Genomic DNA, 113,584 nt, shown 5'->3' with positions numbered 1-113,584 from the left:
GGTGCAGCTGGTTGAAGTCTGCAATCGCTAGCTTTGTCGCGGCAATCGTGTTGATGCCCGAGAAGACCGAGTAGGGCCCCGTCATGTCGCCCAGCACGCCTATGCGGATGGGTTTGGCGGCGGCCTGCGCGACGCGGGCGATGAGTGGAGCCGCCAGAACGGTGCTTGCAGAGACCAGAAGTCTGCGGCGTGTCAGAGCGCGCATAGAAAGCCTCCCTGATGTCTCGATTGCATCGCAATCGCCGGCGCTTGGAGCGCCTGATGACATAAGGTAACCTATGTTATGGTCATGTGGCAATCGGGAACAGCCCGCTTTTCGCAAGGGCCGCGATTGATCTCTTCTGGGGCCATGACGAGCATTTGCTGCACGCGCGAAGTGCTTGCAGCGAGAATCCAGAATCTTGCCAGCAGCGGAAAGCGAACCAAGTGAGAGCTTGCCAAAGCCTGTACCATAACTTAAGTTATGGTCGGAGCTGGACCCTGAAGAGAGCTCACACATGGATCGGCTGATGGATCATCGTCCCTTGGTTGTTGGGCTGGGCGGCACCACGCGTCCCGGCTCGAGCAGCGAACGCGCGCTCCGAGGTTGCCTCGCCATCGCTGCGCGGCTCGGGGTGCAGACCGTCCTGTTCGGCGCGGATGCACTCGACCTTGCCCACTACGGCGGCGCAAATTGCATGAGCAATCCCAAGGCCGAGCAGCTTATCGCGGCTCTACGAAGGGCCGACGCGGTCGTGTTGTCTTCGCCGGCCTACCATGGAGCACTGTCCGGTCTGCTGAAAAACGCCCTCGATTACGCAGAAGAGCTGCGCAATGACGAGCGCCCCTATCTCGATGGGAGAGCGGTGGGTTGCATCGCCTGCGCATATGGGCCACAGGCCATTGGCACGACCCTGACCTCGATGCGCGCGATCGTGCATGCCCTGCGCGGCTGGCCAACTCCGCTCGGGGTCGGAATCAATGCATCTCAAGTGACATTTGACGAAAGTGGTGCCAGTTCGATCCCCGACGTCAATGATCAACTCGACGCCTTGGCTCGCCAGATCGTCGGCTTTGTCAGAATGCAACCGGTCCGAACGCTCCGTCCGTTGTGTGCGGCGGAGTGAAAACGAGACGCTGAAGAAATCGGAGCCCTTGCAGGGGCCGACGGGAGGAGGCGTGGTCGCGATGTTCGGGGAAGATTTGCCGCTCTTTCCAGCAGCCTCTCTGCTGAGTCTCGAGCATATGCTGCTTCGCGCGCGACAGCTGCGCGGGGACGGCATTGCCATCATCGACGATGAGCGTCGAGTGAGCTGGAACGAATTGATCGACCGGGTCGACCGATTGGCGGGTGGTATTGCTTCATTGGGTATGAAGCCCGGCGATCGTGTCGCCATCCTCGCCGAGAACAGCGCGCGATATATTGAAGTGTACCTGGCCGTGCCGTGGGGAGGCGGAATCGTAACGCCGCTGAACTATCGGTTGGCCGCCGGCGAGCTTGTTGCAATCATAGAGGATTGCGGTGCAGATATTCTCGTCGTGGATGCCGTCCACGCCGAACTCGGCGTGGAGCTTGCCGCGCGAACAGATTGCAAGTGTGTTGTCTACGCGTCGCCGGAGCCACCGGCACGATCCGAGTGGGTCGCCTACGAGGATCTCGTGAGGGGAGCGCAGCCTGCGCGCTGCACCGGAAGAAGCGGCGATGACGTAGCTGCCATTGTCTACACCAGCGGCAGCACGGGCCAGCCCAAGGGCGTGATGCACAGTCACGCCAACATCGTGGCGGCAGGTTTCGCGGTTGCGGCCGGTTACCAGCTGGATGAGGACTCGGTATCGCTGATCTCGGGTCCGCTGTTTCACGTTGGGGCGACCGGGCTCGCCATCCCGACGCTGATGGCTGCCGGTACACTTTCCATTCTGCCGCGCTTCGATGCCCGGCGCGCGCTGCAGCGTGTCGAGCAACATCGCGTGACCGTACTCAACGGCGTGCCGACCATGCTCCGCATGATGCTCGAACACCCGGAGTGTCGCGACCACGATCTTTCGAGCCTGCTCCGCGTTCCATTTGGCGGCGCGCCGATGCCGCCGTCGCTGCTGAAGGAACTGCTGACGGTCATGCCGCGGGCACGCTTTCTTCACAGTTTCGGTATGACCGAGACGGTCTCGAGTTGCACGATGCTTCCGGACGCCTGGCTTCGCGAGGACCGCCGCGCAGCAAACAAGTTCAACTCGATCGGGCGAGCCATGCTCGGAAGCGAGGTATCGATCAGGGACCCCGCGGACAAGGATGTCCCACCCGGGACAATCGGGGAAATCGTGGTCCGGGGGCCTTGTGTCATGCGCGGCTATTGGAACAAGCCCGACATTACCGCTCAGACACTTCGCGGAGGCTGGTTGCACACCGGAGATCTCGGCTATCTCGACGAGGGCGGCTTTCTGTTCATCGTCGATCGCTTGAAGGATATGATCATTACTGGGGGGGAGAACGTCTACTCGACCGAGGTCGAGGAGGTCGTCTACGCCTATCCTGGCGTATCCCAGTGCGCTGTCATTGGAATTCCTGACGAGCGATGGGGCGAGGCCGTGCACGCGATCGTCGTGCCCCGCGCCGGCGTGGAGCTGTCGGAAGCCGCGCTGATCGCGCACTGTCGCGAGAAGATTGCCCGCTACAAATGTCCACGGAGCATCGAGATACGGGCAGGGTCGCTGCCGCTCAGCGCGGCCAACAAGATCAACAAGCCGGCGCTCCGCGCGCCTTACTGGAAGGACCGGCACAATGTGCTGGTCTGACGGATCACGACAATATCGAAGGAGCTACCAATGCCGTTGAAGACGCCGCAACAATACATCGAGAGCCTTCGTGATGGCCGTGTGACCTACTGGGACGGCGAGCGCATCGACGACATCACGGTTCATCCGCGCTTTCAGGTACCGATCGCAATGACGGCGAAGGATTACGACTATGATGATCCGGACTATCGGAACATTCGCCGTTACCAGACCGAGGATGGCGGATCGGCGCATCGCATCTATCAGATCCCTCACAGCGAGAAGGACCTCGCCGACCGTGTCGAGATGATGGGCAACAGCGCTATCTCGACGTTGACGACCGGCGTGTTCATGGCGCTGATGAGCGTCAAGGACCAGGTGGGTGAAGTAAACCCGCAATATGCCGCGAATATCGAGCGCATGTACAAATATGCTCGCGACAACGATCTGCGGGCGGCGGAAGTCATCACCGATCCGAAGGGGGACCGCAAGCGCCGCGCGCATGAGCAGGACGATCCCGACCTCTATGTCCGAATTGTCGATCGCAACAAGGATGGGATCATCGTGCGTGGCGCCAAGCTGCACATCACCGCGGCGTCACTTATCCATGAACTCGTTGTCATGCCCACCAAGGGCATGCGGCAGGACGAGAAAGACTACGCCGTTTCGTTCTCGATTCCGGTCAATGCGAAGGGCGTCAAGATCATCAACCGCAGCTTCGCGCCGGCTGAGCTCAATCCATTCGACTATCCGGCAAGCGCCCATCATTCGATGCCGGAAGGCTTTGTGGTGTTTGACGACGTGTTCGTGCCATGGGACCGGGTCTTCCTCGCCGGTGAAGTGCCGCTTGCCTCCAAGCTCGCGCAGTCCCTTGGTCTCTGGGAGCGAACGGGTGGGGTGGTGGAGGCTGCACGCCTCAGTGAGTTGTTCGTCGGACTGGCTCAGCTCGTCACCGAAATGCAAGGCAAGGAAGGCGATCCGATGGCTCAGGCCTCGATCGCGGAGCTCATTACCTACGCCGAAATGATCCGGATGGGACTGGACTACGCATGCCGCCATTTCGAGACGACGGCTTCGGGAATGATCTTCCCGAACACGCTCGCGATCAATGCGGCAAAATACTATTACGCCGCCAATTATCATCAGACCGTGCGGTACTTGCACGATCTTGGTGGTGGCCTCGTGTTGACGCTCCCGCTTGAATCGGACCTTCGCAATGAAGAGTCCGGTCAGTATATCCGCAAGTATCTGTATACGAAGCGGACCGTGGACGTGGAGCAGCGGATGCGCGTCTACAATCTAATCCGGGATCTGACGGCAGATGCCTATGGCGGTTGGCAGTTCGTGGTCGCGCTGCAGGCCGGCGGCGGTCTTGTCGCTCAGCGCACGATGATGAATCGGACCTACGACATGAACCGGGCCAAGGCGCGGGCGCTGAAGGCGGCGGGCGCGCTTCCGAAAGCCAAGGCGATGGCCGCCGAATAGTTCCGCGGGCGGTGGTGGTCAGCCACGTGTTTCTCGAAGGTCGGATTTCGCGTCATGAGCACTGTCGTTGTTGATGGCCTCTCGGCATTTCGGCAGGAGGTGCGTGCCTTCCTGCGCGACCATCTGCCACCGGAGATGGCGCAGCGAAATCTGACGAAAGTACACCCGAGTCGACAGGATATCCTGAGTTGGACGGCCGTTCTGGCAAGCAAGGGATGGTCCGTCCCAAAATGGCCGGTCGCCCATGGCGGCACGGGCTGGTCGGCGCGGAAGCTCGCGGTCTATGAGGAGGAACTCGACCTCGCCGGCGCGCCCGGCACGAATATACAGGGTGTATCGCTGGTCGGACCCGTCATTTGCAGCTTCGGCAGCGACGCGCAGAGAGCGCGGTACTTGCCTCCGATCCGCAACGGCACGGAATATTGGAGCCAGGGGTTCTCAGAACCGAATTCCGGGTCCGATCTTGCCTCCCTGCGCACACGCGCGGTGCGAGATAACGATGGCTATGTCATCAGTGGGCAAAAGATCTGGACGTCGCAGTCGATGGATGCGGACATGTGTTTCGTGCTCGCGCGCACCGATCCGACCGTCAAACCGCAACGCGGGATCTCCTTCTTCCTGGTTTCGCTGCGGTCCCCCGGCGTGACAGTGCGGCCGATCCGATCGATCGATGAGGGCGAAAGCCTGTGTGAGGTATTCTTCGACAATGTTCGTGTGCCCGCTGACAGCATCGTGGGCGAGGAAGGCAAGGGATGGGACTATGCCAAGTTCCTTCTCGCCAACGAACGGACCACGACAGCGGAGGTACCTCGCAACAAGCGTCTGTTGGCGCGACTGAAACGCATTGCCACTGCCGAGCAACGGAATGGACAGACGTTGATCGATTGTCCCGTGTTTCGCTACTCGATTGCCGAACTTGAGATTGAATTGGCGTCCCTGGAAGCGGGAGTCTCCCGGGTTATCGACGGCAACGCTCACCCGTTGTTACCTTCCATCCTGAAGGTGCAAGGCTGCGAGTTGATGCAGGCGCTGCAGAAGGCGCAGATCGACGCGCTCGGTCCTCGCGGGATCGTCTACTTTCCGCAAGGACATGATGGGCCGGGTGGGGCGCAGCAGCCCCCAGTGCCAGATCACGCACGCGATGTCGTCGCGGACTTCCTGTTTCGTCGCGCGGCGACGATCTACGGCGGCTCGAATGAGATCCAGAAGAATATTGTTGCCAAAATGTTGCTCGGCGAGACCCCGCCAACCAATGGCGCTCCTCGCGACGAAGTCCATGCGATGCTCGAGGCAAGCGTCGCGCGCTTCGTCGAAAAGTCCTATTCTTTCGAGCAGCGCAAATCGATGCGGTTGGAAGGAGCCGCCGCTCTCCTGCGCAACTGGAAGGCATTTGCCGAGCTAGGCTGGCTGGGCGTAGCCTTACCGGAGGATTGCGGCGGTCTTGGCGGCGGTGCCCCGATGGCGGCTCTCGTTGCTGAGCAACTGGGCCGCGCCCTTGCGCTTGAGCCCTTTCTCTTCAGCGCATTTGCCATTTCATTGCTCTTCTCGGACGTCGCCGAGCAGGAGCGGCGAGATCAGCTGATATCGAGTGTGCTGGCCGGAGATACGCTATTCGCCCTCGCGCACTGGGAATCGATAGATACTGACGACCGCACAGAGCTCGTCTCATGTGCGCAGCGCCAGGACGATGGCTATTTGCTCAGCGGCAGAAAGGCGATGGTCTTTGGAGGGCAAGTCGCCAGTGCCTTCGTCCTTACTGCGCATCTGGACGGTGCCGTCGCGCTGTTCCTTGTCCCGCGAGATACGTCCGGGATGAATATCGCGTCTTATCGGCTCGTCGACGGCCAGCTTGTAGTCGATCTCGAATTTGACAACCTATCCCTTCCCGCTGATGCGCGCATTCCCATGGCGAGCGACCTGCAGTCCATGATCGATCTGGCTATCGATCAGCTAACCATTTGCGCCTGTGCAGATGCCCTTGGGGCTATGGAATCCGCATTCCGCCTGACGCGGGAATATCTTCTGATCCGGAAGCAGTTCGGTGCCACCCTGGCCTCCTTTCAGGCACTTCAGCATCGCCTTGCCGAAATGTTCGCTCAACTCGAGCAGGCCCGGGCAATCACGATGTCCGCATTATCCGCGCTGGACAGCGCCGAACCTGCGGCGCGACGCTTGCTCGTGCATACCACCAAGGCCGCAGTTAGCAAACGAGCCTTTTTTGTTGGCTCGCAGGCGATCCAGCTTCATGGCGGCGTCGGTATGACGGAGGAGTACGCTGTCGGACACTATTTCAAGCGACTACTGGTGTTTCAGTCGTTGTTTGGCGATGCGCGCTATCACACATCGCAATATTCGGCCGTCATGGCGAATTGCACAGGCTAGTACCTCTCAGTGGACGACATATAGCGCGATCATCCCGCTGTATGTCGTTGTCCTCAGGAGGCTGAATAACCGACCGCACTCCACCGTTCAACGAGTTGCAGTGTTTGGTTGTTGGCGAATAGAGTTGGGGAGCCTCCGACAGCATTGGGGAAGTATGACATTCATGCGGCCGTTCCGCAGCCCGAAGCGACGGCCCCTAACGTGCAAGAGCGACCCATGGCTTAGAACCCGAATGTGCAACGACGATAGAGTTGATCTCATTGAGCCTTAGGCCAGCGTCGAAATCGTACACGGTGGCACTGCCGAGCGGCCTGTACAAAGGATGTATTGGCGCGCGCCAAGCATGGAAGCACGGATCTAGGCGGAGCGGAAGCCGAAGGCCAACTGACACCGGACGTCAATCATCAAGTCTCGCACCGATCGACGAGTGGATGGTGAGCCGATAGGCCACAAGATGGGTGCCATCAAAGACTTCGAGCAAATTCAACTGTAAGCTAGTGCATGCTTGCGGTTGGATGAACGGAGCCGGGCCTTTCGTCCATGATCCGCTTGATAGCGTGAACGCAGCGACCGCATTGGGCGCTGCATCCGAGGCAGGCATACACCTCGCTCATGCGGGGCATCCGCTTCTCTTTTACGACCACTGACCGCACCTGATGGTCGCTGAACACATTGCAAGAACAGACGATCATCGCCTTCTCCTCACCAACACCATAGAGCGAATCCTGGCGGGGTCGTTCATGCAGCCTCCTGTTTAGCTTCGGTCTGCAGGTCGGCTTCGGTGAAGCCGTAGCCGCCCCGGCGCAACGCCGAATGCTCGCGCTTGGAGTGGATCAGCGGGTAGAACATCTGCGTCGTCCAGCGCTCCGGGCCAAACAGGATGTCGTCCTGCAGGCCGACCTTGGCCGGATATTTGCGTGTGATACGGGCGGTGCCGAACAGCACGTCCCAGAAGAACAGCAGGTTGCCGAAGTTGCCTTTGTAGTGGCCGATGCCATCTTCGTTGGTGAGCGCGTGGTGCGCCTGGTGCGTGGCCGGCGTGGAGATGGTGCGCTCCAGCACCCACATCAGGGGACGCAGCGCGCGGATGCGGTACAGCGGCGCGTCCCACGCCCATGCGCAGTGCGCACCCAAAATGACCGCCAGCTTGATCACCAGGTACGCCGCGTAGACCGAGCCGAAACCAAGTACACTGCCACGCCGCCGATCCACAGGCCCGGCATCATCAGGTAGTAGAAGAAGTTGTTGCGGTAGGTAATGCGCACGCTCATGTAGGCCGCGCTGTGGTGCGCGCGGTGCAGCGGCCACAGCAGCGGCGTGTGCGAGGCGCGGTGCCAGAGGTACTGCGTGAGGTCGTCGCCGATCAGCAGCAGGCCGGCCATGGCCCACCACGGCAGGTTCGCCCAGGCGTTGTGCTGTGCGGGCATGAGCCAGTTGCACAGCGCGTTGCTGCCCAGCAGTGCGATCGGCTGGGTGATGGCGATCAGGCTGACGAACATCAGCACCTCCAGCCAGGTGTCGTTGGCTGTCGCGCTGCCGTGCACGGTTGCCTGGTACCGCCGGGTGATGAACTCCATGACGCCCCACATGAGCTCGCAACTGCAATACCTCCTGATCGGCGCCTGCATTCTGGGCTTTACCCGTCTCCTACTGCTCTCATGTTTGGTGCCAGAGTAATGCGTCCAATGCATAATATTCATCGTCTTGATGCATAAAGAGCAATGCCATGAACCTGCGCCGCCTGAACCACGTCGTCGCCCTTGCCGACACGTTGCACTTCGCTCGCGCCGCGGAAGCTGCTCATCTGAGCCAGCCGGCCTTTAGCCGCAGCATCCAGGCCATCGAAAGCGACCTGGGTATCCGCCTGTTCGACCGTGACGTTGGTGATGTCCGCCCGACCCGCGCCGGGGAGTTCGTCATCGAGCGGGCGCGCAAGCTGCTGTTCGAGGCACGTTGCCTACAGCGCGACGTGGATCTTTACCGCGACAGCCAGCTCGGCGACGCGGCCTTCGGTGTTGGGCCGCTGTTGACGGCCACGCTGATGCCACGCGCACTTGTGGCGCTGCGCCGCGAGCACCCGCAAGTGGCGCTGCGTATGGAGGTCGGCAGCTGGGTGCAGTTGCTTGAGAGTCTGCGTAGCGAGAACATCGAGTTCTTCGCCGCCGATGTGAGCGACATGCCTAGGGATGGCGCGCTGGACATCCAGCTGATCGGGGGGCAGCCGGCCAACCTGTATGTGCGGGCGGGCCATTCGCTGGCCGGGCGCGAGCACACTCTGCAAGATGTCTGGGCGTACGGTCTTGCGGTACCTACGCTGCTCAGCCGATCAACGGTTGAACTGGCCGCCCTGCTGGGCCTGCCTGAGGGGCAAGAGGCCACCATTGCGTTGGAGTGCGACAACTACGCCATGCTCAAGACAGTCGCGCTCACCACGGATACAGTTCTGGGTGCGACGGACGCGGCGGTACGGGAGGAGCTGAAATCCGGCGCGCTCGTCCGGCTTGTCGTGCAGGGCTGGCTGTCGCCACCGTCGAGCACGGGCATCGTGCGTTTGCGAGGGAGAACCTTGTCACCGGCAGCCAACGCAGCCATCGCGGCGATTGTGCGGGCCGCGGGCGAGATCAACGTGTAGGTCTTCCAGCTCTCAAGGCGAGCGACCGGCGGCCGTGCGGCATTATCGGGGTCGCCTCAGGACATCCGAATGCGTCAAGCTGTGGGAGGAGATGACGCCAATGCGGCGTTTTGCCGATCCTTCCAAGGTCGCCTACAGGATGCTTTTTCTGGGCCAACGGCGCGGCAAATTATGTGACGTGATGCATTTTCCTCGTCAACGGTGGACACACCTGCTGCTAGCGGAGCTATCAGACCATCCAGACTGCCGAGCCATTTTCCCGATGGCGGCGCCTGCGCGTCCCACTGCATAGTTTTTCTGCAGGTCGATACGATTCGCGGCATCTTTCGCTGCAATAACGCACTTGACTTCGTAACTGATCTCAACGACCGTATTGTCAAGCGTTGGGCAGTTCGGCCTGTTGACGCAGCGAGTTTCAACCATTTCCAACATCACGCTTATGAGCGTGTTCGGTTGGCGGCGAAGGCGCCCTCGGCTTCACGGCCGGCGGGCGCTTTTTTGTTTTGGATCGAGCAATGAAGCGGAAGCATTATCGGATCGGTGTGATGTTCTCGACGACGGGCTCTTACAGCGTCGTCGCGCGTTCGATCCTCAACGGTGCATTGCTGGCGCTCCAGGAGGTCAATCAGAGCCGCGACGACGTCGTGCTGGAACCGGTCGTGGTCAATCCATGCGGCGACCTCGCGCGCTATCGTTCGCTGAGCCTCGAACTTCTTGGTTCCGGAATCCGCCACGTGGTTGGCTGCTACACCTCGTCGAGCCGCAAGGAAGTGATCCCGTGCTTCGAGAAGTTCGACGGGCTGTTGTGGTATCCCTCTCACTACGAGGGATTCGAGAGTTCCGATAACGTCATCTACACGGGCGCCGCACCCAATCAGCATGTGCTGCCGCTCGTTGACTATCTGGCGTCTCGGGTCGGCTCGCGCGCCTTCTGCATCGGTTCGAACTACATCTGGGCCTGGGAGAATAACCGCATCTTTCGCGAGGCGTTGATCGCGCGGGGCGGTTGCGTGCTTGCCGAGCGCTATCTTTCGGTCGGCGACACCGAAGTCGACCAGGTAATCAATGCGATCATCGATCAGCGCCCCGACTTCGTCTTCAACAATCTCATCGGGACCAGCGCGTATGCGTTCTTCCGCGCGTTTCGTGTCGCCTGCCGAGCGCGAGGCATCGATCAGGCCGCTGAAATTCCAATTGCTAGCTGCACGCTGTCGGAGCCGGAGTTGTCGGAGATCGGACCGGACGCCGTCGACGGACATCTGTCGTCGAGCGTCTACTTCTCGTCACTGAATTCGCCGGAGAACGCCGCCTTTATCGCCGCCTATGCGCGATCCTTTCCGGGCGGGCCGGTCTCGTCGGCCGACGCCGAAGCGTCATACATCGCGGTCAAGCTGCTCGCAGCCGCATTGTCGCAGGCAGGTACCGACGATGCCCGGACCGTGCGCGCCGCAGTGGCCGATCAGCGATTGCGTGCTCCGCAAGGCGAAGTCCGGATTGACCGGCAGACTCTCCACGCCTGGCTGACGCCGCGGATCGGCCGATCCGCCGCCAACGGACAGTTCGAGGTGCTGCTGGAATCCCGCGAGCCGATCGCGCCCGATCCCTATCTGGTCCAATCGTCGCCGCGCTTTGCCAGCGCAATGCGCTCTCCGCTGTTGAAAGTGGTGCAATCATGAGCTCTCGACTGCTACAAAACTTCAAGGGCGGCCGTGCCATTGTCATCACGCGGCGAGGCGGCTGGGAAAGTACACTCGAAACGACGCTCGCCAAGCTCGGTGTCTCCACCGAATATCCCGAGATCGTCGACGGCCGCGCACAGATCGACGTTGCGAGCCTGCAGGCCGACCGCGACATCCTTTTCGTCGATGGCGATCTCGAAGGTGCGATCGCGATCGAGGTGAATCCTGCCTCACGCCTACCGCCGGTGCCCGTTATCGGGCTGGTCGGTGTCGAGGCGCCAAGCAGGCTGAAGGCTCTCGTCAACCTCGGAGCGACCTCGTTCCTGCGCAAGCCGGTTCATGGCGGCGCGGTCTACACATCCCTGTTCATGGGCATCAACCAGTTTCTGTTGCGCGCCGACATGAGCGAGCGCCTGCAGGACCTCGAGGAGCGCCGCCGCGGCCGCCGCGCGGTGATCCGGGCCGTGATTCTGCTGATGCAGCAGGACGGTCTCGACGAGGAGGGGGCCTATTCCCGGCTCCGTCGCGAAAGCATGCGCGCGCGGCAGAACATGGAACTTTACTGCGAGGAGTTTCTGAACCAGCGGGCGAAGCCGCCCGATACGACCGGCCGCACGACCGGCATCTCGCTGCAAGGCGGCAACAAGCAGGCCATCTAGGAGAAGCAAAATGAGCAAGTCTGTATTGCGGGGGCTGCGCGCCGCAGCCCTCACGGGGACGCTTGTCTTCGGATCAAACCTTGGATCAAATTTGGCGCTTGCGGCAGAAAACCCAATCAAGCTCGGCGTACTGGAGGATCAGTCCGGCGACTTCGCCGCGGCGACGATCGGCAAGGTCCACGCCATCCAGCTCGCTACCGACGAGATCAATAAGGCCGGCGGCATCATGGGGCGACCGCTCGAACTCGTCACCTACGACACCCAGTCCGACAATACCCGCTACCAGGAATTCATGCGGCGCGTGCTCCAGCGGGACAAGGTTGACGTGGTGTTCGCGGGCTTCTCGTCGGCCTCGCGCGAGGCCTATCGCCCGATCGTCGACCAGTTCAACGGCTTCGCCTTCTACAACAACCAGTATGAAGGCGGTGTTTGCGATGGCCACATGATTGTCACCGGCGCGGTGCCCGAACAGCAGTTCTCGACGCTCATTCCCTACATGATGCAGACCTACGGCAAGAAGGTCTACACGCTGGCCGCAGACTACAATTTCGGCCAGATCTCGGCGGAGTGGGTGCGCAAGATCGTCAAGGAGAATGGCGGCGAGATGGCCGGCGAGGAGTTCATTCCGCTCGGCGTATCGCAGTTCTCGCAGAGTATCCAGAACATCCAGAAGGCCAAGCCGGACTTCGTGGTCACATTGCTCGTCGGCACCGCGCAGGCCTCCTATTACGAGCAGGCGGCTTCTGCCAACGTCAACCTGCCGATGGCCTCCTCGGTCAACGTCGGCCAAGGCTACGAGCACAAGCGCTTCAAGCCGCCGAGCCTGAAGGACATGTACGTCACCACTAACTACATCGAAGAGATCGACTCGCCCAAAAGCAAGGAGTTCTACGCCAAGTTCAAGGCCAAGTTCCCCAGCGAGCCATATGTGAACCAGGAGGCGGAAAACTCCTATCTCGCCGTATATCTCTACAAGCAGATGGTCGAGCGCGCGAAATCGACCAAGCGCGACGACATCCGCAAGATCATCGCGATGGGCGATGTCTGCATGGATGCGCCGGAAGGAAAGGTCTGCATCGACCCGAAGAGCCAGCACATGTCGCACACGATCTATCTCGCCAAGGTCGGAGCCGATCACTCGATTTCCTTCCCGAAAGTCTGGGAAGACATCAAGCCGTACTGGCTGGGTGATGCCGGTTGCGACCTCACCAAGAAAGATCCGATGGTCCAGTACACACCATCCAATCCCCCGCCGAAACCCTGACCGGCGGCTGATCGTCCCGGCGTCTTTGGCGCGCCGGGACGATCACGGACATCTGCGGCGGTAACGTCGCGCTTTTCTCCATCTCGGTTGATTCATGGACATCGCGACCCACCTGTTTTCGGCGCTCTATCAGTTCGGTGACGCCTTCGCGTTCCTCGTGCTTTCGGCCTGCGGGCTCGCGGTCATCTTCGGTATGATGGGCGTGATCAACCTTGCGCATGGCGAATTCATCATGTGCGGCGCCTATGTCACCGCGGCGACGGTGCATGCCGGCCTGCCGTTGCCGCTCGGGATACTGGCGGGCACCGTCGTGTCGGCTCTTGTCGGTGTGGTGGTAGAGCTTGTGGTGATCCGCCATCTCTACGACCGGCCGCTCGATACCATCGTCGCCACCTGGGGTCTCAGTCTGATCGCCACGCAGGGCACGCTGATCTTGGTCGGCTCGACCATGGCGGGGGTTGGGACGCCGTTCGGCAGTGTCCAGGTTGGTGCCTATTCGTATTCGATCTACCGCATCGTGCTGTTTTGTGCCGCTCTTGGCGTGCTTGCCGCGCTCTATGCGCTGTTCAACTGGACCCGGTTCGGCGTTCTTGCGCGCGCCACCATCCAGGTGCCGCATATGGCGGCCGCGCTCGGCGTCGATACGCGCTTGATCTACAGCCTCACCTTCGCCTGCGGGGCGGGGCTCGCAGGCCTTGCCGGCGGTCTCTACGCGCCGACCATGACACTGGTGCCGACCATGGGCGCGACCTTCATCATGGAGGCCTTTGTCACCGTAGTGATCGGCGGGGCCGATGTCTTCCTCGGCACGGCACCGGCCGGCGGTGTGCTCGCGGTGGTGAAATCGGTGATGACGTCGTGGCAGGGGCAGTTGTTCGGCCAGATCGGCCTGCTGGTCGCTGTCATCATCGTCGTCCGGGTCTTGCCGAAGGGCATTTCCGGATTCGTGCTACGTGAGCGGACCTGACGGAGGGATGGCGTCGTGACCGGTCTCCTCTCGTTGTTTCGCCGCCTCGAAGGCCCACAGACCGTCGGTCGCGGTCCGGCCTTCTGGGGTATGTTCGCTGTCGTGCTCATGGGCGCGCTCGCCTATCCACTGTTCAGCGACGGCTATACGGTCGGCAACACCGTCTACTTCTTCGTCTGGGTGTTCATCGCGCTAAGCCTTTGCCTGATCTGGGGCTATGGCGGCTCGCTGTCTTTTGGTCAGACCGCATTCTTCGGGATCGCGGGCTATAGCTACGGCATCCTCACCATCAATTTCGGCTCGGCATACGGTTTCACGCTGGTCGCGCTGGTGATTGCAGTGGCGATCTCTGCGCTGTTTGCGGTCCTGCTCGGCTACTTCATGTTCTTCGGCCGCATCGCTGGCGTGTTCCTCGGCATCGTGACGCTCGCCGTCACCCTGATGCTGGAACGCTTCATGGCACAGACCGCGGGACCGGAGTGGCACATCGGCAGCGCCCGGCTCAACGGCTTCAACGGCATGAGCGCGATGCCGCCGCTGACCATTCCCTGGCCGGGCGAACCGATCGTGCTGTTCGCCGATGTCGGGCTATACTACTTCGTGCTCGGCGTCCTCGTGTTGGTCTATCTTGGCTTACGCATCCTGATGAACTCATCGTTCGGCAACGTCATCGTGGCGATCCGCGAGAACCCGGAGCGCGCGGAGATGTTGGGCTACGACGTCCGCAAATACCAGCTCATCACTTTCGTCATTGGTGCCGCGCTCGCGGGGCTGTCCGGCGTGCTCTATACGGTGTGGGGACAGTATATCACGCCGTCGAGCATGGGGATGACGGCGGCCGCGCTCCCCTTGATCTGGGTTGCCGTCGGCGGCCGCAGCGATCTGACCTCGACGCTGATCGGCACGCTGATGGTGTTGGCCGTGTTCCAGGCGCTGACGATCTATGGCAGCCAGTATGCGCTCGTCTTCATGGGCGTGCTGCTGGTCCTCACGGTCCTGATCGCCCCTAACGGACTTGTGCTCGGGGCGATGAATTGGCTCGGGCGCGTGACCGGCCGTGTTACGCAGAGGGCCGGATGATGTCGCTGCTCGAGCTGCGCCAGCTGAACAAGCATTTTGGCGGCCTGCACGTCACCAACAGTGTCGATCTCACGCTCGAGCCCGGCGAGATCCATTGCCTGATCGGCCCGAACGGCGCTGGGAAGAGCACGCTGTTCCGCTTGATTTTGGGCGAGCATCATCCTGGTAGCGGCGAAATTCTTTTCGCGGGGGAGAACATCACAGCGCTAAAATCCTTTGCGCGGATACACCGCGGCCTCTCGGTGAAGTTCCAGGTGCCGGGCGTGTTCAAGGGTCTGTCCGTCCGCCAGAACCTCGAGATTGCGCTCCAGAGCCGGCATCGCGGCGCCGAGCTCGGGGACGAGATCGACCGTCTACTCGGCTTTCTCGGGCTGGAATCCGAACAGCAGCAGACCGCCGGAAATCTCAGCCATGGCCAGAAGCAGTGGTTGGAGATCGGCATGGCGATCAGCCTGAAGCCGCGCCTTCTGCTGCTGGACGAGCCGACGGCAGGCATGTCGCCGGAAGAGACCCACATGACGGGTGAGATGGTGCAGCGGCTCAATGCCGACGGGATGACCGTGCTGGCGATCGAGCACGACATGGCATTCGTGCGCCAGGTCGCTCAGCGTGTCACCGTCCTGCATCTCGGCCAGGTCTTTGCGCAGGGCTCGATCGACGAGATCGTGGCCGACGAGCGCGTGGCGGCGATCTACCTGGGGCAGGCCCATGCTTGATGTGCCGCGCAAGGAGGTGATCCTGTCGACGTTGGCCTTGCGCGCCGGCTATGGAGGAAAGCCGGTGCTCCAGGGGCTCGAAATCGATGTGCGGGAAGGCGAGATCGTCGCGGTGATCGGCCGCAACGGCGTCGGCAAGTCGACGCTGATGAAGAGCCTGATCGGGCTCGTTCCGGCGATGGGCGGCTCGATCGTCTATCGTGGCGAGGCGATTGAATCTCTGCCGGCGCACAAGCGGGCCCGCCTCGGCATGGGCTATGTGCCTCAGGGGCGCGACGTGTTTCCGCGTCTGACCGTCGGCGAGAACGTCGCCGTAGGCGCCGCGATTAAGGGCGGTGGAATTCCCGAAGCAGGCCGACGCAGGATTGTAGAGGCCTTTCCGATCCTCGCCGAGCGCTGGGATCAGCGCGCAGGCACCATGTCCGGAGGCCAGCAGCAGCAGCTAGCGATCGGACGGGTCCTGATTGCCGACCCCAACCTCATTCTGCTCGACGAGCCGTCGGAGGGCATCCAGCCCAACATTGTCCAGGACATCGCACGCAACATGGTCGAGCTCAATCACAGGACCGGCGTGACCATTATCCTGGTCGAACAGAATCTCGATATGATCCGCGCCATGGCGCAACGCTGCTATGTCATGGACAAAGGGCGGATCGTCGCAAGTCTCGATCGTTCCGCGCTCGACGACGAGGCGGAGATGCGCCGCCATCTTGCGGTCTGAACAGCTGCGCCCCAACCAAGGAGAATCACAATGACCTGGCAAGACAATTCGATTATGACACGCAAGGGCATCGCCAAGGGCAAGCGTGGGACGCAGTACACCATCACGGAGAGCGAGCAGGGCAAATACCACTATGTTTACGGCCCCTACGTGAAGCCTGTGTTGACCGTCGATCCCGGCGCGGTTGTTTCCGCCGAGACGCATGACGCATTCGAAGGTGCCATCAAGCACGAGACCGACAGCCCGTCGAAGATCCTCAACTTCCCGTTCCTCAATCCACAGAACGGACCCATTCACGTCAACGGCGCGGAGAAGGGCGACACGCTCGCGGTTTACATCGAGAACATCGTGCCGCGTGGACCTCAGCCTCGCGGCACCACCGTGATCATGCCTGATTTCGGCGGCCTGGTCTCGACCGGCCAGACCGCGCTGCTCAATCCGGCGCTGCCCGAACGGGTCAAGAAGCTCGAGATCGACGCCAAGACCGGGACAAAATGGAACGACAAGATCTCGCTGCCCTATGAGCCGTTCATCGGCACGATCGGTACCTCGCCAGAGATCGAGGCGATCTCCTCGCTGGTCCCGGACTATTATGGCGGCAACATGGACCTTCCTGACGTCGGCGTCGGCGCCATTATCTACCTGCCGGTCAACACTAAGGGCGCGCTGCTTTATCTCGGCGACTGCCATGCCGCGCAGGGTGACGGCGAGCTCTGCGGCGTCGCCATCGAACACCCGACCGTCACCACGCTGCAGATCGATCTGATCAAGGGCTGGACCATCGCCTGGCCGCGGCTCGAGACCAGCGACTTCATCATGACTATCGGTTCGGCGCGGCCGATGGAAGATGCGGCCCGCATCGCCTATCGCGAGCTTTGCCGCTGGATGGCGGCCGATTATGGGTTTGACGAGATCGACGCCTACATGCTGCTGACCCAGGCGGGACGTGTCCGCCTCGGTAACATGGTCGATCCTAAATACACGCTCGGCGCCTCCATCAAGAAGTCCTATCTCGGCTGAGGTCGGCCAGATCATGCCCACCGTTCACAAGGTCGCCGCCGTTCAGTTCGAGCCGATCATGTTCGAGAAGGAGCGCAACGTCGCGCACCTGCTCGAACTCTGCGAGCAGGCGGCGGTGGCCGGCGCAAGGCTCATCGTCACGCCGGAAATGGGCACGACAGGCTATTGCTGGTTCGACCGTGCCGAGGTTGCACCCTTTGTCGAGACTGTTCCGGGACCGACCACGAGCCGGTTTGCAGAACTTGCGAGTAGGCATGGTTGCTTTATCGTGGTTGGCATGCCGGAAGTCGACGAGGACGGCATCTATTTCAACACAGCGGTCCTGATCGGGCCCGACGGCATCGTGGGGCGCCACCGCAAGACCCATCCCTATATTTCCGAGCCAAAATGGGCGGCGTCGGGCGACCTGCATAACCAGGTGTTCGAGACGCCGATCGGTCGTATTGCACTCCTGATCTGCATGGACATCCACTTCGTGGAGACCGCGCGGCTGATGGCGCTCGGCGGTGCAGATGTCATCTGTCACATCTCGAACTGGCTCGCCGAGCGTACGCCGGCGCCTTACTGGATCAGCCGTGCGTTTGAGAACGGCTGCTATGTCATCGAAAGCAATCGATGGGGGCTCGAACGCACGGTGCAGTTCAGCGGCGGAAGCTGCGTGATAGCGCCGGACGGACAGCTGATTGCCGCGCTCGACAAGGGCGACGGAGTCCTGTTGTCCGAGATCGATCTCGATGCGGCGCGTGCACGCCGTGTATTCGGGGAGGCTGTGTTCCTGCAGCGCCGGCCGGAGCTTTATCCCGAGCTTGTCACCGATACGTTCAGCTGGAATCCCCGCGATTTCTTCGGCCTTTACGGCCACGAGCCGTTGCCGACCGGCAAGATCTCCCGCGTCAGTGTCGCGCAATTTGCGCCCGTCGATGATGCGGACCTGAACCTGAAAACGATCGAAAGCTATTCACGCAAGGCCAAAGACGAGGGCGTCGAGCTCATCGTGTTCCCGGAGTTGGCGGTCACGGGCCTGGCCGATCCGGCGATGTCGGCCCAACCGATACCGGGACCGGCGACGGAGGTGCTGTGCAAGATCGCAGGCGAGCTTGGCCTGTATCTCGTCTGCGGTCTGGCTGAACGTGCCGGCGATCTGCTTTACAACAGCGCGTGCCTGATCGCACCCGACGGAAAGATATCCGTCTATCACAAGACCCATCTTGCAACCGAGGATAAGAGCTGGGCGACCGCCGGCGAGGGCTGGACTGTGGCCGATACGCCGATCGGCCGTATCGGGCTGATGATCGGCCACGACGCGGCGTTTCCTGAGGCCGGCCGCGTGCTGGCGCTGCGTGGTTGCGATCTGATCACCTGTCCCGCAGCGATCAAGGGCCGCTTCAGTTCGTCGCATGCAGGCACGGACGTGACGCAACCGGATCCTATTCCCACAGGGGCCGATCCGCATCACTGGCATCATTTCCGCGTGCGCGCGGGCGAAAACAACGTATTCCTGGCCTTTGCCAACGTCGTGGATGCCAAACGAGGCTATCCCGGCCTGAGTGGTGTATTCGGTCCAAACACATTCGAATTTCCACGCCGCGAGGCGATTGTCGCCGAAGGCGCGGGTCTTGCGACGGCGCTTGTCGACACCAACAATCTCGACAGCGTCTATCCGACCAACGTGGTGCGGCGAAAGGACCTGGTGTCGATGCGCATGCCGCACAGCTATCGAGGATTGATCAAGGCCACCGCGAGCAACTACAGACCCGCTCCGAATGCCGTTACTCGGAGCTGAACCAAGAAGGGAGACTGACCATGGATCTCGGATTGAAGGGCGCCAAAGTTCTCATCACCGGCAGCACCAAGGGCATCGGCCGGGCAATTGCCGAGACCTTCGCCGTGGAAGGGGCTGATGTCGGCATCTGCGCCCGCAATCTGACCGAGGTCGAGAGCACGATTGTCGCGCTGAAGGCCAAGGGCGTCGCCGCCTATGGCAGCGCTGTCGATGTGTCGGACGGCGCTGCGCTCAAGGCGTGGGTCGGCAGCATGGCCGAGAAGCTTGGCGGGATCGACGTCATCGTCGCCAATGTCAGCGCACTCGCCATCGGGCAGGACGACGAAAGCTGGGAGAAGGAGTTTTCGACCGATATGATGGGCACCGTGCGGCTGGTGAATGCAGCCATGCCCTATCTGGAAAAGAGCGGCGGCGGAGCGATCGTCACCATATCGAGCGTCTCCGGGCGCGAGGTTGATTTTGCGGCCGGTCCCTACGGCACCTTCAAGGCCGCAATCATCCACTACACTCAGGGGCTCGCCAATCAGCTGGCGGCGAAAGGCATCCGCGCCAATTCGGTCTCGCCGGGCAATACCTATTTCGAGGGCGGGGTTTGGAATATGATCAAGGACAACAATCCCGAGCTCTACAACACCGCGCTCGCGCTCAATCCAACCGGGCGTATGGGAACACCGCAAGAGATGGCCAACGCCGTCGTATTTCTCGCCAGCCGCGCGGCAAGCTTCATCACCGGCACGAACCTTGTCGTCGACGGCGCCCTGACACGCGGCGTTCAGTTCTAGGTCATTGAGGGGGGAACCGCTCGGAGGTTGACGGACGATTGCAGTGCCTTCGAATTCGACCGGTTTGAAGTGCACACTGAGGGCACCCACTCGCTGTTCGTGTCGCCAGGTGCCCTTGATGAGGGCAGGCGACCGGCATTTCCGTTTCCGTCAGGTCAGGCGCCTCATTGCCGTGGTCCCGGAGATAAAAAGGGGCGGCTAGGCTCAAACGCTTCCCCCGGGGCATCTCCATCTCTTGTGCACACAGAGAGAGCGAAGTCGGCCAACCGACAGGGGTGGCTTCGCCACGCGAACACCACGTAGACCACTCTCCGGCATTTATAGCGCTATCCGGTTCAAAGACCGTTTCAGGGAAAGGCAGGGGTGAGCGTACGAGGTTGCCTGGAGTAGTATTGCTCCGCACTCGTATAATCACGAACTAGAGGAGCAGCGCAATCACGGGTGCAATAACTCGGTGTCTCTCCGGCGCTGAGCTATTGGTTTTTGGGCGTCCGTCACGGGTGCTCTGGAGGGCTGATTCATCAATCCCCGTTTTATGTTTTCGGCCTGCTCTTTTGTTGGTTTCTCAGCCCATTTTTCGTTCTTCAGCCTCGCTGGTCCCTCCACGATGGCCTCCAATTAGCAGGCCAAGAAATAGCCCCAGCGCTCCGGGCGCCTGGGAAGGCCAGCGCTGGGGCCCCGCTTTATCCGCGCTGGGCGAATAGGCGACTCTTTGGCGCATGGTGAGCCACCAAAGAGGCGACGACCGGTGCCAGATTGTTCGTCGGTGAAGGGTCAGAATCAGATGTGCGGCTCGTGATCGCTCCCCCGGCCACCACCACACCGACGGTGGGTTCATCGCCGAAATCTTGTTGGTCCGCAGCGCCACCAGATAGCTCTCGCCGCGCTGTGCATCAGGCCTGACGACCCCTCCGGATCTATGATTGGAAGTCGAGACTTCGCAAGATAATGCTTGGAGGAGTGCCTTCGAACTCCAATGCGACGTATTTGCGAGCCGCACGGTCCTCGATCAGATCGCGAAGTCTCATGAATTGGGCCTCACGCTCGTTCGGCTTCGACCGCGCCAGGCCTTCCAGATCATCCATGGCGGAGGTCGAGATGGCGCAAGGGATCTCCCTTTGGCCGTCGACCATCGAAAACAGCATGACCATTCTGTCAAATTCGTAGCCGATAAGGCGACCGCGTGTGAGCGTCATTCGACCGAACTCCCTTGGTGAGGCTCGCTTTCCAGAGGCCATCAGCGACGCATCCGTTCGTTCACGCCTCGCGGAAAAGCCGTGCAAATCCTCGAACATGGCCGTAACGAGATCACAATGCCGCGTATCTTTCGGCGCTAGTCTTGCGAAGTATAGATGCAAGACGTAGCGCCGCCTTAGCCACTGCCTCTGGCTACGAGCGCACCGCCGCGGGACCCTCCTTACTTCAAGGCTTTGGTGATCTTGTGCTCCAAGTGGCCGGTCTCATGATCACGGCGAAGCTGGCTCAATGATGTCTCATTCAGCTTAAGTAGAACCTCGCGGAGCTCCTCGGTGTCAGGATAGCCAGCCGCGAAGCTCTGACCGTACACTTTGCGCAACGTGCGAATGAGAGTGTTTCCGTGTTTGGCGCTTATTTCTCCGTCCATGTTGCGGCGGCGATTGTCGAGAGTTGCCTTACTCATGCTGGCCTCCGTGGTGCCGGCCGGCAGCATCCACCCGTCGAGACCAAATCGCAACAACGCGTGCTCGGGAAATGCAGTTTGAACTGTAAAGGCTTCAGGCGGCAACGGCCGATTGGCTCAAGGAGGGCCTGTTTAACTCGTCCCGCCTCTATCCGATGCGACCACGGACATTCGAAACGTTAGGTCAATGCAGTTGACGCACTGCTGAGCTCGTATCGCCAGTCGCACCGCCGCAGCGCGCGCTTTTTGGTTTCGCAAGCCTAGGGCGGGGGGCACCAGGACGCACGCATTGCGTCACGGCATGGGCCACGCTAGAGCAACCGTAACTTTTAGAGGTAGACACATGCCATATGCCTATAGGTTGAATCAAGACGTTCGCCACCAGCCCCAAGGTCCACAAGGACGTGCCGCAACTGATCCGCCAATGATTTACACCATCGTTCAGCTCATGCCCATCGAGGCAGATGGACGTCTTAGATACCGCATTAGGAGCAAGTCGGAGAATATCGAGCGAGTCGTTACGGAAGATCAGCTTTCGTATCATCAGTGATTTAACGCGCTTGATAATGGTAGGAGTCTAACGGTGCTAAATGATCGAGAAAATATCCTGAGCGCGCTCCGCGAGAAGTCGCTCAAATTGCGCGAGGTCATGAAGCGCGCCAACGTCGTGAATGAAGAAGTGTGCCAAACCCTTTTGTTGAAAATGCGGGACGAAGGTTTGGTGAAGTTCGATATCCACTCAGGGCGATGGCTCATCGGATGATTCATGGAAATGCGGCGGCCATCCAGCGCTGATCAGGACTCGCTGCGACTGTTAGGAACACCTCTCCGGGCTTGACTGATTGAGTGCCCGGTCCTGAGATCGTGTTTGTCGTGCATAGGTCGCTCTGCGCGCAACGCTGGCCCGTCCGGCGAGGTGTCGGACGGTGGCGCCGAACAGGTGCTCGCGTGATTCGGTGCCCATGCGGGGGATAAAGCGCGGTGCTAGCCAAATCGTCGAGCCTTCGCGCAAACAGAAACATGCTGCATTCGCGGTTGTTGCCGCGTTTCGGGTGGGCGGATCGAAATAACGCACCAGCAGGCTCGCTTGGTCCTCGTACCGTCACCCCAACTGGACTGCAGGTATGGATACGTGATGAGGCCAGCGATCGCAGCCGGTGCGATAGGCAGCGGATTGCTGACTAACACCCGAGGCAGGAGCCTGTTCGCGACCGCGAGGCGATTGAGCAGGTGCGAGCCAAGAGTATCTGCGCAAGCGATGCTGGTGACCGCGGGCTAGAAGATCTCCTCAGTGCTCTGTCTAGGCCACCTTTCCACACGCTTTGTTCGCCGCGGACCATCGCCGCTCGATTTCCTTCACGGCAAGCGTCATAGCCGGAGGATACTTTCGTGCCGCGGCCTCTGGTGTCATCGACCACGAGAAGAAGATCAGATGCCGAGAACCGGACCACCGCCAGATATCGTCAAGGCGATGGCGCTGATGCCGGCTTCGGATCCGCCTACGGATGACGCGTATCCATCCTTCTTCGTCTGGAAAAGGATAGCGTTGAGTCGCCTAATGCCAAGACATCATTCTTCAATAGGGATCTGCGTGTCCGTTTTCACGCGATCGATCACGACGAGGGTTCGGTAATTGTTGACCGAGTCGTTTTCCTCGAACACCTTGCGCGTGAACGACTCATAGCTTCGCATGTCCCGGGTCACGACGATGAGGACGAAGCTCGTTCCGCCCGTAACGTAGTAGCATTGCTGGACCTCGGGGGTCTTCCGGAAAGCCGCCTTGGCTGCATCGACCGTCGCCGATCGCTCGTCGCGCAGATAGACCTCCACTATCGCGGTGATGGACATCGCGACCGCATCCGGATCGACCACCGCCACGTTGCGCGAAATCACCCCCGTGGCCTCGAGTGCGGCCACACGTCTTTGCACCGCAGCCGTCGAAAGATTGACACTCTCGGCGATCGAGCGCTGCGGCGTCTTGTTATCCGTCTGAAGGATTCGAAGGATGGCTCGATCGAACTGGTCGAGCGGTGCGCGAGCGGACGGCTTTTTGGCCATGGGCGAGTAATTGTCTCGTTTGAAGGTGCATTTTAGGGCCCTTTTATCACTGAAGTGAGGATATTGCTCGCCCGCAATCAATTTTGGCGGGTCATCCTTGAAACACGGTTCGACACAGGCAGCGGGAATTGCGTATGGCGCCGCCGCAGGCGCGTTTTGGGGGGTCGCCTTCCTCGGCCCCGCGATGGTGGCTGATTTTGTCTCCCTTCAGCTGGCCGTGAGCCGCTACCTGATCTTCGGGGCAGTTTCCGCCGCTCTTATCCTGCCGCGCTGGAGTGGCATTGCCGGCAGGCTTGGACGGTCCGACTGCATCACGCTCGCTTGGCTGGGGCTGGTGGGCAACACGCTTTACTACGTGCTGATGGGAAGTGCCGTGCAGCTCGGTGGCATTGCCACGACGTCGCTGGTGATCGGCTTCCTGCCTGTCGCGGTCACGATCGCCGGAAGCAGCGCCAAGGGTGCCGTCCCCATATCGCGCCTTGCGCCGTCGCTGCTGCTGTGCTCGGCCGGCGCGCTGTGCATCGGATTGCAGGCTCTAGTATTGCCATCGCCGCGATCGTTCATGCAGCAAGGAGCCGGATTGTTCTGCGCTATCGGCGCGCTGATCTCCTGGACCAGCTACGCCATTGGCAACAGCCGCGCACTTGCACGCTTGAAGCACGTGTCCGCCCATGAATGGAATCTGCTCACGGGTGTTGCGACCGGTCTCCAAGGGCTCGCGCTGATCCCGTTTGTCGCGTTCATCAATACAGGGCACGACGCGATGGCTTGGACGCGGTTTGCCGCCGTATCGGTCGGAGTCGCAATGCTCGCTTCGATCGTCGGAAACGCGCTCTGGAATCGCATGAGCAGGCTACTCCCGCTGACGCTCGCGGGGCAGATGATCCTTTTCGAGACGCTATCTGCGCTGATCTACGGCCTTGTATGGGAGAAGCGTCTCCCCACGACGCTCGAGGCAACAGCGTTCTGCTTCGTCGTGCTGAGTGTGGCGACGTGCGTTCATGCGCACCGTATGCCGTCGGCAGCTACGACGCGAGCGTAGCTGATTTCGGCAAGAGATCAAATCTAAACGTCACTAATCTCTTTTTCGCTTCGTGTGCGTCCCTGATAAAGCGGAGGCGTTAGCACAAAGATGTTGCTGACGGTGGAGCAGGCGGAGTGCGGAGCGTCTCGACGCTGACCTGTCCAAGTTGTGGGCATCAATCGACTGAACGCGAGCCAATCGAACCGTCTACCTTGAGCCCCGCGCTTGTCGGATCGCGTACTATCCCGGTCGAAAGACGCGAGTAGGCGCTTCAAAAGCGTGAGGCCATCTCGTAGGCCCTCCTGGAGTCAAGCTATGATGATCTTGGTGCCGATGCTTTCGATCGCCTTTGCGTCGGAATCCGCGATTCCATCGTCGGTAATGAAGGCGTGAATCAAATCGGGCCCGCCGAGCCGCTTGAAGGAGTTTCGAGTCGCCTTTGTGGAATGCGCGACGAGGTAAACTTCCTTCGAAGCCTTGATCATTGCCTGCTTGATGGCGAGGTCCTTCGGCGCCTTGTTCGGGGGACTTTGAGCACGACAGCATTGCAGGTGCTGTTGTGTTGCCCAAAATGCAAAAGCGTCGTTCGCCTGGTCGGTGAGAGGGATCGATTGAAAAAGTGCTGCCGTCCTAGATTCTCGATAGCGCCGCAACGCCACTCACCTTGATCTGCGTCAATATTGCCGGAGCACGCAGGATCAGCGTCCCGCCATGTCAGCGCGGTACGACTGGGTTGCTATTGCCGGATACGCCTCCATAGCGGTCGCGGCGGCAGCTCTCATTGCTTTCTTTGTCCTCTAGTCTTGGACGCTTGGCAGTACCCTGATACCGAACTTTCACGGGCTATGGCACAAACTGCACTGCCCAAGGGGAAGTTCCGGGCTTAACCTATGATAATGTTTGCCCTGTCGGGGTGTGCCATGGACGAGATCGTTTTTCGCGCGGGCATCATTGTCTTGGGGCTGTGCCCCGTCGCACTCACCGCCATTGCCTTGTTCATTTGAGATCTGAAAGGCTTTCGGCCTGTTAGTGTACGGTCGCGGATACCGCGATCAGCTCTATTTCCATCTCTCGCTGATCGAGGTGGCGTTCACCGCCGCTCTCGTAACCTTGGCGATCTATGCGTTGTGTGCGCTGATGATGGTATTATAAGGCCGCCTTTTCCCAGCCATGACGGCGCTCGCTGGTCCAGCGATACCCATCATCGACTGCCTCCACCACTCAGTCCTCGGAAACTTGGGTATTGAGACTCTCGGGAGAAAGGTCGCATTTCGGCCTGTCATCTCTGTCTCTGGAGGCCGTTGCCGGTCTCCTGGACGATTTTTGGGCCGTCGTCTCCGAAAGATGAAGCCCGTTCCTCGGACCATTGGAACGCGCTCTAATGGATCTGCGGAGTCTAGCCTGTGGCTCCTTGCGGGCGGCCGCCAGCGCGCGTCACGTATTCCGATGTTGTAGCAGCAGGGTCACGCGAGGCAGCTCTTTACCGAGATGGTAGGAGCGCGCGCGAATGACGGCTTCGCTGTCTGCCAGGTTGAGGCGCTCGATCCCTCGCTGGAGTTCATGCCAGTCGCGGATGAGAAATGTCTCCACCCAGTGGGTGGGGTCGCTGACATCACGCGATAAGGCCCAGGCTACTGCGCCGTCGCGATATCGAGAAAGCCGAACGTCCGCCATCGCAAGGCGAAACGCCGCGGCGTCAGACGGATCAACCTCGTAACTAACCGCGGCCCGCAATCGATGTTGGGCGCTGTGCAGAAGTGGTGCCATCTCTTCGGCGATCGACAGTGCAGGCGGAGCCGTTGTGGCCGAGGCCGATGGATCATCGATCTCAGCCGGGAGCTGTATGGCCCGCGTGACAAGCGCAATCGCGCAGCCCACAAGGCCCGCGGCGAGGATTGTTCCTGTCAGACCGGCGTAATCGCCGAGCCAACCCCAAAGGATCGCTCCAAGGCCCATGGCTCCATTGAAGATCGCCTGGTACAGCGCCAGCGCGCGAGCGCGCACCCAAGGCGCGGCCGCCAATTGCACCGTTGCCTGCAGGTTCGAGGCGCCGACGATCCAGCCGATGCCGAACACGAACAGAGCTGCATAGGCGATCGTCGCACTGGGAACAACGGCAAGCGGCACCATTGCAAGGCCGCACGATGCGCCGGCCAGAAAGATCAGGTTGTTGCGTGGAAACAATTTGCTCAGCGCGGGCATGATCAAGCCGCCCAGCACTGCACCGGTACCGATGACGCCCATCATCAGGCCGAAAGATGCGGATGAAAGCCCCAGGACTTGACGGACGTACAACGGCAGCAGGGCCCAGATCGCACTCGCGCAGCCGAAGAATGCCGCTGAGCGAACGAGCGTGCTCCGCACCACCGGCTCAGCCAGTGCATAAACGAGGCCGATGCGCATCGCCGACTGAAACGGCTCGGGCGGGACGTTGTTCGTCGCCTGTTTCCGCGGGAATGTCAAAAAGATGCCGACGACGAGAGCAACGAAGGCGAAGGAAGCCGCGTTCGCTGCGAAGGCAGCGGTCGCGCCGGAAGCCGCCAGGATCAACCCGCCAATTGCAGGACCGATGGCTCGGGCGATATTGAACCCGACGGAGTTGAGAACCAGCGCTTGTGCAAGCCACAGGCGTGGCACCGTAAGGGGAACCGAAGCGGCCCATGCCGGGCCGTTCAGCGCGGCGCCCACCGCCAGCAGGATGGTCAACAACAATAGCATCGCGGGATCAACGTTTCCCACTGCCGCAACGATCGCGAGGATCGCGGACGCGGCTAACATCAGCATGTTGGTCAGGATCAGCAGGCGCCTGCGGTCCATCAAGTCGGCAATGGCTCCAGCCGGGAGGGCGAGAAGGAGCACCGGCAGCTGCGCCGCCGCCTGGACCAGGCTGACCATTATCGGGCTCGGCGCCAGATCCGTCATGATCCACGCGCTCGCGGCGTTCTGGATCCAGGTGCCCAGGGCAGAGACGGCGTTGGCTAGCCACAGCCATACAAATGCGCGACTTGCGAACGGCGCCCAAGCGGAACTTTCCGACGCGCGGTCGGGAGCATCTGTGGCTGCTTCATGCTGGGAAGACATCGAGAGTCCCGACAAGCCAATAATTACGCCTAAGGCCGGCGACATCGGCCGCCAAGATGGCCGACAATCGCAGTTCGATCCGCTCGCCAGCCCACCCGAGCCTTCGCCTGCCAGCCGGTGCAGCTATCAAATCATAGGGGCGTGATCCCTGCCAGACTCGACTGCGATGAAGATCGGCGTTGAGGCCAATCGATTCGTAGACGGCCCATCGGACAAAAATCGCTTCCAGATCGATCCACCGGGAAGACCAGACAACTCTATCCAATTGCCGAGATCGATATTGCCCCGATGCATAATCCTACCAGCCCGGACAAAAACGCGGTGATGAGCCATTTCATCAGCCCGTGAGCTGCCGCATTGGCAGTTGAGCTGATGGCTTGGCTAACGAAGTGCACCCCATACGCTTCGAGACCGTGCAAAATGATACCGCCCCCAACCCAAACCAGCGCGGCGGTTCCGGTTGCGGGCGCGCGACGCTACGCTCGATATCACGATCGTCGTCGGATGGACCATCGAAAGTCCGTTGTGACCGACCGGCGGGATAGCTTAGCTTCGTTACCTTGGCGCCGTGGAGCGGATGGCGGGCTTTCTTGGATGCGTTGGCTAAGGTGCCCCACTGATCGACCAACCATCACCGCGATTGCCACCGCCGTCAGCAGGGTTGCTACGACGAATGCTTCTGCACATTGACTCTCGGGCGGCGTTGACCGGAACTCCTCGTCGCTAGTCGCGATCCGAGTGGGGCGTTCAGTTGGTCTTCGTCCCTGCTCACGGCTCGTGCCTATTTCACGCGCCTCAACTTCGCCCAGCTGACTGCATCCTCTAGCCGGTCGTCACCCCAGAACAGTTCACCGTCGACTACAAAGTTCGGGGAACCAAAGATGCCTAATGCCCTGGCACGGTCGGTCTCATTCGATAAGGCTTGCCCGACATCATCACTGCGGGCCCGTTCCATAATGGGGGCTCGGTCTTGTCCAATTGCATGCAAGCTCGCGCTGACGTTTGGCTCGCTCCCGGTTTCAAGCCCCAACTGAAACCACTGACGATAGGCTTCACGGATAAACGCCTGGCCCCAGCCTTCCTGCATGCCGAGCAACGCGACCTGATTTGCAAACACCGACTGTTTCGCAGGATAGGGCGCTGGCAGCTTCACTGGAATACCGTGCATCGCCGCCCGCCGCCCGACATCCCGCCACATGTAGCTCATCTTCGCCGGCTTGTCTGCGAATGGCACATGCTTCATCTCGTTGAGGATGGTCAGTAGGTGAAAGGGTCGCCATCGAAAGACGAGCCCGCTGGCGCGCTCGACCTCCGGCAGCCGCATCACCGTGAGATATGAATAGGTACTTCCCATAGTGAAGAAAAAATCGATCGAGGGCGCAGGCATGGCATACTCCCCGATGTGAAGCGCTCATCCTAGCGAGGTTCGCATGAGAAGTCGCCTACCGACGATCGTCGCGGCGCTAGGGGGCGACCGGTTCGATCGGAGCATCGCACGCGCTGTATCGCGGCCGTTCTCCTACGGTCGCTGTATTGCAAGCTCGGTAGGCACGCGCGCTCATGCCGGCATAAGCAAGCGAACTCCCTGGTACGATCCCAACACCGAAGAGTCTCGCCACCTTGTCGCTTGATTTAGATCAAGGTGCGCTCTTGGGGCGGATAGTTCCGTTCCAAAGGGATAGCCGGCTCGGCACCCGCCCGCCGTTCGGCAGACGGCACCGCGCATCAATGTTTTAAGAACACGCTGATCAAGGGGAAGGCTGCGGCCGGCTCAAATGGGGTGTTAGATGATTACAATTCCAAGATTAGTAGCGGACGCTTTGGCATCATTCCTGACGTCAGAAACTAAGGATCGCTTTGGCCATTCACACGCTCGCCTGGCTGAGGCCATTCCCTTCGCGGCCAAACTCACAATGGAGTGCATTGGTAACAGCGATGCCCCGTATCACAACGTTGAGCATTCAATGCTTGTTACCCTTGCCGGGCATGACATCCTGATGGGCCGACAGATCTTCCGGGCAACCACTGCAAGCGATTATGCCAATTTCATTGTGGCATGTCTTGCACACGATATCGGATACGTTCGTGGAATTGTGCATGGAGATGACAACGAATCCTATGTCACAGATCTCAGTGGGCACACGATTCGCCTGCCAAGGGGCTCGTCCGATGCCGCCCTCACACCTTATCATGTGGATCGTTCCAAACTATTTGTCACCGAGCGCCTCGACGGAGCCGAAGAAGTTGACGCCGCGCGAATTGCCCGAGCAATTGAATACACTCGGCTTCCTTATGCGGTATCCTCGGAGGATGACTTGATCGAAGAAGAGGGATTGTTGCTGCGGGCTGCTGATCTTATCGGGCAACTCGGCGATCCGAACTATCTGAGAAAGGCAAACAGACTCTTTTACGAATTTGAAGAGATCGGCCTGAACAAACAGCTCGGCTACGATACGCCGGCAGACGTCGTCTATAAATATCCACAATTCTATTGGAACACCGTCGCTCCGCAAATTCAGACGGCGATACGCTACCTCAATCTCACCTCGCGCGGGCGCCAATGGATAGCAAACCTTTACGGGAATGTTTTCCGAGCGGAGCGTGAACTGCACCTCTCGGGTCCACAACCGTGATTATGCTGCATCCCGGATTCTGCCGAACATCCCCTTTTATGCCCTTGTAGTAGTCGACGAAGCTAATCGCCAAAGCTTGTAAGCAAGTCTCCTGATCGCTGCCCTTGCACCCCGCGGCCGCAAGGCTACGTCGCCTTTGGGGCATGGGCGTCTGTTTGAGCCCCACCGGATGACTTCCGGTCTTAACTCAACTTGGGACTTTTTCCCGCGCCGCGCGGTGTCGTAATTCTCCTGACCGGGACCGACGATTAGTCCGTCAGCACCGGATGCCTTCATTTCTTCGACGATCGGCGCGTATGTTTCTTCACTGGGACCCGCTGGCAAGAGGGCTGGCGTAAGTGAGAGGTCCAGCTGTTCGGCTGCTCGTCTCACCGCCTGACCTATTGGACTGCCCCATATGAACTTGAAGCCCTGCGTCAAACGACAGAAGAACGACTTGCGCGCCGGCGGAGTAGTGTCAGCAGCGTAATGCGCCTCGGCGTGGCAGCCTGTTGCAGCGAATTCGACCCTTTTTCTTTCTAGGTCTCGTAAGTGTTGCGAGCCGATTCAGAGATTCGATGCTCATTCAGCCTTTCTAGTTAATAGTTCCGTTGAAAATCGCCTGCCGACGCCGCGTTATCGGCGGCGAGCAGGCCGGTGGGCGCCAGTCCGCGCTTTCGTTTGTTACGATCCACGTTATCCAGCACGCTGCTGCAGTTCTGAGCATTCCTCAACGCGCGCCGAAGGTGAGGCCGGCGCGCTTCTGCAGACGCTCGCGCAAGGCCAGACCCATCAGCGCGCCCGGCGTCCAGATGCCGCCCTCGCCCTGCATGTCGCGCACCAGGCAGAGCGCGCATTCGGCGATCATCTTGCTGGTCGAGCCGTAGCCCGGATCGCGGTCGCCCGTGACGACCGCCTCGACCCCTCGGCCGTCCGGCAACTCGCCCAGGAAGAGGATGTCGTAGGAGCCCTTCTCGCGCTCTTCCCGAGCCGGGCCTGCGCCCGGTCTGAGCCCGCCGGTCCCGAACAAGGAAACCATCGTGGCGAACGTCTCCGTGGCCACGCGACCAATGTCTCTAAATCCCGGCGCGACCATCATCTCGTCGTAAACGAAGTCCGAGCCGTAGGGATGTCCCAAAAGGAAATTCGTGCGGTGCACGTTCTTGGTGTTAACCGGCGCCATGGGGAACGGCACGAGCAACACCTTCATACTCGGGTCGTATTCGGGGATAAGGCCCGACGGCTGTGACGGCCCGGTGAACCCCGGCGTCAACGCGAAGGGGTCGGTCAGCAGCCGGATCAGGGCCGGGTCGCGCGCGGCGGCCGCAAGGGTCGCCTGGGCGCTCGCTGCGGTGCCGCCAGACATGCTGCCTTTCACCTTGCGCAGGCGGGCTTTAACGCGCGGCGCGGGGTGACCAAATTTCTCGCGAGCCTTCTCCTGCAACGTGAGTACGCCGAGATCGAACGGGATGGAATCGAAGCCGCAGGAGAAGACGATGCGCGCTCCGGTCCGTTTCGCGTCATCGTGATGGGCGTCAATCATGCGCCGCATCCACGCCGGCTCGCCGCACAGATCTACATAGCCAGTGCCCGTGGCTGCGCAGGCCGCCACAAGCTCGGAGCCGTAGAGCTGATAAGGCCCGACCGTCGTGATAATCACGGTCGCACGCTCGCACATTGAACGCAGGCTGGCTGGCTCGCCGGCATTCGCCTTCAGCAAAGGCAAATCGTCTGGTGCGCCGATGTCGGCACGCACTTTCTGAAGCTTGTCGGTCGAGCGTCCGGCAATCGCCCAGGACGGAGCATCGTCGCCTCGATAGGACGCCGCCAGATATTCGGCGATGAGACCGCCGGTGTAACCCGTCGCGCCGTAGACGATGAGGTCGAAGTCACGCTTCACGATGCTGGTCCTCCTCAAGACCCGGGAGAGCGCCAACCCTTGCTCGGACCGGTCTTCCGTGGGCTGAATAGCACCAGCTTGCCTGGCGCACCCATTCGATCACCTCGTCGGCGCGGGCCGAGTAGCGCCTAAGAGGTCGGGATGCCAGGCCATTTTGTCCTGTCCCGGAGCCCGGCATGGACACAAGGACGCGCAGCAAGAGCCATTCGAGGGGTGGCCGCTTTCATTCCCATCGCGTTGACGGAGGATACCATAGTTCCTGTACTGGGGAGCGCAACGTCCGGTTGCGTCAAGGCGTACCGCCGCCAAGCGGGGCGAGCGGCCTGCCCGTGCGGCTGGGGTATATGCGGGTCGCAACTGCGCCCCAACCCGAACTAGGGATAATGTTTTATAATGGCCTACAACAATAGTATCTATTACCTCAGAAGCTAACAAAATGAAGGTAAATGAAAACGATATTCTCCATCTACGAGGCTGCCGATCTGCTGGAACGTGACCGGACAACCTTGGTCCGCGCCTTGCGGCATACGACGCCCGACGGCCACACTGCCGCCAACACCGCCATCCCGGTCGGGCCCGTCGAGAGATGAGGGTGCGGGGTCTAGGCGGCGCCATGCGTTCCCGCACGAGACACGGCTCTCCACGGAGTATCTCGTGCACCTCAAGCACGGTGCGGATTGGGAGCGGCCTGCCGTAGGTCTCCCCATACTCTCGCCACAAGCCAGTCAATTGCTGCGGCAATGACAGGTGCAGGGATGGGGTCGACTTTCCTATGCTTTACCCGACGAAACGTGCACCCGCGTCCAGGACAGGGCCTCCGCATATACCGCCGCACCCTCCTCGGATCTGATACCGAGGCCGTCGAGCAGCTTGCCGGCAAGCATCTTGCGTTCACGGTAGGTCGGCAGCGTCTTGATGGCGTGGTCGACGGGCTTGTGAGCGGAGACGATCTCGGCCATCGGCGGCATGGCCTCCCAACGGCTCAGGGAAGGGCGTACCTGCGATTTGGCCAATCACCCGGTCTCGGAAAGCGGGACCACATGCCGGTCGCAGTACCTGCAGAGCGCTGCAGGTACGAGCCAGTGGAATTCCGGCCAACGTCGGGGACCAATCAGCCTCAAACGGTCAGGCTTCAGCGATGTGTGGCCGTGCGCGGACGCAGGCCACGACCCGATGACAGATTTTGGCGAGCGCGGCTTAGCCGTCTTCCGCAGTATGCTCGTAGATCGCGCGCGACAATGCTTATCGCCGCCGATGCGGTTTATGTACTGGAGGGTCTGCTCCGGTAATTGCCCGATACCACGCGGCATCTGACTGCACGCGGGCCTTAGCAGCGGCAAGATCCGATTGTGCCCGATAGAACTGACTAAGGCCGAGGTAGCAATCGGTGCGCGCCGGTCCGTGAGGCATCGTGTCGCAGTTCATCTGCGCGCTCGCAACGCCAGGAAAACTCGCCAGCAAGAGTGCGACGACACTTGTGCTCAAATGTGTCATGCCACCTTCCGGGGCTCTTGAGGGTTGCCGATTTTCCAACCAAGCTGATGAAATTATTGGGTCTCAAATCCGACGGAAAGGCAGACGTCCCGGCGAACAGTGAATGTCAACCATGGGTTGGCCGATGTGAGCCGATTTCGTCAAGTGACGAGGGTCACTTTCGTAGCGGCGCACGCTAGCAAATGAAGATATTGTCTTGCCAAAGTGCTGACTATGTAGCGGCGAACGCCACGCCAAAGGGGACGCCGTGATGGCTCGTGATCCGCGCATCACTCAGCGCCGAGGGCGGCGGCGCCGCCAGATCCCGTCTGCCGCGACCTCAGCAGCGGCAATCGAGGCCGACCCTCGCATGGCGATGGCCGGCGTCGGGCAGGCCGGCGCAATGATCGCTCGCCCTGAAGGGTTTCGTAAAGGACTTCAAACTGCCGGACTGTGTGTTGCCAGCGACGGCGCAAGATGAGCGTCGAATACCGAAGCGACGTGCCGGGCGAGGAACTCCGCACCGTCACTTACTGAGAGCCGGTCGGCGACCATAGTCACGACGCCATCTGCGATGAGACTATCGATTCGAGAACGATCGACGACGGCCGATTCCGGATTTCTGCCGTGAAGACGGGATACCTTGGGTAGGTCGACGGCCATGTTGCACATTATCCGCTCGATGATGTCGGCGCGGAAGAGGTCGTCTGCCGTGAAGGCATACCCCTTCACGGTTGCAAGCCGATCCTCGGCGATGCGCGCAAGATAGTCGCGGGTCGCCGCAACGTTCTGCACAAATCCTCGAGGCATCCGGCTGATGGCGCTCGCGCCCAGGCCGATGAGGGTATCGGCGGAATCGTCAGTGTAGCCCTGGAAGTTCCGACGCAACCGACCCTCCCGCTTCGCCTCGGTGAGACTGTCGCCGGGAAGGGCGAAGTGATCGAAACCGATGCGCTCATAGCCGGCGTCGACAAGCGCGTCCGCGATGGTCTCGGACTGCAGATGCCGCTCGATGCTGTCAGGGAGTGACGCTTCCGCGATCTTGCGCTGATGCTTCTTGAACGATGGTATGTGTGCATATCCGAACACGGAGAAGCGGTCCGGGCGGAGTTCGATACACTTCGCGACGGTGTCTACGCACGACTGCACGGTCTGCGCCGGCAAGCCGTAGAGCAGATCAAAATTGATCCGCGCGATGCCCGCCCGGCGCAGTCGCTCCACAGATCTCGCGGTCTGTTCGAAGCTTTGCAAGCGGTTGATGGCGCGCTGGACGGCGGGATCGAAGCTTTGCACGCCCAGACTTGCTCGGTTGACGCCACTGTAGCCCATCGCTTCCGTCATCGGTTCGGTCAGAGTGCGTGGGTCGATCTCGACGGCGACCTCGGCGGTCGGCAGTACAAAATAGGAATAGCGAAGCACTCCAACGAGATCGGCAAAGGTCTCGGGCGTCATGACGGTGGGCGTGCCGCCGCCGAAGTGGATGTGTGAGATCGGGAGGCGCTGGCCGATGGTTTCGGCGATCAGGTGCGCCTCGGTGCGTAGACCCGATGCGTAGATCGCGATGGGGTCGTCGGGCTTCGTGATGGAAGTGTGGCAGCCGCAATACCAGCACATGGAGCGACAGAACGGCACGTGTAGATAGATCGAAGCGGGCGTCCGGACCGGGATCGATCGGAGCCATCGCCGATAGTCGGTGTCGCCGATCGTAGGGGCGAAGTGCGGAGCAGTGGGATAGCTGGTATAGCGAGGGAGCCGATCCTGCCCGTATTGTCTTGCGAGGTCTAAGCGCATGTCTGTCTTCCGTTTGCGGCGACATTGCTGGGAATCGTGGGCGCCAACGTTGCGCTGGATCAACTTGGGAGCGTTAGAACGGATTGACGATGGCAGGGATCACTACGGCGACCAGGATGACGGTCGGTATCCCGGCGGCGACGCGACCCCATTTGCATCATGTCTGCGCTTCCCCTTGGTTCGGGCCGGTCTATGTCCGGCGCAGCAGTTTTGTGACGTTGCGGGCTAAGCCCGACACCACCGACGGGGAAGGTTCGACAACGAGCCGAAAGCCGAGATTGGTTGGCGGAATGCCAGTGGCGCAGCCACCAGACTTTGGATCACGGATGAAGTCGGTCATGTAGGTGCGATGGGCGCCTTCAACGACGCGAACGCCGCAATTGGTGTTGGTGATGCGCTCGCGGCCGTCGTCGAGCGATGCTCGGATGAAGCAACTGTTCGTCCACTCCCAGACGTTGCCACCGATGTCCAGGAGTCCATTGCTGTTGGTTCCGAAGGTGCCGATCGGCCGGGGTGCGGCCTCGTTCGGCCGGGAACGCGCGGACTCGGCTTCGTAACGGGCAATCCATGCCTGGGCGGGATCGGCAGGATCGACGAGAGGCAACACTTCATCACGTGCTTTTTCCGCCGCCGCCAGCGTCCATTCCTCGTCGGTCGGCAGGCGATACATGACGCCTGTCCTTTGCGAGATCCAGGCTGCATAAGCCGATGCGTCGTGCCAGCTGACGCCGACGATGGGTACATCTAGTGCATCGGGGAGGGGAACGCGTGGGCAGGCGCCATCGTCCGCGCAGGCAGCGTATTCGCCGGCCGTGACGAGGCTCTCCATGATGACGAGGTCCGCGGCGAGACGGACGTCACGAAGCGGCCCGGCGACCGGTTTGCCGTTACGCGAGAAGTCTCCGGCGGCCCGGTAGCTGAAGGTAACGGAGGAGAGACGAAGTGTAAGGTCCGGATCATGCGCAGGAGCTGACGTCAGAACGGAAGTGAGGACCGGTGCGGCGAGCGCGCCGGCGACCAACGCCAACTTCACTTTCATCAGCATCAGCATGATGGTGCTCCTTGAAGGAGCGGCCCGCGGCCGGAGCCGCAGGCCGCCCGGCTCTGCTTAGCGAGTGACGGCCATCGGTTCGGCGGCGCCGACCTTGTCCGGCGGGATCGGGCCGGGAGGCGAGACCTGCTTCATCAGATCATCGTTCCACTTGCCGTCGACTTTGATATGCGCCGTGGCGCCGAGCTCGACCGCCTCGATTAGGTTGTGGTTGACGTAGGCGTAAACGCCGGGTTCGCGGAACGTGTAGAGCGCGGCCCCCGCAGAGCCACCACGCACCAGCCAGGTCTCGAGGTCCTTCTGGGGCGGGTTGTTGAACTTGCCGGTCTCCCAGACGTAGTCGCCATGCCCACCGATCAGGTGCGGACGAGTGTCTCGGTTGGCCTCGGAGTGCACGATCAGCACGGTTTCCCCGACCTTCGCCGTCAACGCATTTTTGCCGGTCAGCGCTCCGACCCGTCCCTCGAAGACTTCGTGCGTCGGGATCAGCTTCCGCATGACTTCCGTCGTATCGGCGTAGGACTCGCCGAGCGTTTCGTAGGTCTTGTACTTGCCGTTATCGTCCTTTGGCACGTAGAGGTCGTTTTCCCCGATGTAGAAGACCTTGTCGTAGTGCAACTTATTGCCCTCGCCGTCCTTCAGGCCGTCGCGCGGCAGCACCATGACCGTTCCGTGCATCCCGGAGACGACATGCCACGGGATCATGCCTTCCGGCGCGCAGTGGTAGATGAAGACGCCCGGCCGGGTTGCTTTCCAACGCAGGACGGCCTGTTCGCCGGGATTGACCTTCGTCAATGCCCCGCCACCAAGTCCCCCCGTCGCCGCGTGCAAATCGATGTTGTGCGGCATTGAGTTGGTCTCGGGATTGACGAGGGTGAGCTCCATGTAGTCACCCTCGTGCAGAACCATCATCGGACCTGGCATCGAGCCATTATAGGTCATCGACCAGAACTTGGTGCCGGCGTCGTCGATGACGACCTGCTTTTCCTGAATGGTCAGCTTGAACTCGAGGATCTTCGGTCCAGCCGTGGTCGCCTGTTCGTGCGAATGCACGAAGGGCGGGGCGACAAGGTCGACGCGCTCGCGCGGCAGTTTGAGGTCGTCCGGCGGCCCTGCAAATGCCGGCGCTGTCATTATCAGCGCCGCGATCGCGACGCCCATCAAAGCGGTCCTTCTCGTGAGCATGACGCTCTCCATCGATTGCAAGCTCTCGTTCGATGGTTGGATCATGCGCGATCCACGCGCCAATCTCTTTGTCCCGGAACAATGAGCGCGACAGATTCACCGATGAGTGCGTTCAGCGGAAGCAAAGAGAGCTTGTGCTCGAACGACTACCGTGGACGCGTGGCAAGAAACGCAGGGCCGACCGCCGAGATACGGCCGACGCAGTGATGCGTCGCTGGCATCCCCGCCTTTCTGGACTTCCGGATACGATGGTCGGATATCCGGCCACAACCCTTTGATTCGGTCGATGAGGCGTGCGAGGGAACAAGATGTTGGGCTGACCTGTTCCTGCCGTGGAGGCCGGAAGTAGCGAGGGGCGCAGCTTAGAGCCCGTGCTTGCGGGCCTGAATGGATTCGCCGCCTTCGGCGAGGTCGTGAAGCCGGTGAGCGTCGCGCAGCACGATCCGCTTTCTGCCACCCTCGACGATGCCCTCGCTCTCCCAGGCGCTAAGAATGCGACTCACGGTATGGAGTGTCGTGCCGGTCATCTCCGCGATATCCTGGCGGCTGATAGGAAAGTCGATCTCGACGCCGGTATCGACTTTCCGCCCCGCCTGTTTGGCCAGCCGCAGCAAAGTATGCGCGACGCGCTGCTCCACCTGCTCGTTCGACAATTCCATCACGCGGGCCTGGGTGTCCTGCAGGCGGCTGCCAACGGTTTGCAGCGCGCTGGCGGCGAGGCTCGGATATTTGGCGATCAGGCGGTGCCACGAAGAAGAGGGCCAGGCCAGCGCGATGCTGTCGACAGCGGCGACCGCAGTTGCCGGATATTGCGTCAGGTTCATGGCCTGGGCCACCCCGAAGAGCTCGCCTCCGGACACATAGCGGACCACCGATTGTTGACCCTGTGGTGTGGTCTTTTCCACCCGCAGGTGCCCGTGCAGCAGGAGATAGAAGCGGTTCGCCTCCGCACCCTGGTCAAAGACTGCCGTACCCTTGGGGTATCGGATCGACCGGGCTTCGTGCAGCAGTTCATCCTGGTCGGCGGGCGAAAGCCCGGCGAACATCGGCAGGTTAGCGACCAGCGACCGGTCGACAGCGGCCATCGATACCCTCGCTACAGAACGCCACGGAGATTACCCCGAGCCACACTAAGCCTCAACGGGACGCATCCTCATATCCCGAGGAACCCGCCGCGAGGTTGCGCTGGCGCAATGTCCGGAGCCCCGACCAGGGCTATTTGAACGGCGGAGCCCGGTCCCTCCCGAGCGCGAGCCCTCCAGGTCAGCGCTTCGATCCCACTCGAGTGCAGACAGCCGAACTCGAGGTCGCAATATCCTGAGCAAGTGCAAGCCACCCATCGCGTGGACCAGCGCGATTCATGCGGGCATGAGAGCTATCTGCGTCGCAGTTTGCGCTCCGACAAAGAGACGCCGACCGCCTCGACCTACGGTGTCTCCAGTCGATCGGGAAGGACGTCCATGGCGACAATGCAGAAGCTCAGGACCTATCAGGGACCGGCACTCTTTTCATACGGGTTTCGGCCTTTTTTTCTCTTTGGCGCGGCTTACGCCGGCGTCATAATTCCGCTGTGGCTTGTGGTGTTCACAGGCCACATCACGCTCCCGACCGCGTTCGCACCCCGCGACTGGCATGTCCATGAAATGCTGTTCGGCTACGTCGGCGCGGTCATCGCCGGCTTTCTGCTGACGGCGGTGCCGAACTGGACGGGGCGCCTTCCTATACAGGGTGTTCGCCTTGTTGTCCTGTTTGCCGTCTGGGTAGTCGGAAGGGGCGCGACGACGTTCTCGGACGTTCTTGGATGGCAGGTCGCGTTAGCGCTCGATGCGATCTTTCTGCTGCTACTCGCGGTCGCGGTCGCTCGCGAGATCGTCGTCGGCCGCAAATGGAACAATCTGAAAGTCGTCACCATCATTACACTGCTGGCCGCCGTCAACATAGCCTTCCACGTCGAAGCACATCTCTGCGGATTTGCCGAGTATTCGACGCGCGCCAGCGTGGCCTTGGTCGTCATGCTCGTCTGCGTGATCGGAGGCCGGATCGTACCAAGCTTCACGCGCAATTGGCTGGCTCGCCGCGAACCGGGACCGTTACCTGTCCCGTTCAATCGCTTCGACGCCGTCACATTGGTCTTTGGTGCCTGCGTCATGGTCGCCTGGGTGCTCGCGCCGTCCGGCAGGCTGGTCGCGACCGCCCTGGCTTTCGCCGGGGTCCTCCAGTTCATTCGGCTTGTCCGCTGGGCCGGTTATCGGACTTCGTCGGACCCGCTCGTTCTTATCCTCCACATCGCCTACGCTTTCGTGCCGGCCGGCTTCTTGCTCTCTGCGCTGTCTGCTTTGGACGTCGTCGCGCCTGGAGCCGGGATGCATGCCTGGACGGGCGGCGCGATCGGCGCGATGACACTCGCCGTCATGACGCGCGCCTCACTCGGCCATACGGGGCAGGCATTGTCGGCTTCCGTTCTCACACAGGTCATCTACGCTGCCGTCGTCGTCGCCGCGATGGCACGAGTCTGCGCGTCGGTCGATTCGAGGCATTCGGTGGTGCTGCTGACTGTCGCGGGTGTCGCCTGGGTGGGAGCATTCATCGGATTCGCATTCGCGTACGGTCCGCTGCTTTGCCACGCTCGAAAGCTCTGAGGCAGCGATGATTGGCACCAGCATATCCCGATGGTCCATGACCTACTTTGCGATGGCGCTTGCCTGGCTGCTCGCGGCGCTTGTCATGATGGTGGCCGGTATCGGCTATCCTGCCGCCGATCTCGCTACACCCGATACGCTCGTTCTGGTCCATATGGTGTGCATCGGCTGGCTGAGCCTTGCGATGTGCGGCGCGCTGTTCCAGTTCGTGCCCGTTCTCGTCGCCAAACCCCTGTTTTCCGAAAAGTGGGAGCTGCCCGCGCTCGCGTTGCTTTCCGCGGGTCTTGTCTTGTTGCTCGCGGGTTTCTTGTCCCTGGGCGGCCGCCTGCCGCCCGCGCTTTGGCTGTTGCCGCTCGGGGCTGTAATGCTGGTCGGAGGCTTCGGTCTCGTCGTTGTTGACCTCGGCCTGACCGCGTGGCTGCGGCCTGCGGGACCTGCGCGCTTCGTGCTTGTCGGGCTGGCTTCGCTCTGCGCGACCGCGGCATTCGGTGCTGTCTTCGCCTTCGCATTGGCGGGCTGTGCCGGATCCGCGGGTGAGGTGATCCTCGCAGAGGGAATTCCACTGCACGCCGTTGCCGGCCTCGGCGGCTGGCTGACGTTGACCGCGATGGGCGTCAGCTACCGTCTTCTCGCCATGTTCATGTTGTCGCCGGACGTCGACGATCAGCAAAGCCGCTGGACACTGGCGGCCGGCGCGTTCGCTGTTGCCGTGACGGTGGCGGGCGGGGCACTGGCCGTCGGCTTTGCGTCCGGACTGAACGTAGTGTTGTCGATTTCTGCCATCCTTGGTCTGGCGTCGGCCGTGTTGTACGGACGAGACATCGCAGGGTTGTTCCGCCTGCGGAAGCGGCGGCATCTCGAGCTCAATATGCGGATGGCTACGCTGTCCTTCGCGAGCCTGGCGGGCACCGGGTTGCTCGGGATCGCGCTCGTTTCGATCGATGCCTTTCCCGAGCAGATCGGCGCGTTCGCCTTCCTCGCGATCTTCGGCTGGCTGTCGGGTCTGGTGCTAGCCAAGCTCTATAAGATCGTCGCCTTCCTGACTTGGCTCGAGACCTACGGCCCGGTCATGGGCAGGGCGCCAACCCCCCGCGTTCAGGATCTCGTTGCGGAGGGGCGGGCGACCAAGTGGTTTGTCATCTACTACGCGGCGGTCTGGATCGGGACCGTGACGTTGCTGATCGCCGAGCCAAATAGCTTCCGGATCGCCGCCGTCGCGATGATCGTCGGCGTCGTCGGTATCGCTCGCGAAATCGTCCGGATTCGACGGCTTGCCGATGTCGCAGGTCCGCAACGCCTGCCAATCGGCACAGTGATGCCTCATCTGCTGTACGCGAATCCGTGAAAAGGAAACGAAAGGGAGTAACATGACCGAATACATCGATGTCGACGTCCGTCCGATCCTGCGCGCAGGCGGTGAGCCGTTCTCGGTCATCATGGCCGCGCTCGACAACCTCGAGTCGGGCCAGGGGATGCGCCTCTACGTGACGTTCAAGCCTGTGCCGCTGTTCGCGGTCATGCTCAACAAGGGATTTGCGCATTCGGAGCGGCCGCTCGAGGGCGGCGAATGGGAGGTGCTGTTTACGCCGGCCGGCGCGCCCCAGGAGCGGACGCCGGCCATGACCAATTCCAGCTTCGACAATTGGCCGGAGCCTGCGATCCAACTCGACAACCGCGACCTCGATCCCCCCGAGCCCATGGTCCGAATCCTTGCCGCCGCCGACAACCTCGGTCCAGGCGAGACGCTCTCGGCGCTGCTGCGGCGGGAGCCGGTATTCCTGTTTCCTCAACTCGAGAAACGCGGATTTCGCTGGCTTGGGGGGTTCGCGCCGGACGGGGCGACCTACCAACTCACGGTGAGGGCGCCCTTATGACGAGCGGCCTCGAAGGGCGGATCCGCGATGCGCTGCGGGTCGTGATCGATCCGGAACTGGGCGAGAACGTCGTCGATCTCGGCTTCGTCTACGACATTTCCGTGGTCGACGGCGCCGTCCGGATCACGATGACGGCGACCACGCCCGGATGTCCCGCGACGGGCTTCCTGAGGGCCGGCGTGGAGAATGCCGCTGCGCGCGTTCCTGGCGTCGGCACGGTCAACGTGGAGATGACGTTCGAGCCGCAGTGGTCTGCGGACCGCATCGATCCGGCCCTCCGGAATTCGCTTGGAGTCGCCGGGGACAGTTGAAGGATGGACAATGGCGATCACCATCGAAATTGATCACGCGAAGACGCGCGCGAAGGCTGCCGCGGCGGCCGGCCAGCCGGTCGTGCCCCAGGCCGTGAAGGGGCCGATCCGGCGCATCAAGTGGGGCATTCTGCTACTGACATTGTCGATCTACTACGTGACGCCCTTCATCCGTTGGGACCGCGGCCCCAATGAGCCTGACCAGGCGGTCCTGCTCGACTTCGCGAATGGTCGGCTCTACGCCTTCTTCGTCGAGATATGGCCACAGGACCTGTACCTCGTCACGGGCCTTCTGGTGCTCGCCTCGACCATCCTGATCCTGGCCAACGCGCTGGCGGGCCGCCTTTGGTGCGGCTTCGCCTGTCCGCAGACGGTCTGGACCGACTTGTTCCTGCTCGTCGAGCGACTGATCGAGGGCGACCGGCGTCAGCGGCTCAAGAACATCGGTGCGCCCCTCGGCCCCAAGCGGGCCGCACGGATGGTCGCCAAGCACGCGGCTTGGCTGCTGATCTCCCTGGCGACTGGTGGCACCCTGATCTTCTACTTCACCGACGCACCCGGCCTGGTGCGAGCCCTTGCAACCGGAGACGTCTCAGCCAGCGCGCTGACCTGGATCGTTGTCTTCGCGGGGACGACCTATGGCCTCGCCGGCTTCGCGCGCGAGCAGGTCTGCACCTTCATGTGTCCATGGCCGCGATTGCAAGGAGCGATCTGGGATCCGGAGGCTTATACGGTGAACTATCGCGACTATCGCGGAGAGCAGCGGACGTCGGCGAAGAAGGCAGCCGAATTGCGGCTTCAGGGCAAACCGGCAGGAGACTGCGTGGACTGTGGTCAGTGTGTCGCGGTCTGTCCGATCGGCATCGATATCAGGGAGGGGCCGAACTACGCTTGCATCAACTGTGGGCTCTGCGTCGACGCCTGCGACGGCGTGATGTTGAAGCTTGGCCGCCAGCGCGGACTGATCGACTACGAAAGCTGGAAAAACATCGAGCGCGGTCGCCGAAAGGAAGCTCCCGTCAATCGGCCCGTGCGTCCCAAGACGGTCGGTCTCGCCGCAGCCTGTTTCGCTCTGGCCGGCGCGATTGTTGTTGCCTTCGCGGCCAGGACAAACGCGACTCTTTCCGTCCAGCACGATCGGGACCCGGTTGCCGTCCGCCTCTCCGACGGATCGGTGCGCAACGCATACACGGTCAAGCTACTGAACAAGTCGTCAAGCACACACCTCTACACGCTTTCTGTTAGCGGTCTCGATGCCAGGATGGCCATCATCGGCAACGAAAGCTTGGCTCCAATTGAGGTAGCTCCGGAGGGATCCGAGGCGGTCCGGGTCACGTTGACCACAACGGCCTCGCGGAATGCCGACGTGACGTTCACCGCGCACGACGAAAGCGGCACCACGGTTCTCTCTGCAACGGACAGGTTTGTCGAGCGCTGAGCCGTCGCGCGCGCAGAAAGTGGTTTCAGTAATACCCTCGTGCTTTTTGATCAGCGCGCGTAGTTCGTCATGCATCCTGGACGCGCAACAAACAAAGAGGCCGCTCAATCTCGAGGATTGGGCGGCCATGAGTTGGGGAGTAGATCGGTTCCCGCGATCCCAAATGTGACGGGAGCACGGCCTAAGAGTCTTGATAGGCGAGATCGCACCGCTTACGACGCACCGAGGCGATTCAGCATGGCACGATTGCGCAGCTCAACCCGGCGTGAGGTCCGCAGAGCGATCACGCCGGTCTGCTCGAGTTGGGTAAAGGTTCGCGACACCGTCTCGATCGTCAGGCCAAGATAGTCGGCGATGTCTTGTCGCGACATGGGGAGTTCGATTGTGGCATTCTTCGTCGCGCGACGAGCCATGTCGATCAGGAACCCAACGACCCGCTCTTCAGCGCTGCTGATAAGAAGCGCCAGATGTTCCTGGAAGCGGCGCAGTTCCAGAGCCGTCGCGACCCACAGCTGTCGCGCGAGGTCGCGTTCGTGGCTGGCGCGCACCATGAGCGCGTTACGCTTGACCATCATGACCTGGCTTTCGCAGATGGCCTCAGCTGAGGAATTGTGGGCGTCACCCGCTTCGAATCCGAAAATATCTCCGGGCAGGTAGAAGGAGCCGATCTGACGACGCCCGTCGTCGAGGATCTTGTAGGTTCGCACGGCGCCAAAGACGAGTTGATAGAGGTATTCCGCCGGCTCGGCCTCGCCGTAGATCTCGGTGTTGCGGGCGTACCGCATTGGGGTTCCGATCATGCCGAATGGCCCCTCGGCGCGAGGTTGCCCACGGAAGACGCTGGCGGGGTGATGGCTGAGAGAAAGGGTGGCCTGGGTCTGCATGGCTGGCTCCATCGCGGGAACTTCGATGGACACAGACTGACCGCTTCCGGCAAGCTCGGAAATTTGGATATTTCCCCTAAGTAGAAACCACCTAAGTAATTGTACGTAGGTCTTCGTACGAAGGGACCATGCCAAACGTCCTAAGCACCGTCGTTTTGGGTTCTGGATACCCCGTGCGGACAACTGCGACGGCACCAGTGTGGCCGAATGTCTTCCAAAAGTGCTTGGCGTGCTCGATCGCTGCGGAAGGGGTGGCGCACTTGAGCTGTTGACCCGCGACGAGTCGTTGGTCGCTCAGGTCGTACGGTACCGCAACGAAATGGGTGATTTCATCCATGGACGCTTCTCCCCAGCGCACCGTTCCCGGAGCGCGTTTTCCGACCTGACAGAGTGGCCTCACATGTCACTAACTCACAGCCTGGACGTCTTCGGGCGACTCCACATAGTAGCCGGAGTAGCCGTCAACGAAACACAGATGATCGTGAACTTCCTTCACGCCGGGAACATTCTCGACCAGTACGATCGTAGCCTGGCGCGTGCGATCATCGAAAATCAGGCCGTGTAGATGTACGATCCCGTTGCGGACCCAGACCTGGAATCCGGCGGGGCGCCAGGCCGTCATGTTTATCTGTCGCTTGATGCGCTCGCGGATGTGATTGTCGTCCGCAGTGGGGTCCGGAATCTCGCGCGCCATTGATGCGACCGCTCGCAGGATGTCGGCACGCGAGACGATTCCGACCATGGCACGGCCGCTCATGACCGGCAAACGCTTTACGGCATGCACCTCCATCAGGTGAACGACTTCGTCGAGCGGCGCCTGCTCGTCGACCGTAATCGGGTTCGTTGCCATCACGTCTTCGACCTTGCGACCACGTTCATGGACGAAATCGTCGGCCGCGCGGCCGATGCCGGTGAGAAGCTCGAGCCAGGCCGATCGCTTTCGTCCTGTGCCGATTTCCACACGCCGGAGAAGATCACCTTCGGACACCATCCCTCTGAGCACGCCGTTTTCATCAAGCACCGGTAGACCGCTGACATGGCAGCGCAACATAATGTTGGCCGCATCCTGGACGGTTGTATGGGGGGTGACACCGATGACGTGTTTTGTCATGATCTGGTGAGCACGCATGTCGAACCTCCCGTTTGAGGACGAATGATAGCCATCGGTTTGCGCGGCACATTGACCTGGCTCAACGGTCGACCCTGCCATCCTCCAGCGACTTCAGGAACAGGATGAAATCGTTGACTTGATCCGCCTCGAAGCTGAACTCGGGCATGGACGGGTGACCGGTGACGATACCCTCCGCGAGCGCCTCCTGGAGCGTCTCAACCGGATAACGCTCGTGCAGTGTTCGGAATGGGGGGGCGAGTTTCAGCGGGCTTCGGCTGATCTTGTCAATCGAATGACAGCGGGCGCAATAGAGGCGAGCGAGCCGTCGACCTTGCTCCTGATCGGCGTTTGCGTCGGTCGTCAACGCCGCACCCAGCACGAGCGCACCCGTCAGGCAACGGCCGGCTCCGAGAATAAATGAGCTTGCACGCCCCATTGGCAGCCACTTCCTCAGTGCGACATCAGGACTGGAACTGTCATTGCCTGAAGCATGTCGCGCGTGACGCCGCCGAGCAGCGTTTCTTGCAGCCGGGAGTGGCCATATCCGCCCATTACCAGCAGATCCAGGCTTTCGTCTGCCGCGATCGACAGAATCGCAGGTTGGATCTCCGACCGGGCCGAGGGGAACGAGGCGACCCGTGCGGGCAGACCGGACTGAGCCAGGTACCGCAACAGGTAGTCGGTCGAGCTTTCGGGCAAGGTCCACTCCGAACTGGTGATCGAGATCACGGTGAGGGCATCGGCATTTTGCAGCAACGGCATCGCATCGTGCAGGGCGCGCGCTGCCAACCGGCTACCATCCCAACAAATGCCGATCCGCTTCGCCGAGAATGCGCCGCGGAACGTGTAGGGGAAAAACAGCACGGGGCCGCCGGCCTGAAACAGGACCTCCCGCGGCATGACGTTGTCATAGCTGTCGTGGTCGGCGTCCGGCTGGGTCATGACCGTCAGATCATGCAGTCGCGCCCCGGCGCAGAGAATCGCCCGCGCCTCGGCGGGGATGGCGGTCGCGGCGCGCGTCGTATAGGAGATGTCCGCATTGCGAGCCTCTGTCTCAAACACTCGAATCGCCGCTTCGGCTCGCTCTTGAGCCCGTTCGCGCTCGACCTCGAAGATCGCCGCGACCGCCGCACCGCCCTCGGCGACGAACGGCACATTCGTTGACTCGTAGCCGATTGCCGTGGCGTCGAGATGCGCACCCGTGCTCATCGCGAGCGTGATTGAGCCGTCCACTGCCGGACGCGCCAATCGCTCGGTGGGGATATGGACCAGTATGTTCTTGAACATCGGAGCTCTCCTTCGCAGGTGACCACTCCATAAAAGCAGGAAGGCACGAGGTCAGTTTTGATCCATCTCATGTGCGATCGCGAATTTCGCTTGACGCAGATCAATCCGCCGCCTGCGTGTTTCTGATGATGCTGATGGTCAATGGCGGACAGCACATGTGCGGAACCGGGAGACGATCATGCTCGCCACTGATGTGATGCGGACCTCGTTTGCGACCATCAGGACAAACGCCAGTGTACTCGACGCGGTCCACTTGCTGCTGGAAACAGATCAGCGCGGCTTGCCCGTCATCGGTGGCGACGGCGAGCTTGTCGGTGTGGTTTCGGAGGGCGATTTCCTCCACCGCGATGAACTCGGCGTCAGTCCGCCATCGGGAAACTGGCTGGAATCGCTGCTCGGTTCTGACGAGAACAGTCCCGAACGCGCCCGCATGCACACGTTGCAGGTCGGGTCCCTCATGAGTCCCGTTTTGATCACGGTTGGCGTCGATGCCTCGGTCAATGAAGTCGTCGCCCAGATGGACATCTACAAGATTGCCCAGGTTTTCGTGGTCAGCGCGGGCGGGATTGTCGGAATTGTTAGCCGCAGAGAGCTGCTGGCAGCATTGGCGGCCCGCCTCCGCGCGCAGGCCGATAGCGAGAAAATCGGAGCTTAATTCATGAGCGACACTGCTGGTCCGGTCCACGCGCATGCCGTCGTCTGGATCGACCATCTCGGGGCCAAGATTTTTTCGGTCGGCGTGACAGGTGTCCACGCCAGGTCGGTGCGGGCACGATTGTCGGCACGGCACCTCAGGCACAAGCCCAATGAGATCGGCGCCAGTCCGGTACAGCAGGACGCCGCATTCTTAGCCAACGTCAGCGAGTGCCTCGAAGGTTGCATGGACCTGCTCATTCTGGGGCCGGGCACCGAGAAGATCGAACTGATGCACTATCTGAAAGCGGTGAAACCCGAGCTCTCTCTGGAATTGGAGCCGATTGATCATTCCACGGATAGAGAAATCGTGGCGCTGGCTCGCAAGCGCTTTCATCTCGATTGAACGGCGTGGCTATCAACCGGATCGGTTTGCACCTTGGTCGACCAAGCGCCAAGCTTAGGGGCCGGTGAAGTCGTCAAACCTCGATCGAAAAACGGCGTCGAGGGTCATTGGGTGGCGCGGAACGAACCAACGCAATCTAGCCGAAAGCACCGAGCAGAACGCTCGCCAATATCCGCCAAAGGTCCAAACCTTTGGCGGTATCAGCGTCGGAATGCTTGTGAGATCTGGATCAAGGGTTGTCCCCGCCAGATCCACTCTTGAGTACCAGTCTAACGCCCCTCAAATTTGGGGGAGCGGCGCGTAACGGTCAGCAGCAGCAATGCCAACCCCGCTGCCGCCGACACAAATGCCACCGTCCAGGTGATCGTGGAGACGACGAAGGCGGCGTCAAGTCGCCAGAACCAGCGCGTATCGGTGGAGGCAAAGGGCAGAACGTCTGGGAGATAGCAACTATAGAATAGAGCGAGTGGGATCGCCAGAATCGCGCTGCCCACGAAGAGAAGGGCAAGTCGCGGTCTCATGGCGGTCCTCCTGTCGGCAGAAGCAGGCTGCCAGAGTTGACCGCGCCGACCAATTCCGGAGTTCTCCTAAAGCAATCTCCCGCTCGCCTTCACGGTGGGGTGACAGCGGACTCGGTTTGATTTTGGTCAACGCCTGCCCGCCGTTCCCGGCTAGTCTTGCTTTTGCAAGCAGCAAGCGGATCAACATCAAGCGGGCTGCATGACGACTAGGGGCGTGTCATGAACGCGACGTCGCCCGTCGAGCAAACTTCCATCCGAGGGATCACCAATGTACGAATTTCTCCAGGAAACGGTGGCGGACAACATGACGAGGTCAGCACGGAGCGTTGCTCCCGAAATGACCGTTGGGGATCTGTATCGGCTGTTCGCCAGCGACGATTATGACGCCTATCCGGTGCTCCGTGACGATGTCGTGGTTGGTTTTGTCACCAAATTGGACGCCTTGAAGGTGTTCGCCTTCACGCCCGATCAAATGTTACCGCACTATGACGACCGCATGGGAACAACGGTCGATGAGATCATGTCATGCGACGTGATCGCAGTCGAGCCGGACACGAACTTGCAGCGGGTTCTCCACTTGATGGTGTCTCATCGCCTGAAGAGCCTGCCGGTGATTGACAAGTATCACCAGCTGGTCGGTATTATTGCTCGCGAGGACATCATGCGAGCTTTGGCGCGCTGCACGAAGCGGCAGGCGCCACCGCTTGTTCCCTGCGAGACTGTGCGATGTCTACGTTTGGCCTAGAGCGGGTGTTTTCATCTCGTACGGGCGCGCTCCGGCCAGGTGCTGACCGAGAACATCATGATGCTGAATGTCGCGCGAACTTGGAGCCGCCGCGACGATCGATCCGACCGATCACGGCGTCGTCGGTGTGGTGCTCGACCTTCGTCTTCCGGCAACTGATGCCGTCGAGATACTGCTTCGATCCGGCCCGAATCAAAGCGGCGTGACGGCAACGACGCGGTAGGGATGCGTGCCGTCTGCTCTGCCGATCCCCTATAGCCCCGCGGCGATCGCAAGCCGCATCAACTCCGACATGCTGCGGACGTCGGTTTTGACCATCAGGTTTGCACGATAGACCTCAACCGTGCGCGGGCTGATGCCCAGGTCATGTGCGATCACCTTGTTGATTTTTCCTGCGACCAACCCCCGCAGGACGTCACGCTCGCGCGGCGACAATTCGGCCAGACGAGCTTCGGCCTCGCGCTTGGCCGTATCGTCGGCTGGCTTTGCCGATCGCCCCTGCAGGGCCTCCCGGATCGCGCGTAGCAGCGCCTCGTCGTCGAACGGCTTTTCGATGAAGTCGACCGCGCCGGCCTTCATGGCTTCAACCGCGAGAGCGACGTCGCCATGACCGGTCATCAGGATGACGGGGGTCTTCACCGCGTCGGCCTTGAGCCTGCGGACCAGTTCGAGGCCGCTCATGCCGGGCATGCGGATATCTGACACGATGCAATCGATCGCGCCATCATCGAGATGATGCAGGAACTCGGTTGCAGTTTCATGGGTTGTCACGGCAAAGCCGTTGACGTCGAGCAGGAAAGCGAGCGAATCCCGCATCGCCGGGTCATCGTCGATCACCAGGATCGTGTGCCGCGCAGTCATGCCTCTTCTCCGGCCTCCGCAAAGGGAAGGGTAAACTGAAAGATTGTGCCGCCGCCGGCGTTAGCCAGCGCATCGATACGACCGCCATGTGATTCGATGATCGTCCGGCAGATCGACAGCCCGACGCCCATGCCATGCTCCTTGGTTGTGACAAATGGCTGGAACAATCGATCCGCGATGTCGGGACTGATGCCGGGGCCCGTATCGGCGACGGTGAATGTCACAACACCAACGGCCTTGGTGACGCCGACGGTCAATTCGCGGCGGGGGCCGGGGGTCATCGCCTCGATCGCATTCCTGACCAGGTTCAGGATCACCTGCTGGATTTGGATCTTGTCGACGATAATCGCGGGAATATCCCGATCGCTTCGGATTGCCACCCGGACGCCCTGCTCCTTGGCGCCAAGAAGCGCGAGCGCTACGGCCTCTTCGAGCAACGTAACGGGACTCTCCAGAGTGTGCTGTGTCTCGCCCTTGGCAACAAATTCGCGCAGTCGCTTGATGATGTCGCCGGCCCGCAGAGCCTGCTGCGCGGAACGCTCGAGCGCATCATCTATTCGTCCGGCATCGGGCTTCTCTGACGCGAGCAGCGCCTTTGCGCCACGCATGTAGTTGGTGATCGCCGAAAGCGGCTGGTTGATCTCGTGGGCGATGGAGGATGCCATCTCGCCCATGGCGGTCAATCGCGACACGTGGACCAGCTCGGACTGCAGTTCCTGAAGCCGCCGCTCTTGCGCGCGACGCTCGGTAAGATCGCGGACAAACCCGGTGAAAAAGCGCTCGCCGCGCACTTTTGCCTCGCCGACAGCGAGCTCCATCGGGAAGGTCGAACCGTCACTCCGCTCGCCGACCACGATGCGACCAATGCCAATGATGCGCCGCTCGCCGGTACCCAGATAGCGTTCGAGGTATCGGTCATGCTCGCCGCGGTAGGGTTGCGGCATCAGGTTGGATACGTTCTTTCCGACCACCTGGTCCGTTGACCAGCCGAACAAGCGCTCTGCGGTCGCACTGAACGAGCGAATGATGCCGTGATCGTCAATCACGATCATGGCGTCAGGCACTGTATCCAGGATCGATTGCAGATGAGCCTGGCGATCCCGCGCCTGCGTGGTTTCCCTCAATAGTCGATCGCCCATGAAGCCAAGGATCGGACCGAGTATCGCAAAACACGCGATGTCGATCATGTTTGCGGGATCCGTGGTGAGGCTTGGGCCGAGGAACCTGGCGCTCATGCCGAGGCAAAGCAGCGTAGCGAGGATCGCCGGACCGCGGCCTCCGGCAAACGCGGCAAAAAGCACGACCGGAACGTAGATAATCGTGAATGTCCGGTCTTCGAAATAGTGATCGAGTGCCGCACGCAGCACGAATACAAGCGCGGCCGCTGCTGCGGCAGTGGCATAGCGGTACCAGATGCGGTCGGACATATTGCCCCGGAAGGTGCTCACTTTCGATCGACACTATATCGTTTGAAAGCATGAAGCCACGGGCTGGTAAGCGCGTATCGGCGACGGCCAAACCATGATCGAAGGCGCCGGATCTAGTTGACCCAGGCGCGCCAGTGGGTGGGTTGCACACTAATTCGGTCGGTGAGCCCCGCCTTCACCCAGCCGCCGAGGACACGGCGGCAAGGGAAGATGAGCTTGTGAATAGCATTACCCTCGATCACGGCCAACTCAAGGTCGCGATCAAAGGGGGCGGTCTCGATCCGCTCCCAAGTGCCGTCGGCCTCCAGGCGCGGTCGGACGTCGCGGGCTGGCAAATCAGGCAGCCTTCTGCGTGGTGTCGGTGACGTCGCCGGGCCGCCGCACAAACAGGTTGAGTTCGATGGTACCCAGCGATCGCGCCGTCTCGATCGCGTAAGTCGCCTCCTCGGCGCTGCGCGCTGTGAAGCCCTTCATCCAGTCCTGCAGGGTCGTGATCTTTTCGGCAACCGAGGACGTTGAGTTGAACTTTCGGAAAAGATCCCAACCCTCGTTCGACTCGATCTGGATTTTCTCCAGCCAGTGCCGATTGGCCTCGATCAGCTTTTCGGAGAAGTCCGATTGGACTGAGATTGCCCGCTTCGCGTAGCTCTGAATAGCTTCGGCGACGGCGCCGGGATGGGTTTCGTTGTGGTCTGTCATGCTGAAGGTCCTCCGTTGGAAGTCCCTTTGTCCCACGGTGGCAGTCCGAGGTTTTGATTTGGGTCAACCGGCCCGCGGACTATTCGCGCTGACCGGAGCGAGGGGCGCGATCCGGCTGCGACGGTGAACCTAACTGCCCTTGGATCCGATGATTGCGCCCGTTCTTGGATTGAAGAAATGGATGCCTTCGCACGCCGCACACGAGATCGGGTGCAAGTCGTCGGACTCCAGCTCGGTCGCATCTGCGGGCAGGAGCCCTTGAACCCGGTCGCCGGTATTCGGACAGGAGAAGAGGATAGGGCGCCAGCTCATTCTGTCTGCCATGTTCGGGCCCTCGACGAAAAAAGAACCCCTTATCGGCGGAGCGCCGCATCGGCATTGATGCGGGTCAAGTTTCTCGCAAACTAAAACGGTCGACGGCGACGCGCCGGTGACGAAAGACCCGGGCGCGCGCGTTGCGGTGCCACCGGGTGACTTGCCGGGAAAATCAGCCGCGCAAACGTCACGACGATGATCGCGACCACTCCAACCGTGGCGATTAGGCACCATCACTTCCATCTCCCCAGGCATTGATCAAGCAGATGCCTTTGCGCGTTGAGTTCGTCTCAATCTCATCGCGTTCTGCGCACCTGTCTCAGCATCGCCGCAATCCGTTTCTGCACCTTGATCCGTATCAAATCCGCATGCGCCCTCTGATTGAGGGAGATCAAGGTGTGTGACGCGATCCGATGCGACATTGAATGGGACTTAAAGGAGAGCGGAAAGTGCGCGCGCATCAGATCATGTCGAGAAATGTCATCACCGTCAAAGCGGACACTTCTATTCTCGAGGCCGCGACGATGATGGTTGATCATCATATCAGTGGTCTGCCGGTGGTCGACGCTTGCGGTAAGCTTGTCGGTATCGTCTCGGAGAGCGATTTTCTGCGGCGGAGCGAAATCGGCACGCAGCGCCATCGACCCCGCTGGCTGCAATTCCTGGTCGGTCCAGGTCGGGCGGCTGATGAGTTCGTGCATGAGAGGGGGCGGAGGGTCGGTGCCGTCATGTCGATCGATCCCGTCACTGTGACGGAAGATACGCCGCTGCAGGACCTGGTCGGGCTGATGGAGAAAAAGCAGATCAAGCGCGTGCCGGTGATGCGCAACGGTCAGCTCGTCGGCATCGTCACGCGTACCGACCTGCTACGCGCGGTTGCCGCAATCGCTCACGAAATCCCGGACCCTACGGCAGACGACCAGCATATCCACGACCGCATTTTGCGCGCGCTTGAGGCTGCAGACTGGTGTCCGCTCCGCCTGCAGGTCTCGGTCCGGCATGGGGTGGTACACCTGCAAGGAATCCTCACCGACGAACGGGCAAGGCAGGCCGCAATCGTTGCGGCCAAGAATGTCTCGGGCGTCAAAGAAGTCCACGATCATCTGTGCTTCGTGGACACCTACTCCGGCTTTTACCTCGAATCCGCCGAGGACGAGGCGGCGATGGCTGCCAAGCAGACTGCCGAGTGACGATTTGCTTCATCTGACGCCGCTGCTGCTGGTTCGACTGAGCGCAAGGGGATGCTTTGGGCTGACAGGCATCATTCCGCGGACGCCGACATGAGCAGCGAGACGCTGAGTTTTTGTCGAACCGTTTTGAGACAAATCAAATGAGAGCGGGCGGCAGGTGGCAACATACGCGGTCAAAGAAAGCGCTAAAGGAAGAGGGTGCCATGCCATCATTTGACGTTCGGTTCATCAAGACCGTTTGCGACGATACGGGTCACGAGCATCGCGCTTGTCAGGCAGCGTTCAAGGTAAGTGCCACCTCGCTCACCGCTGCTGCGCAGCAGGCGGAGGCTGACTTCTGTCGACAAAAAGGCGTCCGCGACTGGACTATCTTTGCCGACGCGATGGAACTCCGTACGCCTGCGGCGCTGCCGCCCGGATGGGGCGGTTAGGTCGGAGGCATATCGTGCAGCAGCAAGCTTTGACGAGCCCGCGCACTTCGGCGCCGGCCATGGATCAAGCTCGCATCCGAACAACCAACCAAGACTGAACCAGGGGTGAAGAATGCCAGCTCGATTACACAGCAACAGTCCTCCGCGGTTTGAAAACCTGCTCGGTCGCCTGCGCGGATTTCTGTCCCGCCAACAGGAGTTTTCCTTGATGACGGCCCAGGAGGTCGACGAGATTGCTCGAGAGCTCAGCCTTTCCGCGGCGGATCTTCGTAGCCTCGCAAGCGAGCCGGGATTTCCCGAACTGCTACAAAAGCGACTGGAGCATGCCGGCTTGTCGGAGGAGGCCTTGGCGGTATCGCACCCTGATGTGCTGCGCGATCTGCAGCGGGTGTGCGGCCTGTGCCGGGACAAGCCACGTTGCGCGGCGGATCTTGCACGGGAGAGGCGGGCGAGTCCGGCAAGATACTGCCCGAACGAGTTCACGTTGACGGCGCTTGGCCGCGAAGCCGGAGCGAACCGAGGCGCTTCGGCGGTTGACGCCGATCAATCGTATAACGCCGCATCGGTGGTTTCCCTTACGTCATCGCAGCCAAAGAAAGCCACGACATGACAAGTCCGCCCTCTGTTTCCAAGTCAATGACAATGGGCGAAGCAGGCCTGGCGTCGGGACTCGGGGTATTTGCCTACGTATGCCTGTTTGCGGCCGCGATGGGGCACGATACGGCCTTCACGTTTCATGCGTCGCTCGCTACCGCAGCGAGCCTGATTGCCGTGGCGGCGATCCTTAACCGTTACTTTGCCCGTCCGACGGGACTGCCGCCGCAGGAGATCGGCGGTCGGCCGAACTACAATCTTGGCCCGGTAAAGTTCGCTTCCGCGATGGGGATGTTCTGGGGCATCGCCGGGTTCACGGTGGGCCTGATCATCGCGCTCCAACTGGCATGGCCGGTGCTCAATTTCGACTTGCCGTGGACGACATTCGGGCGGCTGCGACCGCTGCACACCTCGGCGGTGGTCTTCGCATTCGGCGGCAACGTCTTGATCGCGACCTCGTTCTATGTCGTGCAGAAGACCTGTCGTACCCGCCTCGCAGGCGACCTCGCGCCCTGGTTCGTGGTTGTTGGCTACAATTTCTTCATCCTGATCGCCGGCACCGGATACTTGCTTGGCGTTACCCAGTCGAAGGAATACGCGGAGCCGGAATGGTATGCCGATCTGTGGCTGACGATCGTTTGGGTGACCTATCTGCTGGTGTTCCTGCTGACGCTCGTGAAGCGCAAGGAGCCACATATTTTCGTCGCCAACTGGTTCTATCTCGCGTTCATCATTACGATCGCGGTGTTGCATCTCGGCAATAATCCCGCGCTTCCGGTCTCCTTCCTCGGGTCGAAGTCCTATATCGCCTGGGGCGGCGTGCAGGATGCCATGTTCCAATGGTGGTACGGCCACAACGCCGTCGGGTTCTTCCTGACCGCGGGGTTCCTGGCTATCATGTACTACTTCATTCCGAAGCGCGCCGAGCGCCCGGTCTATTCTTATCGCCTCTCCATCATCCACTTCTGGGCGCTGATCTTCCTCTACATCTGGGCCGGTCCACATCACCTCCACTACACGGCGCTGCCTGACTGGGCCCAGACGCTCGGTATGACATTCTCCATCATGCTGTGGATGCCGTCATGGGGCGGAATGATCAACGGTCTGATGACGCTGTCGGGTGCCTGGGACAAGCTACGCACCGACCCGGTGCTGCGCATGCTGGTCGTCTCGGTCGCCTTCTACGGAATGGCGACGTTCGAAGGCCCGATGATGTCGATCAAGGTCGTCAACTCGCTCAGTCATTACACCGACTGGACCATCGGCCATGTTCATTCGGGTGCGCTGGGCTGGGTCGGCTTCGTCTCGTTCGGCGCGCTGTACTGCCTCGTCCCCTGGCTCTGGAGCCGTCAGCTCTACAGTCTGAAACTGGTCAACTGGCACTTCTGGATCTCGACGATCGGCATCGTGCTCTACATCTCCGCGATGTGGGTATCGGGAATCCTGCAGGGCCTGATGTGGCGCGCCTACACTGCGCTCGGCTTCCTCGAATACTCCTTCATCGAGTCCGTCGAAGCGATGCACCCGTTCTACATCATCCGCGCAGCCGGCGGTGCGCTGTTCCTGATCGGCGCCCTGATCATGGCATTCAATCTCTGGATGACCGTCAATGCCGGTGAGGCCAGGGAAGCCGAAGGCGCCGGTGTCCTCCAGCCTGCCGAATAGGTCACGCAATGTCCCTCTGGAATCGACACAAGATCTTCGAGAAGAACTCCATCGTCCTGATCGTGGGCATTCTCCTCGTCATCGCGATCGGTGGTCTCGTCGAGATCACACCGCTGTTCTACCTCAAGAGTACAATCGAGGTGGTCGACGGCGTCAGGCCCTACACGCCGCTCGAGCTTGCCGGCCGCAACATCTATGTTCGCGAGGGCTGCTATCTCTGCCATTCGCAGATGATCCGTCCGCTACGCGATGAGGTCGAGCGCTACGGCCACTACTCGCTGGCGGCGGAGAGCATGTACGACCATCCGTTCCAGTGGGGCTCCAAGCGCACCGGCCCGGATCTTGCCCGCGTCGGCGGCAAATATTCCGATGATTGGCACGTCACCCATTTGATCGATCCGCGCGCGATCGTGCCGCAGTCGGTCATGCCGGGATATCCGGCGCTCGCGAGGACCGAGCTCGATACGTCGGACATTGCGGCTCATCTGCGGACGAACCGCGCGGTCGGCGTCCCATACTCCGACGCGCAGATCGCCAACGCGGCCGCTGACCTGAAGGCACAGGTCGATCCGGATAATTCCGGGGTCGAAGCGTTCCAGAAGCGCTATCCCAAGGCCCTGGTCCGCAACTTCGACGGCAGGGGCGGCAATCCGACCGAACTCGACGCGTTGATCGCCTACCTGCAGATGCTCGGCACGCTTGTCGACTTCAAGCTCTACAACGAAAAAGCCAACCTGCGCTGACGAGGTACCGGGATGAAAGCGATCGTATCAATCGAAAACCTGGCGTCGCAGCTGGTGACCACGTTTTGGACGCCGGTGTTCGTCGGGATCTTCATCGCCATTGTTGCTTACGCGCTTTGGCCCCGCAACAGGACTGGCTTCGACGCTGCGGCCCGCATGCCGTTGCGGGAGGATTGACGGATCATGAGCGAGCACAGCGAAATTGACCAACCCTCCGGCCGGAGCACCACCGGTCACGAATGGGATGGCATCAAGGAGTTGAACACGCCGTTGCCGCGGTGGTGGGTCCTGTCGTTCTACGCCACGATTCTCTGGGCGATCGGCTACTGGGTGGTCTATCCGGCCTGGCCGCTCGTCTCGGGCTACACGACCGGGCTGTTCCACTATTCGACGCGCGCGAGCGTCGCCGGAGACCTTGCCGACCTGGAGAGGCTGCGCGGTGAGAAGATGGCAGTGCTGGGCACTGCCTCACTGGGCGATATCGAAAAGGATCCGGCCCTGCTGGCGCTGGCGCGGGCACGTGGCAAGACTGTGTTCGCCGACAATTGCGCGCCCTGCCATGGCAGCGGAGGTGCAGGCGCCAGGGGATTCCCCAACCTCAATGACGATGACTGGTTGTGGGGTGGGTCGCTTGACCAGATCATGCAAACCATTCAGTTCGGAGCCCGGTCGGGGCACGCGAAGGCGCACGAGGGGCAGATGCTGGCCTTTGGACGCGATGGCATGCTCAAAAGGGACGAGATCGTCACCGTGGCCAACTATGTCCGTTCGCTGTCCGGACTTTCCACCGCGCCGAATTTCGATGCGACCGCAGGCAAAAAGATCTTCGCCGAGAACTGTGCAACCTGCCACGGCGAGAACGCCAAGGGCAATCAGGAGGTCGGCGCTCCGAACCTGACCGACCAGATCTGGCTGTATGGCTCCGACGAGGCAACCATGATCGAGACCCTCACCAACGGCCGTGCCGGCGTGATGCCGGCCTGGGTCGGCCGTCTCGATCCGGTCACCATCAAGGCGCTGACGGTCTACGTGCACTCGCTGGGCGGCGGAAAATAACCGCCGGCCGGGTTTCGTCGACCGGATTGACGGAGCTCAATCCGGTCCGGGAGCGTGGATGTAGGTTCACCCAAGAACGCGTTTTCCGGGCCGACCGATGAACATGACCATATCTCCTGACGAACTCGTCACTGAACCAGACGGACCGCTCTACGCACCTCGCAAGAAGGTGTTTCCGCAGAGTGTGTCTGGCCGCTTCCGTTCCATCAAATGGCGCCTGATGGCGGTTTGCCTGGGTATCTACTATCTGCTGCCCTTCGTGCGTTGGCATCGCGGCCTTGGCGCGCCCGACCAGGCGGTGCTGATCGATTTCCCCAATCGGCGCTTCTATTTCTTCTTCATCGAGCTGTGGCCGCAAGAGGTCTACTATTTCACCGGCCTGCTGGTGCTGGCCGCCTTCACGTTGTTCCTGATGAACGCGCTCGGTGGCCGCATCTGGTGCGGCTATCTCTGCCCGCAGACGGTCTGGACCGATCTGTTCTATGCCGTCGAGCGTCTCGTGGAAGGCGATCGCCGCGAGCAGATGAAGGCTGATGCCGGGTCGATGACTATCGGGCGAGCCGGCCGGCGTGTGCTCAAGCATGCGATCTGGCTCATGATTGCCTGGTGGACCGGCGGCGCCTGGGTGCTCTACTTCGCCGATGCCCCGACCCTGGTGCGCGATCTCGCGACCTTTCAGGCGCCCGCGATCGCCTATATCTGGATTGCAGGGCTGACAGCGTCGACGTATCTGCTGGCCGGGTACATGCGAGAGCAGGTCTGCGTCTATATGTGTCCGTGGCCACGCATTCAGGCGGCGCTGACCGATGAATGGGCACTCAACGTCACCTACAAATATGATCGCGGCGAACCGCGCTGCTCGGTCAAAAAGGCATTCGACATCCGTGCGCTCGGCGAAAAGGCCGGCGACTGCGTCGATTGCAACCAGTGCGTCGCGGTCTGTCCGACCGGGATCGACATCCGCGACGGCGCGCAACTTGGCTGTATCCAGTGTGGCCTGTGCATCGATGCCTGCGACGCAGTGATGACCAAGATCGGTCGCAAGACCAGCCTTATCGGCTACGACAACGATATCAACGTCCAGCGCCGGATTGCCGGAAAAACTGAGATATTCAAACCTGTCCGCGCCCGCACTGTCGTCTACGTCGGCCTGATCGCTGTCGTTTGCGCAGTGATGCTCTATGCGCTGATGTCGCGGACCCTGCTCGACGTCAACGTGCTGCATGACCGCAATCCGGTGGCCGTTCGCCTCAGCGACGGTTCGATCCGTAACGGCTACACGCTTCGCTTCCTCAACAAGCGCGGCTTCGACCGGGTCGTCGCAATCGATGTCGATGGTCCTTCTGATGCGAAGCTCCATGTCATCGGTGTGGATTCGGTGACGTCCGATCGTCCGACGATCGTCCTGGGGCGCGACCAGACCACCGAGTTTCGTGTGCTGGTGACGTCACCGTTTGACGAGAAGGCCGAGAAGTCGGTGCAGATCAGGTTCCGCGTCACCGATATCGGCCTCGGAGAAGTCGCCTCAGCAACCGACCACTTTCTTCTCCCATAGCGACCGCCGACAGGACGCCACCATGACCCCAGCAACGCCAGCCGCGCGGCCCATCACCGGACGCTTTGTCCTGATTACGACGATCGCCTTCTTCGCGGTCGTGATCGGCGTCAACGCGGTCATGATGCGTCTTGCGATCACGACTCTGCCGGGAACGGAGGTCGACAGCGCCTATAGTGCGAGCCTCGCCTATCAGCGCGAGATCGTCGCGGCGCGGCAGCAGAACGAACGCGACTTGCAGGTTGCGGCGCATATCGAGCGACAGCCGAACGGCGTAGCGTCGCTTGCGATCGAGGCCCGCAATCACGCTGGCGAGCCGCTCGCCCGGATGAATTTCGCCGCCCGGCTTGAACGACCGATCGACCGCCGCGCCGACCGTGCGATCGATGTTGCCGAGGCTGGGAGGGGAACCTATCGCGGCAGCGCCGAGAACGTCGCGGCCGGACAATGGGACCTCGTGATCGAGGGTGATGCCGAGGGGCGTCGAATGTTCCTGTCGAAGAGCCGCATCGTCCTGAACTGAAGGCGCACGCACATGCAAGCGGACATCGACTTCTCCCATTATCTGAGGGACTGCGGCGCAGGTCTAGTCCATCTCGACCTTGCGGTCGAAGGTATCAACTGCGCCGGGTGCATGGCCAAGATCGAACGCAACCTGTCGAGCATTCCGGACGTGACGTCAGCGCGAGTGAACCTTACCGACAGCCGGCTGGCGCTGGAATGGAAGGCGGGGACACTTGACCCGGCGCTGTTCGTGACGCGTCTGGCCGAGCTGGGCTACAAGGCCCACCCGTTCCAGCGCGACGCGGCGGAGATGCGCGAGGCGCAGCGGTCACAGGGATTGCTGCGCCGGCTCGGCGTCGCAGCCTTTGCGGCGATGAACGTGATGATGCTGTCGATTCCGGTGTGGTCCGGGATCGGATCCGACATGCTGCCGGAACAGCGCGACTTCTTCCACTGGTTGTCCGCGCTGATCGTGCTGCCGGCCGCCGCCTATTCGGCACAGCCGTTCTTCGCCTCCGCCTGGACGGCGTTGCGGTCACGCGGCGTCAACATGGACGTCCCGATCAGTATCGGTATCTTCCTCGCGCTTGCGATCTCGGTGGTCGAGACCGTTAATCACGCCGAGCATGCGTATTTCGACGCCGCGATCATGCTGATTGCCTTCTTGCTTGCCGGTCGTTATCTCGACCAGAACATGCGGCGGCGAACCCGTGCATTTGCCGGCAATCTCGCGGCGTTGAAGGCGGAGACCGCCACGAAGTTCGTTAGCCCGACCGAGATCAGGACCGTCCCGGCCGCGGCGATCAAGCCCAACGACATGGTGCTGCTGAGGCCCGGCGAGCGCTGCGCCGTCGACGGCAACGTGATCGAGGGGCGTTCCGAGGTCGATCAGAGCCTCATCACCGGCGAGACCCTGCCGGTGACTGCGACGCCGGGCAGCGCCGTATTTGCCGGTACTCTGGTTCGATCGGGCACGCTCCGTGTCCGCGTGGCGGCGGCTTCCGGGGACACGCTGCTCGCCGAGCTTACCCGCCTGCTCGATCAGGCTCTGCAGGCTCGCTCGCGCTACCTTCGCCTCGCCGAGCGAGCGTCGCGGCTCTATGCGCCGGTCGTGCATGCGACGGCGTTCCTCACGATGCTGGGTTGGCTTGCGTATGGCGCGACCTTCCACGATTCGATCGTGACCGCGATCGCGGTCCTGATTATCACCTGTCCCTGCGCGCTTGGCCTCGCCATACCCGCGGTGCAGACGGTGGCTTCCGGTGCGTTGTTTGGCTCCGGTGTACTGCTCAATGCCGGCGACGCAATCGAACGCATCGCCGAGGTCGATCGGGTTATCTTCGACAAGACCGGAACGTTGACGCTGCCGGAGCTCGATGTCGCCAATCTCGCGAGCATTCCCACCGAAACCGTCAAGCTCGCAGGCCGGCTGGCGCTGTCTAGTCGCCACCCGGTCGCCGCTGCGGTGGCGCGCGCAGCCGGCGCAAGCGCTCCGCTGCCCGATATTGCGGAGGAGCCGGGGCAGGGTGTCCACGGAACCTGGCAGGGGCAATCGATCCGACTCGGCCGGCCGGCATTCTGCAATGCAGACGATCTGGCCAACGAGATTCTGTGCCAGGATCCCGAAGCCTCAGTGGTCGCCTTCAGCCATGGCGAAACCAGGTTCGTATTCGCGGTGCGTCAGCAGATGCGTCCGGACGCAGCGGAGGTGATCGCTGCCCTTGAACGCCGCGGCATTGCGGTCGAGATCGCGTCCGGCGATCGCGAGCCCGCCGTGCGGCTTGCCGCCGGAACGCTGGGTATCCATGAATGGCGCGCCGAGGTCTCTCCGGTCGACAAGATCGCCAGGATTGAGGAACTGGCGCGTCAAGGGTGCAAGGTGCTGATGGTCGGTGACGGGCTCAACGATGCGCCGGCGCTGGCTGCGGCGCACGCTTCGATGTCGCCGGTCACAGCCACGCACGTGAGCCAGGCGGTCGCGGACGCGGTGTTCCTGGGCGAGCGCCTCGCTCCGGTGCTGACGGCAGTCAGAGTCTCGCGCAAGGCGCTGCGCCTGATGCGGCAAAACCTCTGGCTTGCCGTGATCTACAACGTGGTCGCTGTACCGGTCGCGATCCTCGGCGTGGTCACACCGCTGATTGCCGCAGCGGCGATGTCCGGCTCTTCGGTGCTCGTGATGCTCAACGCGTTGCGGGCGAGAGCGAAGGAGGCGGTCTGATGGAGGTGCTGGTCTATCTGGTTCCGCTGGCGCTCGCGCTCGGCTTTGTCGGCCTGCTGGCCTTTCTCTGGTCGCTGAGGAGCGGCCAGTACGACGACCTCGACGGTGCTGCTTGGCGCGCGATTGCCGACGACGAGCCGGCGAACGATCACAGTTGATTCAAAAGGTGGTAGTGAACGAGTGCCACCGCGGAAGCGATGGTCAGCGCCGTGCAAGCCAGCGCCAGCACCAACGTCCAGTCGGTCCCTTGATGCGATTTGGGCCGCCGAGATCGCAGCAGCAGGACGGTAAGCAGCCGGCTGATGGAGGCGGGCCGCGCCATCGTCAGCAGCAGCTCATCGGAAGTACTTCGGGCTGCCAGTAGCGCCAGTGTGTCGGCGATACGGCAAGTGGCCGCATGGTCGTGGCATCGAACCAGCTGTCGCCATGGCGGAGGCACGGGAAGCCCAGCCTGTGCTGTGTGGCGTTGATCACGGCGAGCTCGATCGTGCAGTCGAACGGCGCTGAGGAGATATCACGCCAGCCCAGCAGCGTGAGCTGGCGAAGCAATGAGATGAATGCTCGACGCATGCGGCGGATCGCCTCTGATGGGTGAAGCCGAGCATCGCACGGTCGATCACCAGAACGATTGACCTGGCTCAATCTGCTCGATTCGCGCCAATCGTTTCAGCCCAGTGATCTTCAACTCCTCAGCCTCAACGCGTCGATGGTATCCGCGTTTTCGCAGTACTCTACATAGTTCGCCGCCGTAGTATGGGCCGCTAGCTCCTGATCGCACCGGCGCTTGTGCGCACAGAACGAACAGACACGTTCCATGTCGCGCAATAAGGCCGGCTCCACGCGCCGCAAGGCCGCTTCGTCGATGTCCAGTGCCGCGAGCATGGACGGCAACTCGTTTGCGCCCTGCGGACCTTGCCGCACCAGGCTATCAAGATCGGCAGGCGCCACGTTGAGCTCGCGGGCAACAGGCTCCAACGTCCCGAATTCCTCGTCGTACTCCATCAGCTCGTGCAACTCCCGGCGCTGTTTGAGCCAGTCGCCAAACAAATTGATGGCTTTCGTGACAAAGGGAAAAGGGTCGCGCCGGGTTATCGTCATAGCACCCTCCGTTCTCGGTGAATTGTGGCCGGCAGCTCAGGCGCGGCGGCCTCCTCAAGAAACAAGTGCGCAGTCGGCTCTGTGCGAGACTAAGCCGGCGTCGTCGCCGCGACCATTTCGTCTCCGTCAGAATGCAGAACTAGCAGTGTGCCAATCGGTCCGCATCCGCTTCCTGCTCGAGCTGCAAGATGTGTCGCCGTACGACCTCGAACTTCTCTTCGACAACCTCGCTGAAAACCGGATCTCGCTGATCAGACAATCTTGCTACAATCTCCGCCCAGTCCTGAGGGCGTAGCGCCTTGAGCGCGGCCGGAAAGAAATCATGCTCTTCCTTGGCCATATGACACCGTTCCTGCTCGATGAAGTCCCGAATGATGTCATTGACGGTTTGCCGAAGGAGTTCCTGATCGGCCAGCACACCTTCGATTGCAAGCGCGACCCGGCGCAAACGGTTGGCGCCTCTCCGATGATCGGCCGCGAGATCGCCGATCCTTGCGGCCGCGACGGAATCGCGCACCTTCAGCTTTTCTAATACGACGTCCTCGAGCGGATGGTGGCAGGCATCGGGATAGACCTTGAAATAAGCGATCACCGCATGGACGACCTCGTAGTCGGGACGCTCTCCGCGAGCGAAGACGCCTAGCTCCCGCTCAAGGACCCGGAGCAACATTTCGATGTTGCGATGCTCTTGACGCAAGATATCAATGACCATTGCGCTCTCCCTGACGACAGATTGATCGCAGAGATCGCGTCGCGGGACATTGCGATAGGTCAACCAGATGGCTCTTAAATCGGCGCCAAGTGTGCCCTCAGCCGGGCCCGGCCTCGATCCGATAACGCACGAGACCGCGTTCGGCCGCTCCGGCGTCGAGCCTTCGACCTATTGGGGGGAGTGCGCGGTGCCCGCAATCGGTCCGCTCGCAGGCGCGACAGCCGGGACCGATCGGATCGGCGGCCTCGACATCGTCCAGGTCGACGCCCTTCGCGTACACGGTCCGGCTCGCATAGGCGACCTCGCATCCCAAGCCGACAGCGACCGCACGCGGCCGGTTGAAGTCGGCAAGCCCGGCGCGTCCCCTTTTGAGCTAATTGCGACATCGAAACGGCATCAAAAGTCGCGGTTAAAAGGCGGTCGATGCGGCGACGCAGAGAGAGGCAATGGTGGCGCTGGCCGACACGAGCTTGCTAGGCGAAAATATCCGCATAGCAGGGCTGTTCTTTCCCGAACCGCTGCCCGCGCACCGTCGAGCGGATACTAGTCCTAAACACAACTCGCCGAACGCTCTTCTCTACTTTGGTTCGGTTGTGATCTCGCCAGCCGATTCGACCGGCACCCCGTAGTAGTCCGTTCCGGCCGACCTGAACTTCATCGCAAGCTCGCCCGCCTTGCCGAAAGCCTTCACTGTGTCCTGGGCTGAGAGAGCAACGGTCGTGGTTATATCTGACAGGCTTCCGCCAGCTGCTGCGGCAAGTACTATGGAGACCAGAGTACGTTCGTCAGGCGCTTCGGCTATTATCAGCCAATCGTATCGTCCTAACGTAAGATACCAACCGATTAGACGACCGCCGACAGCTGCGAGCAACTCGGCAATCGCTTCGGAACGATCTTCTGGCTTTGTGGTCATTGCGCGAACCGCTGTTGCAGTGTAACGCCCTTGCGAAATGTAGATCGTCATGGTGCTCTCCTGTTCAGCTGCGCCTGCCTCTCGCTCATGGTGAGAGAACGAGCGTAGTCGTAGCAGTTCGGGTCCCTCCGCGATAGCGAGCGATCGGTGGAGTTGCAGAGGAACGTAACCGATCGCCGGTAAATCGGCTTAGAACCTCAGCCGCCGGGCGAAGCGGACTTGACATGCTCAACCGGACCTCTTCCAGGCGTGACCCAGAGTCGACAAAGTTGCTGCAATCAGGGCAGCGATCATGCCGATGCTGCGGCAGCGGTTTCGCGTGATCGCACCAGCATTCTGACGGCGACAGTGACTACGACGTCCAGCAGCTCGAGAGCTGGTGGCTTAGCGATGAGGGCCAGGTTCTCGACAGATGGAGATGGGAAATTCAGTTTCCGGAGCAGCAGGCCGACTGCATATCCCGTTCCTCACGACGGCCCTGTCCGAGTTATGTTGGCTGCGGCCGCGCAATCGGCGGTTCGAGCTTACACCGTAGTTGTGAAGTCGAGCCGAGGTCCGGCCGGGACGATTCCGGTCGGGTTGATCGAGCGATGGCTCTCGTAGTAATGTCGCTTGATATGCTCGAAATTCACCGTCGCGGCGATTCCGGGCCATTGATAGATGTCGCGCGTGTACGACGACAGACTGGGATAGTCGACGATCCGGCGGATATTGCATTTGAAATGTCCGGCATAAACCGCGTCGAAGCGGATCAGCGTCGTGAACAGGCGGATGTCGGCTTCCGTGAGATGGTCGCCGAACAAAAACCTGCGGTCGGCGATTCGGTTCTCCAGCCAGTCGAGCGTATCGAACAGCGGAGCGACGGCTTCCTCATACGCGGCCTGCGTGGTCGCGAAGCCGGCCTTGTAGACGCCGTTGTTCAGCGTGTCGTAGATGCGCGCGTTGACCGTGTCGATGTCGCCGCGCAAGACTTCCGGGTAGTAGTCTCCGGGCTTCGCGCCGATCGCGTCGAAGGCCGAGTTCAGCATGCGAATGATCTCGGATGATTCGTTGCTGACGATCGCGCGAGTGCGCTTGTCCCAAAGCACGGGAACCGTGACGCGGCCGGTGTAGCGCGGATCGGCCTCCTGATAGATCTGATACAGGAAGTCAGCGCGGTTCACGGTATCGGGGACTACGCCCGGGCCGTCGGCAAAGGTCCAGCCTTTCTCGAGCATCAACCAATGCACCACCGAGACGGTGATCATGTTCTCAAGGCCCTTCAGCGCGCGCATAATCAGCGTGCGGTGTGCCCACGGACAGGCGAGGCTGACGTAGAGATGGTAGCGACCGGCTTCGGCCTTGAAGCCGCCCGTGCCGCGGCCGTCGGCAGTGATCCAGTTGCGGAAGGCCGATTCCTTGCGCACGAAGCGGCCTCGCGTCGATCCGGTGTCGTACCAGACGTCGTGCCACCCACCATCGATCAGTAATCCCATCTCGGCCTCCTCAATGCGTGTCCGGCTGTCGCCTGTTCAGGTGCGGGTGATCGAGAGGCCACCATCAATCAGTGACGCGGTCCCGGTGACGAAGGCGGAATCGTCGGACGCCAGATAGAGGACCGATCGCGCGACCTCCTCCGGACGCCCCAAGCGTTTCAGCGCATGAAGGTTGGTGATGAATGCGGCTTTGTCAGGAGTATCGTTCATCTCCCGGTACATGTCGGTTTCAATTGCACCGGGCAGGATCGCGTTCACTCTGATATTCTGCGGACCGAACTCGGCGGCCAGGGTTTGCGTCAGCCCGATCAGGCCCGACTTGCTCGCGGCATAGGCGGCGACGCCGGGAAACGACGAGCTGTGGCCGACAAAGGTCGAGGTGAAGATGACGGACCCGCCGCCATGCTTGACCATCTCGGCAATCTGATGCTTTGCGCCGAGAAACGAGCCGGTGAGATTGATGGCGATTGCATCGTTCCAGCCAGCCTCGGAAACGCCGGTTGAGGGGCCACCTTCGCCCAGGGTGCCGGCATTGTTGAAGGCAACGTCGAGCTTGCCGAAGGTGTTGACGGCAAGCGCGACGAGGTCGCGGGCATAGGCCTCAGAGCGAACGTCGCCGCCGAGGGCCACCGCCGTACCGCCACTGGCCTTGATCTCGGCGACGAGGCTCGCAAGCTCGGCTTCGCGCCGTGCGCCGACAATAACCTTGGCGCCTTCGGCGGCGAACAGCTTTGCGGTGGCGCGGCCGATGCCCGAGCTCGCGCCGGTAACGATTGCTACTTTGTTGTGAAGACGCCCTGTTTGCTGCTGTGTCATGTCCGTTCTCCTTGGTGGGCTGCGCCAATCGCGGCCTTGATGAGCTGGTAAGTAGACCCGCCAAGGAATTGAAAGAAGGCACGAAAACTGGTTATATCATTCAGCTTTTATGAATGATCACCGGGTAGAGCATGGACCGCTTGCGGGCTTTTGAGGTTTTCGCAACCGTCGTCGGCCAGGGCAGCTTTACTCGCGCCGCGGACAAGCTCGATACCTCGCCGGCCAATGTCACCCGTTATGTCAACGAACTCGAGCAATCGCTCGGCGCCCGACTTCTCAACCGCACCTCGCGGCGGCTGTCGATGACCGAGACCGGAAAGATGCTGTATGATCGGGCGCTTTCCATTCTCGACGACGTGGCCGAGGCCGAGGCGCTTGCATCCACGGCCGCGATCCAACCGCGCGGACGGCTGCGGGTCAATGCGCCGTTGAGCTTCGGCATTCTGCATTTGGCCCCACTGTGGCCGCGCTTCTGCGCGCGCTACCCGGATATCGAGCTGGATGTCAGCCTGGTGGATCGAGTCGTCGACCTTGTCGAAGAGGGCTACGATCTGGCCGTCCGCATCTCACGTGGCGGATCGTCCGCCCTTGTCAGCCGCAAGCTCGCGACCACGCGCCATCTGATTTGTGCTTCTCCCGACTATGTCGCACGTCACGGCACACCGGCGCGTCCGGAGGATCTCAAGGAGCATGCCTGCATCGCGTATACTTATTCGGATTCGGTGGATGATTGGCAAATGCTCGACAATGCAGGCAAGGAGCATATCGTTGCGGTGCACCACATTATGCGAACCAACAATGGCGATACCGCCCGCGCAGCGGCATTGGCCGGACTCGGCATTATCCGGCAGCCGGCCTTCCTTGTGGGCGAGGATTTGCGACGGAGACGGCTGGTGCCGCTGTTGACCGACTATCGCATGCCTGAAATCGATGTGCTGGCGGTCTATCCCAGCCGCCGCCACCTCAGCGCCAAGGCGCGCGTCATGGTCGATTTTTTGGCACAAGCATTCCGCGGCACGCCGCCGTGGCATACTGGATGAGATCGGCGATGTTTCTCATGGCGTACTCTCCGCAGCCAACTGTGGCGGTAGACACCAATTGCTGGAGCGGCACCACGCGGCTCGATCAGGAGAAAGGCTGGCGGGCGCTACGCCGCCGACCTGACCGGTTTGGCAGCGTACTTTCGCAACGCACTATCACTGATCAACTTGGTGGCAAGATCGTGACTGGTAGCCGGACGGCCTCAAGCTAAGGGTGACGGTTCCTTTGGATCGCCTTGGGGATTAGTCTTGGATCCGTCGGTCCAGCTTCCGACCAAGTGCGAACTGTCAATCAAACTCAAGACAGCCATATCGCTCGGACTTGACGTTCCGGCAACGCTGCTGGACCGCACTGCAAGAGATCGAATGGTCCGTTCGCTGCAGAACATGTCGGTTGTTGGCGCCAAACCGACATCATCTTCGCTCATGGACCGCCGCTGGTGACCCAAAGCCGTCTTTGGCCATGGGCTTCGCTCGTAGTGCAGCATTCTGCTATTGTGGCGTTTTTCATTGTCGAATATCGGCCGATGGAGCGCGCGATGCCGAACAGCAACGAGATCGAGACGAATTCGCACAATCCGATGCCGCAGGGTTATGTGCTTGTTGCCAGAGAGGGTCAACACCTGATCCATTTTCGTGATGGCGGAAATATCTTCATCAAGGTCGACCCCGTAAGGGGATCCAATAATCTTGGCCTGGGCACACAGCAGCTACCCAAGGGCTCGGGCATTCCGGTGCACCGACACCTCGACAGGGACGAAGCTTTCTACGTTCTAGAAGGCAGTGGCACGGTCACACTAAATGATGTGCCTCACTCTTGCGAAAGAGGAGGAACGATTTTCATACCCAAGAACACTTGGCATGGTTTCAGTAGTCCAGATCAGGAATTGGTTCTGCTGTGGGTCATGGCGCCCCCGGGCCTCGATGGTTTCTTCCGCGAAACCTGCAGTCGACCGGGCGAACCGCGAAAGGAACTGACGCGGGAGCAGATCAACGCAGTCGCTCTCAAATATGGGGCAGAATACAGGTAGGCGGGCTCAACCATTGCCCACAAAAGCTAAAATGCTGAGTCAGAAAATGGCCCATGCCGACGAAATCCTTCGTTCGTTTATACGTCGGCTAGTGGGGGATGACCGGACATGGCCAGGAAGAGGCCGGAGCGACGCTCATCGAACATCCGCTCGGCAGGCAAGGCTTTCTTTTGCGCCACGTCACTGGCGCAAGATCATCCGTGATCTGCCGCTCTGAAGCGCCAGCTTCAGCCGCATCAATTTGGCCTAATCGACGTCCTCTAGGGTCGTACCTTGTAACCAAACGACCCGCGCAGAATGGACGTGTGATCTGAATCACTGATCGTCGCTAGTAGGTGCAGTATCCCGCAACTCCGAGGGAAGTGTCCCTTCGTAAAACAGGAGATTGCAGTGAAGACGAACGCTGCTGAGCGAGAAATCGATGCGCTTTGCGATAGCGAATTGGATTCAGTTTCCGGCGGGGAGCCAAATCATACTCTGGAAATCTGGCTACCTAACATCGGGATGACAATTTCGTGCACCCCGGACGGAAGCAAGAGCTGGGTCCGTTGGCCTAATGTCTTACACTGATCGCGCCACAGCGGCCCAGGGCCGTGGTAGGTCCGGGCCAGCCTCGAGGCGGGCCGCTCTGCTGATCCTCCCGGCGTCTGCGTCGGCAGTCCACCAAAGCCGTCACGGCGCACCAACGAGGTGATCGAGTGATGTCCGGGTTTGGCCCTTTCCGACCGACCCCGACACCCGCCTGCATGTCGGCTACCAAGGGGTAAACCGGACATAGTCGACGCGCGGCGATATCGACGCAAATTAAAGTGCTGGCCGGCCAGCCCACCGGGAGAGCCTCAGTTGCTGAGGTGCGGCGAGCCGTCGAAATCCTGATGAACAGCGGCAAAGATTGGACCGATCGCATGAAGCGGTTGGCCGGACATGCGCCTGACCTCAACATTTTCTCGGCCAAGCTCGTGCTTCGCGATGTTGAAGGTTGGTCGATCACAGAAGAAGGCCGGCAATTCCTCTCTGCGCTCGAAACGGCCGTCGCCGTTCGAAGAGAGCTGCCTCGACCACTCGCCGATCTGCCCTCCCACAAACCCCGACGCAGGAGGGATCGGAAGCTTCAAGATCGCTTGATCCGCCTCGAACGCGTCGTCAAAGGTCGCGCCGCCGCGGCGGGAAAGTTTGATCCAAACGGCGTACCGCGTGAGAGCGACGCCAGTTTTGAGCTGGGATTAAGTTGCTTGCTACCGGTCTTTGGCGTCAGGAACATCGCACCGGGTCAAATTGCTGGAATCCTCGCGGAACGGTCTCTCGATTGGGTCGCCACGCTGCATCCTTCCGATCCCGGTATCGTGGTGCTAAGTTTGATGATAGCAGGGAGAGAGTCCTGTTTCCTACTGGACGCCAAGGGAAACGTGGAGGCCTATCGCACCAGACTAAACGTCTCGTTCAAGTTTGAAGGCTCTTGAACATCATCGGCCTGGCCCCGATCGCAGGGCGAGAGCCGTTGTGTCCTGGAAGGCGCGTTTCGATGCACCTCAAAGGCGTCATCATCCTAGTAGACTTCATAGATGAGTATTCTTGATTCGCCCTCGCGAGGGATCGCTACTTCGAATCGCAGGTTGCCGGGCTCATCGTTCAGGGAGCGAGCCCGGTCGGACAGCGGCAGGACCTGATCGCACCTCTCCTCTCGGCCAAGCACTCAAGATGCATTCGCGAATGAGGGTTCGCAGCACGCTCGACCCAAAGGTCGGCAATTCGAAGCAAGTATATCGCCTAAGAGGCTTGCGCGGTAATTGGTGAAGAAAAGCTGCCCGTCGGATCTAGTGATATGACCTTCTCGATATCTGCCTGGGCATGGCGCACACAATAAGCCGTGCCTTCTCTGAAGCTCCTCACAACTCGATAGGCTGGCGTGCCCTGGACCGGAGATCGTTCGCCACCGTCGAAAGACCAGCATCCGACCAACACCGGTACATTAGGAGCGAGTCTGCCAAGCTGACGGACCGCAAATCGAATCTGAGCGTCCTTGCCGTCGCCCAAATAGCTCAGAAAGATCACGGCGGAGTCTCTTGTCGCGCCGACACCGGGACCGCGAATTGCTCGCCCAAGCCGTTCCGTTCCCGCATTCAAGCCATGTGCATCGAGAAGCTGCGCCAACAGCGCCGCCGCCGCGTCATCCAAGGGCGAGGCGCCACCCAGACAGAGTATCGCCCTGTCCGCGCTCCAGGGAGCCGGCAACGATTGTCTGTCGAGTATCGCGCATTCCTGCATCGAAGTTTGCGACATGGCGTCCAAGGCTGCCACCGCTTCGACATCGTTGGTCGAGGATCCTGCATCGGGAATCCTGTCCTCCAGGTTCGCGAAGTCTTCGCATAACGCTTCCACGGTCGTATTTATTCGCTCCATCCGCTCGTTATTCAACTTACCGCGGTCGCAATCGCTCTTCGCGAGTAGCAGGCCCCGAAGCGCCACTTCCTCCATGTAGGCCGAGAGAGAACGCTCCTTGAGGAATTCTTCCGCCATTTCAGCCGCTTCGGTCGGATCGCCCGCGAGCATGCGTTGGTAAAAGATCTCCGGCGGAGACAACGCCGGGCGGTCGCCGAACATCACATCGAGAAAGGCCAGTCGTTCGACATGCCGACCCAAGACGACCAGGCAAACAGTGAGAGGCGTTGCCAAGACGAGCCCGACAGGTCCCCAAAGTGCGGTCCAGAACGTCGCCGATAGGACGACGGCGACGGGAGACAAACCGGTGGATCGACCATACACCATCGGTTCGACTACGTGTCCGACTACGGGCTCGACGATCAGGAACAGCGCCAGCGTCCCGATCAACATCGACCAGCCCGGATCTACAGCAAGAGCCAAAGCGAGCGGAAATAATGCTGCGATGAGCGACCCGATGTAAGGTACGAACCGAAGCACCGCCGCCAGGATTCCCCACAGGATTGCGCGCGGAATACCGATGGTTGTCAAGCCGATCCCGATCGCTAACCCAAAGCTGGAGTTTATGAGAAGTTGATTGAGGAACAGCTTGCTCAACCTTGACGCGGCGTCGTCGAGCGCTGCCGTGGTCCGTTGCAAATCGTTCGATCCGAAGAGGCGGATCAGGCGATTGCGCAAATCCTCTCGCTGAATGAGTATAAAGACGACGAAGATTATGATGATCCCGGTTGTCGCCAAAGGCGATATCAGCGGGGCGATAAGAACCCTTATGTTCTCCAACGCACCTGGATCGGGTTGAAGAACCTCGACTTTAAGAGGTTTCGCGACAACCGGATTGTCACCGTTCGAATGAGAGGCCGCCGGTGCATTCGCTGCCGGATGCTGAATCTCCTCGCCTAACTGCTTTAGCATCGCCGCCGCGCGTTCCAAAGTCGTGCTGCCACCCGCGATTCCTCGGACGGAGTCGATTTTCGACACGATCGTCGCCTGGTATTGCGGGAGGTCTCCGGCAAGCTGGTTCAGTTGCTTGGCAATAATGCTTCCCACGACGAACAGCAGCATGAAAGCGATGCCGACCGATCCAAGGACCGCCAACGCGCGGGGAATGTGGATGCGCTGGAGGAGCCTTACCGCCGGTGCCAGCACGAAGCTGAGCAGTACCGCCAACGAGATAGGTACGAAAACTTCACGGCCGAGGTAAAGCGCAGCGATGATCAGGGCAAATATAACGGAAAACGAGGCGACACGGATGGGTGCCTCATCCCCTGCGCTAACGGATTTGACCGGATCAATCTGCATTTTGCCGAGCGATGCTCTTGCGCCTACTCCGGTAACCGGACCAACCAAATAAGCTAACCAAGCGATTAAAGTTCCCCGACGTTCCAAGGCGCGTGAAATGCGGGTGCTCGATCCGGCATTCAACATCGATCGCGTTGTGCGACGGTTTGATATCGAGGCGTTGTTGGCCTGGCCTGGCGGGCTGCGCGAAACATATGAGAAGCAGCGACCTCAACCGAGTCTTTGCCTACGGCGCAATCGGAAGAGGGATAGTATTGCGGAGGCGTCCGGTCACCAGCCCACCGTTTGAGCTTCCAGGCCAAACGTTCGAAGTCGTTGCCCGAAACCGCCCAGACTTCGATGGCAGCTTCTTTTTCGGCTGGTACCGGCTCATCAACATCTGCTCGGCGATCTCCCTGGCGCAAACAAAAGCTTTCATAGCATCCTCTTTGAACGGTTTGACGAGTGCTATGTCGCGGTGGCCAGAGATGGCCAGAAAAACTCGCCGCACTTACGATTGAACGCCGGCATCTGAAAGCTCGCTAGGAGTGCTGCAGCGCACAATAAGCCCTAATTTCGGACCAGCGAAATCTATCGCGAACAGGCCGGATCCCGCAGCCGATCCGACCCTGTTGACCTGGGCGTAATGTTTACATAACGTCAATAAAGCTTGACACTCGTCTGGTTTGATCGGAGCTGGCGTGTCGAAACGGAGCCTTCGCATTGGGACGCGTAAGAGCGCCATGGCGCTGGCGCAAACCGAAGAGGTCGCCCGCCTGCTGCGGGCGACCGCTCCGAAGGTTGACGTCCAGATCGTCACATTCGAAACGAGGGGCGATCAAGACCACATCAGCAGGCTTTTGCGTCATGGTGGCAAGGGTGGCGCTTTTGTCGCAGAAATTCGCCAGGCAATGCTCGACGGTGAACTGCATGCGGCGATGCATTCGCTGAAGGATCTGCCGGGCAACGAGGAAACGCCGGGGTTGGTAATCGCCGCGGCCCTGCCGCGAGATGCCTCCAACGACTCGCTGGTGCTACGTCGAGGTCTTACGATCGACAAATTTCGCGCATCGCACGGTAAGGGCTTCAAGATTGGCACCAATGCTGTGCGCCGGGCGGCCTATCTAGCGCGGTTGTTTCCCGAGGCAACCGTTATTCACTTTCGCGGTGCGGCGGATACGCGAATACGGAAACTAGACCGCGGCGAAGTACAGCAGCTCGCAGATGGCGGCATCGTGGGGCCGGCCGATGCGCTGGTGATGGCGCGTTCAGGGCTGCAGCGTGTCGGGCTGGCATCGCGTATCGCTTATGACTTCTCGGTGGATGAGATGCTCCCCGCAGTCGGGCAGGGCATCGTTGCGGTCGAATGTGCGGAGCGTGACTGGTCAACCCGCGCGTGCCTCGCAATGATCGAGGGCGAGGGGGCGCGGTTATGTGCCGAAGCGGAGCGCGAGCTGCTTTGGGTGCTCAACGGACATTGCAATTCTCCGATTGCGGGACACGCGATGTTGTCGGGCGGAGAGATGGAACTAATGGCGGCCGTTCTGGAGCAGGACGGGAGCAATTTCATCGAGGCGAGGCGGATCGGTACCGTCGACAGACCGCGTGAACTCGGGCGGATGGTTGCCTTCGACCTGCTCGAGAAGGGAGCGGCTAACGTCATTGCCCGCACTCGTCCCGAGGAGCCTTAGATCATGCCCGCGGTTTTCCCGTTTTCGGCGATCGTTGGTCAGGACGAAATGAAGCTCGCTCTGATGATCGCCGCGGTCGACCCCAAGGTCGGTGGTGTGTTGGCGTTCGGCGATCGGGGGTCTGGAAAATCCACTGCGGTGCGCGCGCTCGCCGCACTGTTGCCGTCGATGCGGGCAGTCGTCGGTTGCAAATATCAATGCGATCCCGATGACTCGGCAACGTTGTGCGGGGAATGTCGCGCGTGCCCAGCTGCGAAGCTGAAGTCGCATCAAGTTGCCGTACCGGTTATTGATCTCCCGCTTGGTGCGACCGAGGATCGTGTGGTCGGCGCTCTCGATCTTGAGCGCGCTTTGGCGCGAGGCGAGAAGTCGTTCGAGCCGGGATTGCTGGCGCGCGCCAATAGGGGTTTTCTGTATATCGACGAAGTCAACTTGCTCGAAGATCACCTGGTCGATCTCCTGCTTGACGTCGCCGCGTCGGGCGAGAACGTCGTCGAACGCGATGGTCTGAGCGTGCGGCACCCCGCGCGAGTCGTGCTGGTTGGCACCGGCAATCCGGAAGAGGGTGAATTGCGACCGCAGCTCCTGGATCGATTTGGCTTGTCGGTCGACGTCAGGACGCCGGCCGACCTGCCGACCCGGATTGAAGTGGTCAAGCGGCGCGACGCATTCGAAACCGATCCGATCGGGTTTGGCGCGCAATGGGCCAAGCAAGATTTGAAATCGCGCAAACGCATTCTGGCCGCGCGGGATCGACTGGGGCAGGTGACGGTATCCGACAAATCGCTTGCCAAGGCCGCGCAGCTTTGCGTGTCGCTTGGCACTGACGGGCTGCGAGGTGAGCTGACGCTGATGCGTGCAGCGCGTGCGGTCGCGGCGCTCGAGGGTGACAAGTCGGTCGATGACTCGCATCTGCGACGCGTGGCGCCAGCTGCCCTGCGACACCGGTTGCGGCGCAACCCGCTCGACGATTCCGGCTCGGGCGTTCGGGTCGAACGTGCCGTTGCCGAGTGTCTGCCCGCATGAGGGCGACCGCAACAGGCTGGTCGGACGCGCTGACCGCTGCTGCGTTGCTTGCGATCGATCCCGTTGGGCTCGGTGGAATATGTATTCGCAGTGGCGCGGGGCCACTTCGTGACCATTGGCTGGAGACGCTACGAGGTTTGCTCCCTGAGCAGACGCCGCTGCGAAAATGCCCGCCTGCAATTTCCGACGGCCGCCTGTTGGGCGGTATCGACCTGGCGGCGACGCTCAGTGTGGGCCGGCCGGTGATCGAACGCGGGCTGCTGGCGGAAGTGAACGGAGGTATCCTTGTCGCCGTCATGGCCGAACGGCTCGCGGCGTCCACCGTGGCGCACCTAAACTCAGCGCTCGACATGCGCGAAATCGTGATCGAGCGCGACGGCCTGTCGCAGCGCATTCCGTCGCTTTTCGCTGTGGTTGCTCTTGATGAAGGTATCGGGGATGAGCGCGCCGCGCCGTCGATATGTGACCGCATCGCATTGCGCGTCGATCTTACGGATCTATCCCGGCAAGATATGATTGGTTCAACATTTTGCGCCGATCAAATTGCTGCCGCACGGGGACGGGTTGGGAAGGCGAAACTGCCGGCTCACGCGCTGAAGGCACTCTGTTCAACGGCCGCGTCGCTCGGAGTGGCGTCGCTTCGGGCGCCGTTGTTTGCGATACGTGTCGCGCGTGCTGCAGCTGCGCTCGATGACGATGACAGGGTGCGAGATGCCCATCTTGAGCTGGCCGCTCGACTTGTGCTGGCGCCACGGGCAACAGCCATTCCGGAGGCGTCAAGTGCTGAGGCCGAGCCGGCCAAGAACCGCGAACCTGAAGGCGCGGAGCAGCACGTGCCTGAGGATGCTCAGCTCGATGACCTGGTGCTGGCGGCCGCACTGGCCGCGATCCCGCCCGATCTGCTCAAGCGTCTACGAGTGGGAGATCAAGATAAATTGCGCAGCGCCAGCGTCGGCAAGCAGGGCATGTCCAGGGTTAGCAAGCAGCGCGGCCGTCCCATCGGCGTCCGCCGTGGCGAGCTACGGTCCGGGGCTCGGCTGAACGTTCTCGAAACCTTGCGCTCGGCGGCGCCTTGGCAGTCGCTGCGGCGTCGAACACAAAGCCAACTTGTGGGGGCCGATCGAGCGCCACGTCTTGTCATCCACAGGGATGACTTTCGTGTCACGCGGTTCAGGGAGAGGAGTGCGACGTCGACGATCTTCGTGGTTGATGCTTCCGGATCCTCCGCCCTGCGGCGGCTGGCCGAGGTGAAGGGCGCTGTCGAGCTTTTGCTCGCCGATTGCTATGTGCGCCGCGACGAGGTCGCGTTGATCGCATTCCGCGGAAAGGCCGCCGAGTTGATCCTGCCGCCGACCCGGTCCCTCACGCGTGCAAAGCGCAGCCTTGCTGCGTTACCCGGCGGCGGCGGTACGCCATTGTCGGCAGCGATCGTCTCGGCGACATCGCTGGCATTGGCGGTGCGTAGCAAAGGACATTGTCCAACGATCGTTCTGATGACGGATGGGCGCGCCAATGTGTGCAGGGACGGCCATTCCGGCCGGACGGAAGCAGAGAGCGAGGCGCGAGACGCGGCGCGTCAGTTGCGGGTCTCGACTATTCCAGCTGTCGTCGTCGACACGTCGCCGCGACCGCAACAACAGGCCGCTGGTATCGCCGCGGAGATGAATGCGCGGTATGTCGTGCTGCCTTACGCCGATGCAGCGAAATTATCACGTGCAATCCGGGCGCATATGCAGGCGTGACGTCTATCCTGCATAACCACGAACACGCCGCAGCATTTGTTCATCTGGGGGCTGGCTCGCACCTCCCGATATTCCGGCAAATAGGGGCGGTCTGCCGCATCATCCGGACGGGAGTAGACTGGCGGACGACGGCGAGGACTTCGATGGCGGGTTTTGAGGAACGAACCGGAGTCAACTTGCGTTTTCACACGTTGGTGTCAAGCTACCCTGTCGTTGCTTGTCGGCTTGGACACGGCGCCTTTAACGCGATTGACCGAAATGACTGGAGAGGTGGTCCCCCATGCAGCAGGCGAGATCTATGGAAAGTGCCGGGGCCGCCTCCTTGGCGCTCGAGACGCTGCCGCCGCCGGTGGCAGGTTCGCGTCGGGTCATTGCAGATATCCGATCGGGTCCTATCGCGTTTTACGGGGGCGGGGAGCCGGTGTCCGGGACTCAGCCGCCGCTGCTGCTTGTGCACAGTGTCAACGCAGCTGCCACTGCGTATGAGATGAGGCCGCTGTTCGACCACTATCTCGGCAAGCGCCCGGTCTACGCCCTCGATCTTCCCGGCTTCGGACTGTCGGACCGTAGCGATCGAAAGTATACGCCCCGGCTGATGACGGACGCTGTGCTCGCCGCCATCGGTGACATTCAAAGCCGGCACGACAATGCCGCGGTCGATGTCGTAGCGCTCTCGCTGGGCTGCGAATTCGCGGCGCGCGCAGCGACGGAAGCGCCGAACGCCATCAGAACGGTCGCATTGATCAGCCCGACGGGTTTTGACCGGAGAGCCGAACGTGCAGCACAAGTCTCAAGCCCCGGCAGAACACTTGCAATGCCTTGGCTGCATGTGTTCTTGAGCTTTCCTCTATGGAAACGAGGATTTTTCTCGGCGCTCACCTCGCGCGCAAGCATTCGTTTCTTCCTGCAGAAGACTTGGGGCGCCAAAGACATCGACGAGGGCTTGCTGGAATATGACTACCTGACCACACACCAGCCAGGTGCCGAAAATGCGCCCTACTATTTCGTGTCGGGCTATTTGTTCAGCACCGATGCGATGACGCTCTACCGGAACCTATCTATGCCCGTATGGATGAGCCATGGCGTGCGTGGCGATTTCGTTGACTATGAGCAGAAGCGAACAGTTCAGCGTCTGCCGAACTGGAGCTTTGATGTGTTCCAGACCGGTGCCATGCCGCATTTTGAGAAACCTGCGGAATTCGTATCGCAATACGAGGTCTTCCTGAGCTGTGTGACGTCAACCTGACGCCTTATGTACGTCCTGAGCGGATGATGGCGCGATGGGTCAAAGATTGTCATGGACTGTCGACGGCGCGGATTGGCCGAACCGCTCAGCGAGCCGTTTTGTGGAGTCTGCCGGCTACCGCTGGCACGTCCAGGTCATGGGGGAAGGACCTGTCGCGCTGTTGGCGCATGGGACCGGAGCGGCGACGCATTCCTGGCGCGCGCTCGCTCCTTTGCTCGCGAGATATTTTACCATTGTCGCGCCGGATCTGCCCGGGCATGGATTTACGCAATCGCCACAGGCTCATCATTTGTCATTGCCGGGAATGGCGCGAGATCTCGCCTCATTGTGCAAGACGCTGGCCGTCAAACCCGAGATTGCTATCGGTCATTCCGCCGGTGCTGCTATTCTGGCGCGGATGTCGCTTGATGGCACGATCGAGCCGAAGCTCATCGTCAGCCTCAACGGCGCCTTTCTGCCTTTTGGCGGGGTGGCCGCGCAATTCCTTTCGCCGCTCGCCAAGGCGCTCACGTTCAATCCATTCGTGCCAAGGATGGTCGCCTGGCGCGGGCGTGACCCGGCTGCGGTGCATCGCTTGATCGTCGGCACCGGCTCGTCGATTGATCCCGAAGGCGAGCGGTTCTACGGCAAACTGGTGGCCAGTCCTGCCCATGTTGCTGCGGCCTTGCAGATGATGGCAAATTGGGATCTGCGCCCGCTGATGCGCGATCTACCGAAGCTTGCGATGGACTTGTTGCTGATCGCAGCCGGCAACGATCGAGCGATTCCGCCTGACCTGGCTCGGCAAGTGCAGCAGCTTGTCCCGCGGGCGAAGCTGGAGACGCTCAGCGGCACAGGTCACCTCGCGCATGAGGAGTTGCCAGAAACGACGGCGGCCATCATCGTGAATGCTGCGGCGGCAAGCGGCCTGATTGCGGTGCAGCACGAAATGTCAGTCTAGGTTGACGTTTTTGCTGGCTCGATTGTTAGTTTTGATTTACACTTCGAGTATGCTCGATCCCGCGTCACGCATGGTTGCCACGCCATCGCGGACCGATCGTCGCCCGCATGCCGTAGTAGTTGGCAGCGGCTTCGGCGGTTTGGCCGCCGCCGTCCGGTTGGGCGCCAAGGGATACCGTGTTTCCGTTTTCGAGCAACTCGATGCGCCAGGTGGCCGTGCTTACGTGCATCGTCAGGACGGCTTCACTTTCGACGCCGGGCCGACCATCATCACTGCTCCGTTCTTATTCGAGGAGCTGTGGCGGCTGTGCGGACGCCGGCTTGCCGATGACGTCGTGCTGCGACCGGTCTCGCCGTTTTATCGCATTCGCTTCGACGATGGCGCAGTGTTTGACTGCTCGGATGATGCGGATGCGATGCGCGAGCAGATTAGACGGTTCTCGCCGTGCGACGTCGAAGGCTATGAGCGTTTCCTAAGAGCCAGCGAAGCCATCTTTAAGGTCGGCTTCGAGGAGCTTGGCGATGTCCCGTTCGAGTCATGGTCTGACATGGCGCGCATCGTGCCGGTGATGCTCAAGCTGAAAAGCTATCGAACCGTCTATGATTTCGTTTCGCGCTTCATTGGCGACGAGCGGCTCCGCGTCGTCTTCAGCTTCCATCCGCTACTGATCGGGGGTAACCCGTTCTCGACAACATCGATCTATTGCCTGATCGCATTCCTGGAACGGCGCTGGGGCGTTCATTTTGCGATGGGCGGCACCGGCAAGCTCGTGCACGGATTGGTTGATTTGATCAAAGGCCAGGGTGGGGCCATTCGATGCGGCGCCGAGGTAGCCGAGATACTGACGCGCAAACGCTGCGCCACCGGTGTGCGACTGGCGAGCGGCGAAACCGTCGATGCCGATGTCGTGGTGTCCAACGCCGACTCGGCCTGGACGTATCGGCATCTGTTACCCGGCATCGAGCGAAGGCGCTGGACCGACCGGCGGATCGACCGGGCCCGGTATTCGATGAGCCTGTTCGTCTGGTACTTCGGCACACGCCGCCGCTATGAAGATGTCGCGCATCACACGATCCTTCTGGGACCACGCTACCGCGGACTGCTCGACGATATTTTCGAGCGCAAGCTGCTCGCCGACGATTTCAGTCTTTATCTGCATCGACCGACGGCCACAGATCAATCGCTTGCGCCTGACGGTTGCGATGCCTTTTACGTCCTGTCGCCGGTGCCGCATCTGCAGAGCGGTACCGATTGGTCTCGCCAGGCCGAGCCCTATCGACGACGCATCGAGCAGGCACTCAGCGACGGAATTCTACCGGGATTGCGCGATCAGGTCGTCACATCGCGCATCCTGACGCCGCAGGAGTTCCAGGACTGCCTATCTTCATACCGCGGCGCGGCTTTCGGGCTGGAACCGATTCTGACTCAGAGCGCATGGTTTCGTCCACACAATCGCAGCGAGGAAGTCGACCGGCTCTATCTGGTCGGAGCAGGCACACATCCTGGGGCGGGTCTGCCTGGCGTGTTGTCGTCCGCCCGCGTGCTCGACGAGCTCGTCCCTGATCCGCAAACACTTAGGGCCTCGCAGTGACGGTCAAATCGGATATCGCGGCATGCCGCGAATTGCTTCGTGGAGGATCGCGAACGTTCTTTGCGGCCTCGGTAGTCCTGCCCCGTTCCGTCAGCGACCCAGCAACCGCGCTTTATGCATTCTGCCGTCTGGCCGACGATGCGGTCGACCTTGGCGACCGTCGGCCTGACGCCGTCGATCGGCTCAAGGACCGCATCCAGCGCGCTTATTCCGGGCAACCATTGCCCGTGCCGGCGGATCGCGCATTCGCCGACGTCGTGGCGCGCTTTACCATTCCGCGCGAACTTCCAGAGGCCCTTCTCGAAGGCCTTTGCTGGGACGCAGAGGGGCGCCGATACGAGACATTAAACGAACTTATTCTCTACGCGGTTCGGGTCGCGGGAACGGTCGGTGCCATGATGTCCCTCCTGATGCGGCGCCGTGACCCGAACGTCGTTGCGCGTGCCTGCGACCTCGGCATTGCCATGCAGTTGACGAACATTGCGCGCGATGTTGGCGAGGATGCCCGCGCGGGCCGCCTTTATCTGCCGCTGCAATGGTTGCGTGAGATGGGCATCGATCCCGAAGCTTGGTTGACCAAACCGGCATTTGATGCGCGGATCGGGATCGTCGTCGGCAGGTTGATCGAAGCTGCGGATGTCTTCTACGCGCGCGCGATCTGTGGAATTAGAGCTTTGCCATTCTCTTGCCGGCCCAGTATTCATGGTGCGCGGTTGATCTATGCGGAGATCGGGCGCGAGGTCGAACGTAACCTTCTTGATTCGGTTTCTCGTCGCGCGGTCGTCGATTGGTCGCGAAAGCTCTATCTCCTCGGCCGGGCGGCAATCGTCTCGCTAGCCGCCGGACCCGAGATCGATCATCCCATCGAGCCCGCGGCTCGTTTTCTGGTTGACGCTGTCACAGCATCACATTCACGCGTCGCAACGAGGGCAAAGCACAAGAGCGCTGTCGAGCGTGCGGTTTGGGTGCTTGATCTATTCGAGCGGCTGGAGCGGCGCGACCAGATGGTGCGCAGTGGTCCAGCACCATGAACGAAATGGGCGGAATTATCGAGTTCGGCCTGGTCGCAATGTTCGCTCTCGGCTGGGCACTGCTGGAATGGCAGGGACGGCGGCTGGACCGAAAACGCGCCGAGGAAAAGGCACCGGGCGACAGCAGGGAATAGCCTATCAAACGCCTACCAGCGCGGCATGCGGAACGGCAGCATCGCTTGCACGACTGGCAGCCGGAATCGATCAAGCGACAGGCTTTCATGCATGACGTCAGAGGACTCGCCGAACAGCCGCGCAGACAAGAGCGAGCGCGCATAGAATGGCGCGTCCTCCAATGTGCGCTTCACTGTGATCGGCTGCGCGGGGTCGCCGCGTGCCGCCCGGCCGATCCGCCATGCCGTGGAAGGCAAGTCTGTGCGCGACAACGGTTCCAACTCTTCGACAGCTCCGGTCGGATCAAAACGCAGCGAAAGATCCATATTGGGTCCCGAGCGCGCCAGGGTCTCGTAGCTCACCAGCGTTCCCCTTCGCGTACGCGAACGCGACCATTGCCAGCCGGAAAAGTCATTCTCGAGCGGGGCGTCACCGTGATTGATGTCGAAATAGCCATCGCCGAGCCAACGGAGCTTCGGCTGCGCAAAGTCGACCTGAACGCGCGAGCAAGGCGCGATCGGCCACCACCGGTGCTGGCCTGCGCCATCGAGTGTCAACGTCCGTGCGGTCAGCGCTGATGGGTGGACCCGGACGGTTCCACGCAGGCGCGATGGAAACGGATTGGTGATCTCGTCGATCCTGATGTTTAGCGCTTGGCCATCCCACGACACGGAACTTGGGCCGATCGTGAAATCGCAGTCGCTGCGTTTGATCGCGGCGCGCCGCCGCTCGGTCATGGCCCAGCATTTTCCTGAACTGCCGTAAAGCGCGACGTTGAGCGCACAATGATCGAGCGGGTCGGCCTTTCCTAACCGTCGCGCAAATGCATAATAGGGTGAGAACACGCTCCCGACAAAAGCGATCAGGGTGATGCCATGGTGCCCGTCGTCGCTCAGCGCGTCGACATACCACCACGCATATCCGTTGTCCGGAACCTCGCTGTCGAACCGAAGTCCGCGATCGCGCTTGCTGCCGCCATCCGTCCCGACAGCGCCGCCATCGGCACTCCCGGGCCCGGATGGGTGCTGCCACCTGCCAGGTAAAGGCCGGGCAACTTGCTGCGCGCTCCCGGTCGTTGGAATGAGGCCATCCATCCATGCGAACTGCGGCCGTAGAGCGCGCCGCCGGTGCCAGGAAACATGCGGTTGAAGTCGGTCGGCGTCGTGACTTTGGTGAATTCCGGCATCGTCGTGACGGCAAGGCCGCATCGCATGAGCATCGCAAATGTTCGCTGCGTGCATTGGCTGATCTCCGCAGGTTCGAATTGGTGCCGATCGCCGATCGCCGGTGCATTGATAAGTATAAACAGCCGTTCGGGCGAGGAGGGAGCGGCCGCAGTATCGTCGCGATCCTGGGCGCAGACATAAACCGTCGGCTCGATCGGCATCTGACCGCGTCGGAAGATACTGTCGAATTCGGCGCGATAGTCACGCGAGAAAAACACGGAATGATGAAGCAGGGGAAAGTCGCTGGTCGTCCCGACACAGCTCCAGGTGATCGCCGACAGGGACCTCGCCGTCTCGGGAATCCCTGGTACCGCGTTGGTGGCGTCGCCACCAAATAGTCCCTGCGCGATTGCTGCCACGTCAGCGGTTGCGACCACGATGTCCGCCTCGATGCGCTCGCCATTTGCGAGACGGACACCTGCAGCGCGGCCAGCCGTGACCATGATGCTGGAAACGTCGCAGCCGTAGCGCAAGCGGGCACCGCGCCTGACTGCGACGTCTGCCAGCGTTCGTGCCAATTGATACATGCCGCCGTCGATCAGCCAAACGCCGGCTCTCTCGACATGCGCCACCAGCATCAGCGTCGCGGGCGCATCGAACGGCGACGAACCGCAATATGTCGCGTAACGGCCGAACAATTGGCGCAGGCGTGGATCGCTGAAGTAGCTACCGAGCGCTTTCCAAAGAGCCTGAAACGGCTTGATTGCCGTCAGATCGCGGAAGCCTGAGCTCCGCAACAGCATCATCATGCTGGGCTCGGCTGCGCAGATGAAAGGCGACTTCAGCACCTCGAAGATCTTTCGCGCGTCAGCGATGAAAGCGCGAAAGCCTTCTGCATCGGTGCGACCTGCGAAGCCGCCAATGGCGTCTACCGATTGCTCCTCATCGGTGAAGAGATCGAGGCGGCTGCCATCGGTCCAGGCGTGACGCGCCAGGGTATCGAGGGGACGAAGTGTTAAGTGGTCTTCGAGCCGCTCGCCAAGCGCTTCGAAAAGGTCGTCGAACACCCAGCGCATCGTGAAAACAGTGGGGCCGGAGTCGATCGGACGGGATCCGACAATAATCTCGCGCATCTTGCCGCCGGGCCCTTCCGCCCGTTCGACCACCGTTACGTCGAGCCCGTTGCTTGCAAGCGTGCTTGCTGCGGTCAGCCCCGCGGTTCCAGCCCCGATCACCACAGCCCGGTGCGTGCCCATGACCGCCTCAGAACAATCCACTTGCAGTTCGTCAATATCTGTCTATTTTAGTTGACGTGTCAATCGTCAATAAAAGATGACATAACCGAGCGCTTTATCTGGGAGGTTGCCATGGACGTCGCGACCCGTATCGAAAAGGCCCTCAATCATGCGATCGGGTTGGCCGATCAGCCGGGATGCCCACCGCGCCTGGCGGCGGCCATGCGAGCTGCCGTATTTCCAAAGGGGGCTCGGGTTCGACCAAGACTGTGTCATGCCGTTGCGAGCGCATGCGGCGACGACGAGCCTGGCGCCACTGACGCGGCGGGGGCCGCTATCGAGCTCCTGCATTGTGCTTCTCTCGTGCACGATGACCTTCCATGCTTCGATGACGCAGCGCTGCGGCGCGGCCGTCCGTCGATCCATGCTGCTTTCGGCGAACCGTTGGCTGTGCTGGCCGGCGATGCGCTCATCGTGCTTTCGTTTCACACCATGGCGCGCGCGTCATGCTCTCCGGCCCGCTTGACCGCTCTGATCGGGACGGTTGGTGGCGCGGTTGGCGTGCCTCACGGCATCGTCGCCGGCCAGGCTTGGGAGTGCGAGCCGAAAATCGACCTGTCGCGTTATCACCGCTCCAAAACCGGTGCGCTGTTCGCCGCCGCCACGGTCTGCGGCGCCGCTGCGGCCGGCGCGGAGGATGCCGAAGCCTGGCGGTTACTTGGCGAGAAAATCGGCGAGGCTTATCAGGTCGCCGACGACATCAGTGATGCGGCCGGCGATGAGTACGAAGGCGGCAAGCCGGTCGGCAAGGACGCAGCGCTTGGGCGGCCGAGCGCGGTCATGCAATACGGCTTGAACGGCGCGATCTCCTACCTGCACGATCTCGTCGCCGACGGCATTCGCGCCATGCCGGCCTGTGCGAACGCGCATGAACTGCGCGCCTTGATCGCTCAGGAAGCCAAGCGATTGGTGCCGAAGCGTTTGGCGCAATCCGCGGCATAATGATCAGGAGGCCGGCAATGGCCTTCGGTCATGACATGGCGCAAACGTCCCTCGGCGACCACCTGCGCCGAATTCGCGATGGGCTGCTTTCGAGCCGCCGTTTTCAGCGACTTGCGGCAGCCTTTCTACTGACACGGCCGATCGCGCGGCGCCGTGCGGCTGACCTGTTCGATCTCTGCGCCGGCTTTGTTTATTCGCAGGTCCTGGTTGTGTGCGTGCGACTGCGCTTGTTCCAGCAATTGCGACCAGGGCCGCTGACGGCCGCGGCCCTTGCGGCGCGAGCATCGATCCCGCCGGATGCGATGGGCGTGCTGCTGGAGGCGGCCGCTGCGCTGCGGTTGCTCGAGCGGCGCGAAGAGCGATACGGACTTGGTCCGCTCGGCGCTGCGATCCTCGGCAATCCGGGAATCGCGGCGATGGTTGAGCATCATGCCGCGCTCTATGCTGATTTGTCCGACCCGGTCGCCTTTTTGCGGGAGGATGCATGCGGATGTCGCCTCTCAAGCTATTGGCCATATGCGACGGGAGACGCCGTCGGTCTGACCCGTGAGGCTGTGTCACCTTATACGGCGCTGATGTCGGCATCCCAGCCAATGGTCGCCGAAATGGTGCTTGGTGCTTATTCCTTTCGAAAGCATCGGTGTTTGCTGGATATCGGGGGTGGGGATGGCAGCTTCCTGGTCTCGGTCAGCCAAGTCGCGCCGAAGCTCGAGCTGAAGCTTCTGGACCTCCCTGAGGTCGCAGCGATCGCGCGCGACAAGCTCTGTACCGCGGGACTTGCGTCACGCGCAACGGTGATTGGCGGTGACTTTCTCAAAACGCCATTGCCGCAAGGCGCCGATGTCATTTCGCTGATCCGCGTCGTGCACGATCATGACGACGAGGTTGTGCTCGATCTTTTCACGCGCATTCGCAACGCACTGCCCCCCGACGGCGCGCTTGTGATCGGCGAGCCGATGTCGGCATCGCGCGGCGGTGCCGATGCGCTGAGTGCGTATTTTGCACTCTATCTCCTCGCCATGGGGAGCGGCCGCCCGCGAAGCTTTGTTGCGCTGCAAAGGTTGCTGTCGCGATCGGGTTTCTCCGATGTGCGGGACCGTCCGACCCGAATTCCGCTGATCGCCAGCGTGATTGTCGCGCGTCGTTGACGCAAAAGATGTTAATTTCAGTTGACACAAAAGACAGTCAGGATAACCTGACACTCCTTAGGGCAGCCTCGCCGGGGATTTGGCCGATGGACGCGTTAGCCGTAGTGCTGGAACAGCCAGGGCAGCTCGCGTTAAAGCGACTTCAGCTGGCCGATCCGGCTGACGATCAGGTCGTCGTCGATACTGAGTTTACGGCGATCAGCACCGGCACCGAACGTTTGCTGTTCGAAGGGCGGATGCCGTCTTTCCCTGGCATGGGCTATCCGCTCGTACCTGGTTACGAAGCCGTCGGCCGCGTGCATCGGCCGGCCGCAAATACCGGCTTCCGCGATGGCGAGCGCGTGTTCGTGGCCGGAGCGTCCGGCTGCTTCAATGGAGTGCGCAGCTTGTTCGGTGCCGCGGCATCGCGGCTCGTCGCGCCGGCGAAGCGCATCGTTGCGATCGACGAGGGACTTGGTCGACAGGGGGTCCTATTGGCGTTGGCGGCCACCGCTTATCATGCCCTTCGCCTGATGGGCGACGCCAAGCCCGAATGCATCGTCGGCCACGGCACGCTCGGTCGCTTGCTTGCGCGGCTGACGGTCGCGCTCGGCGCGGAGCCGCCGGTCGTCTGGGAACGTAATGCAGGCCGAGCCCAGGGCGCGCTCGGATACTACGTCATCGATCCCGCAAGCGAGACGCGGCGCGACTATCGGACGATCTGCGACGTCAGCGGCGATGCGAAAATTCTCAACACGCTGATCTCGCATCTGGCGCCCGGCGGCGAAGTCGTTCTTGCCGGCTTCTACAGCGCGCCATTGAGCTTCGTGTTTCCGCCGGCATTCATGCGGGAAGCACGGATTCGCATCGCGGCCGAGTGGCGCCAGGAGGATCTGGTTGCCGTGCGCGATCTGATCGCCGCCGAAAAGCTGTCGCTCGACGGGCTAATCAGCCATTGCGAGAGCGCGGAGAATGCCGTCGCAGCCTACGCAACGGCGTTCGGCGATGCGATCTGCCTGAAAATGACTCTTGATTGGAGAGCGTGCGTATGAATGCCCACACCAAGCTCGATGCCATGAGGGACAACCTTCGGGCTGAAGCTGCGATCGAACCGAATGCGCCGGTGACGGCGGCGCCGACCAAGACCACGCAGATCATCGCGATCTACGGCAAGGGCGGCATCGGCAAGAGCTTCACGCTCGCCAACCTGTCGTACATGATGGCGCAGCAGGGCAAGAAGGTCCTGCTGATCGGCTGCGACCCCAAGAGCGACACAACCTCGCTCCTGTTCGGTGGTCGGGCCTGCCCGACCATTCTGGAGACGTCGTCGAAGAAGAAGCTCGCCGGAGAGGACGTCAGGATCGGCGACGTCTGCTTCAAGCGCGATGGTGTGTTCGCCATGGAGCTCGGCGGTCCCGAGGTGGGTCGCGGTTGCGGCGGCCGCGGAATCATCCATGGCTTCGAGCTGATCGAGAAGCTCGGCTTCCACGATTGGGGATTCGATTACGTGTTGCTCGACTTCCTGGGCGACGTGGTCTGCGGCGGTTTCGGGCTTCCGATCGCACGTGACATGTGCCAGAAGGTGATCATCGTCGGATCGAACGATCTGCAGTCGCTGTACGTCGCCAACAATGTCTGCTCGGCGGTCGAATATTTCCGCAAGCTTGGCGGTAATGTCGGTGTTGCCGGTATCGTCATCAACAAGGACGACGGCACCGGTGAAGCGAAAGCGTTCGCGGACTCCGTCGGCATTCCCGTACTGGCGTCGATTCCAGCCGACGACGACATTCGCCGCAAGAGCGCCAGCTACCAGATCATCGGCAGGCCGGGTACGCCCTGGGCGCCCTTGTTCGAAGACCTCGCCAGGAACGTCGCAGAATCTCCTCCGCAGCAGCCGCGCACGCTGACGCATGACGGGTTGCTCGGGCTGTTCAAGGGCTCGGATGTCGGCCGCGACGTCGTGCTCGAGCAGGCGACGCTGGAAGACATGTGCGGCGCGCAGGCGACAGCCAGGCCGTCGCTTGAAGTGATCTACGACAATGTTTGAGCGGATTTGATGCGATGACCGACACGTCCCTTCGCGACGACATGCATCCGGGATCGTCGCCCCCGTCCGGCGACGGTATCGGCTGTCACGGCGGCAAGGAGGAATTGAGGAAGGCGGCCGAAGCCGCTGGCAAGAGCGAAACTATCGCGCGTTACGCGGCAGACTATCCGGTGGGGCCACACGATCAGCCGCAGAGTATGTGCCCCGCCTTCGGCTCGCTGCGCGTCGGCTTGCGGATGCGGCGGACAGCGACCGTGCTGTCGGGATCGGCCTGCTGCGTCTACGGCCTGACCTTCACGTCGCATTTTTATGGCGCGCGACGCAGCGTCGGCTATGTGCCGTTTAATTCGGAGACACTGGTTACCGGAAAGTTGTTCGAGGACATTCGCGATGCCGTGTTTAAGCTGGCCGACCCGGAGAAGTATGACGCAGTGGTCGTGATCAACCTCTGCGTTCCCACCGCGTCCGGCGTGCCGCTGCAGATCCTGCCGAAGGAGATCGCCGGCGTGCGGGTCATCGGCATCGATGTGCCCGGGTTCGGTGTGCCGACACATGCCGAAGCCAAGGACGTGCTGGCAGCCGCGATGCTGAACTACGCACGGCGTGAAGCGGAGCAGGGGCCCGTGCAGGCCCCGTCGACGCCGCGCGGCGACCGACCGACCATCACGTTGCTGGGCGAAATGTTCCCGGCTGATCCCGTCGGGATCGGTATGTTGCTGGCGCCGATGGGCCTGGCCGCGGGGCCCGCGGTGCCGACACGCGAATGGCGCGAGCTGTACGGGGCCTTCGACTGCGCAGCGGTCGCGGCGATTCATCCGTTCTACAAAGCGTCAATCCGGGAGTTTGAAGCTGCGGGCCGCGCCATCGTCGGCTCGGCGCCGGTTGGCCGGGATGGAACGGAGACCTGGCTGGAAGCGATCGGCGGTGCCTGCGGGATCTCGCGCGCTATGATCGACGCGGCGAAGAATGCGGCGCTGCCCGAGATCAGCGCAGCACTCGCAGCCGCGCCGATCAACGGCCGGATCACGCTGTCGGGCTATGAAGGCTCGGAACTGCTGGTCGGACGCCTCCTGGTCGAAAGCGGCGCCGATCTGCGTTACGTCGGCACCGCCTGTCCGCGGACGCCGTGGTCGGATGCGGATCGCGCCTGGCTCGAAGCCAAGGGCGTCCGTGTTCAGTATCGCGCGTCGCTCGAGCACGATATCGGGGCTATGGAGGAATTCAGTCCGGACCTTGCGATCGGTACCACGCCGGTCGTGCAGAAGGCCAAAGCAAAGGGGATCCCCGCGCTTTACTTCACCAATTTGATCTCGGCGCGGCCGCTGTTCGGCGGCGCCGGCGCCGGGTCCCTGGCGCAGGTCGTCAATGCCGCGATCGCCGGCAAAGCGCGCTTCGACGCCATGCGCGAGTTTTTCGATGACGTCGGCGAGGGCGACAAAGCCGGCATCTGGCAGCACACGCCGGTCCCGCGACCCGAGTTTCGCGACAAGTTCCGCAAGGCCACGGCTGCGCAGACCAAGAAGCGCAAGTCCGAGGAGATGGTGTGATGCTGATCCTCGATCACGATCGCGCCGGTGGATATTGGGGGGCGGTCTACGCCTTCACGGCGATCAAGGGCCTGCAGGTCATTATCGATGGGCCGGTCGGCTGCGAGAACCTGCCGGTGACGTCGGTGTTGCACTACACCGACGCGCTGCCGCCGCACGAACTGCCGATCGTGGTCACCGGGCTCGCCGAGGAAGAATTAGGCCAGAAGGGTACCGAGCAGGCGATGAAGCGCGCGCGGGCTGTGCTCGATCCGGATCTTCCGGCCGTCGTCGTGACGGGATCAATCGCCGAAATGATCGGCGGCGGCGTGACGCCTGAAGGCAGTAACATCAAGCGTTTCCTGCCGCGGACGATCGATGAGGACCAATGGCAAAGCGCCAATCGCGCGCTGTCATGGCTCTGGAGTGAATACGGTGCGCGGAAAATTCCGGAGCGGAAGCCACGGGCGGATGGCCAGAAGCCACGTGTCAACATCATCGGCCCGAGCTACGGCATCTTCAATCTGCCGTCGGACCTGGCCGAGATTTGCCGGCTGATCGAGGGGATCGGCGCCGAGATCAATATGGTGTTTCCGCTCGGCAGCCACTTGGCCGATGTACCCAAGCTGGTCAATGCCGATGCCAATGTCTGCATGTACCGTGAATTTGGACGCCTGCTCTGCGAAACGCTGGAGCGGCCCTACCTGCAGGCGCCAATTGGGCTGCATTCGACGACCAAATTCCTGCGGACGCTCGGGCAAATTCTTGGGCTAGATCCCGAACCGTTCATCGAGCGCGAGAAGCACACAACGATCAAGCCGCTGTGGGACCTCTGGCGGTCAGTGACTCAGGACTTCTTCGGTACCGCAAGTTTCGCCGTCGTCGCCAATGAGACCTATACCCGCGGCCTGCGGAATTTTCTCGAAACTGAGATGGGGCTTCCCTGCATGTTTGCGGTCGCGCGGACCGCCGGCGGCAAGACCGACAACGAAGCCATCCGCGAGGTGGTCCAAAAGCGAACTCCGCTTGTGCTGTTTGGCAGCTACAACGAGCGCATGTATGCAGCGGAGGCCGGCTGCCGCGCGATGTACATCGCAGCGTCGTTTCCAGGCGCCATCATCCGACGCCATACCGGAACGCCATTCATGGGCTATGCCGGCGCGACCTATCTGGTGCAGGAGGTCTGCAACGCCTTGTTCGATGCGCTTTTCAACATCCTGCCGCTTGCGACAAATCTCGACAAAGTCGAGGCGACCCCAGCGCGGGTGCATCGTGAACTGGCGTGGGATGACGAAGCCAAACGCGTATTCGATCGTATGGTCGACAGCCAGCCCGTGCTGATCAGGATCTCGGCAGCGAAGCGCCTGCGCGATGCTGCCGAGCGCGACGCTCGTGGTGCGGGGCAAGACCGCGTGACGGCTGACATTCTTGCTCTGGCGAGCCTTTCGCTCGCAGGGCGGGCCGCATGACGAAACAAATAGGACGAGAAGGAGACGTCGATGTCATTGTATGAAAGCATTCATCGCAATGCCGCTCCGGGCACGAAGGCAAGCTTCGAGTATCTGCTCGTCTACCTCGCCTGCTTCGCTCTCTACTTTCTTCCGGTGGTGACCCGCCGTCTGAATCGGCGAGCGCGCAAGAGCGCAGGTTGCTCAACATCGATCATGTCCGAGACCGGGGCGCTCGCAGCGAACTGCGCCGCTTCGTCCTTTTCGGGGTTGTGACTGCGAATTCGTGCGGCTCGCCGCATGAATTGCCATGCCGGAAACGACGTGGCATCTCGACGCCGCTCAAAGTGCGGGCGGCATCCGGCCGAAAGGCCAACACCTGGAGGTACCACACATGGTGGACGTACCAAGCAAGGGAGGCTCTCTGTCGGGGCTGACCGAATCGGAGGCAAGGGAATTCCATAGCATCTTCATGACGAGCTTTGCGATCTTCACCGCAATCGCGGTTGTCGCACATATTCTCGCCTGGATGTGGCGTCCCTGGCTGCCGGGCCCCGGTGGATACAAAGCGGCGATGGAGGGAGCATCCCACTACGCCAGCATCGTCATTTCCTATTTGACATAGCAAGGAGAAGACTATGTGGCGCTTGTGGCTCCTGTTCGATCCCCGCAGAACGCTGGTTGCTCTGTTCACGTTCCTGTTCGCGCTGGCTTTGGTGATTCATTTCATCTTGCTCAGCACGAGCCGGTTCAACTGGCTGGAAGGACCGCGTCCGGCAAAGACGTCGTCCATCTCCGAACCAGCAACACCGCTCAAGCTCGGCTAGACGAGCTCGACGACAACAACGGGAGGCGGACGAAAACGGACGACAGATCCGGTTCGCCCGCTCCCCAATTCATAACAAAGAGGCGGCGGCTTCGGTAGCATCGGAGGAATGAGCGATGGCCATGCTCAGCTTTGAACGCAAATATCGCGTCCGCGGCGGCACGCTGATCGGCGGGGATCTCTTCGATTTCTGGGTTGGACCGTTTTACGTCGGCTTCTTCGGTGTAACGACGATCTTCTTTACATTCGTCGGGGTGGCCCTGATCCTTTACGCCGCCTCGCTCGGGCCGACCTGGAATCTTTGGCAGATCAGCATCAATCCACCCGATGCGAAGTATGGCTTGTCGCTGGCGCCGCTCGCGGAGGGCGGCTTCTGGCAGCTGATCACCGTGTGCGCATTGGGCGCCTTCATCTCGTGGGCGCTGCGCGAGGTCGAGATCTGCAGGAAGCTTGCGATTGGCTATCACGTCCCATTCGCCTTCAGTTTCGCGATTTTCGCCTACTTCACGCTCGAGGTGATTCGTCCCGTGCTGATGGGCTCATGGAGCTATGGGTTTCCCTACGGGATCATCTCCCACCTCGATTGGGTCTCCAACACCGGCTACCAGTTCGGCAACTTCCACTACAACCCCGCGCACATGATCGCGATAACGTTCTTCTTTACGACATGCCTTGCGCTTGCACTGCACGGCTCGCTGATCCTGTCGTCGACAAATCCGGGACGAGGCGAGGTGGTCAAATCACCAGAGCACGAGAACACCATGTTCCGTGACCTGCTTGGTTATTCGATCGGCACGCTCGGAATCCACCGTCTTGGCCTTTTCCTCGCTCTGTCGGCGGTATCTTTCAGTGCCGTTTGCATCGTGATCAGCGGGCCCGCGTGGCTGCGACCCGAGGGCGCGGCGTGGTCGGATTGGTGGGAATGGTGGCGCAGCGTTCCGATCTGGTCGCCGCATTGAGTCCGGGAGGGCAATATGGCTGAATATCAGAATATCTTCACTCAAGTCCAGGTTCGCAGCCCGATCTATCCGGGTATCCCCTTGCAGCCGGGAACGTGGGTGCGCATCGGCAAGGGTGGTTTCAACTATTGGTTCGGCAAGCTCGGCGACGCCCAGATCGGTCCGATCTATCTTGGATTCCTCGGCTTGGCCTCGCTAATGTTTGGCTTTGTTGCGATCGAGATCATCGGTCTCAACATGCTGGCCTCGGTGAACTGGAGCCCTCTTGAGTTCATCAGGCAATTCCCATGGCTTGCATTGCAGCCGCCCGCGCCTGAATACGGGCTGCAGATCTTCCCGCCACTTCAGGAAGGCGGGTGGTGGCTGATGGCCGGATTTTTCCTCACCACGTCGATCCTGCTGTGGTGGACGCGGACCTACCGGAGGGCGCGCGCACTCGGTCTCGGTACCCATGTCTCATGGGCCTTTGCGGCGGCAATCTGGCTCTATCTTGTTCTCGGATTCATTCGGCCGTTGTTGATGGGAAGTTGGAGCGAGGCCGTGCCGTTCGGCATTTTCCCGCATCTCGACTGGACTAATAATTTCTCGATCTCGCACGGCAACCTGTTCTACAATCCATTCCATATGCTCTCGATCGCATTTCTGTATGGCTCGGCGCTGCTGTTTGCGATGCATGGCGCGACGGTGCTCGCCATCAGCCGCTACGGTGGCGAACGCGAGATCGAGCAGATCGTCGACCGCGGGACGGCATTCGAGCGTGGCGCACTGTTCTGGCGCTGGACGATGGGCTTCAACGCAACCGCTGAATCGATCCATCGCTGGGCGTGGTGGTTTGCTGTGCTTTGCCCCTTGACCGGCGGCATCGGTATCCTACTCTCGGGCACGGTCGTCGATAACTGGTTCGACTGGGGCGTCAAGCACGGCCTGGCGATGCCGCGGTAGGCCGGAATTCTCGCGGGGGGCGCATGCTCGAACGAGTCGATAGGGCCGGAGGTTCGCTGCGTCCGGCCGATCTGCTGGACGCGCTGAGAGAGCGGACGAAAGAGCTCCACGCGCAGGCCGAGCGATCCGGCACGGTCGCAGACATCCTGCACGGCCGCGCGACGCGAGCAGACTACGTCCTGATGTTGCGTAACCTGTTACCGGTCTATCGCGAATTGGAACAGAAGTTGTCAGATCGTTCCGGTTCGTCAGCTCTGGGTGGCGTTGTGCGCATTGAGCTCGAACGCGCAACTGCCATCGTGCATGACCTCGATCATCTTTTTGCTGATTGGCCGAACTTGGCGGTTCTGCCTGCCGCGCAAGAGTATGTGGCTGCGATCCAAGCTGCATCGGATGGTGATGGAACGCGGTTGATCGCCCATGCTTATGCACGCTACCTCGGCGACCTCAGCGGCGGACAAATCCTCAAGCGTTTGCTGGAGCGCTCGCTCGGTCTTTCTCCCGCAGCGCTCTCGTTCTTTGACTTTCCGACGATCGTCGATATCCCGGCGTTCAAGGCGGAGTATCGCGCTGCGATCAGTCGGGCCGGTGATGAGGTCAACGATCTTGCCGCCGTGGTGGAAGAGGGGGCGCGGGCTTTCGAGTTGAATATCACCTTATCGATGGCGCTGCAGGCGGCGAAGGCAACTGGCTAGGTCTCAGAACGCGACGTGTGCCACACGAGATGCTCCAGGATGTCGAGTGTCCTACTCGTCGAGCTACGAATGCTGTCGAGCATTTCGGGCATCCGGCTGATTTCGGCACCATGTGTGACTTCTAGCGCGGCGAGCTGCGCATTCTCGACGGCCGACGCGGCGAGCTCCTGAAACAGGATGTTGGCGGTTGAATCGAGCCGAAGGCTGGGTCGCCTGGCGCTTGTAATATCATCCTGGAAGCGCGTGCGCGCCGTTTCGGCGGCCTTGCGATCGCTGAGGTCAGAGAAGATCAAGACGAAGCCAAGTACCCGGTCGTGCTGGCCGATCACGGGATCGGCTCGCACCATCAACGAGCGAGGCTGCGCACCTTTGTTTTCGATTTGCAATTCGCCGCGCCAGCTTCGCTTATTGCGCAGCAAGTCGTCGAGACTTGCGCGGTATGCGGCGGGCGACGCAAAGTAACTGCTGAGGTCGCGGAGGTGAGGTAGGTGAGGATGCGAGGCACGCAGTTGCTGCTCAAAAGCCTCGTTCAACAGAAGGATTCGCCCCTCGACATCGGCGATGATGACGGGTTGTTCGGAGCGGATCACCTGACGGCTGATCGTCTCGAGCTGGTCTTGCGCGATCACCATACGAACAGAGCGAAGCTGCAGGGCGACGTCGGCCACAGTCTCGCCGATCATACGCGCGGAAGAGATCTCCGCAAGCGACCAGGCGTCGGACTTACCCTCAACGAGCTGGTGCCATTGCGCGAAGGAGCGTCGTGGCGACAAGTCGGACGGATCGTCGCCGATGATGACGGCCTTCAGCGGATCTCCGCCCCAAGTCACCGTCGTTATTCGCTCCGGCCTGAACCAGATCAAATATTCGCCCGCGCTAGCCGACAGCGGCGCGGCGACTAAGCCGCTGGCAACGGCACGGATATCCATGAAGCCGGGCTCGTCGAGCGTAAGCGACGCCGTCACAATGTTTTCAAGCGCAGGGCCGGATCGTTCCTTGCGCTTGCCGTCGAGCCATGTGCCGATCTCGCGGATCCTTTGCGTTCCCGGTACGTCACCGATTGTCGTAACCTGTCCCTCGAACAGCAGGGCCGCGCCTGATGCGGCCAGCGGTTGAAGGAGCGACTGCGCGCCATCGAACAACGAAGTCTGCCAATTGCCGTCACGAGAGACAGCCTCGATCAAACGTTGCTCGAGCCGGCGAACGACCAACTCCGACTGGCTTTGGGCAAAGCTTTCGAGAGCCGCGATCCGGATAGCGCAAGCTTCCGCAAGCGCCTCGCAAACCGCACGGATGTCGAATGAAACGAAGCGCGGCTCGTAGTGATGGCAGGCCACCAGTCCCCATAGCCGATTGCACACCATCAGGGAGCAAACCAGCGTAGCACCGACGCCCATGTTCTGCAGATACTTCTGGTGGATCGGCGACATGCTGCGCAAGCAGCTCAGGGACATGTCGAGATCGCGTCCGTTGAGCGGCGACAGCCGCGGTTGCAGGGGTACCGGGGTGTAATTGACGTCCACGAGAAGACGAACGCGGTTTCGCTCATAGAGCCGGCGCGCGATCTGCGGGATATCGGAGGCCGGGTAGCGATTGCCCAAGAATGCTTCGAGATCAGGCCGTCGTCGCTCAGAGAAGACCTCGCCATGGCCTTCGTCGTCGAAGCGATAGACCATCACGCGGTCGTAACCGGTGATCTCCTTGAAGATGGCCGCGGTCTCGTCACAGAGCCCGCGCAATGAGGATGAGGACGTGATGCGGTGGAAAGCGCCGTCCAGCGCCGGCGTTGGGTTTCCCGGCTGTCCCGCGGGTTCGAGCTCGATGATCAAGCCGCCATTAACGGGGCGGTGTATAATGCAATCGAATTTCTGTTGCGGGCTGCCGAGGCTGCAGCGCACCGTCATTGGCATTGAATGCAGCGGACCTCCCAAATGCGGAAGGATCTGCAGCAGCAGGTTGCCGTCGAGTTCGGACAGCGCACGGCCGACGATCGGATTGATCTTGAGGAATTCGGCCGCGTTGGCGCTGGCCTGGATTATGATATTCTCCGGCTCCTGCACAACGAGCAGCACGCCGTGCGGTTGAATCGACCCGGCGAGGTGAATCTGTTCGCGCTCGCAATTCGCGAGCGTAGCCTGCCCAAAGGCGGGCGATGCAAGAGGGACCGAGGTCAACTACCCCCCCTTATTGTTCCTCGCCATTCGGTTCTTTGTCGTTGAGATTATAGCGGTCAAGTTTGGCGTAAAGGCTTTGACGGCTCAAGCCGAGGATTTCCGACGCGGTCGTCCGGTTCCCATTGGCCAGTTGCAGTGCAGCGCGCACGTAATGCTGCTCGACCACCCCAACAGTGCTTTTGACGAGCTTGCGCAACGGCGTCTTGCCGACCGTTTCGTTCATGGACGCCAGCGCGGTCCGCAAGGTGTCGCTTTCCGGACTCGGCGACAGGCGTCGTGCGACGTTCCGCAGTACCAAAGCGAGACGCTTGTCGGCGCCCTGCTCGTAGCCCGACGCGGACACCTCGATCTCCGTTTCCGTGCCGAGTTCACCCTGCACGGTAGTCGACAGCAGACGCACAACCCCGTGCCGCTGTACGTTCGAGATGAGCACGCTCGCGTCGGCCCCGGGCCGTGACATCCAGCGGTTCAGGTTCTCATCGACGACTGCGTCCTTTGATCCAATCTCGACGAGCTCGGTAAAGGCGCGGTTGGCGCGTTTGATAGCTCCGTTGTCGTCGATGATTGCAACCGCATCGGGCAGTTGATCGAGTAGGCCATCGAGACCTTCATGCTCGGCTGGGACGGCGCCCACGGACTTTCCAGTCGGGGTCATCCGCAGCAGGAAGACCGGCGCGGTCTCGTTCGTCATCAGCGAGCCCCGTATCATCCATGGCGCCGCCTCTTTGCCGAGATGGATCACGATGCCGGGCGCCTTTCCCTGGTCGCGGACCCGACGCAGCATCATCTCGATTGGCTCGCGGTCCTTGGCAGCAATCTCTTCGCGGAAGTCGCGTCCGATTAGACCCTCCCTCCGGCGGGTTGACCCTGCAAGCGCGGCTGTAGCCGTTCGGTTGGCCTCCACGATCTTCAAATCGGCGACCTTCGCCAGCAACACAGCTTCGTTAGAATCTTCGATGACGACGCGATATCGCGTCTCAATCTCTCGCAACTTCCAGTAGTCGCGCTCGATGGTCTGCTGGGCAGAAATCAGCCGCGCCTGCAATTCGGCCACGGCCTGCAAGTTCTTGCCGATCGCGAGCATGCCGGCGCGACCGCCAAGCAGGACGGTTGTAAACTCCATCGGAAGTTCGAGGCCACTCGGAAATTTCTGCGTGATTTGTCGGAATGCCGAGATGCCGGTTCGCTGCGTGTCCTGCATCATGCGCTGGATCTTCTCGCCGGCGGCGCCGACGACCTCGGTCCACGGCCGGCCAAGCCAGTCGTCAATGTTCTCCCTGGACATCGATGGAGATAACGTCGCCTCTCGAATGACGCCGTCCATGTCCAGAAGCAACGTCACATCGGGTTGAGGACTGCCGGACTCCGACATCGCCGTCTTTGCATCCACTTGGTTAGGGTCGTTGGACCGCGCTGGAAAATCCGCGCTGTTAACCAATACTCACACGATAACGCGTTGAGACTCCAGCTGGACTAACAACGGTTAGTTCACGTCGCCAGGCATCTGTCAAGTCTTATTTACGGCTTGAATGAACCGCGCGCCAAAGCCGGCAGGTTTCGGGCCAAATTTGGCGGAAAATGAACCAATTCCGCCCTCATGCGTAGTACTAAATGACAGGAATAGTTTACAATTATATTTGTTAAGGCAACAGAACGATTGTCGGCAACATAGCGGGAGCGAAACGTGGCTATCAGAAAGGCAGCAATCATCGTAGCAGCGGTTGTGTTTGCGTCGTCCGGTACGGCTTTCGCGGCGGGCGAAGCCGCCGGCGGAGACCCTGCGAAGGGCGAGCAGATTTTCAAGCAATGCATGACATGTCACCGGATCGGCCCCGGCGCCAAGAACATGGTGGGCCCGGTTCTGACGGGCGTGATTGGCAGGCAATCCGGCACGGCACCGGGCTTTGCCTATTCGGACTTGAACAAGCACGCGGGCGAAAACGGGCTGGTCTGGAGCGAGGACCTGATTTTTCAGTATCTCCCTGACCCGAATGCATTCCTCAAGAAATTCCTCACCGACAAGGGCAAGGCTGATCTGGCGACAGGAACGACCAAGATGACGTTCAAACTCGCCAACGAACAGCAGCGGAAGGACGTCATCGCCTATATCAAGACGTTTTCGGACAAGAAATAGTTCAGAGCTCGAGGCAAAAACTGATCAGCGCCAGCGTTGTCTGAGGTCGGCGACGTTGGCGATGCCCGCGGCGGCGAGGCAGGCCGTGTACCAAGGCCATCCGTAGTCACTCAGCGCGAACCTCAGGGCGAGCAAGAGCAGCGCTCCCGCAAGCAGGTTCGGTACCAGCATTGCCGGTGCGATTCCACGGCGTGTCATGTGCCAATGGAGCGTCAAGGCGAAACTCTCAACCGCGACGATGACAAGAATCAGGTCGACCACGTGGGCGCCGGCAAGGAATGCGATCATCGGTCAGTCATCCCTGTCACGCCGCCCGGACAAGTCCGGTCAAATGCGCAACGTTCTTGAAGAAGATTCGGACGTGGGAAAGCGGTTTGGCGCGCACCAAGGCCTTGTTCATGTAGGCATCCCATGTAAGTTGCTGGACATCCCGGTCCCTGCAGATTGCGACGAAGCGCTCGCGCCTGTTGTCGTTGCTGTACCAGAACGCCTGCATGAGGCTGAGCATCCAAAACACGCCGCCATGAGCGCGCATGAACTCCTTGCGTGCGCGGCCAAGTTCGCGGGCATCTCCGGTGAGCAGGAAGCGATGAACGGCGTTCGCCGCCATGCGTCCGCTTGCCATGGCGTAATAGATTCCTTCGCCGGATGCCGGGGCAACAACACCTGCCGCGTCCCCCGCGACCACAACATCGCGGCCGTTGTCCCAGCGTCTCAGCGGCTCGAGCGGTATCGGCGCGCCCTCGCGGCGCAACGTCTCGACCCGGTCGAGGCCATGCGCCTGCCGCAATTCGCCGACCGAGCCGCGCAAAGAGAATCCCTTGCGCGCGCTGCCGGTGCCGATACTCGTGGTCGCGCCGTGCGGGAAGATCCAGCTGTAGAAATCGGGAGACAGTTTGCCCCGATAAATCACGTCACACCGCGCGCCGTCAAACGAGGTATGGCCCCTCTCGGGCGAGCGCACGATCTCGTGATAGGCAAAGACGTAGCGGACCTTGTCGGCACCGGGAATGCTCTGACGAGCGATAGTTGACAGTGCGCCGTCGGCGCCGATCACGGCGCGGGCTCGAACTGAGTGAACCCTTGCCGTGCCATGTTCATCGCGCGTTTCGTAGCGCAGGACGGCAACGCCATCGGGATCGCGTCCCAATTCCTGAAATGTGCCGTTGCAGCGTGCGGCACCGGACTGTGCAGCTCGTGTCCGCAGCCATTCATCGAACGCGTCGCGATCGACCATACCGACGAAGCCGCCGCCGATCGGCATATCGACTTGCCTGTCGGTCGGTGACACCATCCGGGCCGACGATATCCGGGCGACCAGCAGCTCATCGGCAATCCGAAATTCGGTGATTAGCCGAGGCGGGATCGCTCCGCCGCAAGGTTTGATGCGGCCTGCGCGATCGAGCAGCAGCACTTTGTATCCTCGGCGGGCAAGATCGTCTGCCGCCGTGGCGCCCGCTGGACCGCCTCCGATCACCGCGATGTCGAATGTCTGGCTGTCAATCATGATCACGCGCTCCGCTTGGCGACGTTCACCGGAAGGTCCAGCGTCCGACGCGCGCTCGCGGGCTTGCTGACCCAGATAGCGAGATACGCGGCGACGACGAAGAGGGCAGCTTCCGTCGCGAAGACGATGGAATAGGCAAGCGAGGTCGATGACAGAACGCTTCGTGCGCAATCGCTGGCCAGCGCGCCGAGTAATCCGCCGATGCCGTACGAGATCGCCTGCGATGCGCCCCATAGCCCCATCCTGGTCCCCTCGCAGTCGCGGTGGCCCGCATCGACCAGGTTCATCATCGCGCCAATAGCTGCAATCGCGTAGACACCGTTGGTAACGCCGAGCGCGAAAACCGATGCGCGCAGCGGCCAGGCTGGTCCAACCAGCGCCGCGAGCGCAAGGTTGAACAGGGCCAACGCTGAGGCCACGCAGCCGCCCACAATCCACGACGTCGTCCGCCCCCGCCCAGGTGGCAGCACTGCGTTGAGGATCGGCACCAGCAGCATGCCGATCATGGCGCCGCCATGCTGGAGGCCAGACAGCCGAGTGGTTTCGCCTGGCGTCATCGCGAACACCGCGCCCGCGAACGGTTCGAGAATGAGATCCTGAGCGCTATAGGCTAGCATCGAGACAAAGATGAAGATCGCAAATCGGCGCACCTGTGGCTCGGACCAGATTGCCATCAAGCCATCTTTGAAAGACGACTGAGGTGACGCTGCCTGCGGCGGTCCCGATGACCGCGGTCCTTCGATACGCCATACGCTTAGCAACGTCAGCAACATGGCCGCGACCGATACCGTCGACGACACCGCAACCAGCCTGAGGCCGGAGTAAGGATCGAGGGCGTAACCGGCCATTCCCGTCGTCAGGATGAAGCCGGCGATCATCAAGATCCAGGCGATCGAGGCAGCGGTGCTGCGCCGTGACGGATGGGTGTGCTTGGCGAGCAGTACAAGAATAGACGTGCCCGCCGCGCCGACACCCAACCCAATCAGAACGAAAGCCAGCCCGGCGAGCGCGATGCCCGCGAAAAGTTGCGTCGCCATCAAGGCCGTTGCGATCGCCGCGAGCACGCCGCCCCCCGCGAGCGTAGCCATGCCCCCGACGATCCATGAAGTCCGCCGGCCGCCGGCATCCGACCCATAGCCGAGACGTGGACGGAACACCTGCATTGCGTAGTGCAGGGCGACGAGGACACCGGGCAGGGCAGCCGGCAGGGCAAGCTCCACAACCATGACCCTGTTCAGAGTCGATGTCGTCAAGACGATGATGGCCCCGAGCGCGGTCTGGACCAGAGCAAGCCGCACGATGCCGAACCAGGAAAGGTATGATGGCTCGTTTTGCATTACAGCTCCAACCCTGCGAGCGCAAATGCAGCAACCAGCATGCCAATCACATAGAGGCTGACGCCGGTTCCGTTGTACCACGGCGCCAGCTCGCGCGGACGTTCCATGAGCCGCCGCATCAGGGCGGCTTGAGCGACAAGCGAGATGGCGATGGCTGTGGCGTGCAATGGCCGCTGCCACTCCAGCAGCAGCGCAACCACGGCAGCTTGCGCCGCGGCCATCGTGATGCAAGCCAGGAGTGCAGCCCGCTTGGCACCCAACTGCACCGGAAGTGATGCGATGCCGCTGCTGCGGTCACCCTCGATGGATTTGAAGTCGTTCAGCGTCATGATGCCATGGGCGCCGAAACTGTAGAGCAGGGCGACCAGCACCACCGGCCAAGCTGGCGCAGATCCACTGACGATCGCGGCCCCGGTGAACCACGGCAGACCTTCGTAACAGAGGCCTACGGCGCTGTTGCCCCACCAACCGTTTTGCTTGAGCCGGACCGGCGGCGCGCTATAGGCCCACGCCAGCGCAAGCCCGAATACCGCTGCTCCAAACCCCCAGACGCCGAGCGTGGAAGCAACTTCGAGCGACAGCGCTGTCCAGGTTATTGCGATGTAGAGACCCCAGCGGCCCGGAATGCGCCCGGACGGAATCGGGCGTTTCGGCTCATTGATGGCGTCAACCTCCCGGTCGAACCAATCATTGACGGCCTGACTCGTCGCGCAGACAAGGGGCCCGGCAAGGATGATACCGGCGACGATCGTCGGCCACCGCAACTGAAGGCCGTGGCCGGCCGAGACCACGCCGCAGGCGAATGCCCACATCGGAGGAAACCAGGTGATCGGCTTCAGCAGTTCCAGCACGACGAGCGGCGAGGGACGTGCAAGAGAGGTCGCGGGGACGGTCTGTGTCATGGTGTGCTATTCAACCTTGTTCTCGTCGTACTCGCTGGCGTCGGCCAACCCGAACCGGCGCAACTTGACATAGAGACTCTGCCGGCTGAGCCCGAGCATCTCGGCTGCGGTTGCGCGGTTGTCTCCAGTCAGCTTGAGCGCAGCCTCGATGCACATGCGCTCGATGACGTCGGTCGTCTCGCGCACCAGCTCCTTGAGCGGCACCCGCCCGATCAGGTCGGTAAGCTGCTCGCGAGACCTCGGAAGCTCGGGATAGGGTCCGAGTTTGGCGCCGATCCGCCGATCCACGTTGCGGATCGCGAAGCCAAAGGTCAGATCGTTGTCGGCGCCGAGCGCCACGGCCGAGATTTCGACATCGACCGGCGATCCGTGCTCGCCGCGCACCACGCTCGAGAACAATTTGAGCGATCGATACCGGCGCAGATTCGACACCAGGACGCTGAAGTCGACGCTGGACTTTCCGACCCAACGATCGATTATTTCGCCGTGGACAAGCTTTTCGTCCTCGACCTGTGCCAGCTGCAGGAATGCTGCGTTCGCGCGCAGCAAGCGGCCATCACGGTCTGTCAGCACGAGCCCGTCTGGCGCTTCCTCGACAAATTTGATGAGGCGAGAGGCGACATCCGGTGCGGCCGGTGCCGCGAGCGTGATCGGGCCGACCGGTGAGAAACGCAAGAGAAAGAACGACGACGCATCTTGCCGAAAGAAGTTTCCGTCAAGCCGGAATTCGCGGTCGTTCTCGAGTTTCAACCTCAGACCCTCGACACGTCCCTGCGTGCGGAACGCGAAAGCGATCGCCTGGGCCGCGGCTGAGTCGTCGAGCAGGAGCGCATCGGGGAACAATTTTCCCATCAATTCTGTCGGGTTTTCGTTCATCAAGGTAGAAGCTGCCGGATTTGCCTCGATCACGCGATGGGTCGCGGCATCGACGATCAGCACCGGTTCGGAGGAGGAGTGGAACAGGATCCGGTAACGCGATTCCACGTTGCGCATGCGCGAGTAATCGCGCTCGATTGCGATCTGGGCTTCAATCAACTTCTGCTGCAAGGCCGCCGCAGCGCGGACGTCGCGTCCGATCACGACACAGCGGTTATGCTCGTCGATCGCAATCGCTGAACACAGGATTGGAATGTCGGGCCCGCGAGTCGCGGGAAACCGTATCTCACGCCAGCGCGACGTCTTGCGTGTGGCCGCTTCCTGCAACATTTGTTCGATCTTTGTCTGGCTGTCCGCAGCGACGACTGCCTGCCACGCGCGGCCAATCCACTGATCGGTATTCTTCAGCTCCAGTGGCAGGTCGGCTCGCTGGAAGGCGGCGTCACGGATGCTGCCTTCGTCGTCGAGCGCAAGCGCCAGATCGGACGCTACGGCGATGAGCATGGCAGCGACGTCCGCCTTGAGATCGCCGAGCGTATCCTCTGGTGCCCTGAAAGCCTTCACGGACGAAATCACCCTCCCAATGGCAGGTGCCCTCACGCGGCGAGTTTCGTCCCTGTCTCACTTTATGTCGCCCGATCAGCGTCGATCTGTCAGCAGATTGACGACGTTTCGGGCTTGCAATGCTTCTTGGCTGAAGTCGGAGACGACAGCGTCGCCACCGACCAATAGGACGAGCTCAGGCCGTTCGTTGAATACGGGACCGCAGACCATGACGCCGATGTCCCGGTTGGACGATTCGCGTCGCACCTGGCGGATGTTGGCCGCAAGGTCGTCTAGCTTCTTGTCGCTGTTGGCAAAGAATTCGACCACATCGAACCACTGCGTCCGGATTGTCGCGATAAAGGTCGCGTCCGTGGAGTCGGGTTCGATCCAGGTATCCCATCCCTCGCGACGGAAGAATTCGCCGGCGAGCACCAGCCCGAACATCATGTGCCCGATATCGTGCTTTTCACCAGGGCCGGGGGTGAGGAGGGCCCGCAGCCCTGCCGACTTGATGCCCGTGTCGCCGCAGAAAGCAGGACTGAAGTCACGCAGCAGCTGCTGCATTCGCCAAAGGGCAAGGGTGACGTCGGCAAAATCCCACTCGTCGTTCATCCAGAGATGTCGAAGATGCCTTGCGGCCGGAACCAGCAGGTCGAGATAGACGGTCTCGAGCGGCACGCCGCGCTCGCGGCAGGCCTGAATGTGCTCGGCAGCCCGGCTGCTTTCCGTCCCCAGCATCAGCTCGGCGAAGTCTGTGACATATGTGCGGTCGGTCGCGACATTTGACGGTTCGACCGGTTGTCCGTGGCCGTGTGCCAACACCAGGCGAGGAATGATTTCTGCCTCGACCGTGCGGCTGAGATGCGAAAACGTCGTTCCCCGGATGACCAGAGGTGGCGGAGAGCGTAGCAAGCCTGTTTCAAATCTCGCCCGACCCGGCCGGACGCCGAATCCAGATGGAGGAGGGGCAGTCTCATTGAGCTCGGTCATCGCGATGCCTCCCTGGCATTTGAACGGAAACGAGCTGGAGCGTCAAGATATATTGACGTCAGTTTTTATTGACACTCGTTTTTTTGAGGTCTAGCCTCTGATGTGTCGGGCTCGCAATCCGGGGTTCAGCGATGCACCAGCGCAAGGCCATTCGATCTGAATGTGACGTTCACGGCCGAGAAGTTGTGCTGATGCCCCGCGTCCCGGAGGCATCGCATCACTCGGCGGACGTATTGTCAAACAATCTTTACAACTGTTGTTGTGCACAGTTCACATTTGTGACCGATCCAGCGTTTTGGGAAAGTGTCCGCTTTTTATGTCGGACGAGCGGCCCGCGGGCCGAACTACGCGTCCAACCGCTATATTCACCCGAGGAGAAACGGCGCCGCGATGAGACGCCGTGGACCACTGTCCAGGGCGTGCTCGCGCCCCTGCAATTCCTGGCCTTCCTGATCAGTCTCGCGCTCGTCGCGCGCTGTCTGGTGACCGGTGAGGGCTATTGGATCGCGACCTGCTCCGTCGTGGCCAAAACGCTCCTACTCTACACAATCATGATCACGGGCTCGATCTGGGAGCGCGTCGTGTTCGGCCGTTATCTGTTTGCGCCCGCGTTCTTCTGGGAAGACGTCTTCAGCATACTCGTGCTGGCGCTGCACACGGCCTATCTCGTCGTCCTGATCGGCCATATCGGAAGCCCGCAGCAACAAATGCTGCTCGTGCTGGCGGCCTATGCGTCCTACGCGGTCAACGCCACTCAATTCCTGCTCAAACTGCGCGCGGCGCGGATCCAGCAGCACAGCGATCAATCCGCTCAATTGTTTGCCGAGGTCGCCAAATGAACCCGCGTGGGCAGCCTTGCGCGACAGCGGGATCATGCGCCGGCGACAACGTTCTGCGTGAACGGGGTCAGCGCGAAGTGTTCTGCGGGTTGACCGGAATCGTCTGGCTGCATCGCAAGATGCAGGACGCTTTCTTCCTCGTGGTGGGGTCGCGCACCTGCGCCCATCTGATCCAGTCGGCCGCTGGCGTCATGATCTTTGCGGAGCCGCGCTTTGCCACCGCGATCATGGAAGAACGGGACCTGGCGGGCTTGGTCGACGCCAATGACGAACTCGACCGCGTCGTCGCGCAACTCCTGGCTCGCCGTCCGGACATCAAGCTCCTGTTCTTGGTCGGTTCGTGTCCGTCGGAAGTGATCAAGCTGGATTTATCACGCGCAGCGCTCAGATTGTCGCAGAAGTTTCTCCCGAATGTTCGCGTGCTCAATTATTCCGGCAGCGGCATCGAGACGACTTTCACCCAAGGCGAAGATGCATGCCTTGCTTCGCTTGTGCCGGTGCTGCCGACAACGACTGTGGAGGCGCGACCGTCATTATTGATCGTGGGCGCGCTCGCCGACGTTGTCGAGGACCAGTTCCGGCGCCTGTTTGCGTCGCTCGGCATTTCGTCAGTGGCATTCCTGCCGCCACGGCGGGCCTCCGAGCTCTCAGCGGTTGGAGAGAATACATTCTTTCTGCTAGCCCAGCCGTTTCTTGGCGACACCGCGCGTGCCCTGGAGCAGCGCGGTTGCCGGCATGTGGCAGCGCCGTTTCCGCTTGGAGTCGAAGGCACCACCGGTTGGCTTAGGGCCGCAGCTGATGTGTTCGGTATCGATCCCGCGCATTTCGAGGCGGTCACGCGTGCTTTGCGCGAGCGTGGCCAACGCGCCGTCGCGCGTTACCGGCCACAGCTCGCCGGCAAGCGCGTCTTTCTCTTTCCGGATTCCCAGATCGAGATTCCGCTGGCGCGATTTCTTGCGCGCGAGCTCGGTATGACCATCGTCGAAGCCGGCACACCCTATCTGCATCGCGAACATCTCCGCGCTGACCTGGCGCTGCTGCCGCCGGACGTCTCGCTCAGCGAAGGCCAGGATGTTGACCGGCAACTGGATCGCTGCCGACAGGCGCGGCCCGATCTCGTTGTCTGCGGTCTCGGCCTTGCCAATCCGCTCGAGGCGGAAGCCACTGCGACGAAGTGGTCGATCGAACTTATCTTCACGCCGATCCAGGGCTTCGAGCAGGCAGGCGATCTGGCCGAACTGTTCGCGCGACCGCTGGCCCGTCGCGGAAGGCTGGTGGCCTAGATGCAGCTCACTGTGTGGACATATGAAGGCCCCCCACACGTCGGCGCGATGCGCGTCGCAACCGCGATGCGCGGCGTCCACTATGTGCTCCACGCGCCGCAGGGCGACACCTACGCTGACCTGCTGTTTACTATGATCGAACGCCGCGACCGGCGCCCGCCGGTTACCTACACCACGTTCCAGGCACGCGATCTCGGCGGAGACACGGCAGAACTGCTTCAATCGGCCATGCGTGATGCGTTCGTGCGCTTCGCTCCCGATGCTATGCTGGTTGGCGCCTCCTGCACCGCAGAGCTGATCCAGGACGATCCGGGTGGCTTGGCGCAGGCATTGAAGCTTCCCATACCTGTCGTTCCACTTGAGCTACCATCGTATCAGCGCAAGGAGAACTGGGGCGCATCCGAAACATTCTATCGACTGGCACGCGCGCTCGCCAAGGCTCCCCCCACAGGTGACCCCCGCCTTAAGAGGGAGAAAGGTGCGGGCCCGGTCTGCAATCTGCTTGGTCCTACCGCGCTAGGGTTCCGTCATCGCGACGACCTCGCGGAAGTGACCAGGCAGGTTGTGGCTCTTGGCATCGGGATCGGCGTCGTCGCGCCCTGGAATGCGACAGCGGCAGATATCGCGCGACTTGGCGAGGCGGATTTCAATATCGTGCTCTACCCGGAGATCGCCGCCACGACCGCGGAATGGCTGAAACGGACCTTCGGACAGCCTTTTACAAAGATAATTCCGATCGGGGTGGGCGCGACGCGCGCCTTCATTACAGAGGTCGCCGGCCTCGCTGGCATCGATCCGTCACCGGCCTTGGCGCGCGCTGAGACGCGGCTTCCCTGGTATTCGCGTTCTGTCGATTCCACATATCTCACCGGCAAACGTGTCTTCATCTTCGGCGACGCCACCCACGCATTGGCCGCCGCTCGCGTCGCGTCAGGCGAGCTAGGCTTCGATGTCGTCGGTCTCGGCACCTACAGCCGGGAGTTCGCCCGCGAGATCCGCGAGGCCGCTGTGACATACGGCATCGAGCCGCTTATCACTGACGACTATCTCGAGGTCGAGGCGAAGGTCGGCGAGCTGCAACCCGAGCTAGTGCTCGGGACCCAGATGGAGCGCCACATCGCCAAACGCCTCGGCATTCCTTGCGCCGTGATCTCGGCCCCGAGCCATGTGCAGGATTTTCCTGCCCGCTATTCGCCGCAGATGGGCTTCGAAGGGGCGAACGTGATCTTCGACACCTGGGTTCATCCATTGATGATGGGCCTGGAGGAGCATCTTCTTGGCATGTTCCGCGAAGATCGAGAGTTTAGCGACACGGCTCCGTCGCACCTTGGCCATCAGCCTTCCGAACCTCCTGCTCCGATCCAGCTTCCGAAATCCATCGCGCGTAGCACAGACGTCGCTTGGACGGCGGAAGCCGAGCAGGAACTGCACAAGATCCCCTTCTTTGTCCGCGGCAAGGCGCGCCGCAACACCGAACGCTTTGCGCAGGAGCGAAGCGTCGGATTGATCACTCTCGAGACCTTGTACGATGCCAAAGCGCATTTCGGCCGATGAACGCACGCCCATTCGGGTCGTGATCGTGACGATGGACAGCCATCTGGCGTCCGCAGCCGCACGCGCCCGCGCCGCGTTGTATCAAGAGTTGCCGGGGCTCGATCTCGCCATCCACGCGGCCGACGAGTGGAATTGTGATCCGGCCGCCCTTGAGCGTTGCCGCGAGGACATCGCCAAAGGCGATATCGTGGTTGCGACCATGCTCTTCCTCGACGAGCATATCCAGGCCGTAATGCCGTCGCTGCTGGCGAGGCGCGAGCATTGCGATGCGATGATCGGCTGCCTCTCCGCCGGTGAGGTGGTCCGGCTCACGCGGCTCGGCAAGCTCACGATGTCGGGATCAAGCGGCGGCGTCCTCGCTATGCTCAAGCGTCTGCGCGGTGGCACGAAGTCAGGCGGGTCGAGTGGGCAGCGTCAGATGAAGATGCTGCGGCAGATGCCACGGCTGCTACGTTACATTCCCGGTACGGCCCAGGATCTGCGCGCTTACTTCCTCACTCTGCAATACTGGCTCGCGGGATCCGAGCAGAATTTCGCGAATCTCGTTCGCTTCTTGGTCAACCGATACGCGGATGGCGCGCGTTCCGGTCTGCGCGGCAAGTTGAAGCCGCAGGATCCTGCGATTTATCCCGAGCTCGGCCTCTACCATCATCGTCTCATCCAGCGAATTGTCACCCGTCTCGACCAGTTGCCGCGCCGGTCGAAGCCCCTTGGACGCGTCGGTGTCCTTCTGATGCGGTCCTATCTGCTTGCCGGCAACACCGCGCACTATGATTGCGTGCTGGAAGCCCTCGAAAACAAGGGGCTTTCGGTCGTGCCGGCCTTTGCAAGCGGGCTCGATGCCCGGCCGGCGATCGACCACTATTTCATGAAAGACGGTGCCGCGAGCGTGGATGCCATTGTGTCCCTGACCGGCTTCTCTCTGGTGGGCGGGCCCGCCTATAACGACGCACGCGCCGCCGAGACTGTGCTGGCAAGTCTTGACGTCCCCTACATCGTTGCGCATCCGCTCGAATTCCAGACCGTCGAGCAGTGGCAGGAGGATCCGCGGGGGCTCACGCCAGTGGAGGCGACCATGATGGTCGCGATTCCCGAGCTTGACGGTGCGACGGCACCGATGACGTTTGGCGGCCGCTCGTCGCTGGTCGATGCAGGGCGTGACATGACCGCGATGCCCGAGCGTGCCGCCATGCTGGCGGCGCGCACGGCCAAGCTTGTGGCGTTGCGAAAGTCGGCGCGTGCCGAGCGCCGCCTCGCGATTGTGCTGTTCAATTTCCCACCGAATGGCGGTAGCGCCGGGACCGCGGCGTATCTGTCGGTGTTCGAGTCGTTGCACAACACGATGACGGCGCTCAAGGCGGAGGGCTACGCCATAGAGGTGCCGTCGACCGTCGCCGATCTTCGGGCTCGCGTACTGCAGGGGAATTCCGGGCGCTTCGGGACGGATGCCAATGTCGTCGCAAGGATTCCGGTCGACAATTATGTGCGTCGCGAGCGTTGGCTCGTCGATATCGAGCAGCAATGGGGTGCGGCGCCGGGCCGGCATCAGACCGATGGAGGTCACCTTCTTGTTCTTGGCGAGCGGTTCGGCAATCTCGTCGTCGGCCTGCAGCCTGCGTTCGGCTACGAGGGCGATCCAATGCGGCTGCTGTTCGAGCGCAGCTTCGCGCCGACACACGCCTTCGCGGCGTTCTATCGCTGGATCCGGGAGGATTTCGACGCGCACGCGGTACTGCATTTCGGCACGCATGGAGCGCTGGAGTTCATGCCGGGCAAGCAGGCCGGTATGTCCGGGGCGTGTTGGCCGGATCGCTTGATCGGTGACCTGCCAAATCTCTATCTCTACGCCTGTAACAATCCGTCGGAAGGCGCGCTTGCCAAGCGGCGAGCAGCCGCCACGCTGATCAGCTATCTCACTCCGTCCATCGCCAACGCGGGCCTCTATAAGGGGCTCGCCGATCTCAAGGCGGTCCTGGACAGCTGGAGGGCAGTTGGACCCGATGCCACGGACGTGCAACGTTCCGACGCGCTCGCGCTGATCCAGGCCCAGGCCGCAGCTGTTGATCTGGCCGACGCGAAACCCGCCTGGGGGAGCGACGCAGCGTCCCGAATATCGGCCTTGAGCGACAAGGTGCTGGAACTTGAATATTCGCTGATCCCGCATGGCCTGCATGTCGTCGGCGCTCCTCCGCCGGCCGCAGAGCGGGCCGAGCTGCTCGACGCAGCCGGCGTCGTCGACGCCGACAAGAGAGCTGCACTCGATACGCTGCTGGCCGGGGATCACGAGACGCCGGCGATCATCCACGCGCTGGACGGCGGATATATCCGGCCTGCGCCCGGCGGCGATTTGTTGCGGAACGCGGAGATCTTGCCGACCGGCCGCAACGTCCATGGGTTCGATCCGTTCCGTATCCCGAGCGCCTTTGCGGTTCTTGATGGCGCCCGTCAAATTGAACGGTTGCTCGCGCGTCACGCAACTGAGGGGAATGGCTTACCTGAAACAGTCGCGCTGGTCCTCTGGGGCACTGACAATCTTAAGACGGAGGGGGGGCCGATCGCACAGGCGCTCTGGCTGTTGGGAGCCGAGCCGCGCCATGACAGCTATGGCAGACTGGCCGGCGCGCAGCTCGTGCCGCTCGAGAAACTCGGACGGCCGCGGATCGATGTCGTCATCACATTGTCAGGGATCTTCCGGGACCTGATGCCGCTGCAGACCAAGCTGCTGGCGGAGGCCGCCTTGCTTGCGGCAAGCGCGGACGAGCCCGTCGAGCATAATTTCGTCCGCAAGCATGCACTTGCCTTTCAGGCGGACCATGGCGGCGAGCTCAACCAAGCCGCGTTGCGCGTGTTTGGTAATGCCGAAGGCGCTTATGGCGCCAACGTCAACCATTTGATCGATTGCGGTGCGTGGACAGACGAGCAAGAGCTTGCCGAAGCCTACACACGCCGGAAAGGCTTTGCTTACGGTGTCGACGGTCGGCCGGTGAGGCGCGACGCGCTGTTAGGCCATGTACTGGCAGGCGTCGACGCCGCCTACCAGAACGTCGACTCCGTGGAGCTCGGCGTGACGACCGTCGATCACTATTTCGATACACTTGGTGGTATCAGCCGTGCCGTGAAGCGGGCGCGCGGGGAGGCGGCGCCGGTCTATATCGGTGACCAAACCAGGGGTGACGGCGCCGTCCGGACGCTCAGCGAACAGGTCGCGCTGGAGACGCGCACACGGACGCTCAATCCCAAATGGTATGAGGCGCTGCTGGCCCATGGCTATGAGGGCGTCCGCCAGATCGAGTCCCATGTGACCAACACGGTTGGCTGGTCGGCGACGACGGGGCAGGTCGCGCCTTGGGTCTACCAGAAGATCACGGCGACTTACATTATGGACGAGGCGATGCGCGAGCGCCTGGCCGCGTTGAACCCGGCCGC

General features: G+C 61.4%; 110 protein-coding genes and 2 pseudogenes (2 of these 112 cut by a window edge). 67 read left to right on the top strand and 45 right to left on the bottom strand.

Features of this window, described 5'->3' with window-relative positions:
* A protein-coding gene (locus tag JQ586_RS12955) for an ABC transporter substrate-binding protein (RefSeq protein ID WP_212394942.1) crosses the window boundary here: on the bottom strand, nt 1-205 show its beginning. Its footprint begins 1,034 nt before the window's first position; only the first 205 of its 1,239 coding nucleotides appear in the window; the start codon lies at nt 203-205; its stop codon lies off the left edge, out of view.
* A gap of 292 nt (nt 206-497) precedes the next feature.
* Between JQ586_RS12955 and JQ586_RS12950 the strand changes: the two genes are divergently transcribed.
* The 4 genes from JQ586_RS12950 to JQ586_RS12935 all read left to right on the top strand — a co-directional run bounded on the left by JQ586_RS12950 (nt 498) and on the right by JQ586_RS12935 (nt 6,615).
* A complete protein-coding gene (locus tag JQ586_RS12950) occupies nt 498-1,106 on the top strand; it encodes an NADPH-dependent FMN reductase (RefSeq protein WP_249147513.1) in 609 nt (202 codons plus the stop codon).
* A 61-nt stretch (nt 1,107-1,167) separates the two neighbouring features.
* On the top strand, nt 1,168-2,769 hold the full coding sequence (locus tag JQ586_RS12945) for a class I adenylate-forming enzyme family protein (protein ID WP_249147533.1): 1,602 nt from the start codon (nt 1,168-1,170) through the stop codon (nt 2,767-2,769).
* Between the two features lie 30 nt (nt 2,770-2,799).
* Nucleotides 2,800-4,233, top strand: a complete 1,434-nt coding sequence (locus tag JQ586_RS12940) for a 4-hydroxyphenylacetate 3-hydroxylase N-terminal domain-containing protein (protein ID WP_212394940.1) — start codon at nt 2,800-2,802, stop codon at nt 4,231-4,233.
* 54 nt (nt 4,234-4,287) lie between these two features.
* Nucleotides 4,288-6,615, top strand: a complete 2,328-nt coding sequence (locus JQ586_RS12935; RefSeq protein WP_212394939.1) for an acyl-CoA dehydrogenase family protein — start codon at nt 4,288-4,290, stop codon at nt 6,613-6,615.
* Nucleotides 6,616-7,109: 494 nt separating this feature from the next.
* On the opposite strand, the gene JQ586_RS12930 is transcribed toward JQ586_RS12935, so the two are convergent.
* Genes JQ586_RS12930 through JQ586_RS41110 form a run of 3 tightly spaced genes read right to left on the bottom strand, consistent with a single transcriptional unit; the run spans nt 7,110 to nt 8,192 of the window.
* On the bottom strand, nt 7,110-7,307 hold the full coding sequence (locus JQ586_RS12930; protein ID WP_212394938.1) for a bacterioferritin-associated ferredoxin: 198 nt from the start codon (nt 7,305-7,307) through the stop codon (nt 7,110-7,112).
* Between the two features lie 46 nt (nt 7,308-7,353).
* A complete protein-coding gene (locus JQ586_RS41115) occupies nt 7,354-7,770 on the bottom strand; it encodes a sterol desaturase family protein (protein WP_212394937.1) in 417 nt (138 codons plus the stop codon).
* On the bottom strand, nt 7,767-8,192 hold the full coding sequence (locus JQ586_RS41110) for a sterol desaturase family protein (protein WP_212394936.1): 426 nt from the start codon (nt 8,190-8,192) through the stop codon (nt 7,767-7,769). The genes JQ586_RS41115 and JQ586_RS41110 overlap by 4 nt, the downstream gene beginning before the upstream one ends.
* A 149-nt stretch (nt 8,193-8,341) precedes the next feature.
* On the opposite strand from JQ586_RS41110, the gene JQ586_RS12915 reads away from it, so the two are divergent.
* The 11 genes from JQ586_RS12915 (at nt 8,342) to JQ586_RS12865 (ending at nt 19,918) form a co-directional block, all read left to right on the top strand.
* Nucleotides 8,342-9,247 (top strand): LysR family transcriptional regulator, encoded by a 906-nt coding sequence (locus JQ586_RS12915; protein ID WP_212394935.1) that lies wholly within the window; start codon nt 8,342-8,344, stop codon nt 9,245-9,247.
* 515 nt (nt 9,248-9,762) lie between these two features.
* A complete protein-coding gene (locus JQ586_RS12910; protein ID WP_212394934.1) occupies nt 9,763-10,923 on the top strand; it encodes a transporter substrate-binding domain-containing protein in 1,161 nt (386 codons plus the stop codon).
* Nucleotides 10,920-11,585 (top strand): ANTAR domain-containing response regulator, encoded by a 666-nt coding sequence (locus JQ586_RS12905; protein ID WP_212394933.1) that lies wholly within the window; start codon nt 10,920-10,922, stop codon nt 11,583-11,585. The genes JQ586_RS12910 and JQ586_RS12905 overlap by 4 nt, the downstream gene beginning before the upstream one ends.
* A gap of 10 nt (nt 11,586-11,595) precedes the next feature.
* On the top strand, nt 11,596-12,849 hold the full coding sequence (locus tag JQ586_RS12900) for an urea ABC transporter substrate-binding protein (protein WP_212394932.1): 1,254 nt from the start codon (nt 11,596-11,598) through the stop codon (nt 12,847-12,849).
* A 94-nt stretch (nt 12,850-12,943) separates the two neighbouring features.
* On the top strand, nt 12,944-13,816 hold the full coding sequence (locus tag JQ586_RS12895) for an ABC transporter permease subunit (RefSeq protein WP_212394931.1): 873 nt from the start codon (nt 12,944-12,946) through the stop codon (nt 13,814-13,816).
* 15 nt (nt 13,817-13,831) lie between these two features.
* Nucleotides 13,832-14,896, top strand: coding sequence for a branched-chain amino acid ABC transporter permease (locus JQ586_RS12890; protein WP_212394930.1), 1,065 nt, complete (start codon nt 13,832-13,834; stop codon nt 14,894-14,896).
* A complete protein-coding gene (locus tag JQ586_RS12885) occupies nt 14,896-15,612 on the top strand; it encodes an ABC transporter ATP-binding protein (RefSeq protein WP_212394991.1) in 717 nt (238 codons plus the stop codon). Before JQ586_RS12890 ends, JQ586_RS12885 begins: the two co-directional genes overlap by 1 nt.
* Nucleotides 15,605-16,333, top strand: a complete 729-nt coding sequence (locus JQ586_RS12880; RefSeq protein ID WP_212394929.1) for an ABC transporter ATP-binding protein — start codon at nt 15,605-15,607, stop codon at nt 16,331-16,333. Before JQ586_RS12885 ends, JQ586_RS12880 begins: the two co-directional genes overlap by 8 nt.
* Before the next feature lie 30 nt (nt 16,334-16,363).
* Nucleotides 16,364-17,353 (top strand): acetamidase/formamidase family protein, encoded by a 990-nt coding sequence (locus tag JQ586_RS12875; protein ID WP_212394928.1) that lies wholly within the window; start codon nt 16,364-16,366, stop codon nt 17,351-17,353.
* A gap of 13 nt (nt 17,354-17,366) precedes the next feature.
* The gene (locus JQ586_RS12870; RefSeq protein ID WP_212394927.1) at nt 17,367-19,136 is read left to right on the top strand and encodes a nitrilase-related carbon-nitrogen hydrolase; all 1,770 of its coding nucleotides are present in this window, start codon (nt 17,367-17,369) and stop codon (nt 19,134-19,136) included.
* Nucleotides 19,137-19,156: 20 nt separating this feature from the next.
* Nucleotides 19,157-19,918: an SDR family NAD(P)-dependent oxidoreductase gene (locus JQ586_RS12865; protein WP_212394926.1), complete on the top strand. Its 762-nt coding sequence runs from the start codon at nt 19,157-19,159 to the stop codon at nt 19,916-19,918.
* Nucleotides 19,919-20,835: 917 nt separating this feature from the next.
* Here the strand turns inward: JQ586_RS12865 and JQ586_RS12860 are convergent.
* Both JQ586_RS12860 and JQ586_RS12855 read right to left on the bottom strand, forming a co-directional pair.
* Nucleotides 20,836-21,114: a DUF1488 family protein gene (locus JQ586_RS12860; RefSeq protein ID WP_212394925.1), complete on the bottom strand. Its 279-nt coding sequence runs from the start codon at nt 21,112-21,114 to the stop codon at nt 20,836-20,838.
* A 221-nt stretch (nt 21,115-21,335) separates the two neighbouring features.
* Nucleotides 21,336-21,578 (bottom strand): hypothetical protein, encoded by a 243-nt coding sequence (locus tag JQ586_RS12855; protein WP_212394990.1) that lies wholly within the window; start codon nt 21,576-21,578, stop codon nt 21,336-21,338.
* Nucleotides 21,579-22,161: 583 nt separating this feature from the next.
* Between JQ586_RS12855 and JQ586_RS12850 the strand changes: the two genes are divergently transcribed.
* Nucleotides 22,162-22,341, top strand: a complete 180-nt coding sequence (locus JQ586_RS12850; RefSeq protein WP_212394924.1) for a hypothetical protein — start codon at nt 22,162-22,164, stop codon at nt 22,339-22,341.
* Nucleotides 22,342-23,147: 806 nt separating this feature from the next.
* On the opposite strand, the gene JQ586_RS12845 is transcribed toward JQ586_RS12850, so the two are convergent.
* Complete coding sequence (locus JQ586_RS12845; protein WP_212394923.1) at nt 23,148-23,636, bottom strand: Lrp/AsnC family transcriptional regulator; 489 nt, start codon at nt 23,634-23,636, stop codon at nt 23,148-23,150.
* A gap of 97 nt (nt 23,637-23,733) precedes the next feature.
* On the opposite strand from JQ586_RS12845, the gene JQ586_RS12840 reads away from it, so the two are divergent.
* Nucleotides 23,734-24,678, top strand: coding sequence for a DMT family transporter (locus tag JQ586_RS12840; protein ID WP_212394922.1), 945 nt, complete (start codon nt 23,734-23,736; stop codon nt 24,676-24,678).
* 290 nt (nt 24,679-24,968) lie between these two features.
* Here the strand turns inward: JQ586_RS12840 and JQ586_RS12835 are convergent, their stop codons facing one another.
* The 4 genes and pseudogenes from JQ586_RS12835 to JQ586_RS12820 form a co-directional block, all read right to left on the bottom strand.
* The gene (locus JQ586_RS12835; RefSeq protein WP_212394921.1) at nt 24,969-25,313 is read right to left on the bottom strand and encodes a hypothetical protein; all 345 of its coding nucleotides are present in this window, start codon (nt 25,311-25,313) and stop codon (nt 24,969-24,971) included.
* Nucleotides 25,314-26,094: 781 nt separating this feature from the next.
* Nucleotides 26,095-27,741 (bottom strand): MFS transporter, encoded by a 1,647-nt coding sequence (locus tag JQ586_RS12830; protein ID WP_212394920.1) that lies wholly within the window; start codon nt 27,739-27,741, stop codon nt 26,095-26,097.
* A 257-nt stretch (nt 27,742-27,998) separates the two neighbouring features.
* A pseudogene (locus tag JQ586_RS41505) lies at nt 27,999-28,190 on the bottom strand (DUF808 family protein); the annotation flags it as partial.
* A gap of 332 nt (nt 28,191-28,522) precedes the next feature.
* On the bottom strand, nt 28,523-29,128 hold the full coding sequence (locus JQ586_RS12820) for a 2-hydroxychromene-2-carboxylate isomerase (RefSeq protein ID WP_212394919.1): 606 nt from the start codon (nt 29,126-29,128) through the stop codon (nt 28,523-28,525).
* Nucleotides 29,129-29,528: 400 nt separating this feature from the next.
* Between JQ586_RS12820 and JQ586_RS12815 the strand changes: the two genes are divergently transcribed.
* Nucleotides 29,529-30,374 carry a metal-dependent phosphohydrolase gene (locus tag JQ586_RS12815; RefSeq protein ID WP_212394918.1) on the top strand — a complete coding sequence of 282 codons (846 nt, stop codon included), beginning with the start codon at nt 29,529-29,531 and terminating at the stop codon, nt 30,372-30,374.
* 709 nt (nt 30,375-31,083) lie between these two features.
* On the opposite strand, the gene JQ586_RS12810 is transcribed toward JQ586_RS12815, so the two are convergent.
* Entirely contained in the window at nt 31,084-32,253 is a 1,170-nt protein-coding gene (locus JQ586_RS12810; protein WP_212394917.1) for a trans-acting enoyl reductase family protein, read from the bottom strand.
* 446 nt (nt 32,254-32,699) lie between these two features.
* On the opposite strand from JQ586_RS12810, the gene JQ586_RS12805 reads away from it, so the two are divergent.
* Nucleotides 32,700-32,843 (top strand): hypothetical protein, encoded by a 144-nt coding sequence (locus JQ586_RS12805; RefSeq protein ID WP_212394916.1) that lies wholly within the window; start codon nt 32,700-32,702, stop codon nt 32,841-32,843.
* A 180-nt stretch (nt 32,844-33,023) separates the two neighbouring features.
* Here the strand turns inward: JQ586_RS12805 and JQ586_RS12800 are convergent, their stop codons facing one another.
* The 5 genes from JQ586_RS12800 to JQ586_RS12780 all read right to left on the bottom strand — a co-directional run bounded on the left by JQ586_RS12800 (nt 33,024) and on the right by JQ586_RS12780 (nt 38,838).
* Nucleotides 33,024-33,212 (bottom strand): hypothetical protein, encoded by a 189-nt coding sequence (locus tag JQ586_RS12800; RefSeq protein ID WP_212394915.1) that lies wholly within the window; start codon nt 33,210-33,212, stop codon nt 33,024-33,026.
* A 952-nt stretch (nt 33,213-34,164) separates the two neighbouring features.
* Nucleotides 34,165-35,517 (bottom strand): oxygen-independent coproporphyrinogen III oxidase, encoded by a 1,353-nt coding sequence (gene hemN, locus JQ586_RS12795; RefSeq protein WP_212394914.1) that lies wholly within the window; start codon nt 35,515-35,517, stop codon nt 34,165-34,167.
* 190 nt (nt 35,518-35,707) lie between these two features.
* Complete coding sequence (locus tag JQ586_RS12790; protein WP_212394913.1) at nt 35,708-36,568, bottom strand: SUMF1/EgtB/PvdO family nonheme iron enzyme; 861 nt, start codon at nt 36,566-36,568, stop codon at nt 35,708-35,710.
* A gap of 57 nt (nt 36,569-36,625) precedes the next feature.
* On the bottom strand, nt 36,626-37,753 hold the full coding sequence (gene nirK, locus JQ586_RS12785) for a copper-containing nitrite reductase (RefSeq protein ID WP_212394912.1): 1,128 nt from the start codon (nt 37,751-37,753) through the stop codon (nt 36,626-36,628).
* Between the two features lie 362 nt (nt 37,754-38,115).
* Complete coding sequence (locus JQ586_RS12780) at nt 38,116-38,838, bottom strand: Crp/Fnr family transcriptional regulator (RefSeq protein ID WP_212394911.1); 723 nt, start codon at nt 38,836-38,838, stop codon at nt 38,116-38,118.
* A gap of 375 nt (nt 38,839-39,213) precedes the next feature.
* Between JQ586_RS12780 and JQ586_RS12775 the strand changes: the two genes are divergently transcribed.
* Genes JQ586_RS12775 through ccoG (JQ586_RS12755) form a run of 5 tightly spaced genes read left to right on the top strand, consistent with a single transcriptional unit; the run spans nt 39,214 to nt 44,015 of the window.
* Nucleotides 39,214-40,392: an NnrS family protein gene (locus JQ586_RS12775; RefSeq protein WP_212394910.1), complete on the top strand. Its 1,179-nt coding sequence runs from the start codon at nt 39,214-39,216 to the stop codon at nt 40,390-40,392.
* Between the two features lie 52 nt (nt 40,393-40,444).
* A complete protein-coding gene (locus JQ586_RS12770) occupies nt 40,445-41,737 on the top strand; it encodes a hypothetical protein (protein ID WP_249147512.1) in 1,293 nt (430 codons plus the stop codon).
* A 22-nt stretch (nt 41,738-41,759) separates the two neighbouring features.
* Nucleotides 41,760-42,266: a DUF2249 domain-containing protein gene (locus JQ586_RS12765; protein WP_212394908.1), complete on the top strand. Its 507-nt coding sequence runs from the start codon at nt 41,760-41,762 to the stop codon at nt 42,264-42,266.
* Nucleotides 42,263-42,577 carry a metal-sulfur cluster assembly factor gene (locus JQ586_RS12760; protein WP_212394907.1) on the top strand — a complete coding sequence of 105 codons (315 nt, stop codon included), beginning with the start codon at nt 42,263-42,265 and terminating at the stop codon, nt 42,575-42,577. The genes JQ586_RS12765 and JQ586_RS12760 overlap by 4 nt, the downstream gene beginning before the upstream one ends.
* Before the next feature lie 10 nt (nt 42,578-42,587).
* Nucleotides 42,588-44,015, top strand: a complete 1,428-nt coding sequence (gene ccoG, locus JQ586_RS12755) for a cytochrome c oxidase accessory protein CcoG (RefSeq protein WP_212394906.1) — start codon at nt 42,588-42,590, stop codon at nt 44,013-44,015.
* Between the two features lie 212 nt (nt 44,016-44,227).
* On the opposite strand, the gene JQ586_RS12750 is transcribed toward ccoG (JQ586_RS12755), so the two are convergent.
* The 5 genes from JQ586_RS12750 to JQ586_RS12730 form a co-directional block, all read right to left on the bottom strand.
* Nucleotides 44,228-44,899, bottom strand: a complete 672-nt coding sequence (locus JQ586_RS12750; protein WP_212394905.1) for a helix-turn-helix domain-containing protein — start codon at nt 44,897-44,899, stop codon at nt 44,228-44,230.
* 91 nt (nt 44,900-44,990) lie between these two features.
* On the bottom strand, nt 44,991-45,236 hold the full coding sequence (locus JQ586_RS12745; protein WP_212394904.1) for a hypothetical protein: 246 nt from the start codon (nt 45,234-45,236) through the stop codon (nt 44,991-44,993).
* Between the two features lie 69 nt (nt 45,237-45,305).
* A complete protein-coding gene (locus JQ586_RS12740; RefSeq protein WP_212394903.1) occupies nt 45,306-46,028 on the bottom strand; it encodes a CBS domain-containing protein in 723 nt (240 codons plus the stop codon).
* A gap of 61 nt (nt 46,029-46,089) precedes the next feature.
* A complete protein-coding gene (locus JQ586_RS12735) occupies nt 46,090-46,446 on the bottom strand; it encodes a cytochrome c (RefSeq protein WP_212394902.1) in 357 nt (118 codons plus the stop codon).
* A 14-nt stretch (nt 46,447-46,460) separates the two neighbouring features.
* Entirely contained in the window at nt 46,461-47,297 is an 837-nt protein-coding gene (locus JQ586_RS12730; RefSeq protein ID WP_212394901.1) for a universal stress protein, read from the bottom strand.
* 178 nt (nt 47,298-47,475) lie between these two features.
* On the opposite strand from JQ586_RS12730, the gene JQ586_RS12725 reads away from it, so the two are divergent.
* Entirely contained in the window at nt 47,476-47,952 is a 477-nt protein-coding gene (locus JQ586_RS12725; RefSeq protein ID WP_212394900.1) for a CBS domain-containing protein, read from the top strand.
* 3 nt (nt 47,953-47,955) lie between these two features.
* Complete coding sequence (locus tag JQ586_RS12720; RefSeq protein WP_212394899.1) at nt 47,956-48,336, top strand: hypothetical protein; 381 nt, start codon at nt 47,956-47,958, stop codon at nt 48,334-48,336.
* Nucleotides 48,337-48,605: 269 nt separating this feature from the next.
* Here the strand turns inward: JQ586_RS12720 and JQ586_RS12715 are convergent, their stop codons facing one another.
* Nucleotides 48,606-48,857, bottom strand: coding sequence for a hypothetical protein (locus JQ586_RS12715; RefSeq protein ID WP_212394898.1), 252 nt, complete (start codon nt 48,855-48,857; stop codon nt 48,606-48,608).
* Nucleotides 48,858-49,125: 268 nt separating this feature from the next.
* On the opposite strand from JQ586_RS12715, the gene JQ586_RS12710 reads away from it, so the two are divergent.
* Entirely contained in the window at nt 49,126-49,602 is a 477-nt protein-coding gene (locus tag JQ586_RS12710; protein ID WP_212394897.1) for an HPP family protein, read from the top strand.
* Between the two features lie 67 nt (nt 49,603-49,669).
* Complete coding sequence (locus tag JQ586_RS12705; protein ID WP_212394896.1) at nt 49,670-49,825, top strand: hypothetical protein; 156 nt, start codon at nt 49,670-49,672, stop codon at nt 49,823-49,825.
* Nucleotides 49,826-49,854: 29 nt separating this feature from the next.
* Here JQ586_RS12705 and fixJ read toward each other — a convergent pair whose 3' ends face one another.
* The 3 genes from fixJ to JQ586_RS12690 all read right to left on the bottom strand — a co-directional run bounded on the left by fixJ (nt 49,855) and on the right by JQ586_RS12690 (nt 52,589).
* Entirely contained in the window at nt 49,855-50,463 is a 609-nt protein-coding gene (gene fixJ / locus JQ586_RS12700) for a response regulator FixJ (protein WP_212394895.1), read from the bottom strand.
* Entirely contained in the window at nt 50,460-51,890 is a 1,431-nt protein-coding gene (locus JQ586_RS12695) for a PAS domain S-box protein (RefSeq protein ID WP_212394894.1), read from the bottom strand. Before JQ586_RS12695 ends, fixJ begins: the two co-directional genes overlap by 4 nt.
* 336 nt (nt 51,891-52,226) lie before the next feature.
* Entirely contained in the window at nt 52,227-52,589 is a 363-nt protein-coding gene (locus tag JQ586_RS12690) for a hypothetical protein (RefSeq protein ID WP_212394893.1), read from the bottom strand.
* Between the two features lie 764 nt (nt 52,590-53,353).
* Between JQ586_RS12690 and JQ586_RS12685 the strand changes: the two genes are divergently transcribed.
* The 11 genes from JQ586_RS12685 (at nt 53,354) to ccoS (ending at nt 63,018) form a co-directional block, all read left to right on the top strand.
* Entirely contained in the window at nt 53,354-54,094 is a 741-nt protein-coding gene (locus JQ586_RS12685; RefSeq protein WP_212394892.1) for a CBS domain-containing protein, read from the top strand.
* A 203-nt stretch (nt 54,095-54,297) separates the two neighbouring features.
* Nucleotides 54,298-54,525, top strand: coding sequence for a hypothetical protein (locus tag JQ586_RS12680; protein WP_212394891.1), 228 nt, complete (start codon nt 54,298-54,300; stop codon nt 54,523-54,525).
* A 205-nt stretch (nt 54,526-54,730) separates the two neighbouring features.
* Nucleotides 54,731-55,135: a hypothetical protein gene (locus JQ586_RS12675; RefSeq protein WP_212394890.1), complete on the top strand. Its 405-nt coding sequence runs from the start codon at nt 54,731-54,733 to the stop codon at nt 55,133-55,135.
* A gap of 26 nt (nt 55,136-55,161) precedes the next feature.
* Entirely contained in the window at nt 55,162-56,784 is a 1,623-nt protein-coding gene (gene ccoN / locus JQ586_RS12670) for a cytochrome-c oxidase, cbb3-type subunit I (protein ID WP_212394889.1), read from the top strand.
* An 8-nt stretch (nt 56,785-56,792) separates the two neighbouring features.
* Complete coding sequence (gene ccoO / locus JQ586_RS12665) at nt 56,793-57,527, top strand: cytochrome-c oxidase, cbb3-type subunit II (protein ID WP_212394888.1); 735 nt, start codon at nt 56,793-56,795, stop codon at nt 57,525-57,527.
* Nucleotides 57,528-57,539: 12 nt separating this feature from the next.
* Entirely contained in the window at nt 57,540-57,704 is a 165-nt protein-coding gene (locus JQ586_RS12660) for a cbb3-type cytochrome c oxidase subunit 3 (protein ID WP_212394887.1), read from the top strand.
* Between the two features lie 6 nt (nt 57,705-57,710).
* Nucleotides 57,711-58,583, top strand: a complete 873-nt coding sequence (ccoP, locus tag JQ586_RS12655; protein WP_212394886.1) for a cytochrome-c oxidase, cbb3-type subunit III — start codon at nt 57,711-57,713, stop codon at nt 58,581-58,583.
* A 97-nt stretch (nt 58,584-58,680) separates the two neighbouring features.
* The gene (gene ccoG, locus JQ586_RS12650; RefSeq protein WP_212394885.1) at nt 58,681-60,138 is read left to right on the top strand and encodes a cytochrome c oxidase accessory protein CcoG; all 1,458 of its coding nucleotides are present in this window, start codon (nt 58,681-58,683) and stop codon (nt 60,136-60,138) included.
* Between the two features lie 22 nt (nt 60,139-60,160).
* The gene (locus JQ586_RS12645) at nt 60,161-60,661 is read left to right on the top strand and encodes a FixH family protein (protein WP_212394884.1); all 501 of its coding nucleotides are present in this window, start codon (nt 60,161-60,163) and stop codon (nt 60,659-60,661) included.
* 12 nt (nt 60,662-60,673) lie between these two features.
* Nucleotides 60,674-62,860 (top strand): heavy metal translocating P-type ATPase, encoded by a 2,187-nt coding sequence (locus tag JQ586_RS12640; protein ID WP_212394883.1) that lies wholly within the window; start codon nt 60,674-60,676, stop codon nt 62,858-62,860.
* Nucleotides 62,860-63,018: a cbb3-type cytochrome oxidase assembly protein CcoS gene (gene ccoS, locus JQ586_RS12635; RefSeq protein WP_212394882.1), complete on the top strand. Its 159-nt coding sequence runs from the start codon at nt 62,860-62,862 to the stop codon at nt 63,016-63,018. The genes JQ586_RS12640 and ccoS overlap by 1 nt, the downstream gene beginning before the upstream one ends.
* Nucleotides 63,019-63,184: 166 nt before the next feature.
* Here ccoS and JQ586_RS12630 read toward each other — a convergent pair whose 3' ends face one another.
* The 7 genes and pseudogenes from JQ586_RS12630 to JQ586_RS12595 form a co-directional block, all read right to left on the bottom strand.
* A complete protein-coding gene (locus tag JQ586_RS12630; RefSeq protein WP_249147511.1) occupies nt 63,185-63,430 on the bottom strand; it encodes a hypothetical protein in 246 nt (81 codons plus the stop codon).
* Between the two features lie 111 nt (nt 63,431-63,541).
* Nucleotides 63,542-63,958 carry a DUF6455 family protein gene (locus JQ586_RS12625; RefSeq protein WP_212394881.1) on the bottom strand — a complete coding sequence of 139 codons (417 nt, stop codon included), beginning with the start codon at nt 63,956-63,958 and terminating at the stop codon, nt 63,542-63,544.
* Nucleotides 63,959-64,097: 139 nt separating this feature from the next.
* Complete coding sequence (locus tag JQ586_RS12620; protein WP_212394880.1) at nt 64,098-64,670, bottom strand: hemerythrin domain-containing protein; 573 nt, start codon at nt 64,668-64,670, stop codon at nt 64,098-64,100.
* A 97-nt stretch (nt 64,671-64,767) separates the two neighbouring features.
* A pseudogene (locus JQ586_RS12615) lies at nt 64,768-64,998 on the bottom strand (short-chain fatty acyl-CoA regulator family protein); the annotation flags it as partial.
* A 249-nt stretch (nt 64,999-65,247) separates the two neighbouring features.
* Nucleotides 65,248-65,634 carry a GYD domain-containing protein gene (locus tag JQ586_RS12610; RefSeq protein WP_212394878.1) on the bottom strand — a complete coding sequence of 129 codons (387 nt, stop codon included), beginning with the start codon at nt 65,632-65,634 and terminating at the stop codon, nt 65,248-65,250.
* A 473-nt stretch (nt 65,635-66,107) separates the two neighbouring features.
* The gene (locus JQ586_RS12600) at nt 66,108-67,058 is read right to left on the bottom strand and encodes a glutathione S-transferase family protein (protein ID WP_212394877.1); all 951 of its coding nucleotides are present in this window, start codon (nt 67,056-67,058) and stop codon (nt 66,108-66,110) included.
* A 36-nt stretch (nt 67,059-67,094) separates the two neighbouring features.
* Nucleotides 67,095-67,874 carry an SDR family oxidoreductase gene (locus JQ586_RS12595; RefSeq protein WP_212394876.1) on the bottom strand — a complete coding sequence of 260 codons (780 nt, stop codon included), beginning with the start codon at nt 67,872-67,874 and terminating at the stop codon, nt 67,095-67,097.
* A 131-nt stretch (nt 67,875-68,005) separates the two neighbouring features.
* Here JQ586_RS12595 and JQ586_RS12590 point away from each other — a divergent pair, with 131 nt between their 5' ends.
* The 3 genes from JQ586_RS12590 to JQ586_RS12580 all read left to right on the top strand — a co-directional run bounded on the left by JQ586_RS12590 (nt 68,006) and on the right by JQ586_RS12580 (nt 71,405).
* Entirely contained in the window at nt 68,006-68,914 is a 909-nt protein-coding gene (locus JQ586_RS12590) for a LysR family transcriptional regulator (RefSeq protein ID WP_212394875.1), read from the top strand.
* A gap of 440 nt (nt 68,915-69,354) precedes the next feature.
* Nucleotides 69,355-69,945 (top strand): cupin domain-containing protein, encoded by a 591-nt coding sequence (locus tag JQ586_RS12585; protein ID WP_212394874.1) that lies wholly within the window; start codon nt 69,355-69,357, stop codon nt 69,943-69,945.
* 875 nt (nt 69,946-70,820) lie between these two features.
* Complete coding sequence (locus tag JQ586_RS12580; RefSeq protein ID WP_212394873.1) at nt 70,821-71,405, top strand: hypothetical protein; 585 nt, start codon at nt 70,821-70,823, stop codon at nt 71,403-71,405.
* Nucleotides 71,406-71,491: 86 nt separating this feature from the next.
* On the opposite strand, the gene JQ586_RS41500 is transcribed toward JQ586_RS12580, so the two are convergent.
* Nucleotides 71,492-71,638: an antibiotic biosynthesis monooxygenase gene (locus tag JQ586_RS41500; protein WP_409410980.1), complete on the bottom strand. Its 147-nt coding sequence runs from the start codon at nt 71,636-71,638 to the stop codon at nt 71,492-71,494.
* 74 nt (nt 71,639-71,712) lie between these two features.
* The gene (locus tag JQ586_RS12575) at nt 71,713-73,683 is read right to left on the bottom strand and encodes an AI-2E family transporter (protein WP_212394872.1); all 1,971 of its coding nucleotides are present in this window, start codon (nt 73,681-73,683) and stop codon (nt 71,713-71,715) included.
* Nucleotides 73,684-74,363: 680 nt separating this feature from the next.
* Between JQ586_RS12575 and hemC the strand changes: the two genes are divergently transcribed.
* The 8 genes from hemC (at nt 74,364) to JQ586_RS12535 (ending at nt 83,063) form a co-directional block, all read left to right on the top strand.
* Nucleotides 74,364-75,353 carry a hydroxymethylbilane synthase gene (hemC, locus tag JQ586_RS12570; RefSeq protein ID WP_212394871.1) on the top strand — a complete coding sequence of 330 codons (990 nt, stop codon included), beginning with the start codon at nt 74,364-74,366 and terminating at the stop codon, nt 75,351-75,353.
* Between the two features lie 3 nt (nt 75,354-75,356).
* The gene (bchI, locus tag JQ586_RS12565; RefSeq protein WP_212394870.1) at nt 75,357-76,379 is read left to right on the top strand and encodes a magnesium chelatase ATPase subunit I; all 1,023 of its coding nucleotides are present in this window, start codon (nt 75,357-75,359) and stop codon (nt 76,377-76,379) included.
* Nucleotides 76,376-78,121, top strand: a complete 1,746-nt coding sequence (locus JQ586_RS12560; RefSeq protein ID WP_212394869.1) for a magnesium chelatase subunit D — start codon at nt 76,376-76,378, stop codon at nt 78,119-78,121. The genes bchI and JQ586_RS12560 overlap by 4 nt, the downstream gene beginning before the upstream one ends.
* A gap of 280 nt (nt 78,122-78,401) precedes the next feature.
* Nucleotides 78,402-79,367 (top strand): alpha/beta fold hydrolase, encoded by a 966-nt coding sequence (locus tag JQ586_RS12555; protein WP_212394868.1) that lies wholly within the window; start codon nt 78,402-78,404, stop codon nt 79,365-79,367.
* 34 nt (nt 79,368-79,401) lie between these two features.
* Nucleotides 79,402-80,307 (top strand): alpha/beta fold hydrolase BchO, encoded by a 906-nt coding sequence (bchO, locus tag JQ586_RS12550; protein WP_212394867.1) that lies wholly within the window; start codon nt 79,402-79,404, stop codon nt 80,305-80,307.
* Between the two features lie 49 nt (nt 80,308-80,356).
* On the top strand, nt 80,357-81,898 hold the full coding sequence (locus tag JQ586_RS12545; protein ID WP_212394986.1) for a phytoene desaturase: 1,542 nt from the start codon (nt 80,357-80,359) through the stop codon (nt 81,896-81,898).
* Nucleotides 81,895-82,929, top strand: a complete 1,035-nt coding sequence (locus JQ586_RS12540; protein ID WP_212394866.1) for a phytoene/squalene synthase family protein — start codon at nt 81,895-81,897, stop codon at nt 82,927-82,929. Before JQ586_RS12545 ends, JQ586_RS12540 begins: the two co-directional genes overlap by 4 nt.
* Complete coding sequence (locus tag JQ586_RS12535; RefSeq protein WP_212394865.1) at nt 82,926-83,063, top strand: hypothetical protein; 138 nt, start codon at nt 82,926-82,928, stop codon at nt 83,061-83,063. The genes JQ586_RS12540 and JQ586_RS12535 overlap by 4 nt, the downstream gene beginning before the upstream one ends.
* A gap of 12 nt (nt 83,064-83,075) precedes the next feature.
* On the opposite strand, the gene JQ586_RS12530 is transcribed toward JQ586_RS12535, so the two are convergent.
* Together JQ586_RS12530 and crtD are read right to left on the bottom strand one after the other, a co-directional pair.
* On the bottom strand, nt 83,076-83,780 hold the full coding sequence (locus JQ586_RS12530) for a hydratase (RefSeq protein ID WP_312016961.1): 705 nt from the start codon (nt 83,778-83,780) through the stop codon (nt 83,076-83,078).
* A 155-nt stretch (nt 83,781-83,935) separates the two neighbouring features.
* Nucleotides 83,936-85,465 (bottom strand): 1-hydroxycarotenoid 3,4-desaturase CrtD, encoded by a 1,530-nt coding sequence (crtD, locus tag JQ586_RS12525; protein WP_212394864.1) that lies wholly within the window; start codon nt 85,463-85,465, stop codon nt 83,936-83,938.
* Between the two features lie 111 nt (nt 85,466-85,576).
* On the opposite strand from crtD, the gene JQ586_RS12520 reads away from it, so the two are divergent.
* From JQ586_RS12520 to JQ586_RS12465, 12 genes are all read left to right on the top strand, one after another.
* The gene (locus tag JQ586_RS12520) at nt 85,577-86,446 is read left to right on the top strand and encodes a polyprenyl synthetase family protein (RefSeq protein ID WP_212394863.1); all 870 of its coding nucleotides are present in this window, start codon (nt 85,577-85,579) and stop codon (nt 86,444-86,446) included.
* Nucleotides 86,446-87,594 (top strand): methyltransferase, encoded by a 1,149-nt coding sequence (locus JQ586_RS12515; RefSeq protein WP_312016960.1) that lies wholly within the window; start codon nt 86,446-86,448, stop codon nt 87,592-87,594. The genes JQ586_RS12520 and JQ586_RS12515 overlap by 1 nt, the downstream gene beginning before the upstream one ends.
* Before the next feature lie 86 nt (nt 87,595-87,680).
* Nucleotides 87,681-88,625: a chlorophyll synthesis pathway protein BchC gene (gene bchC / locus JQ586_RS12510; RefSeq protein WP_212394983.1), complete on the top strand. Its 945-nt coding sequence runs from the start codon at nt 87,681-87,683 to the stop codon at nt 88,623-88,625.
* On the top strand, nt 88,622-89,620 hold the full coding sequence (locus tag JQ586_RS12505; protein ID WP_212394862.1) for a chlorophyllide a reductase iron protein subunit X: 999 nt from the start codon (nt 88,622-88,624) through the stop codon (nt 89,618-89,620). Before bchC ends, JQ586_RS12505 begins: the two co-directional genes overlap by 4 nt.
* A gap of 41 nt (nt 89,621-89,661) precedes the next feature.
* On the top strand, nt 89,662-91,167 hold the full coding sequence (gene bchY / locus JQ586_RS12500; protein WP_249147526.1) for a chlorophyllide a reductase subunit Y: 1,506 nt from the start codon (nt 89,662-89,664) through the stop codon (nt 91,165-91,167).
* Nucleotides 91,167-92,615, top strand: coding sequence for a chlorophyllide a reductase subunit Z (gene bchZ / locus JQ586_RS12495; RefSeq protein ID WP_212394860.1), 1,449 nt, complete (start codon nt 91,167-91,169; stop codon nt 92,613-92,615). Before bchY ends, bchZ begins: the two co-directional genes overlap by 1 nt.
* 30 nt (nt 92,616-92,645) lie before the next feature.
* Nucleotides 92,646-92,870, top strand: coding sequence for a hypothetical protein (locus tag JQ586_RS12490; protein ID WP_212394859.1), 225 nt, complete (start codon nt 92,646-92,648; stop codon nt 92,868-92,870).
* A gap of 118 nt (nt 92,871-92,988) precedes the next feature.
* Nucleotides 92,989-93,219, top strand: coding sequence for a light-harvesting antenna LH1, beta subunit (gene pufB / locus JQ586_RS12485; RefSeq protein ID WP_212394982.1), 231 nt, complete (start codon nt 92,989-92,991; stop codon nt 93,217-93,219).
* Nucleotides 93,220-93,232: 13 nt separating this feature from the next.
* Nucleotides 93,233-93,421 carry a light-harvesting antenna LH1, alpha subunit gene (gene pufA, locus JQ586_RS12480; RefSeq protein WP_212394858.1) on the top strand — a complete coding sequence of 63 codons (189 nt, stop codon included), beginning with the start codon at nt 93,233-93,235 and terminating at the stop codon, nt 93,419-93,421.
* A gap of 115 nt (nt 93,422-93,536) precedes the next feature.
* On the top strand, nt 93,537-94,379 hold the full coding sequence (pufL, locus tag JQ586_RS12475) for a photosynthetic reaction center subunit L (protein ID WP_212394857.1): 843 nt from the start codon (nt 93,537-93,539) through the stop codon (nt 94,377-94,379).
* Between the two features lie 15 nt (nt 94,380-94,394).
* Nucleotides 94,395-95,321 (top strand): photosynthetic reaction center subunit M, encoded by a 927-nt coding sequence (pufM, locus tag JQ586_RS12470; protein WP_212394856.1) that lies wholly within the window; start codon nt 94,395-94,397, stop codon nt 95,319-95,321.
* Nucleotides 95,322-95,344: 23 nt separating this feature from the next.
* On the top strand, nt 95,345-96,016 hold the full coding sequence (locus tag JQ586_RS12465) for a heme oxygenase (biliverdin-producing) (RefSeq protein WP_212394855.1): 672 nt from the start codon (nt 95,345-95,347) through the stop codon (nt 96,014-96,016).
* Here JQ586_RS12465 and JQ586_RS12460 read toward each other — a convergent pair.
* Both JQ586_RS12460 and ppsR (JQ586_RS12455) read right to left on the bottom strand, forming a co-directional pair.
* A complete protein-coding gene (locus JQ586_RS12460) occupies nt 96,013-98,190 on the bottom strand; it encodes a GAF domain-containing protein (RefSeq protein WP_212394854.1) in 2,178 nt (725 codons plus the stop codon). The genes JQ586_RS12465 and JQ586_RS12460 overlap by 4 nt on opposite strands.
* Before the next feature lie 10 nt (nt 98,191-98,200).
* Complete coding sequence (gene ppsR, locus JQ586_RS12455) at nt 98,201-99,562, bottom strand: transcriptional regulator PpsR (protein WP_212394981.1); 1,362 nt, start codon at nt 99,560-99,562, stop codon at nt 98,201-98,203.
* Nucleotides 99,563-99,880: 318 nt separating this feature from the next.
* On the opposite strand from ppsR (JQ586_RS12455), the gene JQ586_RS12450 reads away from it, so the two are divergent.
* Complete coding sequence (locus JQ586_RS12450; RefSeq protein ID WP_212394980.1) at nt 99,881-100,324, top strand: c-type cytochrome; 444 nt, start codon at nt 99,881-99,883, stop codon at nt 100,322-100,324.
* A gap of 24 nt (nt 100,325-100,348) precedes the next feature.
* Here JQ586_RS12450 and JQ586_RS12445 read toward each other — a convergent pair whose 3' ends face one another.
* The 6 genes from JQ586_RS12445 to JQ586_RS12420 all read right to left on the bottom strand — a co-directional run bounded on the left by JQ586_RS12445 (nt 100,349) and on the right by JQ586_RS12420 (nt 106,482).
* Complete coding sequence (locus JQ586_RS12445; RefSeq protein ID WP_212394853.1) at nt 100,349-100,612, bottom strand: hypothetical protein; 264 nt, start codon at nt 100,610-100,612, stop codon at nt 100,349-100,351.
* Nucleotides 100,613-100,628: 16 nt separating this feature from the next.
* The gene (locus JQ586_RS12440; protein ID WP_249147525.1) at nt 100,629-101,831 is read right to left on the bottom strand and encodes a geranylgeranyl diphosphate reductase; all 1,203 of its coding nucleotides are present in this window, start codon (nt 101,829-101,831) and stop codon (nt 100,629-100,631) included.
* A gap of 2 nt (nt 101,832-101,833) precedes the next feature.
* On the bottom strand, nt 101,834-103,168 hold the full coding sequence (locus JQ586_RS12435) for a BCD family MFS transporter (RefSeq protein WP_212394852.1): 1,335 nt from the start codon (nt 103,166-103,168) through the stop codon (nt 101,834-101,836).
* The gene (gene chlG, locus JQ586_RS12430; RefSeq protein ID WP_212394851.1) at nt 103,168-104,070 is read right to left on the bottom strand and encodes a chlorophyll synthase ChlG; all 903 of its coding nucleotides are present in this window, start codon (nt 104,068-104,070) and stop codon (nt 103,168-103,170) included. Before chlG ends, JQ586_RS12435 begins: the two co-directional genes overlap by 1 nt.
* Before the next feature lie 6 nt (nt 104,071-104,076).
* Nucleotides 104,077-105,510: a transcriptional regulator PpsR gene (ppsR, locus tag JQ586_RS12425; RefSeq protein ID WP_212394850.1), complete on the bottom strand. Its 1,434-nt coding sequence runs from the start codon at nt 105,508-105,510 to the stop codon at nt 104,077-104,079.
* Between the two features lie 75 nt (nt 105,511-105,585).
* Nucleotides 105,586-106,482, bottom strand: a complete 897-nt coding sequence (locus tag JQ586_RS12420; RefSeq protein ID WP_212394849.1) for a B12-binding domain-containing protein — start codon at nt 106,480-106,482, stop codon at nt 105,586-105,588.
* Between the two features lie 233 nt (nt 106,483-106,715).
* On the opposite strand from JQ586_RS12420, the gene bchF reads away from it, so the two are divergent.
* The 4 genes in view from bchF to JQ586_RS12400 are tightly spaced (each overlapping or abutting the next) and all read left to right on the top strand, a layout consistent with a single transcriptional unit that may run on beyond the window.
* The gene (bchF, locus tag JQ586_RS12415) at nt 106,716-107,321 is read left to right on the top strand and encodes a 2-vinyl bacteriochlorophyllide hydratase (RefSeq protein ID WP_249147523.1); all 606 of its coding nucleotides are present in this window, start codon (nt 106,716-106,718) and stop codon (nt 107,319-107,321) included.
* Nucleotides 107,318-108,604: a ferredoxin:protochlorophyllide reductase (ATP-dependent) subunit N gene (locus JQ586_RS12410; protein WP_212394848.1), complete on the top strand. Its 1,287-nt coding sequence runs from the start codon at nt 107,318-107,320 to the stop codon at nt 108,602-108,604. Before bchF ends, JQ586_RS12410 begins: the two co-directional genes overlap by 4 nt.
* Nucleotides 108,605-110,158, top strand: coding sequence for a ferredoxin:protochlorophyllide reductase (ATP-dependent) subunit B (bchB, locus tag JQ586_RS12405; RefSeq protein ID WP_212394847.1), 1,554 nt, complete (start codon nt 108,605-108,607; stop codon nt 110,156-110,158). It begins immediately after the preceding gene.
* Nucleotides 110,133-113,584 carry the 5' portion of a magnesium chelatase subunit H gene (locus JQ586_RS12400; protein WP_212394846.1) on the top strand. The gene runs 139 nt beyond the window's last position, so the window shows 3,452 of its 3,591 coding nt (coding positions 1-3,452); it begins with the start codon at nt 110,133-110,135; its stop codon lies off the right edge, out of view. The genes bchB and JQ586_RS12400 overlap by 26 nt, the downstream gene beginning before the upstream one ends.

This window comes from Bradyrhizobium jicamae (assembly GCF_018130215.1).
GTDB classification, from domain to species: domain Bacteria; phylum Pseudomonadota; class Alphaproteobacteria; order Rhizobiales; family Xanthobacteraceae; genus Bradyrhizobium; species Bradyrhizobium jicamae_A.
The sequence above is the reverse complement of the archived record's forward strand: the minus strand, read 5'-3'. Positions and strand labels throughout refer to the sequence as shown.

Excerpts from the sequence above, each read along its gene's own strand:
- JQ586_RS12710 (WP_212394897.1), top strand. The coding sequence starts at position 49,126 with ATGTACGAATTTCTCCAGGAAACGGTGGCGGACAACATGACGAGGTCA.
- JQ586_RS12940 (WP_212394940.1), top strand. The coding sequence starts at position 2,800 with ATGCCGTTGAAGACGCCGCAACAATACATCGAGAGCCTTCGTGATGGC.
- pufB (WP_212394982.1), top strand. The coding sequence starts at position 92,989 with ATGGTGGACGTACCAAGCAAGGGAGGCTCTCTGTCGGGGCTGACCGAA.
- JQ586_RS12895 (WP_212394931.1), top strand. The coding sequence starts at position 12,944 with ATGGACATCGCGACCCACCTGTTTTCGGCGCTCTATCAGTTCGGTGAC.
- pufA (WP_212394858.1), top strand. The coding sequence starts at position 93,233 with ATGTGGCGCTTGTGGCTCCTGTTCGATCCCCGCAGAACGCTGGTTGCT.
- JQ586_RS12560 (WP_212394869.1), top strand. The coding sequence starts at position 76,376 with ATGAGGGCGACCGCAACAGGCTGGTCGGACGCGCTGACCGCTGCTGCG.
- ccoN (WP_212394889.1), top strand. The coding sequence starts at position 55,162 with ATGACAATGGGCGAAGCAGGCCTGGCGTCGGGACTCGGGGTATTTGCC.
- nirK (WP_212394912.1), bottom strand. The coding sequence starts at position 37,753 with ATGCTCACGAGAAGGACCGCTTTGATGGGCGTCGCGATCGCGGCGCTG.
- bchO (WP_212394867.1), top strand. The coding sequence starts at position 79,402 with ATGGGTCAAAGATTGTCATGGACTGTCGACGGCGCGGATTGGCCGAAC.
- JQ586_RS12780 (WP_212394911.1), bottom strand. The coding sequence starts at position 38,838 with ATGGCCGCTGTCGACCGGTCGCTGGTCGCTAACCTGCCGATGTTCGCC.
- ccoO (WP_212394888.1), top strand. The coding sequence starts at position 56,793 with ATGTCCCTCTGGAATCGACACAAGATCTTCGAGAAGAACTCCATCGTC.
- JQ586_RS12530 (WP_312016961.1), bottom strand. The coding sequence starts at position 83,780 with ATGACCGAGCGGCGGCGCGCCGCGATCAAACGCAGCGACTGCGATTTC.
- JQ586_RS12750 (WP_212394905.1), bottom strand. The coding sequence starts at position 44,899 with ATGCAGACCCAGGCCACCCTTTCTCTCAGCCATCACCCCGCCAGCGTC.
- JQ586_RS12725 (WP_212394900.1), top strand. The coding sequence starts at position 47,476 with ATGCTCGCCACTGATGTGATGCGGACCTCGTTTGCGACCATCAGGACA.
- bchZ (WP_212394860.1), top strand. The coding sequence starts at position 91,167 with ATGCTGATCCTCGATCACGATCGCGCCGGTGGATATTGGGGGGCGGTC.
- JQ586_RS12880 (WP_212394929.1), top strand. The coding sequence starts at position 15,605 with ATGCTTGATGTGCCGCGCAAGGAGGTGATCCTGTCGACGTTGGCCTTG.
- JQ586_RS41110 (WP_212394936.1), bottom strand. The coding sequence starts at position 8,192 with ATGGAGTTCATCACCCGGCGGTACCAGGCAACCGTGCACGGCAGCGCG.
- ccoS (WP_212394882.1), top strand. The coding sequence starts at position 62,860 with ATGGAGGTGCTGGTCTATCTGGTTCCGCTGGCGCTCGCGCTCGGCTTT.
- JQ586_RS12905 (WP_212394933.1), top strand. The coding sequence starts at position 10,920 with ATGAGCTCTCGACTGCTACAAAACTTCAAGGGCGGCCGTGCCATTGTC.
- JQ586_RS12545 (WP_212394986.1), top strand. The coding sequence starts at position 80,357 with ATGCTCGATCCCGCGTCACGCATGGTTGCCACGCCATCGCGGACCGAT.
- pufL (WP_212394857.1), top strand. The coding sequence starts at position 93,537 with ATGGCCATGCTCAGCTTTGAACGCAAATATCGCGTCCGCGGCGGCACG.
- JQ586_RS12800 (WP_212394915.1), bottom strand. The coding sequence starts at position 33,212 with ATGGCCGAGATCGTCTCCGCTCACAAGCCCGTCGACCACGCCATCAAG.
- JQ586_RS12740 (WP_212394903.1), bottom strand. The coding sequence starts at position 46,028 with ATGCGTGCTCACCAGATCATGACAAAACACGTCATCGGTGTCACCCCC.
- JQ586_RS12420 (WP_212394849.1), bottom strand. The coding sequence starts at position 106,482 with ATGACCGAGCTCAATGAGACTGCCCCTCCTCCATCTGGATTCGGCGTC.
- JQ586_RS12435 (WP_212394852.1), bottom strand. The coding sequence starts at position 103,168 with ATGCAAAACGAGCCATCATACCTTTCCTGGTTCGGCATCGTGCGGCTT.
- JQ586_RS12620 (WP_212394880.1), bottom strand. The coding sequence starts at position 64,670 with ATGGTCATTGATATCTTGCGTCAAGAGCATCGCAACATCGAAATGTTG.
- JQ586_RS12745 (WP_212394904.1), bottom strand. The coding sequence starts at position 45,236 with ATGGATGAAATCACCCATTTCGTTGCGGTACCGTACGACCTGAGCGAC.
- JQ586_RS12820 (WP_212394919.1), bottom strand. The coding sequence starts at position 29,128 with ATGCCTGCGCCCTCGATCGATTTTTTCTTCACTATGGGAAGTACCTAT.
- bchB (WP_212394847.1), top strand. The coding sequence starts at position 108,605 with ATGCAGCTCACTGTGTGGACATATGAAGGCCCCCCACACGTCGGCGCG.
- JQ586_RS12860 (WP_212394925.1), bottom strand. The coding sequence starts at position 21,114 with ATGACGCTCACACGCGGTCGCCTTATCGGCTACGAATTTGACAGAATG.
- JQ586_RS12855 (WP_212394990.1), bottom strand. The coding sequence starts at position 21,578 with ATGAGTAAGGCAACTCTCGACAATCGCCGCCGCAACATGGACGGAGAA.
- JQ586_RS12440 (WP_249147525.1), bottom strand. The coding sequence starts at position 101,831 with ATGATTGACAGCCAGACATTCGACATCGCGGTGATCGGAGGCGGTCCA.
- JQ586_RS12790 (WP_212394913.1), bottom strand. The coding sequence starts at position 36,568 with ATGCTGATGCTGATGAAAGTGAAGTTGGCGTTGGTCGCCGGCGCGCTC.
- JQ586_RS12865 (WP_212394926.1), top strand. The coding sequence starts at position 19,157 with ATGGATCTCGGATTGAAGGGCGCCAAAGTTCTCATCACCGGCAGCACC.
- JQ586_RS12830 (WP_212394920.1), bottom strand. The coding sequence starts at position 27,741 with ATGTCTTCCCAGCATGAAGCAGCCACAGATGCTCCCGACCGCGCGTCG.
- JQ586_RS12910 (WP_212394934.1), top strand. The coding sequence starts at position 9,763 with ATGAAGCGGAAGCATTATCGGATCGGTGTGATGTTCTCGACGACGGGC.
- JQ586_RS12875 (WP_212394928.1), top strand. The coding sequence starts at position 16,364 with ATGACCTGGCAAGACAATTCGATTATGACACGCAAGGGCATCGCCAAG.
- JQ586_RS12735 (WP_212394902.1), bottom strand. The coding sequence starts at position 46,446 with ATGGGGCGTGCAAGCTCATTTATTCTCGGAGCCGGCCGTTGCCTGACG.
- JQ586_RS12410 (WP_212394848.1), top strand. The coding sequence starts at position 107,318 with ATGAACCCGCGTGGGCAGCCTTGCGCGACAGCGGGATCATGCGCCGGC.
- JQ586_RS12465 (WP_212394855.1), top strand. The coding sequence starts at position 95,345 with ATGCTCGAACGAGTCGATAGGGCCGGAGGTTCGCTGCGTCCGGCCGAT.
- JQ586_RS12900 (WP_212394932.1), top strand. The coding sequence starts at position 11,596 with ATGAGCAAGTCTGTATTGCGGGGGCTGCGCGCCGCAGCCCTCACGGGG.
- JQ586_RS12885 (WP_212394991.1), top strand. The coding sequence starts at position 14,896 with ATGTCGCTGCTCGAGCTGCGCCAGCTGAACAAGCATTTTGGCGGCCTG.
- JQ586_RS12445 (WP_212394853.1), bottom strand. The coding sequence starts at position 100,612 with ATGATCGCATTCCTTGCCGGCGCCCACGTGGTCGACCTGATTCTTGTC.
- JQ586_RS12535 (WP_212394865.1), top strand. The coding sequence starts at position 82,926 with ATGAACGAAATGGGCGGAATTATCGAGTTCGGCCTGGTCGCAATGTTC.
- crtD (WP_212394864.1), bottom strand. The coding sequence starts at position 85,465 with ATGGGCACGCACCGGGCTGTGGTGATCGGGGCTGGAACCGCGGGGCTG.
- JQ586_RS12590 (WP_212394875.1), top strand. The coding sequence starts at position 68,006 with ATGGACCGCTTGCGGGCTTTTGAGGTTTTCGCAACCGTCGTCGGCCAG.
- JQ586_RS12575 (WP_212394872.1), bottom strand. The coding sequence starts at position 73,683 with ATGCAGATTGATCCGGTCAAATCCGTTAGCGCAGGGGATGAGGCACCC.
- JQ586_RS12680 (WP_212394891.1), top strand. The coding sequence starts at position 54,298 with ATGCCATCATTTGACGTTCGGTTCATCAAGACCGTTTGCGACGATACG.
- JQ586_RS12640 (WP_212394883.1), top strand. The coding sequence starts at position 60,674 with ATGCAAGCGGACATCGACTTCTCCCATTATCTGAGGGACTGCGGCGCA.
- JQ586_RS12595 (WP_212394876.1), bottom strand. The coding sequence starts at position 67,874 with ATGACACAGCAGCAAACAGGGCGTCTTCACAACAAAGTAGCAATCGTT.
- bchC (WP_212394983.1), top strand. The coding sequence starts at position 87,681 with ATGGACGCGTTAGCCGTAGTGCTGGAACAGCCAGGGCAGCTCGCGTTA.
- JQ586_RS12515 (WP_312016960.1), top strand. The coding sequence starts at position 86,446 with ATGATCAGGAGGCCGGCAATGGCCTTCGGTCATGACATGGCGCAAACG.
- JQ586_RS12945 (WP_249147533.1), top strand. The coding sequence starts at position 1,168 with ATGTTCGGGGAAGATTTGCCGCTCTTTCCAGCAGCCTCTCTGCTGAGT.
- JQ586_RS12645 (WP_212394884.1), top strand. The coding sequence starts at position 60,161 with ATGACCCCAGCAACGCCAGCCGCGCGGCCCATCACCGGACGCTTTGTC.
- JQ586_RS12690 (WP_212394893.1), bottom strand. The coding sequence starts at position 52,589 with ATGACAGACCACAACGAAACCCATCCCGGCGCCGTCGCCGAAGCTATT.
- JQ586_RS12915 (WP_212394935.1), top strand. The coding sequence starts at position 8,342 with ATGAACCTGCGCCGCCTGAACCACGTCGTCGCCCTTGCCGACACGTTG.
- JQ586_RS12815 (WP_212394918.1), top strand. The coding sequence starts at position 29,529 with ATGATTACAATTCCAAGATTAGTAGCGGACGCTTTGGCATCATTCCTG.
- ppsR (WP_212394981.1), bottom strand. The coding sequence starts at position 99,562 with ATGTCGGAGTCCGGCAGTCCTCAACCCGATGTGACGTTGCTTCTGGAC.
- bchY (WP_249147526.1), top strand. The coding sequence starts at position 89,662 with ATGCATCCGGGATCGTCGCCCCCGTCCGGCGACGGTATCGGCTGTCAC.
- JQ586_RS12610 (WP_212394878.1), bottom strand. The coding sequence starts at position 65,634 with ATGACGATCTACATTTCGCAAGGGCGTTACACTGCAACAGCGGTTCGC.
- pufM (WP_212394856.1), top strand. The coding sequence starts at position 94,395 with ATGGCTGAATATCAGAATATCTTCACTCAAGTCCAGGTTCGCAGCCCG.
- JQ586_RS12490 (WP_212394859.1), top strand. The coding sequence starts at position 92,646 with ATGTCATTGTATGAAAGCATTCATCGCAATGCCGCTCCGGGCACGAAG.
- JQ586_RS12580 (WP_212394873.1), top strand. The coding sequence starts at position 70,821 with ATGAACAGCGGCAAAGATTGGACCGATCGCATGAAGCGGTTGGCCGGA.
- JQ586_RS12935 (WP_212394939.1), top strand. The coding sequence starts at position 4,288 with ATGAGCACTGTCGTTGTTGATGGCCTCTCGGCATTTCGGCAGGAGGTG.
- chlG (WP_212394851.1), bottom strand. The coding sequence starts at position 104,070 with ATGACACAGACCGTCCCCGCGACCTCTCTTGCACGTCCCTCGCCGCTC.
- JQ586_RS12520 (WP_212394863.1), top strand. The coding sequence starts at position 85,577 with ATGGACGTCGCGACCCGTATCGAAAAGGCCCTCAATCATGCGATCGGG.
- JQ586_RS12805 (WP_212394916.1), top strand. The coding sequence starts at position 32,700 with ATGAAAACGATATTCTCCATCTACGAGGCTGCCGATCTGCTGGAACGT.
- ccoG (WP_212394885.1), top strand. The coding sequence starts at position 58,681 with ATGAACATGACCATATCTCCTGACGAACTCGTCACTGAACCAGACGGA.
- hemN (WP_212394914.1), bottom strand. The coding sequence starts at position 35,517 with ATGCGCTTAGACCTCGCAAGACAATACGGGCAGGATCGGCTCCCTCGC.
- JQ586_RS12505 (WP_212394862.1), top strand. The coding sequence starts at position 88,622 with ATGAATGCCCACACCAAGCTCGATGCCATGAGGGACAACCTTCGGGCT.
- JQ586_RS12555 (WP_212394868.1), top strand. The coding sequence starts at position 78,402 with ATGCAGCAGGCGAGATCTATGGAAAGTGCCGGGGCCGCCTCCTTGGCG.
- JQ586_RS12760 (WP_212394907.1), top strand. The coding sequence starts at position 42,263 with ATGACGAGCGGCCTCGAAGGGCGGATCCGCGATGCGCTGCGGGTCGTG.
- JQ586_RS12770 (WP_249147512.1), top strand. The coding sequence starts at position 40,445 with ATGGCGCTTGCCTGGCTGCTCGCGGCGCTTGTCATGATGGTGGCCGGT.
- JQ586_RS12950 (WP_249147513.1), top strand. The coding sequence starts at position 498 with ATGGATCGGCTGATGGATCATCGTCCCTTGGTTGTTGGGCTGGGCGGC.
- bchI (WP_212394870.1), top strand. The coding sequence starts at position 75,357 with ATGCCCGCGGTTTTCCCGTTTTCGGCGATCGTTGGTCAGGACGAAATG.
- JQ586_RS12600 (WP_212394877.1), bottom strand. The coding sequence starts at position 67,058 with ATGGGATTACTGATCGATGGTGGGTGGCACGACGTCTGGTACGACACC.
- JQ586_RS12715 (WP_212394898.1), bottom strand. The coding sequence starts at position 48,857 with ATGAGACCGCGACTTGCCCTTCTCTTCGTGGGCAGCGCGATTCTGGCG.
- JQ586_RS12845 (WP_212394923.1), bottom strand. The coding sequence starts at position 23,636 with ATGGCCAAAAAGCCGTCCGCTCGCGCACCGCTCGACCAGTTCGATCGA.
- JQ586_RS12870 (WP_212394927.1), top strand. The coding sequence starts at position 17,367 with ATGCCCACCGTTCACAAGGTCGCCGCCGTTCAGTTCGAGCCGATCATG.
- fixJ (WP_212394895.1), bottom strand. The coding sequence starts at position 50,463 with ATGACTGCGCGGCACACGATCCTGGTGATCGACGATGACCCGGCGATG.
- JQ586_RS12720 (WP_212394899.1), top strand. The coding sequence starts at position 47,956 with ATGAGCGACACTGCTGGTCCGGTCCACGCGCATGCCGTCGTCTGGATC.
- JQ586_RS12625 (WP_212394881.1), bottom strand. The coding sequence starts at position 63,958 with ATGACGATAACCCGGCGCGACCCTTTTCCCTTTGTCACGAAAGCCATC.
- ccoP (WP_212394886.1), top strand. The coding sequence starts at position 57,711 with ATGAGCGAGCACAGCGAAATTGACCAACCCTCCGGCCGGAGCACCACC.
- JQ586_RS12660 (WP_212394887.1), top strand. The coding sequence starts at position 57,540 with ATGAAAGCGATCGTATCAATCGAAAACCTGGCGTCGCAGCTGGTGACC.
- JQ586_RS12695 (WP_212394894.1), bottom strand. The coding sequence starts at position 51,890 with ATGTCCGACCGCATCTGGTACCGCTATGCCACTGCCGCAGCAGCGGCC.
- JQ586_RS12930 (WP_212394938.1), bottom strand. The coding sequence starts at position 7,307 with ATGATCGTCTGTTCTTGCAATGTGTTCAGCGACCATCAGGTGCGGTCA.
- JQ586_RS12730 (WP_212394901.1), bottom strand. The coding sequence starts at position 47,297 with ATGTTCAAGAACATACTGGTCCATATCCCCACCGAGCGATTGGCGCGT.
- JQ586_RS12775 (WP_212394910.1), top strand. The coding sequence starts at position 39,214 with ATGGCGACAATGCAGAAGCTCAGGACCTATCAGGGACCGGCACTCTTT.
- JQ586_RS12630 (WP_249147511.1), bottom strand. The coding sequence starts at position 63,430 with ATGCGTCGAGCATTCATCTCATTGCTTCGCCAGCTCACGCTGCTGGGC.
- JQ586_RS12705 (WP_212394896.1), top strand. The coding sequence starts at position 49,670 with ATGTCGCGCGAACTTGGAGCCGCCGCGACGATCGATCCGACCGATCAC.
- JQ586_RS12765 (WP_212394908.1), top strand. The coding sequence starts at position 41,760 with ATGACCGAATACATCGATGTCGACGTCCGTCCGATCCTGCGCGCAGGC.
- ccoG (WP_212394906.1), top strand. The coding sequence starts at position 42,588 with ATGGCGATCACCATCGAAATTGATCACGCGAAGACGCGCGCGAAGGCT.